The organism is Methylomusa anaerophila (genome assembly GCF_003966895.1).
GTDB classification, from domain to species: Bacteria; Bacillota; Negativicutes; order Sporomusales; family Sporomusaceae; genus Methylomusa; species Methylomusa anaerophila.
Genome location: NZ_AP018449.1, coordinates 4,493,669 through 4,609,011 on the forward strand (window position 1 = coordinate 4,493,669; position 115,343 = coordinate 4,609,011).

Here is a 115,343-nt window from a genome sequence, read left to right on the forward strand (position 1 = left end):
ATTAAAATTTTCCATAATATCAATATCTTCCTTTAACTTTAATAATTCCCGAATCGTTCTCACGATATATACCTGTATTTTTTGAATTAAATCATTCGCCGCCGACTCAATCTTTGGTTGATTATTACTTTCTGCCGGTTCCATTTGATCCGCTTTGCTCTCAGTACCAAGTTTAATTGAAGCATTATTATCATGGCTAACTATTTTAATGTTTTCAGACTGTGGTTGTCTGTCATAGGTTTTTATATCCATCCAATGCCTGTCTTTTACAAACTCATATCCAGGCAAGGAGATTTTATTGTGAGGATGATTGCTATTCATTTTTTTCCAATCGATATTAAGGCCGTATACCCATAATTTTGCGATTTTGTTCAAATCATTCTCCTTTATTAAACTGTTAATAAACGCTTCACCCGGTTCACCGACCAACCACATGCTAATATCACTTTTTTTTCTTATATCGCCGCAAATATAAACATTTTCTATTATTGATTCTTTTTTCATTATCTGGGTAAGTTTGCTTGTTAAATCTGCAAAATTTTCAGCAATTATGGCAATACGCGAATTAAAACAATTACGGCCTACCTGAAGTGTATATGCGATATCAGCCAGACTCACATCATTTTGTTTCTGAATTGTTTCCTGTTTATCTGAAATATTAAAAATATTCTTTAATGCTGATTCGTGATACTGTATCAAATGAACTGCGATTTTTTCCAGATTTGCTTCATAAATAATATCATGCGGTTTTATTAATATCCCCCAATTTGCATTAATTTCATCAAATAATTTGTTAATCGCAAAGTTATCAATACCCTGCTCGAAAAGATTTTCCCAATTATTAATTGTATTATTTTGTAGATTTGTAATTCGTGAGAGTTCTTCATTCATATAACCCAGGATTTTTGATAATAATTCATCCTGTTGAACGTCCTTTGTGTCTGTTTGTTTATTTATGCGCCGAATAAACTCAAGCATTTTTTCCAGATATCTATATAATTGAATTTCATCCTTGGCTGAGAAAATGATAATTTCTTTCTCATTTTCCTGCAGTTCCTTTTCTTGCTTATCATATTCTTCCAAAACAATGTGCGCATAAGCGCCACCATAACCAAATCCACTTATTCCTGCCCGCCGGGGAATAACTTTACCGTTTTGATCCTTTGTTCTTTCCCATTTTTTTGTGTTTTTCACAATATAAAACGGACTGTCATCTATTTTGATGTAAGGGTTTATTTCATTAAAGTGAACGGTTCCCGGAAGAATACCATTGCGCATTGATAAAATTACTTTAATAATACTTGCTACAGAAGCAGCAGGTTCCAGGTGGCCAATGTTCGTTTTTACCGATCCCAAGCCACAATAGTTTTTGTTAACCTGATTCTTGCCATAATATGAATACAGCTTTTCAAATGCCTTCTTTAGACTGTTTATTTCAACGGGGTCGCCAAGACGGGTGCCTGTGCCATGCGCTTCAATGTAGGTTATAGTATCAGGACTTATTCCGGCCCGTTTGTATGCCTTTTCAATAAGTTCCGCCTGGAGGGCAACGTTAGGCGATGTAATGGAATTGGCTTTGCCGCCGTGATTCACAGCAATACCTTTAATAACCGCATAAATATTATCATTATCATTAATTGCCTTACTTAACGGTTTTAACAATATTGTTCCCACGCCTTCCCCCCGCACATAACCGTTGGCATCTTTATCGAACGTACGGCATGCTCCGTCCGGGGACAATACCCCAAGTTTGCTTAACAGCATATAAAAATAGGGGGTTAATAATGCACTAACCCCGCCGGCGATCGCCATATCACAATCACCATTTTTTATAGCTTTGATAGCTGCATCTACTGATGTCAAAGAACTGGAACAGGCAGTTGAGATAACTTCGCTCGGTCCATGGAAGTTATATACATAAGAAATCCTATTCGCAACAAGGGATAATCCGATACCGGTGGCTGAATACGGATTAGCGTTAGGCACTACTCCCTGAATCATATCAAGCCCTGTATAATCGACCCCCTCAACTCCTATAAATACACCGGTATTTGAATCAGCAACATCAGCCGGGCTATATCCTGCGTCTTCCAAAGTATGCCAAACAGTCTCCAGAAGCTTTCTTTGCTGCGGATCCATAAGTTCGGCTTCCTGTGGTGATATTCCCATAAAATCAGCATCAAAAGCATCTATATCTTCAATGAAACCACCCCATTTGGTATTTATGTCGTTACCTTCAAGGGAAGGTTTTTCATTATAATATTGCTCCCAGTCAAACCGCTTCTTGGGAATTTGTGATATACAATTCTTTTCATTTTTCAGTACATCCCAGTACTCATTAAGATTATTGGCGCCAGGAAAGATTCCGGCCGCACCGATGATGGCAATATCATCCTCATATTGCTCATGTTGATTGTTGGAAAAATCAACGAATTGCTTATTTTGCGGCTCATCCTTAACTTTAAATATTTCAACTCTTGGAGATTGTTCTGCCATGGTTTTAACCGGTAGACCTTTAACTTCTGCGGTGATGTTGTAGATATTCATTATTTTCTCAGTATAGTCTTCGGCCAGATGTTTGGAGATTGTATTAATTTTGTTATATTCAAAGAAGGTAGCCGGTGTAATTTCTATTCCGAATCTTTTATTAATTTTATTCCCCAATTCGGTTAATGTTACAGAATCAAATCCAAACTTGTTAATGTCCGAATCAGGATCGAGCTTTTCCCTTTTTACACCGGTAATTTCCATAACAATTGAACTAAGATCATGTTTTATTTTTTCATTAAACTTGTTCATCAGCGTTTCATCCATAAAACTTTCCTTATTTATACTGTGTTTATCAGGACTAGAATCTTGAATTTGCGGATTTTCAATCATTTCATTTATATTTAGTACTTTTTGAATTTTTTCACGATTACCTGCCATAACTAAAATATGGGCATTATCCTTATTAATCCAGTAATTAAAAGCTGCTAAACCTTGCTCAGTGGAAAGCATTTGCATACCGCTTATTTTTTCCATCATCTCAACTGATGCTTTATCAACAATCATTCCTCCCTCTTTCCATAACGGCCAACTAAAGGATACGGTTTTCCCTCGGCGCTTTTCCTGTTTAATTAATGCATTACGGTATAATGCAAAGGAATCAAGAAAACTGTTGCCGGTACTATAATCTGTTTGCCCTAAATTGCCCCAAACTGCTGTTGCTGAAGAAAAGAGTGCAAAAAAATCCAATGCTTCATCTTTAGTCGCAGCATCTAAATTAATAACACCTTGAATCTTAGGCGCCAATACCTGCTTAAAAGATTCCAAAGATTTATTTTTTAAATAGGAATCATTTATAATTCCAGCTGCATGAATAACTCCATTAATTTCTCCAAAGCGGTTTTTTATGTTCTTAAATCCATCAATAATGCTTTTGGGGTCTGAAATATCTGTCTGAATGTAAATAGCTTCACTACCCAAATCTTGTATCTCTTTTACCAGCTTCTCTTTTTCAGCATTATATTCAGAACGTCCCAAAAGGGCTAATTTAACATTACACTCTTTTGCAATCATGCGGGCAAAGATAAATCCAAGACCGCCGGTTCCACCTGATATTGTGTATACTCCTTTATCTCTTAAAAATGACCCGCCAGGACTGTTTGGCGAAATTTCTTTGGCTTTCTTTACATATCGTTCATTATCGTTGTACTTAATTTCCGATACAATGTCTGCATTCGTTAACTCCTGCACTGAATTCTTTATTATTTGCCCCAAATCGTTATATTTCTGATTTGTGCGCAGCAAAGTGAACTTCATATTGGGATGTTCCCACTTTAATGAATTCATAAAGCCATTTACAGCTGAATGCTGTGGTTGTATATTTTCTTTGGATTCATATTGTACATATAAAAGCCGAATCTCATCTTTTACTTCCAACGCAATTAATGCTTTTGATAACATGAAAAGTGAATAGATACCCAAATCCAATTCATCATCCAGATCATTTATATCGGCAAGATCTGTTTTATTATCGTTATAGCTCCATAAAAAGAGAATGTTATTTAATATAACATTCTTGGATATTAATGATTTGAAGAGTGTTGTATAATCAGCTTGTTTTCTATAGTTGATTTCATATTCATTATCTGCTATCTCAGTATAAACACTAGCTTCTTTTATGGTTACAACGTTAAGGTTATTGTCAAATAAACCGTTCAAATGCTGTGTATTTTTGCCGAAAACAATGATTGTATTATTTCCAGTATTTGTTGCGGGTAATGTTTCTTGTTGCCAATCAAAAGAAAAGTACATTGGATGTAAATTTAATTTATTATTTAAACCTATAACGTCAGAATCAATTTTGCGGTTATATATTTTCACGATTTGCGCGAGTATTATCCCGTCGCTGTTTAAAATATATATTTCTCCTTTTCGAATGTCATTTGAGGCTGTTTGATGTTTATAGGCATATACAAAGCATTCGCCGGGGAGACTTCCGTATATTTCCAATTCATCAATTGAGAATGGTAAATATAAATTATTTTGCAGTTCATCAGGATAAATCGCAATTTCAGTTCCAAGCGCCCCAGCCATTAAAGAAGGATGTAAAACAAATTGATTGTCATTTCTTAATGATTCCGGTAATACCAAATGGCTGAATGCTTCATTTTCCGTTACATATAATTCTGTCATGGATTGCATGGTTTTTCCCAGATTCAAACCAAGGGAATCCAGCTGATGATACAATTTCATCGGATCTTGGGACTGGTTAATCCTCTTTCGCAATTGTTCTATATTAATCGCTTTTTTATCCGGATTATTATCATTAATTAAAACAATTTGTCCCGTGGAATTAACAACCATCTGTTCTGAGTTGTTACTCATTATTTTAAATTCGATCCGGTTATCCAATGCTTTTTCTATTTTAACTTGTATATCCTTGTGTTCATTATCAACTTCAAAAGGCAATGCCCATGTGATATTAGCAATTTTAAATACCTTTGCGCCAAATTCAGTTTCCGCAACAACCCGTGCCATTTCCAGATAAACAACTGCAGGAAGAACAGGAATATTGCCGACAAGATGATCCCTAAGAAAAAAATCATCCCTAGAAAATTTTTTAATATAAACTCCTGGCAGTTCATTGTCTTTATAATCGATTAAAGGATTTAATACGGAAGAATTAGTTTCGGAAAATACGCCGGTGAAATTTACATCAACTTCACATACAATAAAATCTTTAATATCAACAATGCATTTTCCTGAAGTGTCATAGATTGTCACATCGTACTTTCGTATATTCTCCGAATTCGTTTGCAATTTCCTTGCCACCGAATAACATACTTCAGGTATTTTATCAAGAATGACAATCTGCCCGAGAGAATAAGGAAGAAAAGGTTTATTGATACCTCTATGGTTTTCTGTAGCAGCAATTATTTGCAGTGCACCGTCTAACAAGCCTGGGTGTAAAATAAAATCACCGACAGATAGGCTATCCGGCAACCGGAGCTTGGCTAAAATAAGGTCATTATCGTAGAATAACTCCGCCACAGTCTTAAATGTCTTTCCATAAACCAGTCCTAAGTTCCCATAATATGCATAAAATGTATCGGATGCCATTTTATTTTCCAAACTTCTCTTAATATCATCTATATCGGTTTGCTGCGGCTGATCCGGTTTAAAATCTTTTGAATAAATTATTTTTCCCTGTGAGTATTTTTTTACACCTGGACCAAAGTTTTTTCCATCCATAATCTCATAATGAATTTCATTATTTTGATTTTTTAAATGAATAAAAACTGTACGTTCCTGCATGCCAACCGCAAGGGGAGTAATCCATGATACATTCCGCAGACATACTACGGTATCTCCGGGATTAGCTAGTGTTCCTGCCGCGCGAGCCATTTCCAGATAAGCGACTCCCGGTAATACAAATTTATTATTAACAACGTGATCGTTCAGGAAAAAATACTTATTTAACAATTTTTTCGAAAAAATACATGAATTTATTGTTGATATATTTGAGTCAATCATTGAATGTAAATTCTTTTCTATTATATCTACATCCGAATTGAAAGCATGATTATCCTTACTAACCCAATAGCTTTCTTTATCAAAAGGATAAGTTGGTAATGATATACGGTATCTTAAATTATTCTCATGCAATTTTTTCCAGTCAATCTCCATGTGTTTGATCCAAAATAAGGCCAAAGATTTTAAATCTTCTTTGATTAAAGCTTTTTTAATATCCTCTGTAATATTTTTTTCCAATTTACCATCATCTTGCTCTTGCAAATTACTAATATAAATATTTCCTTCAGAAGTATTATCAGTATTATTCTTGATGAATAAATCTAAAGTATTGATTAGTTTTTGCTTTGAATCGGCAATAATCGCTAAACGGTCTCGCAAAGCTATACGGCCTATCTGCAGCGTATAGGCAATATCTCCCAAATCGTATTGGTTCCCGTCATTTTTTATAAAGGTTATCAGATTCCCGGCATATTCCTTTAAGCAATGCCGATTTTCAGCCGAAAGTATAATTAAATGATTTTTATTGTTATTGAGATTATCATATGGATCAGACAGGCTTTGTGAATGATCCTTTTCGTATTCTTCAATAATAATATGAGCATTGGAACCTCCAGCGCCAAATGAACTCACACCCGAACGCCGTGGATAGGTGATAATCTTATTATCAACTTTATTGACAATTTTCTCCCAGGGGGCTAATTCATGTTGTACATAAAAAGGAGTATTTGCAAAATCAATATTGGGATTTAATTCTCGGGCATGGATGGAAGGTACTAATGTTTTGTTTTTCATTTGAAGCAGTACTTTTGTTACCTGAGCAATGCCGGCTGCAGCCTCAAGATGACCAATATTTGATTTTGACGAACCTATGGCACAAAATTGCTTTTTATCGCTAGAAAAAGAAAACGCCTTCGTTAATCCCCGGATCTCTATCGGATCACCAAGGGAAGTTCCTGTCCCATGAGCTTCCACATAACTTATCGAAGCAGGATCAATATCGGCATCATCAAGTGCCATTTTTATCAAATCGGCCTGCGCATTAGGATTGGGCACTGTATATCCATTTGTTCTCCCGCCATGATTAACCGCCGTTCCTCTTATAACACCGTAAATTGTATCGCAATCCCTAACAGCATCATCAAAATTCTTTAAAAGGATTGCACCGACGCCTTCACCGGGTACATATCCATCGCCGTCTTTTCCAAAACTTCTACACCGTCCATCTGTTGACAGGAATTTATGTTGGGCTAAGTTAATATACTTATTTACGTGCAGAGATAAATTCACACCACCGGCAATAGCAGCCTTGCATATACCCAAGCGAAGATTTTGTACAGCCAGGTGGATTGCGGTTAAAGCCGATGAGCAGGCTGTATCTACTGCAATACTCGGACCATTGAGTCCCAATTGATAGGAAACACGATTTGATATATTGAATAAATGAATTTCAGGATGATATGTCTGTAAGGGATCATTTCCGTCTATTGCATATAATTGATAGTCAGGCCATGTTGCACCGATAAATACTCCAATATTATTTTCATATTTCTCTTTTAATTCCTGAAGAGTATATCCGGCGTCTTCAACAGTTTTCCAGGCAATTTCCAGGAAAAGACGTTCGTGCGGATCTAACAAATTAGCTTCACGGGGTGAAATGTTGAAAAACAACGGATCAAATTTATCTATATTGTTAATAAATCCTCCCCATTTGCTGTATGTCTTCCCTTGTTTTCCCGGTTGTTCATCATAATATTCTCTATAATCCCAGCGATCCGTAGGTATTTCTGTGATACAGTCCTTTCCTTCTTTAAGATTATTCCAGTATTGGTTAATATCATCGGCTAATGGATATCTACCGGCTAATCCAATGATAGCGACTGCTTTATTATTCGTGTTATCCGGTTTATGCGCCTGTGTTTCCATAGAAATAACAACATTTTGCTTATAGGATTTGCTTTGAAAAACTGGGGGGACTGTAATTGGAGAATAGGCATCCAGGATAGCAGATTTATAATCAGAAGTTGTTGGATTTGTTTTTTGTATTTCTCCCTGCTCTTTATATTTGCCGCTTATTGCTTTATTTCGTTCAAAATTTTCATTAATGGCTATTTCACTTTTCTTTGATTCATTAATATCACTAACATCACTGCCTGCATTTAATATGCTATTAACTTTGTCAGGAAATTCCTTTAAGAAAAACTCTGCTAAACTTAATACATTTGTGTACTCAAAGAATAATGTCTTGGAAACTTTGCCGAAAATCTTTTCAATTTGGGATGTCAAATTCATTATCATCAGAGAATCAATACCAAATTTTTCAAATTCCATATCAGGCTTAATTCGTTTAAGGGGTAATTTGGTTTCCTTGGCAATAACCTCAATCAGAAACTTAACGATGCCCTGATTTGAACTGGCTATTGTCCCGGCTGTATTATTCTCAATCGTATTTTTCTGTTCTTCTGTTTTTAAATCGCTGTCCTTTCCATATTTAAAGGTACTGATATAATGATCCAGGTCGCCATCATAAACAATAACATTGTTACCCGGTAATGATAATATTTTTATTAAAGCCTCAATTCCCCCGGAATTGGTTAAAGGCATAAGCTTTTTGGTATGTTGCAAGTACATAATATATTCTTCAGTAAGCTTCATCCCACCGTTATACCATAATGACCAATTTATTGAAACCGAATGTCCTTTGCGTTTACCTTCCGCCACCATTCTTGCTCTGTCTGCAACAAATTCATCCATAAATGTATTAGCGGCAGCATAATCACTTTGTCCTTCATTACCTAATACAGATGTAATTGAAGAGAACAGGACGAAGAAATCGAGATCATCCTTCCGCGTTATTTCGTCTAATATGAGTGTACCATGAATTTTGGGTGTCAAGACCTTATTAAATGAATCCAGGGTCTTTTTGACAATATAATTGTCATCGATAATGCCGGCAGAGTGCAGCACGCCACTGATCTTACCGTACCTTTTCCTAAAGTCATTCAATTTGGAATCAAAAGCGTCCCTGTCGGCAGCATCAACTTGAATGTATTCTGCTTTTCCGCCTAACTCGCTAAGATTCTGGATTTCCTTCTTCTTGTCTTCTGTTAATGGGGAACGTCCGGTTAGGGCAAGTACCGCATGATATGTTTCGGCAAGATATCTTGCAAATATTAATCCCAAACCGCCTGTCCCGCCGGTAATCAGGTATACTCCCGATTCTTTAAAAAGATTCTTAACCGTTTCCGGTTTTTTTACCGGGAATATTTTTTTTATTTCCCGTCTTGAATTTATATACTGAACGTCATTTTCATCCGTAGAATTGAATTCCTGCATTATTATAGAAACTAACTCATTCTGATCTTTTATTTTTTCATCAAGCCGGACAAGACGGTAATCATAGTTAGGATTTTCCTGGATTAAAGTCTTCATGAACCCGCTTGAAATACTGCTTAACGAAGATCCATATCCGTTTTTGGTATAGTGCAAATATAAAAGTTTTACTTTCTTTATATATTTTAATTCCATCAATGCTTTGGTGATATGAAATAAGGAGCGTACACCCTTATCCAGATATTCCTCAACGCATTCATTCATAATATTTATATCATTATCCTGCTTGCTCCATTGGTGCAGAATATATAAAGTTGATTCCGGTTTATCCTTTACTAATTCGCTTAGTAATTTTTGATAATCGGAAAAAACGGTTAGATTTATTTCATAATTATTATGATCAATTTGATTAAATTGTTTACCGCATCGAACAAAGACAATTTGATTGGCTATTGATTTGTATAATCCAGGATCATGGGTTGTATCTGAAAAACAAAGCAGAAAATCGACAGTTTTTATAGATGGAATTCCGGACGAAACCGGATACCAGCGAGTAGAATACAACATTTTTTCCGGTGAATTATTGGCCGGTTTTCTTATTGCGACTATTCCCTTACCTTCTGCCTGTAGATTTACCTCTTTAAAACGCATTCCATGAATTTTTATTAAAGCGAGGCCATTTGAATCATATAAACTGATGTTCATGGTATTGTTATCATCAGTTCGTATAATATGCACATAACATTTATTAGGTAATGACCTAAAAATGTCCAGTTGTCCAATATAGAATAATACACCGGTTTTTACAATTTCATCATCATTACGGTTTAGCCATGCAGCGACAGTCTGCATAGCACCATCGATAAGCGCCGGATGCAGAATAAAATCAGTCATGGGGCTATCTTGTTCTTCTTTTAAAGATAAAAAAGAAAGGGCTTCCGTATCATTAACATACATTTCTTTTATAGATTGAAATGATCCCTGCCAATTGGCGCCTATCTTTTGGGAACCTGCATAAAAATTCTGTGGATCAATTTGTTTTTCCATACGAGACCGGATATGTTGAATATTTACATTTTCCGGTTCCAGGGAATTCAATTGTTCCACAATACCTTTTGAATGAACTATAATACTATCTTCCATACCATTACCATTACCATTGCTGTATATATCAAATGCAACTCCAGCAGTATCCGGTTTTAAACTTATATACACCGTAGAACCTTGATCTGAGCATTCAACAGGATATCCGAAAACTATATCCTTTAATCTTTTGGTGAAGAAATCACCATCACAAAGCAAATCGTAGGCTGCACGTGCCATTTCCAAATGAACAGCTCCTGGAGCGATATATTTGCCGCCGAAATTGTGTTCCTTAATAAAAAATTCGCTTCTATTAAAACTTTTTTTAAATATATAGGAGCTAAACTTAGAGATATTTTCATCTATGAGAGAATGCAAGACACTTTTGGGGATGAGCATCCGGTCTATATTCTCTCTTTGTTTTTTAACAGAATCATTGATAAGCCAATATCGCTCCCTGGCAAAAGTATACGTTGATAATGGAACGCGACTTGGCTTATTATTTTTATAAAGCAGGTTCCAATCAAAATTAACACCGGTTACCCATAACTGGGCCAGTTTATCAACTTCATTATTTTTTAGGAGTAATTGCAGAAAGCAATCTCCGCTTTCTCCTTCCAGAGTAATTCTCGCTTCCTTGTTCTGCGAAAAAACAGAGCCTGTATATATTCCATCAAATATACCATTATTTTGATAAAATGCCTCTACAGATTTCAAAAGTTGTTCAATATCTGTTACAACAAACGCTGCCCGCTCATCAAACTGTTCCCGCCCGATTTGTAATGTATAAGCTATGTTTAATAAAGTTAAATAGGACAGATTATTGGCTAATTCCCATTTTAAATATTGATGTAAATTTTTAGCATACAGTCTAAGCAATTCCGGCTCTTTAGCTGATAATGGGACAATAACAGTTCCTTTTGTTTGTTCTTTAGTCAACTTTGCAGTAATCATTTCCACACCTCACTTAAAATAAAATAAGTAATTTTACACTATTCGTTTTTTATATACTCCTCCAGAACAACATGGGCATTGGCACCGCCAAATCCAAAAGAGCTAACCCCTGCTCGGCGCGGTATTTCATTATTCTGTTCATCCGTTAAACGCTCCCAGCCCTTTGTTTTATCTACGATATAAAACGGAGTGTCCGTCAAATCTATATACGGATTTATATTTTCAAAATGCAGGATACCGGGAATCTTGCCATATTTCATGGACAGGATCACCTTAAGTAACCCGGCTATCCCGGCTGCCGATTCCAGATGACCTATATTCGTTTTAACCGCACTTATACCGCAACACTTCTTACTTATAGGTTTTGAACCGGTTTTTTGGTGCAATTCTCCAAAAGCCTGCTTTAATGCATTTATTTCTATTGGATCCCCAAGCGAAGTCCCTGTTCCATGTGCTTCAAGATAGGTCACCGTATCTATTGGAATATCGGCTTCATCATATGCACGTACCAGCAATTCCGCCTGCGCATTGGGATTCGGTGCTGTCATTGAATTGGCGTGCCCCCCGTGATTTATGGCACAGGCTTTTATTACTGCATAAATATGATCACCGTCTTCCTCAGCCTGGCGCAGCGGTTTTAATAGCACAGCACCGACTCCTTCACCGCGTACATATCCATTAGCCCGTTTATCAAAAGTCTTGCAGCGTCCATCATTACTTAACATCCCTGCCTTGCTAAAGGCCACAAATAGCGTGGGACTTGTCAGTACATTTACGCCGCCTGCAATTGCCATTTTACAGTCACCATTTTGAATGGAGCGAATAGCATGGTAAACAGCGACCAAAGCGCTGGAACACGCTGTGTCTATTGGTTCACTCGGCCCCGATAAATTCATCATATAGGATATTCTGTTGGGTAATATTGAATTTGCCCTACCCGTTGCTGTCTGGGCTTTGATTTCCACATTCTGCCGGAGAAGTTGCTCATAATAATCATTTGTTGACACACCAACAAACAGGCCGGTATTCGTTCCCGAAAATTCCGAAGGCCGATATCCTGCATCTTCAATTGTTTTCCATACTGTTTCGAGAAATATACGTTGCTGTGGATCCATTAATTCCGCTTCCAACGGCGATATCCCAAAGAATAGTGAATCAAATTTATCCACATCCGGCATGAATCCCCCCCACTTCACATAGGTCCTGTTAATCTCTTTTTCAGGGTCACCATACCATTCCCGCCAATCCCAACGTTCAGGCGGTATCTCGGTTATACAATCATTTCCCTTTTCGAGGTTTTTCCAGAATTCATGTAAATCTCTGGATTGCGGCATTACTCCGCTTATACCAATAACAGCGATATCTTCACTGCGATTCCTGACAGAAAAATCCCGGTTTATACTCCTTGTCTTCTTTATTTTATTATCGTTCTTCTGCTTTGCCGTTAATTCCCCATGCGCCGTAGCCGCAATTTCCTTTTGACTGCCAATCCCCCAATAATTGATAAAGTTACTTTTGTACTCCTTGCACAAATGACTGGCAAGGGCATTCAAGGTCGGATATGCATAAAATATCGTGGGAGTTATATCAATACCGTATATTTCATTTAACTTGTTGCTGAAATCTGTTAATAAGATTGAATCAAAACCATATTCACTCATCTCTCCGGCGGGATCAATCTCATTCTCTTCAATATGCAATAATTGCGAAGCAATCTCGCTTATACCCTTTTTCAGACCCGTTCTTATTTGGTCATCATATTTTTTATTATTATCATTATCTTCGTTAACAGTTGTAGCTGCCTTCCCGGTTTCCTGAATTCCTTTGCCGGTGACATCATTGAGTATATTAAAGGCATTCTGTAATTTCTTTTTATTTCCGGTAAATATTATTATTTGATTCCTTTTGCCTGATATCGCCAACTTAAACCCTTCTAACCCGGCTTCTGTTGTCAACAGACTTATTCCCTTGGTTCGATATAACGACTTCTCAACTTCTTTTGATACATTCATGCCACCGGACTTCCACAACGGCCAGTTTATAGAAATTGTCCTGCCGTGACCTATTCCGTCTGTGCATAATTTATCCCGGTATACTGCGTACCAGTCCATATAACCATTTCCCAAACTATAGGCGGTCTGCCCGGCATTTCCTATAACTGAGGCTATTGAAGAAAATAAAATAAAGAAATCCAGCTTGTCGCCCCGTGTCGCTTCATCAAGATATACTGTCCCCTTTATTTTGGGTGCAATCACCGCTGCAAAATCCTTTTCCTCCTGATTCTTCACCAGGGAATCCCGCAGCAAACCTGCACAATGTACGATCCCCTTTATCTCTCCTAATTGATTATGAATTTCTTTTATTGCACGTTCAACATCTTCCTTAACTCCGACATTCCCTTCCACATAGATCACTTCGGCACAGCTTTTTCTCAATTCTGCTATCCGCTGCCTCTTTTCTTCATCTAACGGTCGTAAATCCAACAAGGCTATCTTTACTTTCGCCTGGAGGCCTATATATTCTGCAAAACGTAATCCCAGCTTGCCGCTTCCCCCGGTGATTACATATACGCCTCCATCACATATACTCAATCCTGATAATGCTTCCTCTTTTATGTTTACCTCTGTTAACCGGTGCACATACCTGATGTTTTCTTGGTATTGAATATCCGTATCTTGCTCACGATTAAATTCGCTAAAAATTATTTTCAACAATCCGGCAACCTCAAGCTCGCTACCGGGTACTCCTACACTCTTAAAACACAGATTCCTGTCTTCTTCTTTCAAACTCCTGATAAAAGCGCCAACAGCCGCATCTGCACCTGTAGATTTATCCTCTGCTGTTTTATATACATAGATCAGCTTGATTCTTTCTTCGTTTTTCATATTCGTCAGGGTTTTACTTATTCTATGCAGCGGATACACTCCCGCAGATAATCTTCCCGCTAAATCACCTTCATGCCGATACGCCCATAAATATATTATTCCCATAGGCAGCTTCCCAAGGGCTTTTAGCCTCTCGAACAACTTTTCATAATCTTGCGCATTGTCAGGCTGTATCTCATAAACTCCTGCTGCCAGTTCTTTATAGGATGCCCCTGCCTTCACAATATGTACGCTGCTATCAGGCAATCCATTATTTTTCTGAATATTCCTTACCTCCGGCAGCAATTGATCATCCGTATCAAATATCAGAATATTTTTAATATATCCCCCGCTATCCTCCCCAGTCTGTTCTACCCAGGCGTGTTCACAATACAGCAAATTTTCCATAGACACTGCTTTTGAATCCGCCGCTATTTTCATGATCGTACGGATTTTAAAATTATTCAAATTAGCAACGATATATCCCTCTTCATCGAATATTCGAATTTGAAACCGATAGCCATCCGCCTCCTTTGCAAGCAAACGTGCATTAACATAACAGTTCATCGGGATCTGATCTATAATCTCCAACGCGCCAAGCGTATGAGGCACATACGTTCCATTCACGCCTCCCATGCCTATGCTTCCCAACACTGACTGAAACGCCCCATCCAATAAAGATGGGGGTAATAACATTTTTTCCGATTCTGTTCTTGCTGTGTCCGGCAATACGAGTTTACCCAGTGATTCCCCTTCTCCAATGTACAATTCACGGATGGTACGGAAGGCATCCCCGTATTCCAGCCCCATTGCCCTGAATTCTGCATAACAGCTTTCCCCATTTATGCGTTCCGTACAACGCTCTTTAATAGAATTGATTTCTATCTTTCCTGTTTTTTTACCGGCTTCATTTTCTTCAATATAATTCAGCGTGCCCTGCGCATATATTATTTCATCATCTTCTGGATCTGCACTCCAGACATCAAATCCAACACCATCTTTTTCAGGATACAAACTTATATAAACCTTTCGGGGTTCCTCATCTATATACAAGGGTTTATTCCATATAATATTGCTTATGCGACTTACCTTGCATTCACCCGCCAACTGGCCTGCGGCACGTACCATCTCCATATACGCCGCACCAGGCAGCACTTTTTTCCCATTCACCACATGATCTTTAAGGAAAAATTCTTTGCCGTCAAATTCCGTGCAGAACTTTTGCTCTTTTAAAGTTGATGCATTATGGCCTAACAACGGATGATCTATACTGCTCAATCCTATCCTCCCCTTTGTTATGCCAGTGGGTATCCAGTAGCGTTTGCCTGTAAAGGGATATGTCGGCAGCGATATCCGTCTTATCTTCTCTGTTCCATGCAGTTTCTTCCAGTCAATATTCCCACCATGAACCCATAATTGAGCGATCTTTTCATATTCTTGCTTCTTAATCAATGACATGAAATAATCGTCTCCTGTTTCTCCCTTTATAAACAAATCAACTATTTTGTTATTTTTTACATTCTCATGGTAAACAGCGCTACTATCTCCTTTACAAAAAGCTGCCAGTGAACCTTTTAAATCTTCCAGGCTACCAGCGATTATCGCCAAGCGCTCGTTCATTTCATTCCTGCCTACCTGAAGCGTATAGGCAACCTCTTTCAGGGATATTTGCGGCGCTTCTGTCGTTTCCTCATCATCTTCTGCTGTTATTTCTTTCTTAATAAATGCAGCCATATCATTTACCGTCTTCACTATGGAAAATAGACCAATTGTTAATTTCAGATTATATTTATCGTTTATTTTATAAATCAGATCATCATATTCTTTTGCTGTAAAGCCAAGATCAATAAATAACTCTTCCTTATCTATCTTTTCAAATTTAATATTAATTATGTCTGCTACAAATCTGGCTATCGTAGCTGCTATTTCATTGTTCTTTGTATGTTCTTTAATAATTTCTATATTTGCTTTATTCAGATAATTTAACAGATTTTTTGCGTATTGTTTCAATTGATCTTCTGTTTTTGCTGACAGCGGGATAATCTGCGGTGTTGAGTGCTCTGCTGTTTCTCTAGCCTCACTCTCTTTATACTCCTCCAGAATAACATGGGCATTGGCGCCGCCAAATCCAAAAGAACTGACCCCTGCCCGGCGCGGTATTTCATTATTCTGTTCATCTGTTAGACGATCCCAGTCCCTTGTTTTATCTACGATATAAAACGAAGTGTCTGTCAAATCTATATACGGATTTATATTTTCAAAATGCAGGATACCGGGGATCTTGCCATGTTTCATGGACAGAATCACCTTAAGTAATCCGGCCATCCCGGCTGCTGATTCCAGATGACCTATATTCGTTTTTATAGATCCAATACCACAATGTCTTTTCTCAATAGTCAATACACTTTTATTCCTGGATAATGATGCATATGCTTTTTTTAGGCCTTCGATTTCAATGGGATCACCAAGGGAGGTACCGGTTCCATGCGCTTCAATATATGAAATAGTAGTTATATCTAAATCCGCATCTTTAAGCGCATCAATTATCAAATTAGCTTGGGCATTCGGATTTGGCGCTGTCATTGAATTGGCATGTCCCCCATGATTTATCGCACAGCCCTTTATCACTGCATAAATCTGATTACCGTCTTCTTGGGCTTGCTGCAGCGGTTTCAGAAACACTGCGCCCACGCCTTCTCCGCGCACATAGCCATTAGCCCGTTTATCAAAAGTCTTACAGCGTCCATCTTCGCTTAACATGCCAGCTTTGCTAAATGAAATAAATAATTTAGGTGATAACAATGCGTTGACGCCACCTACAATAGCGGCTTTACATTTGCCTGTTCTAATTGCATTTATTGCCTCATATAAAGCAACAAGAGCACTGGAACATGCAGTATCAATAGCCATACTTGGTCCATGAAAATCGAACATATATGAAATTCTATTGGCAACAATGGAGTGTATAGTTCCAATTGATGTAAACGCCTCAACCGGAGTACTCGCTTTAATCATCAATTCAGAATAATCATTGGTCGATATACCAATAAATAATCCTGTATTTGTACCGGATATATCAGATGTTTTATATCCGGCATCTTCAATTGTTCTCCAAATGGTTTCAATAAGAATTCTTTGCTGCGGATCCATCATTTCTGCTTCCCGCGGTGATATCCCAAAGAAAGCAGCATCAAACTTATCAATATCTTTTATAAATCCTCCCCATCGTATTTCCTTATTACATTGCTTCTGGACATCTCTCCAATCCCACCTGTCTTCAGGTATTTCTGAAATTACATCCTTCTGATTTTTAATAATATCCCAAAACTGATCAAGATCATTACTGCCAGGGAATATGCCGCTTACGCCTACGATAGCAATATCATGGATAACATTGGGCACGGGTACTTCCAGTTGATTGGCAAATACATTCTTTTGATGATCCGGTTCTTTTTTATATTCTTTATATTCTTTTACATTATTTTTACTTATAGGCGTGATCGCAATTTTATTTAAGGATTCATCAATTTTAAAATGTTTTCCTAACCTGTCAGAAAATTCATTAGCAAGGTATGTTGATAAAGACTGGATATTCTGATATTCAAATAATACGGTTGGGTATAATGCAATACTAAGGTCTTTTTCCATAAACTCTGTCATTTGAATTAATTGAGTCGAGGCTAAACCCATATCAAGAAAATTAGTTGACGTTTCAATCTCCGATTCAATAATAGAGAGAATTTCCCCAATTTTTTTGATTAAATAGGTCTGAACAATATCAAAAAGTTTGGACTTTCCATCAGAAAGAAAATCTGTTTTTATATATCCCACAACAGTATTCGAATTTTCCTCTGTTTTCTGATCAATAATATAATCCAAATTGAAATATTTATGAAAGTGCTCCATGGCTTGTTCCGTATTTATTTTTCCAGTTTCAATTTGGTCAATAAGCATTTCTAATTCTTTCATAAAAAACTCCTTGTATATATTAAACTTTTTATTGAATATTGTTTCTCATTATTTCTCTTTAAGGGCAGTAAATACAACTTGTAAAAAAACATAATTTTAAAATGTGTCAAATTAGTTTTATATTTTAATTGTTTTTAGTTTCTCCCAAAATAACTCGGCGGCTGAATTCATTATTTTCTCACCAATCTTTGCTACATTACGGTTTTTCCAGCTTTCTAATTGTGTTCCTTTAACCCACTGGTTAAAAGAACCAAGGGCAGGACCGCAATGAATTTGAAAATTAACCTTTTCTTTTATATCTCCATTTAATGCCGCTCTTGTGCTATATCCAAAATACCATTTAAATATCATTGCCATCTTGCATTTGGGATTTTTTTCTGCTTTTTCAATTTCCCAGGGATCAACTTCGTTCCAATAACGTTTACAATCTTCATAGATCTCTTGCAAAGTTCTCCCAAAATATTTTTCTTCTAATTGCTTGATGGTTTTTGCATCAATTTCTTCCAGAGAGTTATATTGTCTATACAATTCATATAACCGATTAGCACGAGCAGGAAAAAGAATACCTTTTTTAGCTACCTGTACTTTTGCTCCCATCTCAAACATATCCCCAGCTGGAGCATACTCCGTATTATGTACATCTATATCCTGTAGAATCGTCTTGACCTCGTCCGATGTTCCAGCTTCGATAGTACATTGATTTATTGAACCTGTAAGAATAAAATCTGCTCCCATCATAAATGCTGCGGCCGCTGCCTGAGGAGTACCTATTCCGCCTGCCAAACCAATATGAATTTTTTCCTTATATTCATATTCTTTTACAATGTCATCCCTCACTTTTTGAATTGCAGGCAGTAAAGCGAATGCAACCGCTCCATCTGTATGCCCTCCGGAATCGGCTTCCGCACATATATCATCCGCAATCGGATATTTTTTGGCAAGGTCTGCCTCTTGCTGAGTGATTTGCTTCTCATTAATTAACTTTTGTATTATTTTTTCAGGAACCGGGCGCAGACAAGCCTCTGCAATTTCAGGCCGGGAAATCTTGGCAATCAATTTAATTTTTGATACTACAGAATCCCCCTTTTTCTCGAGGGTTTTAATCCTGAGCCTCGCCAGTGCCGGAGTAATATTCATAAAAGCGGCTATTTCGATGTTAGGAATTTGATACTTTAAATATAGATCAACCAATTTCTCTTCCATACTTGGATTATCCGGGTTATGCAGGAAATTCATTCCATACGAAGTTATACCATTAACATTTGCTTGAATGTTTTCTATGGATTTTTCAACCTCATTTAAAGAAAGACCACCAGTACCGAAAAAGCTTAACATACCATTTTTGGCAGCTTCAATTACCAGCGGGGCGGAAGCAACACCTTTATACATAGCACCGGTTACATATGCAAATTTCAAATTATATCTTTTTTTAAATTCATCACTGCCAAGGAAAGATTGAACATTATTCTCTGCAGAATTTCCATCTGCGTTTGTTGCTATTTCAGCTTTTTTTTCTTCTTCAATATATAGTGGCTCAGCTTCTGATATAATTTTCTCAACTAATTTAGTTAATACGTTACCGGGTCCCACCTCTTCAGATTCAAAATTTTCTTTTCCCATAAGGTACCTGATTGTTTCCGTCCATTTTACCGAATGTGTTATTTGTTCGGTTAATAAATTTTTGATTTCAGTTTTTTCATATGGTCTGGCTGTAACATTGCTGATAACAGGGATCATTGGTTCAGAGAACTTAAAATCATTAATAAATCCTGCAAATTCATCCCGAGCATCTGTCATCATCCGGGAATGGAAAGCACCGCTAACCTTTAATGGTATATACATTTGCGCTCCTGATGCTTCAAAAATGGTTTTAGCATTTTCAATGGCTTTTTTTGCGCCGGAAATAACAATTTGATATGGCGAATTCAAGTTGGCTATATCAATATTATTTTCCAGTTGATTTTGCTTAATTATTTCATTTACTTTTTCGGCGTCAATACCAATTACGGCAGCCATTCCGCCCTCCTTTGCCTTTGACATAATCTCCCCTCTTTTTTTAACCAATTTAAGTCCTGTTTCAAAATCAAAAACTTCAGATGCAAAAAGCGCACAGTATTCCCCAAGACTATGGCCAGCCAGGAAATCCGGTTTCAAATTATTTTCATGAATCTTATTTAAATACATTAAACAATTTACCGTGTATAATGCCGGTTGAGTATACTGGGTCTGTCCTAATAAATTTTTCGAATCATGCACACATAGTTCTTCAATAGAATAACCAAGAATTTGATCAGCAGTTTTTACTAAGTCTTCATATTTCTTGAATAAATCCTTACCCATTCCTTTTACTTGAGAACCTTGACCTGGAAATAAATAACTAAGCATATATTTCCTCCTCATTTTTTTTTAACTGAGTGCATATTCTTTCCATTTTGACAATATTTCTTTTGCCTTTATTGCTGATATTTGTTTATTTTGAACACCCTTGAAAATTTTAAAAGGCAAAATTTCATGTTCACTACACACAATATCTCCTAACATAAAGTGTTTTCGGTTAAATCTTGTTAATGGTTTTGGGTTCCTATACGGTGTATATCCATACTTTTCATTCACGAATTCATCTACAATCATATGACAATTGGTACCCCCGAATCCAAATGAAGAAATAGCGGCTCTTCTTAAACTATTTCGTGGTGTCCAATAATTTAATTTTTTTATTGGATAAAAGGGGGAATTCTCAAAATCATACCGGGGGTGAACCTCTTCACAATTTATTGTTGGCGGAAGTTGTTGGTTTTTTAATGCCAATAATACTTTTATAAAACTTACTATCCCGGCAGCGGATAACAAATGCCCAACATTCGATTTAACAGATCCGATAGCACAGTATTGTTTTTCTGCCGTATATTCCCGGAATGCCTGAGATGCTGCTTTTACTTCAATCGGGTCACCAAGCTGTGTGCCAGTCCCATGCGCTTCATATAAAGTGATTGACGAGGCGTCTATATTTCCCAATTCTAAGGCTTCACAAATTACTTCCTTTTGTGCAAATACATTAGGGGTTGTCAAACCCATAGTCTGCCCATCATTATTAATAGCGGATGCCTTAATAACACCGCAAATCATATCGCCATCGCGCAAAGCATCATCTAACCGTTTTAGCAACACACTTCCTAACCCTTCCCCAAGCACAAAACCGTCCGCATTTTTATCAAAGACTTTACATTTTCCTTCTGCCGAAAGAACACCGGCATCACTAAAACCCAAAAACCACTCTTCATCAAGCAATAATTCAATACCACCGGCAATCGACATATTACATTCTCCGGAAATTAATGCCCGACATGCTTTGTGGATGGCTAAAAGGGAGGAAGAACATGCTGAATAGACGGTCTCAGCAGATCCCCGGAGATTATAATATTGCATTACACGTCCCGGAATCAGATTACTAATAACATTAACGATACCCTGTGGACCATGATATTTTGATCTTCCTGCTATTTTCCGGCCATAGTTGCTCTCATGAGCCCCGACAAACACACTAGTTTTTGAATTATTAAGTTCTTCTTTGCTATACCCGCAGCGATCAAGGAGTTCCTGTACCAATTCCAGAAATAAACGCTGTTGGGGATCAATATTAATAGCCTCTTCTTCATTTATTTTGAAATATTGTGCATCGAAACATCCAATATCTTCAATAAATCCACCCCATTTGGAATATGTCTTTCCTTGTTCTCCCTTATTCCTGGAATAATATTTATTTATATCAAATCTATCAAAAAGGACTTCATCAATTAAACACTTTTGATTTTGTAAATTATCCCAGAATTGTTCAACATTCGGAGATTGTGGGAATCGTCCCGCCATCCCAATTACAGCAATATCCATTTTGTTATTAATTGGGGAATTAGTGGGGCTGATAAACAATGGCCCAATATCTTTATTAGAAGTTGTAGATTCAAATTCTGCGGGACTCTCATGTCCCAAAAAATTTTCTATATAGGCGGATAATTTCTTTAATGAGGGGTTTTCCATTACTGTTGCATGATGGAATGTATCCCCAAATTTTGCTGAGATTTTATCGACAAATTCCATAATTCCAATGGAATCCATTCCATATTCAGCGAATTCCGCATCTTCATTTAATTCCGATTTATCAATTTCAAGTATCTCGGTAAGAGTTGTTGCTAAAAAATCCTTTACATTGCTGATTCCGGTTCTTATTTCATTAACTTCGTTCCGCACTGTTGCTTTTGTTGCTTTTAAAGAAGAATTAATTCCCAATGCTTTACGAATATCCTCATAATCATTGCCAAGCACAAGTGATTGTATATTTCCCTGATTAATAAGCTTCCAAAAACCATCAATTGCATCACTTGCTTCTATACCGGTAATCCCAATCCTCCCCAGTTGTTTAACAGCATTTTGATCACGCCCCATACCGCCATCTGTCCATAATGTCCAATTTATACAAATGGTTCTGCCATTAAAATTTCCGTTTGCCCGATAATGCGCGAAGGCATCAATAAATGAATTTGCCGCTGCATAGTCGGACTGTCCGATATTTCCGGTAATTGCGATAATTGAGGAAAAAACCATAAAGAAGTCCAGAGGTTCACTCTCTGTAAGAAAATGTAAATTTGTTGTCCCCAATATTTTGGGAGCCGTAACTCTAAAAAATGAATCTATAGTCTTATTCCATATAAGACTATCTTCGAGTATACCGCTCATTTGAATAACACCCTTTATTTCCTTATATCTTTTCTTTATCTCTTTAATTGCTATTGATAATTCGGAGAAATTCGAAATATCAACCGAATAGTATTCAACATTCGTACCGCTTGTATTTAATTCTTTAATCCATTTCTTTCGTTCTTCGTTATTATCGCTTTTCCCGATGATAATAAGATTGCTTTTACAATGTTTAATAATATCTTCCGTTATTTTTTTCCCAATTCCACCGGCTCCACCTGCCAACAGATATACACCCTTTGAGTCAAATACTTTTGCTTTATTTGAAAAATCCGGTAAGGTATATTCTTTCATACATTGTATAAATCTTTTATTTTCACGATAAGCGATTATTTCTTCATTATCAGTGGTTATGCACTCTAAAACCGGATTAACCTGATCACTTATACCATTACTGTTATCCCAATCCATAACTTTAACCCGGATATTTTTAAATTCCCGCGCAACAGTTTTGGCTAATCCTACGATGGCGCCGTTAGCAAATCCTATAACAGAATCATTTTCTGAAACTCGCATGCAATTTTCAGTTACGATTAAAAAAGACAAGGAATTATTTTTCTTAGTCCGAATAAATGCTTGGACGGTTAAGAATAAACCTTGAAGATTTAGATTAGTTATTGCCGTATTATCAATAAAATTTGTACTATTTGTACTTTCATTGCATTTTTTGCATAAAAAATAAATGTCTATTTCTTTATCATCCAAAAGGCAGAAAGTAAATGTATTTGTAATCTGGTTATTAAATAATTCCCAATCAATACCTTGACTATTGCTGCCGGATTTTACAGATAGAAAATTTTGTATATTTATATTAAATATTTTCTTATAAACCTTCGCCATATTCACAGAGAATTTATCTTCCAGATTTTCATCAAAATTAATTATTATAGAAATCTTATCTCCTGTGGATATTTGTTTAGTGTCTATTGATTTTTCTTTCCAGTAGGGACTATAAGTTTTTAACTTTGAGTTTCCACTTGAGTCATTTCTTTTCTGTTTTTGGCTATGCATTGTTAAAAAATTATTAGAAACCTGTTTTAGTGTAAATTCTTTTATAAATAACAAAAGTTCAGCCTTTTCATTAAATATCTCTATGTTTGTTATCAAACTATCATTAGTTTGCCGAATTGAATCTTTATGTATTCTAATGAAACAACTATCATTTAATTTATCATAAATTACCATACTCTTTATAAGAAATGGTACATAGAGTGAATTCGCCGCCCAATCAGAATTGTTGGTTAGATGATAAGCTAAAACCGCTTGAAAGGCTCCATCCAATAAATTGGCTGAAAGTATGGTTTTGGTATAATCGATTTGCCTTTTTTCTGCGAGTTTTGTATAGTAATATTCTTTATCAACCCATCCTTTCTTAATTACCTGCAAGCTGGGGCCATAATTATAACCATGTTCCTTAAAAAGGAGATAGATATGATCCGGATTAAAAAAATCAATCTTGTTTGTTTCGTCAAATTTAGAAACGGAAAAAGGTTTAGATTTTTCCATTGGTTTAGTAAATGAGCCTTTTGCTATATTAATTTCATTTTCTTTTATAACAAACTGACCTTGTTCTTCACGAATATCAATTAGTAATTCCTTATTATCAGACACAATACAGGGATGTTCAATTATAATATTTGTTAAAGAAACAGGTATATAAGAAAAATGGGAATTTAATAAATTCGCAACTATTTCGATCATAGAAGCAGCCGGAACGATCGTCTGATCTGTAATTATATGGTCAGCTATAATCGGCTGATCATTTTTTAATAAAATTCTTTGTGATTCTGACTTTAATCCAATAAAATTTTGTTTTGGATTATTCTTATGAATTTTCTGCATCGACGGTAGTAAGAATGGTTTATATTCAAATATATATGTCGGCAAAGGTACTTTCTCATAATTTTTCTGGGAGAAATAATTAAACCAATTTATATTCACACCTGCCAGCCATAAACGAAGCAGTATTTTATCAAATGACTCTGAAAACAACTCATGAGCAGCAATACTTAAAGGTTCCGTTTCATTAAGGATTCTTTTAAAATTTCCAATTAATATATTTATCTTTTCAGGATATATTTCAGATTCACATTCTCCGTTTAATAACTTGTTAATAATTTTTTTTACTTCACTTCTATACGCAGATAAGCTGTCTGTTAAAATATCCACATTCCTTAAAGCTTCATAAGAAGATGCGGCAATATTACCATTAATTGCATCAGTAATAGAAGTAATAGATGTTATTTCTTTATTTAAAAGAATATCGATTATTTGTTTTTTCGATATATATTCTTTTAGAATGAGTTCGAGAATTAATTCAAGATAATTATTCCCATAATTATTATCCTCGAAGTTCCATTTCCTGTTTAATCTTCTTAATGAACTGGAAATAATAAGTACTAATAAAATTGCTTTTTCTTTATGAATTTTTTGATCAAAAAATTCACTATTATTGCTATTAATAATGCCTTTCACATCTAAGCCATATTCATTTAATTCTTCATTCCATTCCTCCATATTCTTTTTGAAGGTAAACTGAGACTCAGACAACAAACGGCCTTTCGAAACTAACCGGGAAAAGTCTTCATCAATAAATTCTGTTTGCATGAATATATTTTTTATATCTTTCTCTGTAAATTTTATGGGTAAAATTTCCTTATTGATTATATAGCATGGTGTTTGTGCTAAATGAATTTCTATATTATCCGGTTTATTCTTATCCATGATCAACATCATAACATCGTGTAATTTGAGAATTCCACTGTGAATCAAACATACCCAGGTTCCGATTCCTTCACCATAAAAGTATTGCGATTGAATGCCTACGCTTTTTAAAAGCATAATATATGCAGATAATGTTATAATATTAAAAATTTCCAAATAGGTTTTCGGCCATTGATTTTTTTGATATTGTGAATTTATAGCCTTATTACCTGTGATACCAATCAATTCTTCGAGAGCTTGATTGATATATTTTTGGAAAATAGCATTTTGCAGAATATCCTTTCCCATATCATTCGTTCCGGTTAGTTGTATTTTCCCAATGCCAAGCTTTAAATCTTTATTAAATAAGTAAGAAGCTGTGATTGAATGTTTATCCAAAGCATTGGAAAGTTCTATAGTATTTGAAATCTCAATACCATATCGATACTGGAAATGGCTTCTTCCATGCAATAGTGTTAAGCAAATATCATTAATTTTATCTTCAGGAATAGCTGAATCTTTTAAAAGAAGTTTCCATTTTTTAATTATTGCTTCAAGACTCCACTCTGTTTTTGCGGATAATAAGAAAATTTTATTTTTATTATCCTTTTCATTCTCGACCTCGACTGCCGCAATTCCTGCATTATTTTTTTTATAGGATTCAAGCACAAGGTGTGAATTCGCTCCCCCCATACCAAAAGAACTGATACCAGCTCGTAAGCTTTCATTATTCAAGGGCTTCCATTCACTCAATTCATCTGCGATAATGAATGGTGAATTTTCAAAATCAATAATAGGATTAGATTCCTTAATATTTAATGTCGGAAAGATTTTTTCCTTATTCATCATTGCAAGTATCTTAATAACACCTGCTATTCCGGCAGCTGCTTCAAGATGACCGATATTGGTTTTTACCGATCCGATTTTGCAAAATTGCTTTTTATCCGTAAATTGTCTAAATGCATGAGTAAGCCCTGCAATCTCTATTGGATCGCCAAGTGATGTCCCTGTTCCATGTGCTTCTATGTAAGAAATTGTATCTGGATTTACATCTGCTTCCTTATAAGCGGCTAAAATAACTTCTTTTTGCCGTTCAACGCTGGGAGCAGTAATTGAAATAGTATTTCCACTGTGATTTACTGCAGATCCCCGGATTACACCGTAAATATTATTACTTTGCTCAACAGCACCCGTTAAACGCTGTAAAAGAAGAACCCCAACTCCATCACCAGGAACATAACCATCTGCATTTTTATCGAAGGTTTTACATTGTCCATCCGGGCTAAGCATATGTGACTTCGAGAATGAAATATATTTCCAGGGGTGTATATTTAAATTCACCCCAGCTACTATGGCATAATCGCAATTTCTCAGCCGCAAAGATTCTCTTGCTTTATGAATAGCAATAAGCGAAGATGCACAAGCAGCATCGATTGCAATACTTTCTCCTAAGAAGCCAAAATAGTAAGAAAGTCTATTAGCCAGGATACATGAGTAATTACCCAAGCAAGAATAGGAATCAATAGGTTCATCCATGCGTGCAATGTATTGATGATAATCTGTACCCATAAATCCAACATATACAGATGTTCTAGAATTTTTTAACTGTTCTGGTGCAATTCCGGAATTTTCGATACATTTCCAGGTTTGTTCCATTAGCAACCGTTGTTGCGGATCCATATTTTTTGCTTCTTTTGCCGATATATTAAAAAAATTATTATCAAAACTTTCAAAATTATTGATTTGACCGCCCCACATACTTGCGGATTTATTTATTGTATTAAATTCTTGGGAATAAAACTCATTAATACTCCAACGGTTTTCATTTATGGGGGAAATAGAATTTATTCCTTTCTCAAGATTAGACATATATTCTTCAAAATCTTCTGCCCCAGGAAATTTGCATGACAACCCGATAATTGCAATAAAATCTTCATTCATTTTCTTATTTTTCTTATCCTCAAATTCATCAAGAAGCGCTTCACCCATCCCTTTATTCTGAGAACCTTGACCGTGAGACATAAATGTAATCATTTTTACTCTCCTTTCAATAAAATCTCGTTTTTCTCAATAGCAATTAATCCTTTGTTGTATAATCTAGCAAACACATGAATAATGTATCTAAAAACAAATTAACCCTTTAGTAATTAAATCAAGACCCCCTTGTTTCAAGCTTTCAGCTTAAACAGGGGGGATCCTAAAGAATTAAGGATAAATTCATATAATGCACCGCATAATAATGGGCAACTACAGAACATACCATGTTAAAAAAGCAGGCAAGGCCATTGAAGCCAAAATAATTGACCCCAATGTATATACACGGCACTATAACTTTTCTCCGAGCTTCGCCCCCGTGCCTTCACAGATGCAATCCGGAGAAATTTTTTCCCTTTCAATTTAAACTTGTAAGTTTTCTATAGGCTTGCTATATTTATCAAGTTTTACTTATCTACAGTTATACCAATAATTTTTCGGATTTCCTATAGACACAGTCTAAAAAGACAATATTTTTGATTATAAAGTCGGTTAGACTAATCAAAAATAATTGGCATGGGGCTTAATAAAAAATTTCTACCGCCAAGGGCGCCAAAAAATCGCCAAGGATGAAACTGAAATAAAGAAAGGGCTGTCGCACTGATGTTTTCTACTATATATTGAGACTCTTTTCAAAAAAGAATTACAATATATGGTAATTTTTCTCAATACGACAGCCCCTTATAAGCGTCTAAAAAAGCCAGTCTAGTCAAAGTTATTCATATACAATACCTCTTTTGAAACTCTTTCACATTTTCCATGGTCATCAGCGCTGTTTCTTTGGTGTTGGCCAACTTAACCAAGTAGGTTTTATTACCCCAGGGAGAAACCTCCAGCACCATATCAGGATTAATGATAAAGCCTTTGTGACAGCGGAAAAACCGGTAATCTTTTAATTGTTCTTCCAATTTCTGCAGTGACTCATAGGTTTTTACAGCAACATTCCCCACAGCATAAATTACAGTTCTACGCTCTTTGCGCGTAATTACGATGATATCGGGAATGTTGATAAAGGTGCTTTTCTCGTTGGAGAGAACTTTAAGCTTGAGACTTTCCTCTCTTTTAACAACCAATTTTGCTTCCGGGGTCCACAGGGCAGCTTTTTTTCTTTCTGTTTTCAGTTCTTTAATTCGGTGTATCGTCTGCCGGACCCGTTCCATATTAAAGGGTTTAACCAAATAGTCAAAGGCGTAGACTTCAAAGGCTTCCTGCGTGAAACACTGGAAACCGGTGGCGAAAACAAGGAAAATTCTGGAATCAATGTCGAAAATTTCTTTCGATGCCTCGATTCCATTCATTACCGGCATATCCACATCCAAAAATATAACCTCAGGCGCCAGTTCTTCCACCATCCGAACCAACTGCTGCCCATTTTCCGCTTCGCCGACAATGCTTACATTGGGAATTTCCTCAAGGGTGCGTTTTAACACCAGCCGCATTTTAGGATCGTCTTCAGCGATAATGACCTTTAACATGTTAATTACCCTTTCACACCTTTAAGCTATTCACGGTCTTGTAAATGCTCCGGTACCCGGGGCTGATAAGCAGCAAAAGAAGCCGGCAGAATAAAGAAAGCCGCCAGGGAAAGCATGCATTTAGTCACCCATTGCAATAAGTTCCGTTTAAAATTCACTGACGTATACCTCCTTTCATACAGAATTAGAGAATCACCATACCATATTAATCATAAAAGCAAAGTCTGCCGGCTACAAGCGACCTTGCCGCAAAGTCCTGCCTGTATGTCTAAAAAAGCTGTTTGTTTGCCTAAAAGTCAATCAACATTTATCAACCAGCGTCTCCACGGCGGCGATGAACCGATAACCGGCGGGAGTAATGCTGAAGCTTTGCCAGCAAATTCCTCCGCTGCTAGCTAAGACTAGCCCGGCAACCAGCGGCGAATTCCCCCCCCAGAGGACCCCTGCGCTCACCATGGCGCCCCAGACCGCAATGAAAATGTAAGAAAGCCGCCGGTAGCTGGCTCTTTTCGCAGTTGAAACAATAGGATTGGCCGGCGTATCGGCGGGAGCCCACTTGTATACGGCATAAAAGCCGCCGACGGCGGAAATACCTGCCAGAACCAGCAACAAGGCTGGTGATGCCCATATTCCGATCAGGGCAGCCAACTGACCGGCCCCTACCATTACGACCGTGCCCAACACCAGACAGCGGAAAAAAGTGGAGCAGTGGGCTCCCCCGGAAACAAGCCGCAGGGCTACAGTCGTAACCATGGCCGCCAGTACATACGGCGTAATTCCCAGCCACCGCGCCATTCCGATGATAACCACCAGATTTACAAGAACTACCAGACAGTATTCCACCCCGAACCGCACCGTTTCCCTGTCTTTAACATTGAGCTGCAGTTCTTCCCCTATATAATGCGCCACTCCTGCGGCAAAGTCTTTTATCCCAGTCACTTTTGCCACCTCCCGAACCGGACTCTATATCTTGAGCGTCAAGCTGCAGTTCTTCCGCAGGATACCACGTTACCGCTGCGGTGTTGCCGTTTTGCGCAGCCACTTCTCGCACTTCCCACAAAAAATATTAGCCTGCCGCGCCCGCTGCCTGTCTACCTGCTCGTCCGGGATAACCACCCGAAAGGAAGTACCTTTGCTGTCGCTTGTCACCCGGATATCGCCGTGGTATTTATGTACCAGTTTTTGGATACTATAGAGACCCATGCCCCGTCCCTCGCCTTTAGTTGAAAACCCCGGTACAAATATTTGGGCGGCTATAGCCGGCGGAATCGACGAGCCATAATTTGTCACTTCCACCACATAACCTTCCAAATCTTGTCTAACGGCGACCTCCACCGTTCTCGCCGTTGCCGGCAGCTCCGCCACCGCTTCCATGGCATTGTCGATCAGGTTTCCCAGGATCAAATTGATGTCCCTTACCTCCAGCGGCAATTGCTGCAGGCTTGTTTCCACCTTGATCCGCAAGTCAATTTTCCGTGCTTCCGCCACACCGGTCTTGGTGTACAGCAGCGCCGTAACGCCCACATTGTCCGTTTTTACCAATTCGGCGGCGGCAGCCACTTCGGTTACACTCTTCTTTAAATAGTCTCTGGCATCTTCATACGCCTGTACTTCCAGCAACCCGTAGACCACCTGCAACTCGTTGCTAAAATCATGCCGCTGCGCCCGCATGGTATGCAGCAATTCTTCCACTTGGCGGAGGGTGTCAAGCTGCGCTTTGGATTTCACTTCACTTTTAACAAGCGTAATAAACTGCCTGATTACAATTATGGTAATAATCGGCAATATTATATTTACCACCGCAAAATAAAAATAAAAATAACTAGAGGAGAAAACTTCCTTATAATGAAGAAAATATCGCCAACAAAACAGAGCAACTACTAAGCTCTGGGTAAACAACAAACCTGCCAGCCAAAGGAATCTGTTACTTCCTACAGCTTCCCATCCGTCCGTTATCCGGAAATTAAAGCGGCGAAGTAAAAGAATAATCAATAGAGTAAATATAACTTTCGAGGCGAAATACGTCATCCACAGCCACCAGTTGCTAAAATCGACGGTAATGGAATACCCCGTAATAAAACTGAATAAAGGCGTCACCAAGGCTTCGATGCATAAATAGATACTAATTCCTAACAAAACCGCCAGACAACTGCTTTTATAGGGAATCCGCATGACGCGATGTATAATTACAGAAAAGGCCGCCACTTGTACTATCGTATGCACGCCAAAAGGGATGGAAATCACCTTGCCGGCAACCTGAAAAAGAAATATGTCAAAAAGAGCTTGCAAACACCCGACCTGCAAAATTTGGCGAAAACCCGGACTGAGGCCCAGCAGTGACAAACTCAAATATGCACATAGCATGGCCTCCGGGAGAGAAACAAAGAGAATAACCTTAAAAGTAATCTCCGGCACTATCTTGCCCCTTTTCTTAAAGTGATAAATTTGACTTGTCCTGATTAGCCTACGGAATCACAACCTGAAAACAGGTACAGTTATTGCCGCTTGTCACCCGGACATTACCCTTGTATTTATGTACCAGCCTTTGGATACTGTAAAGCCCCATACCACGCCCTTCGCCTTTGGTGGAAAACCCTGGCTTAAATATTTCGGTAACGATAGCCGGCGGGATGGGCGGTCCGTAATTTTTTACTTCCACCACATGACCTTCCAATTCTTCCCTGACATTGACTTCCACTTTTCGTACCGCTGCCGGCAGCTCGGCCACCGCATCCATGGCATTGTCGATCAGGTTGCCCAGAATCAAATTGATATCCCTTGCTTCCAGGGGCAATTTCCGCAGGTTGGTGTCCACCTTAACCTGCAAGTCAATTTTGCGCGCTTCCGCCAAACCCGTCTTGGTATACAGCAGCGCCGTAACACCCAGATTATCGGTTTTCACCAGTTCAGAAGCGGCAGCGACTTCGTTTACACTCTTTTTTAAGTAGTCCCGGGCCTCTTGGAACTCCCGTACTTCCAGCAAACCGTAAACCACCTGCAGTTCGTGGGTAAAATCATGGCGCTGCACCCGCATGGTCTGCAGCAGTTCTTTCACATGCCGGAGAGTATCAAGCTGTATTCTGAAATCTATTTCACTTTTAGTGAGAGTGACAAATTGTCTAATAACAACGATAATCATAATTGGTAAAATTATAGTTACTACAGCTACATAAAAGTAAAAATAAGCGGCTGAAAAGTACTCCTTATATTGCGAAAAATATCGCCACCAGCCAAAATTGATTAAAATACCCTGGATAGACAACAGGGCAGCAATCCAAAGAAATCGATTATTCCCGTTGGCGTCCCATATATCCGCCAATCGGATATTAAACCTACGAACCAAGAAAATAACCAGTATGTTAATCATTAATTTCGCAAAGAAATAAGGCAGCCACCGCCAGTTACTTTGACTTACCCAGGAATAGGAATGCCCGCTTACTAAGCTAAATAAAAGATTTGTAACGGCTCCAATGCCGGAATAAATACTAAATCCCAGCATAACAGCCGCAATACTATGTTTATATGAAAGCCGCATAACGCGCCGTATTATCCCCCAAAAGATCATTATATATATTACCGTATGGATGGACAAAGGAACGGAAACTAAATTGTTGACAACCGGCAAGTAGACAGCACAAAAGGCGGCCTGTAAACACCCGATAAGCAAAATTTGGCGAAATCCCGGCCTCAGCCCCATAAGCGACAGGCACAACCATGCCAGTACCATAGCTTCCGGCAAAGAGTAAAAAAGGATTATCGCAAAATTAAAATCAAACGGTAACACTTCTCCATCCCTTCCTTAAGACGATGATATCTCCTTTTTTGTTTTCTAAAATACTTTAATTTTAATATATCACCCAAATCATAGATATTTTAGCAAATTATGTCAATCAATTATTAAATTGCTGTTAAAAAAGGATTACGTTTCGATTATATTTTATCTATAAGGCACCGCCACTGAGTTTCATGATCATGAATAGGATAATCCGGTGTCAAAATATGTCTATGGATTAGTGCGATAGTAAAATCCAGATTAAAACACGTGAGTCCGTACCACTTTTGCGTGTAGTACGGACTCAGCCACTTTTCTGCTATTTGTTCAGCAACTACTTCTCCTAGACAAACAGGTTTTATAAGCTTTTTCAGGGTAATGGACCCCTTGGAAGTTCAATACTTATATGTTGCCGTTGGAGGTTTCCGCATAGGTAACCAAGAACACGCAGGATAGAATGAAGGCTGTACCCATGCGGCGATTGATAACCTGCTAAGTTAAGGATTATTTTGGGCGAAATCCTTTTCCAGGTTAACATAGGTGGCGTTTTGCGGCTCACGGTTTCTTAACTGCTGCAGCGCTTCTTTATAAACAGATGAATCAATATATTTGCTGATATCCAGGTCGCTTTGAATATAGCCGGCGCTTTTCATAGCGTCCCAGAAAGCTGTAAACCGCTTTTTATCGGGGTCGGGAATGCTGTGAATATGGCCGCTGTAGGTAGCTTGTTTGATCATTGCTTTATCCAGCTTCACGTACTTGCTGAGGATTTCCACAGTTTCATCCTGATTGTTGATATAGAAGTCATAGGCGCGAATGAGGGCGCGGCTGAAACGCACATAAGCTTCACGATTGCTTTTAAGCTTATCATCAAGTGCTACCACCCGGCAGCAGGTATGGGCATCCATATACTTGGAAGACCATTCCACGACTTTCAAACCCTGCTGCTCGGCCATCTCCGAGAATGGAACCCAGACCAGCCCGGCATCGGCAGATCCTTTTTTTACTGCTTCCAGTACGGTAGTCGGTGAATCAAGTTCCTGAATGGCAACCTGATTCTTCCAGTCAATGCCGGCTTTAGTTAAAGCGGAGCGCCAAACAGCATCACCGGTTGCCAACCGGACCGTGGCGACCTTAGCACCGATGAAACCCTGTAAATTTTTAAAACGCTCGGCATTTTCCGGCTTGGCAACAACGGCGTGGCCTTCGCTCTGCATCCCGCCAATAACGACAAACGGCGTCCCTTTGGCGATAAAGGTCTGCGGCCCGGCAGTGCCAAAGGCACCGGCGTCAAGTTTGCCGCTTCTTACAGCATTCAGCCCTTCGCCGGAGTTGGTAAACTGGAAGAGTTCAACATCCAGGCCTTCTTGGGCGTAAAAGCCTTTTTCCTGGGCTACAAAGAATAATACATGGCCCACAGCCGGCAGAAAGCCGACATTAAATTTCATTTTATCATTCGGTTTGTCAGCCGCTGTATTGGCCTTCTGCGGTTGTGAACCACAGCCGGTCAGGATAAGGGACGCAAAAAAAATAATACCCATAATAGCCGCCAGTTTTCTCAGTTTCATTAATCTTTCTCCTCCTGCAGTAGACGCTTGTAGTAAAAACCGCTGGTGTACAAAGCCGCCGCCGGATTGTGTCCGGTCACACGGTCCTTGGTTATCAATGTTGTCACCGGTGCCTCCGAATATTTAATAAACAAGGAATCATGACCGACACACAAACCATTGATAACATTAAGATCAGTTTTTTCCTTGTTGAGTAGCTTGGCCTGGAGGACAGGATTACAGATGGCTTCGTAACAGCCCTTTTGCACTTTTAGCTCCTCCGGAATCCCTATTTGAGTTTTGTCAATAGAGCCTGCTTTGCAAAGCACGCTGTAACCGGTAAGTCCCTTGGCGGCAAGAACCTTGGCAAATATCCTGGTTTCGTTGATCAGACCGATGCAAGTGGCTATCCCGATTTTTTGGGCCCCGATGCGTTTGGCGAAAGCAACGATTTCTTCCACCCTAGTAAGCTTGCCGTAATAAGTGCCTTCAATCTCAGCCGCCGCCCGGGAAATTTTCGCGGTCAGACCATCGCCTTGGTACAGCCGCGTAACCTCCGCCACCTCTTCGCTGTCAGCATTGGCTGTCAAACAAAAATCAGGAAATACCTTATCCTGCCGGTAGCAGTTCAGGACACCGCAGTCGCTGCAGCTTAGCTTGCCAACATCTTTTTTTTCACTCATAAGATCCTCTCCCATTATAGCTTCGTAATACTGTGTGTTTGGTATTGTTAAAAATTGAGACAGCTTACAAACAATTTATCAAAATTGTCGGTTGTCGCCAATTCCAATACTTCCACGTCGGCAACCACTTCAGCCATTTCCCGCCTGGTTGCGTTATTTAACAAAAATGCCTGGCCGCCGGTTTTGGACGTGTTGCCGAGAAATTCAATCTTATCCCGGAAAGCCGGGGGAAGCAGACCAATGTTTATTAAACTTTCCGGATTAAGATGATAACCAAAGGAGCCGGCAATATATACCCGGTCAATCCCTTCCGGCTGCATGCCGCTTTTGGCAAGCAGCGCCTCGATGCCGGCCCGGATTGCCCCTTTTGCCAGTTGAACCTGCCGGATATCTTTCTGGGACAGGTACACAGCATCGGTTATTTGAAAAACCGGCTTGCCATCCTTTTTTATTACCCGGGCAGCGACCGCCGGCAGAGTTGCCGACCCGTTCAACCGGCCTGTGGCCTGAATCACTCTATGCTTGACAAGTTCGCCGACAATATCGATTAAGCCGCTGCCGCAAATGCCGGCAGGCGCCTCATTGCCAATTGTCTTAATCTCAATGGTGCCGTCGCCGGCAATATTAAATTTTTCAATGGCACCCGGCGCTGCCCGCATGCCGCAGGCAATATTCATGCCCTCGAAAGCCGGGCCGGCGGCGGTAGAGGTGGCAATAAGCCCACCGTCGGCAGCCAATACCATCTCCCCATTGGTGCCGATATCGACAAATAGCGTTAATCCCTTGAGTTTTTTAAGCTGGGCTGCCAATATGCCGGAAGTAATGTCCGCGCCTACATAAGCCGACATTACCGGCGGCAGGTAAATTTGAGCAAACTCAGCCGCATCAATGCCGTATTCACCGGCCCGGTACCGCGTACCGCCGGTAATAACCGGATTATAGGGAAATTTTCCCAGGGATGACGGATCTATATTCATGGCTAAATGCAGCATGCAGGTGTTGCCGCTAAAGATTATTTCGTAAATGTTTTGCCGCCTGATTTCCGCCTTGCCGGCGGTATCGCCGATCATTTGGTTAAGGATGCTGATGAATTCCGAATGCATTACCTCTAATCCATCAGGAGTGGATGCGTATTTTATCCGGGACAGAACATCCTGGGCATGATGGCTTTGCGGGTTGAGCGCCGCCGCTGTGGCTAGTTCCTGTCCGGTATTAAGATCAAACAAGGCTGCAACCAGCGTAGTTGTGCCAATATCCACAACCAGCCCATAGTTTTCCTGCCGGGTATTTCCTTGTTCCACGCCGAGCAGTTCATTGTCAGCCCATATTTCCGTTCTGTCGGCGATATCGTTGTATCTTTTGTCAACCAGCCCGGCGACGGGAATCTCCAGACTATGCCCATGCTGGATAATTTGCACATTCCTGCCGTCCGGCCTGGCCGCAACCTCTACCACCAGCTCGCCTGCCACCGGGGTAAGGCAGGCCAGTACGATTCCCTGCGCCCGTTCTTCCTCTGTAATTCCGGTTGCCTGATTGCCATCAACAGATACTAATTCCTGATTTAAAATTTTCACTTTGCATTTTCCGCAAGTCCCGTTACCGTTGCAGGGCGATTCAATAAGTATTCCGGCCTTACGCGCCGCCGCCAGAATGGATACACCGGTGGTTGTTTCAACTGTAACTTTTTTATCGGCCCGCTTAAATGTAACCCTGGCCACCGGCTAACCCTCCTTGACCGCCCCGGTCATGGCCTGAATGTGTTCCAACCGGGTGGAAGTGCTCAGACCGCAGGCCGGCGCGATAATATCCACACCGTCGCGTACTAAAAGGCGAGCCCGCTCAGCCACTTTTTCTGTTGGGCCAAATTCCAGAAGATAAGTGCTAAGATTACCCATGGTAGTCACGCCGGGAAAATCCTGTTTCAACTGCCGCAGGTTCACAACGGCATCGGTGCTGATGGCATTAGCCTTAATTGCCGGTATAAGATGACGCACTGCCGCCATATTGCCGCAAATGTGGACGATAACCGGCGCTCCCTGTGCCTGAACGGCGTCAATAACCGTGTTAATATATTTTACGGCATATTCCTCAAACATTTTCGGTCCTAAAATCTCACCGGTGGCGGTAGGATCACTGATGGAAATAACGGTGGCACCGTTGCCAATCATTTCTTGCGCGAACTTAATCAGCAGCTTACTGACATAATCAAGCACCCGGTGGGCGCCTTCCCGGTTTTTGCGCAATTCTTTCAGAAAGGGTACCGGATCAACCAGCGATGCCGCTGTACTTATCGGTCCGGTCAAATTCCCGATAACCGGGATATCCGGCTGTTGTTTCGCGAGCAAATTCACCGCCTGGACAACGGTCTCAACCCGACCGGCGCCAAGCATGTCCTCTACATTCTTAAGCTTTACATCACTGACGGAAGGATAGATTTCCCTGACGATTTTGGGTTCACAGGTCAGTGTTCCATAGCTCACTTCACTGCCCAGCACCTCGGCCTCCACCGTCAGACAAAAAGGTATGCCAAGATTCTCAAAGCCAGTGTAATTTGTTACATCGGCAGCCAGTTCCGCCATCAGGCCGGCATCCTTATGGGCCGCCGGCAACGTATGGCCGGTGGTATTCATAACATCAACAACGGCCGCGTTCATCATACCGCCGGGACAAATTACCGGCGGCCGGTCAACCGGCTCTTGACGCAAAACTTTTAACAGACGCTCTTTGGGACTTAATGCACTCATTTTAGACACCCCTTACAGATTGTTTAGCTATTCAGGTTATCAAATACCACGAACTGCTTAGAAATTGCCAGATGCTAGGCGCGACGAGAACCGGAACGGAAGCGTACTGGTTCTACGCTGGAGTGAGGACCGCAGGAGCAACGACGCAGATGGCTGTTTATAAGCAGTTCCCTACTTAATGGAATAGTTACAAGTTATTAATATTTACAGGGTACCCTATCTCCCTGACGGCGTCAAGCATGGCGTCAATGTTGGCGAAGGGGGTCTCTGTCGGCAGGCTGCAGCCTGACGCCACAATAAAACCTTTCGGATTGTCATAAGCTTCTTTAACGCACTCAATAACGGCCTTTCGCACATCAGCCGGCGTACCCTGAAGCATGATCTCGGAAGGCTTAACATTACCCATAAGCCTCACCCGGCCGCCAACCTTATGTTTGGCCTCAAGCAAGCTGGCGGCGTTGTCAATACTTAAGCAATCGGCGCCGGCTTCACACATCAGCTCCCAGATCTTGGCCGTTTTGCCGCAAATGTGCAGTGTTACCGCTTTACCGCAGGAATGAATATAATCGATAAGCTTCTTTAAGTAAGGCAGGGAAAATTCCCTAAATTGCCGGGGACTGATCAGGGTTGTTGACGACATTGCATCAGTGAGGCTGGGCGAACAGCCGGCGTCAATAATAGCTTTGGCATAACGCAATGCCGTTTCCAATGAGACTTCGCACAGCTTATGCACGGCTGGGGGGTTTTTACCCACTAATCTGACCAGGTTCTCAGTGCCGATTAGAAAGGAGGCATTGGTAAACGGACCAGTTACCGCCCCGGTTACCGGCACTTCTTTTCCCACCTGTTCGACTGCGATGCGCATAGCTTCCAAATGCTGGGGCAAATTGCCGTCTTTATAAGGGTCGGCCGGCTGCAGCGACCCAATCTGGCCGACCTCGCGGACGGCAGGAATATCAAGGTAAGCCGTTTCATCTGCGGGATAATATACTTTAGCGCCCATCGCTTCCGCCTGAGTATAAAGATCGGTAAAAATACGGATGATATCATAACCGAATCGCTTATAGGCTGCAACCTGAGCTTCGGCAATCAGGCGGCCATTGCCGCGGAATTCGGATACTTTCACGCCAATTACCCTGGCAGCAGTATTTCCCACAATCGGTACACACGGCAACCTGTCAATCGGTTCCCCTTTACTGTAGGCGGCAAACCGCTCAATTGCTGTCATTTGATCAGCCATTACGCAACACCTCCAACTAATTTGCGGGCTAACGGAACGGCCTTAGCAGCATTAGCGGCATAAGCGTTCGCGCCGCCAGTCCGTTTCACTAACCTCATTAAAATTACATTTGACTATATTTGGCAAAACAAAAAAGGCTAGAAAAACCCTTTACAGATTTTTCTTAGCCTTCAGTATTCTGATCAGCAAGCAAATATTTGATTTATTTAAACTCAATTTATCATAAAATCAAGCCGGCGTCAAGATCAGCCACATAATTTTGTCCAATGTGCAAACCGGAGCATCAGCCGTGAAATCGCCGCCGGTAACGCCCGCGCCAAATAAAAAAGGCTAAGAAAAACCCGGCCAGGGGATTCTTAGCCTTTTTCTTATAAAGAACCAATTTGTAAAGAATAGGTATCAGGAATATAATTTTTCACAAAAAACGGCTATTGCTTCAAATGATTTGTCTGACATCATCACCATATGATTGGAAGAATCCACATCAACCATGCTAAAATTGGGAAGCTGCCGTTCCCATTCCTCCCAATAATTAATATGGTCTAATGAAATATCTTCTTTGCCGCTTGTAAAATAGGGTTCTAATTCTCCCCAGAATAAGCCGCTGTTATTGCGGAAATAGTAACAAGTTACCGCCTGGGGATCAGGCAGCGGCCAAACAGAAAACTCATCAAATTTGAAAGCCTGGCGGACCCTTAAACTTTGCCGGATCAGGGATTGCAGCTGAGTTACCGGTTTCGTCAGGCCGCGGGTCTGGGCAAGCTTGAGCACTTGTTCCAAAAATGCCTCATCCGCCAGCTCCAGATCCACTTCATCCCGGTGAATGAGCATCTGGAGTATTTTTTCCGGCGCCTGCTTAACGGTAGTTGCTAACGCAATGTTGACCATTTGCAAAAGCAAGGATTTTGGCGAATAGTTTTTTTTGATTTCCGGGCAATACATTGAATCCACCATAACGATTGTATTGACGGCTTGCCCCAGCTCTTGCAATTGGCGTGTGATCTCATACGCCAAAGTTCCCCCCATGGAGTATCCGCCTACATCGTAGGGTCCCGCCGGCTGTATTGATTGTATAATATGAATATAATATGCGGCCATTGCGTAGATTCCGTGTAAAGGAGCGCGGTCGGTCATCCAGCCGCGCGCCTGAATCCCATAAAACGGTCGCCGGATCTTCTGAGCGATTGCCTGATAGGATTCCGTACCGCCCAGCCCGCCATGAAACCAAAATACAGGCCGTCCTGCAAAAGTCTGGTTGAGGTGAATGAGTTCAGGAAATTGCGGCCAGGCGGCGGGAACAGCAATATTGGCTTGTCGCGCTGCCGCAATTGGTTGATCTATATTTTTCGACAATACCATATTGATAATATTTTGCGTTGTTTTGGACTCCAGCAATCTGTCCAGCGTAATCGTCGGATTCACCTTTGATTGCAATTGCTGAAATATCGCCGTGAAAACGATTGAGTCAACCCCATATTTATCCAAAGGTTTATTAATATCCAATTCTGCCGTTGTCATTCCCAGGGAACGACAGATAATAGCCACGATCCGGTCCTGGAGAGAGGCGCGCTTTTCAGCGACAGCAGCGTTGTTATATAATTCGCCAGCCTGGTCCGGTTCGCCGGTCAATCCCGGCTCCGGCTGCGCTCCGGCCCAGCAGCGCCGTTTCGCAAACGGATAGGTTGGCAAGGCTATTCTACGGACTTCCCGGCCGGCATGGAGTGATTCCCAGGGGATCTTACCGCCTTGCGTCCAATAGAGCGCCAGTTTCTCTAAGTTCTTCTCTTCCAGCAGCATTTGGACCATGGTCTCGCCCAATTTGCCGGCAAGCAGCATTTGGATGCTGGAAAGATCTTCTTCCTGATTGCCGCTAAATATGGGGATGGAGGTTTCCGTCTCTTTGCTGTCTTTCCCTTCGGTAAAGGATTTTAAAGACTGCTTCAAACCCTGAATCAGCTCTTCCCAGCTATCCACTACCATTGCCAGCCGGTATTCCATTGCTTCCCGCCCCGCTTGGAGGGTATAGGCAAAATCAGGCAAACGCAGTTCCGGGTTAGTCTTGTTAAGTTCAATGAACGCCAGCATTTGCCCGGCAACTGCCTGCAGCCCGTCCCTGTTTTTGGCGGAAATGACTACAAGCTGCGGCGAGTTTGCGGCGCTGCCGCTGATTGCTGCCGCCGGCAGCGGAATGTATTCTTCGATAATCAAATGGGCATTGGATCCGCCCGCGCCGAAGGAGCTTACCGTTGCCCGCCGCGGATACTCCCGTTCTTCGCCGTCGATATTTACCATCGGCCGTTTCCACTCCTGCAGTTCCCGCTGCAGATAAAACGGAGTGTTGTCAAAATTTATATTGGGGTTCAGCGGGTCGGCCTTTATCGAAGGAACCAGCTTGCCATGCCGCAATTGCAAAATTACCTTGGTTAACTGAGAAATTCCCGAAGCGGCTTCAGCGTGGCCGATATTGGATTTTACCGACCCGATCGCGCAAAACTGCCGGTCGGGCGTAAATTTCTGAAAGGCTTTGCTTAAGGCGGTGACCTCGATTGGATCACCCAAGGCCGAGCCAGTGGCGGCGGATTCAACATAACTGATCGTCCGGGGATGGACGGCTGATTTTATAAAATTCTCCTCAATCAATTGGGCTTGCGCATTGGGGTTGGGAACGGTATAGCCGTTGGAATAGCCGCCGTGATTGATTGCAGTTGATTTTATCACAGCCAGAATATGATCCCGGTCTTGTATGGCATTAGCAAGGGGTTTTAATAATATGGCGCCAACCCCTTCGGCGGGAAGAAACCCGTCGCCGGCGGCAAAACTTCTGCTGTTAATATGGCTGCCAAGCATGTTCGTAAGGCTTAACCCCAGGTATTTTTTCGGATGAATGGTAAGATTTACGCCGCCGGCAATAGCCAGCCGGCAATCTCCCTTTATCAGACTCTCGCACGCCATATGAATGGCAATAGCCGAGGATGAACACATGGTATCAATGGCTATGCTGGGGCCCTGGAGATTAAAATAATGGGAAACTCTGTTGGCAATAGAGCTGTAGGAAGCTGTGGAGATTGCCGCTTCTTTTACAATATCGGAGTTAAAAGATTGATATTGCTGATACATTGCGCCCACATAAACCCCAACCCGGGACTGATATTGACGCTGTAAACTGTCCCGTGTATAGCCGGTGCTCTCAAGTAAATTCCACACAGTCTCCAGGAAAAGCCGGTTCATAGGATCCATAATCTCGGCATCCAGTGGGGAGATATTGAAGAAAAGCGGATCAAATTGATCTACCCCTTCTAAAAAGCCGCCCCACTTGCAGTAAGTTTTTCCCGGTTTGTTCTTTTCGGCATCGAAGTACAAGCTATGATCCCAGCGGTCTTTAGGAATTTCGACAATACAATCATTGCCGTCTTGCAGGTTACGCCAGAACTCCTCAATGTTACCCGCCCCGGGGTAGCGTCCGGAAATGCCGATAATCGCAATGTCTTGAACCGTTGAGGGTTGTGGAGATTGTGAAGATTGTGATTTTGCCTGGTTTTCCGGTTCCCGGATTTGCAGAAAACGTCTGGATTTTCCGGCTGCCGGCCGGGAAGGCGCCGGCATTGCCGCCGTGATAATTCCGGCGTCATTTGCATCGGCAGCAGCGCCGGCAGCGTGATTTTCCAGTCCTACCAACGACAATAACGAACTCTTATGATTACTCATGAAATACTCTACCAGGGCGTCAATGGTCTGGTATTCAAAAAACAGGGTGCTGCTGATATTATCGAATACTTTACCCAGGTTATTAGCCAGCTGAACAACAATAATTGAATCGATGCCATATTTCTCCAAAGGATCGGAAGGATCAATCTTGTTGCTTGCAATCTGAAGCGTTTCACCGACCAATTTTTTAATATAGGCCGTGCTTTTTTCCCGTAATAAATCCTGGGTCATTCCTCCCGTTTGTCGGGCCGGCGGGTTGGGTTGAGATACCTTGGTCCCGCCGCCCGGCTTCATGGCCGCAGCTGTTGCGCCAGTTTTCAGTTCCGGTTGTTTTTGCAATACAACCCCGTCACTTTCGGCGACAATAATCTGTTGCCCCAATTCATGGGCTGCCTGCGCCGGGAATAAGACCGACCGGAATCCTTCACTTTCCAGCACTGCTTTCCAGGTTTCCGGCCATAGTCCGGGACAACCGGGAATGCGCAGCGGCGAATCTTCGTATAGCCACCATCCCTCCAACAGACCAAAGGTCAGGTGGGTCACCAGGGCGTTGCCGCTGATCTCATTTAACAGTATTAAACCATTTGTCGCGATAGCTGCCTTGGCATTGCGCAGGGTTTGGCGAATATTTTTGGTGGCGTGCAGGACATTGGTTGCAATTATCAGATCATATCCGCCGGCGGTGATGCCTTGTCCCGCAAGGGGTTCGCCCACGTTAAACAGTTTATAGGTCAAATAGGGATTATGGGGGCCGTACTCTTTTTTCGCATGCAGCAAAAATGCCTGGGAAATATCGGTATAGCAATATTCCTGAATGTGATCCTGATAAGGCTTTAATTTCCGGAAAACCATGGCGCTGGTGCCGCCGGTGCCGGCGCCAATCTCAAGAATCCGAATCCCGGCCGCCGGCTCCTGCTTAAGCCGTTCTTCCACGTAGGCGACTACCGTATCGGCAAGCACGGCGTTAAAATAATCCGCAACTATGTTGTTTTTGTAAACGCCTTCGACCAGTTCCATGGAGGAATTGGGAAACATGATATCAGTAGCCGGTATTTTACCGGTAATAATTTTGGGTAAAGCCCGCAGGGTTGCTTCCACCAACACCACTTGGGCTTTGGTATTGGCATCTTCCATCCAGGCCGCCTTTTTTCGATCCCATTCTTCCCAGGCAGCGTCAATATCCATTGGGGTCGTATCCAGTACCGAGCATAGCCCTTCATCGCAGCGGAGATAATTATGCCGCGCCAATACCCTGATACTTTCTTCCAGCCATCTGCCATACATATCAGACAGCCCAACCCTGGTTTTGATGTCAGCCGTCGCTGAATTCTTTGCCGCAAACAGTCCGGCAGACTGCAATTGCCCCCAGAGCAGCCGGCAGAGAAACTGGTCCATCTCCTGCATATACCGGCTTACTTCTGTTTTCAGGCTGCTGATCTGCGCGCCTTGTTCCGGCATATGGCCGGACAGGTTTTGTACATTTGAGGGTTGATTTTCAGGATAGACTGTCATTGTTTCTCCGGCGCCAATTTCTTCCATAACCGCTTGACGGGTTATTTTCATCAACGCAATTTGATCCAGCGGCCCGGCAAGCAGGGTCTCCAATGCATCCATGGCTTCCGGGGGCTCAATGGATCCTATGCCCAGCTTTGCCATCCGCTCCTGATAATCCCGGGAAGCAACAATACCCACACCGCCCCAGTACCCCCAGTTTATCACTTTCACCGCCCCCGGCCATTCACGGGCAAGCTGGCGGGCAAAAGCGTCCTTGAAGGTGCAGCCGGCGGCGTAGTTGCTTTGTCCCGCCGCTTTTACAAAGGAGGTGGTGGAGGAAAAGAACATGACAAAATCCAAAGGCTCTTTTTGGAAGACCTGCGCTATACGCACACTCACATCCACCTTGGCCGCAAGCCCGGCCCGGAATCTTTCCTCAGCCATATTCGCCAGGCTTTGATCCAGCAACACGATGGCGGCATGAATCACCCCGTTAATCTGCCCGTACTGCTGTTTAATCTCATCGTAGGCTTGCTGCAGATCTTTCTTATCAGTTGCATCCGCAGTAATGTAGCGGGGTGTGGTTCCTAGGCCCGCCAGCCTGTTCAGCTTGGACTGAATGGCTGCTTCCTTTGGCCTGCGGCCGATCCAAACGATTCTAGCCTGGTAGGTGCGAATCATATATTCGCTCCATACTTCGCCGATGCCGCCGGCGCCCCCGATTACCACATACACGCCGCCGGGCTTGTACAATGCCGGCTGCAATGGAGGTTTATGAAATGAAATCAGCTTTTCCCGGTACCACTCCTGCCCGCGATAGGCCCAGGCATTGCCCATGGGATCCGGGGGCAAAGTGAAGATATCGGCAAGCGGCCAATCACCGGCAGCTTCCAGATCAATGAGCCGGACCTGCCAGTTTGCGTATTCTTTAGCCATGGAGCCAATTAACCCGTAGAGACTTGCATGGGTTGGGTTCACCCAATCCTTTTTACGAATGGGCTGGACCTGTATGGTTATTACAGTCCAGCCTAAATTCCTGGCGTCATAGCCCAAATGAAGCAAGGCTTTAATCATTCGGAAAACCAGGATTACACCCTGATTTTGTTCTTGAATTACCCCATCCTCTGTCAGGAAATTTGCGGAATTATTTACAGAGTCAGGGGGAGCAAGCCACAGAATATGATCTATGGGTCCATGGGCCGCTATTTTTTCTCCGATTGTTTCGATAGTGTCGTCAGGCTGAATATCCAGTATCCGGGCGTGGGGGTATTGCCGCTGCAGGGCGCTGCTGCTGTCCTTGGTTCTACCGACAATCACCACCTGATCAGTGGGCAGCGGCGACATTTTGCCTTTTTCCGCCGGCACGGCGTCCCAGACGGGAGTCAGCATAAGGGTTACGGCCAGGGGGGCGTCCGCGGCGAAAACTGCCTGCGGCCCATTGCCTGTCTGTAAATCACCCTCCAGCACTCTGAGGGAGAATCCCTTCAGCCGCACACAAACATTCCCCTGCCCGTCGCACAAATCAATATCCAGTTTCTGCACCCTATCCCCGGCTTGACTGCCGTCACCGTATCTGACCAGCGCCCACATGGCGGGAGTACAGCCGGCGAGAATTTCAAGCTCTTCCAGGGCAAAGGGCAGGGCCGGTTTGGGAGCGGTTGTTCCACCGGACGGCAGCGGCCCACCGTCTCCCATCATCAAACCGATGGCCGCCTGGGAGGACGCATCCAGCAAGCTGGGATGGAGAACAAATTGACCTTGCGTATTGGCGACGCAAGCAGGCAGCGAGAGTTTCGCCAGCACCTGACCCGCGCCAATATAAAGCTGCTCAATCCCCTGATGAGCCGGACCGTAGTCTACTCCCATCACCCGGAAGACCGCGTAGCATTGGTCGGATGAAAGGCTGTTCCGGCTGCACTGGGCTTGTACGGCCGGCAAATCCCAAACTTGCGCAGCCGCCGCCGGACCAAGGGCGGCAATTCCCTGGCTGTGCACCACCGGCCCGGCGCCGGCTGCTGCCGGCTCGCTGTATATTTCAAAGGCAATCTCGCCGCTATCTTCCGGGAAGAGGCCGATGTGGACCTTGACCGGCTGTTCCCCGGCGGCAATGGGCCGGACCCAGGTCACGTTTTTGAGCCGTATCCCGGCCTGCTCTGTTTCCAAAACCCCTGCGGCCTGCGCCACTGCGGTCCGGGCCATTTCCAGATAGGCCATCCCCGGCAGGATCCGTTCGCCCTTGATAACATGATCCGCTAGGAAAAACTCCTGGCCGGTAAAGGTGGAACTGAACCGCTGCCGGGTGAAGTCGGAGGTATTCAGCTGCAACAGCGGATGAAGCGAAGCAGTCCCGGTTGAGGTTGTTGCCGGGCTGACGCCGGCGGATTTGCTCTCTTTCACCGGCCAATAGCGTTCCCTGGCAAAGGGATACGCAGGCAGACTCATGCGCCGGGGCTTGTCATCGCCATAAAGCCTGTTCCAGTCAAAAACGAGACCCTTGACCCAAAGGTCGAGAAGCTTCGCATACTTTCCTTTGCTAATCCAGGCATCAATTATTTTGGCCATATCTTCATCCGCGGTAAAAACAGACAAAGCCTCTTTATTGCGTTTGACCTGCCCCCGGTACAGCTCCTCTATTCCCTCCCGGCCGTTGACAAAATCCTGTAGTTTTTCTTCCAGTTCCCTGATGGATGCCGCAATTAAGCCCAAGCGCTCTTCCATGGCTTCACGCCCTACCTGGAGCGTGTAAGCCATGCCGGCTAATTCACTGTCCGTGAATGACTCCGACTGAATTGCGGCCAACAATTGCCGCACCTGTTCCCGGAGCCGGTCCTCCGTCTTGGCCGACAGCACGATAACGGCCGGATTCCGGGAAGTGACTTTAATTTGCGGCCGCACCAGGTCCGGGGATATATATTCTTCGATTACCACGTGGGCGTTTGCGCCGCCGGCGCCAAAGGACGAGATGCCGGCAATCCTCGGATATTCCTTGCTTTCACCATTGATCTCAACCACCGGCCGTTTCCACTCGGCAAGTTCCTGCTGAACCACAAACGGAGTTTTGCCGAAATTGATGTTAGGGTTCAATTCCCTGGCATGCAGGCTGGGAACAATCTGTTGGTGCTTCATTTGCAGCAAAATTTTAGTAACCCCGGCGATCCCGGCGGCTGCTTCCAAATGGCCGATATTTGATTTTACCGAACCAATGGCGCAAAACCCCGTGTCCTGGGTATCTTGAAAAAATGCCTGGGTAAGTCCGGTAATTTCAATGGGATCGCCAAGTTCCGTCCCCGTGCCGTGGGCTTCAATATAACTGACAGCCCTGGCATTGATCCCTGCTTTGTCCAGTGTCGCGCGAATGAGCTGTCCTTGAGCTTTCGGATTGGGCACTGTATAGCCGTTGGTTTTGCCGCCGTGATTAATACCGGTCCCGCGAATTACAGCGTAAATGTGATCCCCGTCGGCGATGGCCCGGGACAAAGGTTTCAGCAAAACAGCGCCGACTCCTTCACCGGGTACGAATCCGTTGCCCCCCAGACCGAAGCTTTTGCATTTTCCGTCCCTGGACAGCATGTGCTGGCCACAGAGGCCGATATAGCTTGAGGGATGCAGATATAGATTAACTCCCCCCGCAATCGCCATTTCACATTCCTGTTGGTGAAGATGTTCGCAGGCTTCATGAATGGCAGTCAATGAGGAGGAACACATGGTATCGATCGGCATGCTGGGCCCTTGCAGGTTCAATAGATAGGAAATCCGGTTGGCTATTGATCCAAAGGAAGTATGGGGAAATAATTTTTCGCCCTGCCGCCATAAATCGGGGCCATATAAATTAAAGCCTATTTTGGTAACGCCGGCAAAAACACCGACCCGGCCATTATATTGAGCTGTAAGCTGCTCCTTCGTGTAGCCCGCATCCTCCAGCACTTCCCAACAGGACTCAATGAACAGTCGTTCCTGGGGATCCATATTGTTGGCTTCCAGCGGCGAAATATTAAAGAACAGAGGATCAAAATCCGCAAACCCGGTGAGGAAACTACCCCATTTGCTGTAGCTCTTGCCTTGCGCCGCGGCTGCCTGCGGATCCGGGTGATAGAATCCTTCCAGCGGCCAGCGTTCGGCGGGAATTTCAGTAATACAATCTTTTCCTGCTTTCAAATTCTCCCAATATACTTTTGGATTTTGCGCCTGTGCATATCGCCCGGTCATGCCAATGATGGCAATTGGTTCCCGGGTTTCACGCCGGGGATTTGCAGCGGTAATGCTGCGGGCTTTCTTTCTTGCCTTCAATGACATTGACATTGAGATTGAGGGTAGGGTGGAGGTCAGCGCCGGAAATTCACCGGCGAAATTCGGTTTGGCCGGCGGCGCTGCGGCTGTCAATGCCGCCGGCTCGCCAAGCCCGGTCCAGTTCACGCATTCTTGCGGATAATCGGCAACAAAATATTCGGCTAAGGCGCCGAGGGTCTGGTATTCAAAAAATAAAGTTTTTGACAGTTCGCCAAAGATACCGGCCAGATTTTGATTAAGCTGGGCAATCATAACCGAATCAATCCCATAGCTTTCCAAAGGCTCGTCGGCATCAATCCTGCCGACACCCAGCTTGGCGATTCTCCCCAATAGCACTTTAAGTTGATGTAAGGTTTTTCCCCGCAGCAGTCCTGGGTCCACCGGCGGAATGGATTTCTCTGCCAGATCCGGCTGAATTCCGGCGGCGGTTTCTAAAAATAGTTCCCTCATCCGTTGCCGGTCGCCTTCCATCACCAGCACCTGGTCCCTGCCGGCGGCTAAGCCCCGGTAGAAAGCCCGGATGCCGGTTGAAGTTTCCATGGGAATCATGCCGGTCGCTGCCTGCATTATCTGCTCGGTGTTGGCATCAACCCGCATGCCGCCCTCTTGCCACAGCGGCCAGCTGATGGACAGGGTTTGACCCCGGCGTTGGTTTGCTGCCGCCAGACCGTTGCGATACCTGGCGTAGTGGTCCATAAAGGCGTTGGCGGCGGCGTAGTCGGCCTGTCCCGGATTGCCCAAACTGCCGGCAACCGAGGAAAAGAGAACAAAGAAATCCAGGTTCAGGTCCTTGCTGGCTTGATCCAGATTCACCAGGCCACTGACCTTGGGCGACAGCACTTCTGAAAGTTGGGCTTGGGTTTTTTTGAGGATATAGTTGTCGCGGATTACGCCGGCGCTATGGATGATGCCGTTTAGACCGCCAAAATCATCCCGGATGCTCCGGATTAAGTCGGCAGCCGCCTGTTCCCGGGTTACATCGGCTTGTTTATAGACGACCCGAGCGCCGGGTGATTCCAGTTCCTTAAGCTGGGCTTGCCTGGCGGCATTGAGCGGGGACCGGCCGGTAAGAATCAAGGTTGTATCCTTGACTTGCCGCGCAATTTCCCTGGCAAAGATGCGTCCCAGGCCGCCGGCGCCGCCGGTTATTAAATAGATCCCCCCGTTTTTCCAGGGAATCGCCGGCTGGGTGGCGGTTTCAATTTCCTGCCAGCCGCCAACCAAACGTTTGCCGGCTTCATAGCGAATTTGGCTATCCATCGGCCGGCGGCTGTTCTCTGCAAGCCGGGGGATGATTGCCGCCGCCCCTTGTCCCGGCTCTATTGCGATCAGTTGTCCCGTAAGCCGGGGGTTTTCCAGCCGGGCTGTCTTTAAGAAGCCCAGGAAGCCGGCGCACAGTTGCCCCTCGTCCAGGGTGGAAACCACTATTTGGATCAGTACCTGGTCTTTCGGTTTGTTCCTGAGGATGCCCTGGATCTCTTCGAATACCTGAGCGGCATATGTTTCAAAGCGCTCCGCCAGCGGCTGCGCGGATTGAAGCGCCAGACAGCGTACCCCCTTCATCCGGGTGGTAATGTCGTCAGGGGAGATGTCGTCAGTCTCGCAGAGGATCACCAGGTGTTGGGCATAGTCAGGATCTATGGCTTCAGCCGCTGGCGGCTGTTCCTGCCAACAGGGCGCCAGCAGCAGCAGGCCGGTATCTGCCGCCGATCCTGAAGCGCTCAGTCCGCCGGCCGGCAGTTGGAATGCGAATGCCTTCATGCGCACGCAAATCCGGCCCTGGTCGTTGCAAAGATCAATATCCAGTTTCGGCAGCCCGTCCGCCGGCGTGTTGCCGGCGCTCGGCCGTATATGCGCCCACATGGCGGCAGCACAGCTGCCGAATACTTCCAGTTCCTCCAGGGTGAAGGGCAGGATTGGCTTAGCAGAGGTGTTGGCCGCCTGGAGAGCGGCCTCCATCAGGCTGGGGTGCAATACAAACTGGTCCTGGGTAGCGGTAACGGTTGACGGCAGGGTGAGCCTGGCCAGGACCTGATCTTGTCCCAGATACACCTGCTCAATCCCCTGGTAGGCGGGACCGTAATTCAGACCCATGGTTTTAAAGACCTCGTAGAGCCGGCTGGCGGCGGAAGCGGTTTGGCTGCACCCGGCCTGCAGGGCGGCTAAATCCAGGGCAGGCTCTGCCGGCACCGCGTCAAGTACGGCAATGCCCTGACTGTGCACGATTGGCTCGGCCCCGGCTTCAGCGGGCCGGCTGTAGATTTCGTAGGCGATCCGGTCCTCTTCGGGATAAAGTCCGATGTGCACCTGGACTGCTTTGTCGCCTGCGGCGACGGGGCGCGCCCAGACGATGTCCCGGAGCCGGATCCGGGCCTTTTCTTCCGGCCGAACGCCTGTCGCCTGCGCTACGGCGGCCCGGGCCATTTCCAACTGGGCCACTCCCGGTAGAACCGGCCGCCCCTTTACTACATGATCCGCCAGGAAAAACTCCTGCCCGGTAAAGGTGGATGTAAACCGCAGTTCGGCAAGGTCGGAAGTGTTTTGACCCAACAGCGGGTGTATTACGGCGCTTATGGTTGAGGTTGCTGCCGGGCTGGCGGCAGGTTTGGCCTGAATCTCCGGCAGCCAATAGCGTTCCCTGGCGAAGGGATACGTCGGCAGGCTGATGCGGCGCAGTTTGCTGTCGCCATAGAGCTTGCGCCAGTCAAAGGACAGGCCCTTGACCCAAAGGTCCAGCAGTTTCGCATATTTTCGGCGTTGAATCCATTTTTCAATTGTTTCCTGCATTTCTTCGTCCACGGCCATAGCCGCAAAGGTCTCTTTATTTCGTTTGGCCTGTCCCCGGTACAAATCTTTAATGCCGTCCTGCCCGGTTACAAAACCCTGTAGTTTCTCGGCAAGTTCCCGGACGGATCCGGCCATTACTGCCAGGCGTTCCTCCATGGCTTCCCGGCCCACTTGCAGCGTGTAGGCCATATCGGCTAAGTCGCCGGCCGCAAAGGGCTGCGCCTGCAGCACAGCCAACAATTGCTGCGCCTGCAGCTTCAGCCCGTCTTCAGTCCTGGCCGACAGCACGATAATGGCCGGATTTTGCGGCGTGATTGCGGTTATATGCCCTTCCTGGCTGAGAGGAATGTATTCCGCCAGCACGACGTGGGCGTTGGCGCCGCCGGCGCCAAAGGACGAGATGCCGGCAATCCGGGGATATTCCTTGGTTTCGTCCCCCTTCTCAACCACCGGCCGTTTCCATTCCGCCAGTTCCTGCTGGACTACAAAGGGGGTTTTGGCGAAATTAATATTGGGATTCAATTCCCGGGCATGGAGACTGGGAACGATCATTTGGTTCTGCATTTGCAGCACGATTTTGGCAATGCCGGCAATCCCGGCCGCCGCTTCCAGATGGCCGATATTGGATTTTACCGAGCCAATGGCGCAAAAGCCGGTGTCCCGGGTATCCTTTTGGAAGGCCTGGCTTAAGCCGGCGATTTCGATCGGATCGCCCAGGACGGTCCCGGTTCCGTGGGCTTCGATATAACTGACGGTGCGCGCGTCAACCCCGGCTTTATCCAGGGCCGCCCGGATAAGCTCCCCCTGGGCGGTGGGATTAGGCACCAAATATCCGTTGGTTTTGCCGCCGTGGTTGATACTGGTTCCCCGGATTACCGCATAAATATGATCCCCGTCGGCAATGGCCCGGGACAGAGGTTTCAGCAAAACAGCGCCGACGCCTTCCCCGGGAACGAAACCGTTGCCCCCCTGACCAAAGCTTTTGCATTTTCCGTCTTCGGACAGCATGTGCTGGGCACACAGTCCGATATAACTGGAAGGATGCAGGTAGAGATTCACGCCGCCGGCAATCGCCATTTCGCATTCGCCCCGGTAAAGGTGCTCGCAGGCTTCATGAATGGCTGTTAACGAGGCGGAACACATGGTATCAATGGGCATGCTGGGGCCTTGTAAATTAAGAAGATAGGAAATCCGGTTGGCCACCGACCCAAAGGAAGTGCGGGGATAGAAATGTTCGCCCTGTCGCCATAGCTCGGGGCCATACAACTCGAAGCCGGTTTTGGTAATCCCGGCGAAAACACCCACCCGCCGGTTATATTGCGCGCCCAGCTGCTCCCGGGTGTAGCCGGCATCCTCCAGCACTTCCCAGCAAGACTCAAGAAATAAGCGTTCCTGGGGATCCATACCGGTGGCTTCCCGGGGTGAAATACTGAAGAACAGCGGATCAAACTCGGCAAAGCCTTCGACAAATCCCCCCCATTTGCTGTAGCTTTTTCCCTGCGCCGCCGCTTCCTGGGGATCGGGATGATAGAATCCGTCTATTGGCCAACGCTCCGGCGGAATTTCCGTAACAGCATCCCGGCCGGTTTTTAAATTCTCCCAGTAGTCCTTTAATGTTTTTGCCTGGGGATAGCGCCCGCTCATGCCGATGATGGCAACCGGCTCATAAGCGCTGTTATCGGCAGTCCGCTCCGTAAAGCCGCCACGTGTCAGCTGCCGGCGTCTTTTCAGTGAAACCGGCGCGGGGAGTTCGTCAGTTAAAGGCGGCATTATCGGCTTCACTGACTGCGTTGGCTCAGCCTGATCGCCAAGTCCGGTCCATTGCAGGCACTTTTGGGGATAGTCGGCGGTAAAATATTCGGCTAACGCGCTCAGCGTCCGGTACTCATAGAATAAGGTTTTGGACAATTCGCCAAAGATGCCGTCGAGGTTCTGATTGAGCTGGGTAATCATGATGGAATCGATCCCATAGCTTTCCAGGGGCTCTTCCGGATCAATGCCGGCAACACTCATTTTAGTAGTTTCAGCAAACAGAACTTTAAGCTGATGCAAGGTTTTTTCCCGCAGCAGCCATGGCTCTACCTGGACAGTAGCCGCCGCCTCGGTACGGGCGTCGGCCGGCGGGGAAATTGTCTGCAGGCGGGCCTGCAGGCGGGACAGATCGCCTTCCGCCACCATGACTTGCGCTTTGCCGGCGGCTAAGGCCTGATAAAAGGCCCCGATGCCGGTTGCGGTCCGCATAGCGATCATACCCGTGTTTTGCCGCATCGTCTTTTCGGTTTCGGCATCGATGCGCATGCCGCCCTCCTGCCACAGCGGCCAATTGATGGACAGCGTTTGGCCGTGGCGCTGTTGCGCCGCCGCCAGCGTATTGCGGTACCTGGCGTAAGCGTCCATAAAGGCGTTGGCGGTTGCGTAATCGGCCTGGCCGACATTGCCTACGCTTCCTGCTATTGAGGAAAAGAGCACAAAAAAGTCGAGGGGCAGATGCTGGCTGGCCTGATCCAGATGCACCAGGCCGGCAACTTTGGGCGCCAGTACTTCCCACAGTTCCGCCTGGGTTTTCTTGAGGATGAAATTGTCTTTATTCACGCCGGCGCTATGAATAATGCCCTGAAGGCTGCCGTAATTGTCGAGAATATATTGGATTAAGCCATTGACAGCTTCCGGTTGGGTCACATCAACCTGCTTGTATTCGATCCGGGCGCCCAAGGCCGCCAGTTCCCGCAACTCGGCTTGCTTATTTTCGTTAAGCGCCGATCGGCCGGTGAGGATCAAAGCTGCATCTTTAACTTTCTGCGCAATTTCTCTGGCGAAAATTTGCCCCAGGCCGCCGGCGCCGCCGGTTATTAAATAGACCCCCCGGTCTTGCCAGGGGATTTTTCCTGCCGCCGGGGAAACTTCCGTTTCGCTCCAGCCGGCAACATAGCGTTTGCCGTCCCGGTAGCGAATATGTCTATCAAGGGGACGGCGGCTGTTCTCCGCCAGTTTCGCCGTGATTGCCGCCAAATCTTCCCCTGGTTCTATTTCAATAAGCTGTCCTGTCAGTTTGGGATTCTCTAACGGCGCGGTTTTCAAAAGCCCGCCGAGTCCGGCAAACAGTTGCTGTTCGTCCTGAAGGGAAGTAATGATCTGGATCAATACTTTGCCCGCGGGTTTTTCTTTGAGGATGCTTTGGATTTCTGTAAACGCCTGGACGGCATAATCCTGGAACCGGGCCGCGATGCCTTCCTGTTTGGACTCCAGGACGAGGAAACGCATCCCGTTTGTCTCGTTTTCCATACTTTGCCGCAGAGCCGCGTCCGGCTGGCAGAACATTGCCACATGCTGAGCATAGCCGGCAGCGGCAGCGTCCCGGTCAACAGCTTCTTCTTGCCAGCAGGGATGCAGAATCAAAGTCCCGGGAGCCGTTGCCGCCGGACTTCTCCCGTCTTCCCGCCCTTGCGGGGAAAGTCCCTTCATCCGTAGGCAAACATGCCCTTGGTCGTCGCACAAATCAATGTCGAGTTTCGCCGCCTTATCCCCGGCTTTGCTGCTGTCACTGAAGCGGATCAGCGCCCACATGGCAGGGGTGCATCGCCCCCAAACCGCGAGTTCCTCCAGGGCGAAGGGCTGGACCGCACCGGCTGTTAAACCGCTTGACGCCTGAAGGGCCGCCGCCAGCAAAGCGGGATGCAGGACGAATTGATCCTGAGTATCAGAAACGGCGGCAGGCAAAACCAGTTTGGCCAACACTTGTCCCGGGCCTGCATACAGCTTCTCAATTCCCGGACCGGACGCAAAGCCGCTTTCCGGGCCCTGTGACTGCAGGGCCGTCAGATCCAAAGGCGGAACTTCCGCAACCGCCCCCGGCATTGCCCTGCCCTGACTGTACACTACCGGTTCCGCGTTGTCCCCCTGCGGCTGGCTGTAGATTTCATAGGCAATTTCCCCGTTGTCCTCGGGATAGAGTCCGATGTGCACTTCTATTGCCTGGTCCCCGACGACTATCGGCCGAGCCCAAAGCACATTCCTGAGGCGTATTCCGTTACCCTTTTCTTTCCCGGCCCCTGTTGCCTGCTGTACTGCTGCCCGGGCCATCTCCAGGCAGACAACCCCGGGTAAAACCCGCTGATCTTTCCCTATGGCATCTGCCAGGAAAAACTCCTGGCCGGTAAAGGTGGAACTGAACCGCTGTTCCGAAAGATCGGAAGTATTGCGCTGCAGCAGGGGATGAATTGCGCCGGCAAGGGCTAAAGCTGCCGGCAGACCGCTGCCGGCGGTTTTGGTGTCCTGCCCGGCTAGCCAGTAACGTTCCCTGGCGAAGGGATAGGTCGGCAGACTGATGCGCCGCGGTTTGTTGTCGCCATAAAGCTTGTTCCAGTCAACAATGAGGCCCTTGACCCAAAGGTCGAGAAGTTTTGCGTATTTCCCTTTGGCGACCCAGGCATCGATGGCTTTGGCCAGATCTTCATCCGCGGCAAAAACAGCCAGCGTTTCTTTATTGCGCTTTACCTGTCCCCGGTATACTTCCCCGTCGCCATCCCCGCCATCCACATAACTCTTCAGTTGTTCGGCAAGTTCCTGTACTGATCCCGCGATTACAGCCAGGCGCTCTTCCATGGCCTCCCGGCCCACCTGGAGGGTGTAAGCCACATCGGCTAAATCGCGGTCTGTGAATTGCTGCTCCTTAATTGCCGCCAGCAATTGCTGCACCTGCTCCCGCAGCCGTTCTTCATTCTTTGCCGACAGCACGATAATGGCCGGATTCCCCGCGTTGACCGCAATTGGCAGCCGGACCGGGTCCCGGGGTATATATTCTTCGATAACTATATGAGCGTTTGCCCCTCCCGCCCCAAAGGACGAAATGCCGGCAATCCGCGGATATTCTTTGCTTTCGCCGCCTTTTTCAACCAGCGGCCGCTTCCATTCCGCCAGTTCCTGCTGGACCACAAAGGGGGTATTACTGAAATCAATGTTGGGATTTAAGGTCTGAGAATGGAGTGAAGGCGCCAGTTGCTGATACTTTAACTGCAGCAGTATTTTCGTTACTCCGGCAATGCCGGCCGCGCTCTCGCAATGGCCGATGTTGGACTTGGCCGAGCCGATGGCGCAGAACTGCTTGTCCTTGGTGTATGCCTGGAAGGTTTTTGTCAGGCCGGTGATTTCAATGGGGTCCCCCAGGGAAGTGCCGGTGCCGTGGGCCTCAATATAACTGATTGTCCGGGGGTCAATCCCGGCTTCCTTAAAGGCCCGGCCGATGACACTGGCCTGGGCATTGGGATTGGGAACGGTGTAGCCGTTGGTTTTTCCCCCATGATTGAGGGCGGTCCCCTTGATGATGCCATAGATGTGGTCGCCGTCGGCAACGGCTTTCGCCAGCGGTTTTAGGAGCACGGCTCCCACGCCTTCTCCCGGCACATAGCCGTCGCCGCCCTGGCCGAAGCTTTCGCAGCGGCCCTTGCTGGAGGCGAACTTGCCCTGGCTAAGCAGTAAATATTTATTGGGATGAATGGAAACATTGACGCCGCCCGCAATCGCCGCTTCGCAGACGCCGCGCTGCAGGCTCTGGCAGGCCAGATGGATGGCGGTCAGGGCGGAGGAGCACATGGTATCCACCGCCATGCTGGGTCCATGGAAGTTGCAGAAATAGGACACCCGGTTGGCGATGGACGACGGGTTGCCGGCTGCGGCAACCGGCCGGCCCCGGAGCTGTTCCTGGGCGCCGTAGAGCTGGTACTCTTCGTACATCACCCCGACATATACCCCCACATTGCCCCCCAGGCCAAAGTCCTGATGCAGGCCCAGGGTTTCCCGGGTATAGCCCGCGTCCTCCAGGGTTTCATAGACACACTGCAGGAACAACCGCTCCTGGGGATCCATGATTTGGGCTTCCCGCGGTGAAATATTGAAAAACAGCGGATCGAACTGATCCACGCTGTTAATAAAGCCGCCCCACTTGCTGTAGGTTTTGCCGGGCTTATTTTTATCGGCATCAAAGTACAGGCTGTGATCCCAGCGGTCTTTAGGGATTTCGGTGATGCAATCCTTGCCGTCCCGCAGGTTTTGCCAGAATTGCCGGATATTATCCGCCTGGGGATAGCGGCCGGCGACACCAATGATAGCAATGTCCAAGGCCGCTGCTTCTTCCCGCTTCTCCGGCCGCAGCGAGGCAAAACGCGGACGGCTGCGGACGGCTGCCGGTTTTTCCGCCGCTGTCACAGCTGCAAAATCCGGGGGATTTACGGCCGGCGCCGCCGCTCTTTTATCCTCAAGTCCCAATAATTTTGTCAGTTCACCGCCATAGTTTTCCAGGAAATATTCGGTTAAGTCTTTAATGTTTTGGTATTCAAAAAACAATGTTTTCGGCAATGAACCGAATGCTTTTTCCAGTTGATTGGTCAGTTGCATAACCATGACCGAATCGATGCCGTATTGTTCCAGCGGCGCGTCTGCTTCAATGCGGTGCGCCGGCAGTTTGATGACGGCAGCCAGCAGCTTTTTGAAGTAGTTGACGGCTTTTTCCGGGAGCGAATCCTGATCAATAGCCGGAACTGCTTTGTTTTCTTCTTGGGGATAAGACCCTTTTGCGGCTTCGGTTGCGGGCTGCTGCTGCAGGAGGAGGGCCTGAAGCCGCTCAAGTTCCCCTTCCAGCACCATGACCTGATCCTGACCGGAGGCCAGGCCTTGATACAAGGCCCGGATGCCGGTTGCTGTCTCCATGGCGACCATACCCGTGTTTTGCCGCAGCAGTTTTTCTGTTACCGGATCAACCCCCATACCGCCTTCTTTCCATAGCGGCCAATTGACGGACAGGGCTTGGCCGTGGCGTTGGTTTGCGGCCGCCAGTTGGTTGCGATACCTGGCGTAAGCGTCCATAAAGGCGTTGGCGGCCGCATAGTCGGCCTGGCCCGGATTGCCGACAACTCCTGTCCCGGACGAAAAGAGGATGAAAAAGTCCAGGGGCAGATCCTTGCCGGCCTGATCAAGATACACCAGGCCGGCGACCTTGGGCGCCAGCACTTCTAAAAATTCGGCTTTGGTTTTCTTGATAATAAAGCTGTCTTTAAGCACGCCGGCGCTATGGATAATGCCGTGGAGGCCGCCGTAACTGTCCTGAATATATTGGATTAAGCTGTTAACCGCTTCCTGGCGGGTCACATCCACTTGCCGGTATTCTATCCTGGCGCCCAGGGCCTGCAGTTCCTTCAGCACAGCCTGCTTGTTCCCGTTAAGGGGCGACCTGCCGGTAAGAATCAGGGTCGCGGCCTTAGCTTCACGGACGATTTCTTTGGCAAAAATAAGTCCCAGGCCGCCGGCGCCGCCGGTAATCAGGTAGATACCCCCGTCTTTCCAGGGAAGCTTCCCGGCGGTACGGGCAACTTCCACCTGACTTAAACCAGCCACATAGCGCTGGCCGTCCTGATAGCGGACATGATTACTGCCGGCGCTGCGGCTGTTGGCTTGCAGCTTCCCGATAATTGCCGCCGCGGCTTCTTCCGGTTCAACTTCAAGCATTTGCCCAACCAGTTGGGGATTCTCCAACCGGGCTGTTTTTAACAAGCCGGCAAGGCCGGTAAACAATTGCTGTTCCTCCCGGTTGGGAACGACAAGCTGGACCAGAACCCTGCCTGCCGGTTTGGCGGCCAGCATGCCTTGGATTTCTTCAAATACCTGGGCGGCATAGTCCTGGAACCGTTCCGCCAGGCCTTGGTGTTTGGACGCCAGGGTCAGACAACGCGCCCCGCTGATTTGGGCGGCGATAATTTCCGGGGAAATTGCATTTGGCTCACAGAGCATCACCACATGCTGAACATAGTCGGGAGCCGCGGTTTCAACAATGTCCTGCCGTTTCCAGTCAGGGCGGAGCATCAGCATTCCCGGTGCGGCCGGTGACTGAGCCGGGCTCGTTTCTCCCGCCAGCACTCTGGAGGATAATCCCTTCAGCCGCACACAAACCTTCCCCTGGTCATCATATAATTCAATATCAAATTTCTGCACCTTATCGCCGGCGCGGCCGCCGTCACCATACCGGATCAGCGCCCACACGGAGGAAGGGCAATTGCCGAGAATTTCGATCTCCTGTAAGGCAAAGGGCAGTACCGGCTTGAGGGAAACTGCACCGCCGTCGCCTAAACTCATTACCAGCCCGATTGACGCCTGTAAGGCCGAGTCCATCAGACTGGGGTGAAGGACAAACTGGTCCCGGGTACCGGCGACAGCTAACGGCAGCGCCAACTTTGCCAACACCTGCTCCGGACCCACATATACCGTTTCGATTCCCCGGTGGGCCGGGCCGTAGTCAATCCCCATCGCCTTAAAAGCCTCGTAGCATTGGCTGGGTGAAAGAGCGCCGCGGTTGCATTGGGCTTGTACGGTTAAGATGTCGATAGCCGCTGCCGCCGCCACCGGACTCAGCACGGCACTGCCCTGGCTGTGAACTATAGGTTCGGCGCCGGCTGCTTCAGCCTGGCTGTAGATTTCAAAGAAAATCTCGCCGCTATCCGCCGGGAAAAGCCCGATATGCACCTTGACCGGCTGTTCCCCCACGGTAACGGGCCGGGCCCAGACAATGTTTTTGAGCCGTATGCCGGCCTGGCCCGGTTCAACCCCGGCTGCTTGCGCCACAGCCACCCGGGCCATTTCCAGGTAGGCCACTCCCGGTAAAACCCGCTGCCCCTGCACGATATGATCCGCTAAGAAAAACTCCTGGCCGGTAAAGGTTGAACTAAACCGTTGTTCGAAAAAATCGGAGGTATTGTGCTGCAGCAACGGGTGAATTGCGGCCGCGACGCCTGAACCGGCAGCAATACCGCCGCTGCCGGCGCCGTTCTTGGCTACCTGTATCCAATAGCGTTCCCTGGCAAATGGGTAGGTGGGCAGACTGATGCGGCCAGGTTTCGTGTCGCCGTAAAGTAAATTCCAATTTATATCAAAGCCTTTTACCCACAAATCGGCAATTTTTCTAACTTCGCCGGTAATAATCCATTTATTGATCAATTCCAGCGACTCCCGGTCGCTAAAAAGATTGGTTGTATCTTTGCCCTGCTTTACATGCCCGCGCCAGCAATTATCCCTCACTTCCTTGCCTTCACCAAAGGCTTCTAATTTTTCAATTAGCTGCCCCACATCCTTTACGAGAAAAGCTACCCGTTCTTCCATGGATTCCCGTCCCACTTGCAAAGTATAAGCCAATGCCGGTAAATCCATCCCATTTTCAGGGTGAAGATTGTCCCCGGAGAACCCTTTCAGAAACGCAAGCAGTTTTTGGGCATAAGCCTGCAGCCGTTCCTTGTTCTTGGCCGAAAGGGGAATGATTGCCTGATCGTCGCCGGGCCTCGGAATTGCCGGCTGTTGCCGGTTGTATTCCTCCAGTATGATATGAACGTTTGAGCCGGTAGCGCCAAAAGAACTCAGCCCGGCCCGGCGGGGATAGCTGACCTGCCGGCCGTCTTCCTCGACTACCGGCTGCTTCCATTCCTCGGTGTTATGCTGAACGAAAAATGGCGATTGGGCAAAATCTATGTGCGGATTTAATTCTTCGGAATGCAGTGAAGGCACCAGGGTTTTATAATAAAGCTGGAGGATAACCTTGGTCAGGCCGCTGATGCCGGCAGCGGCTTCAGCATGCCCGATATTTGACTTGACGGAACCAATTGAACAATATTGCAAATCCCTGGTATACAGGCGAAAGGCTTTCACCAGCCCTTCGATTTCAATGGGATCGCCCAATGACGTTCCGGTCCCGTGAGCTTCCACATAGCTGATCGTCCGGGGATGAATATTTATTTTTTCCAAACAGGCCGCAATCATATCCGCCTGGGCCACCGGACTTGGCACCGTAATGCCGCTTACCGTCCCCACATGATTGATGGTGCTGCCTTTGATGACCGCATAAATGTGATCCCCGTCCTGGGCGGCTTTGTGCAACGGCTTTAGCAGCACCGCCCCGACGCCTTCGCCGGATACATAGCCGTCGCCGTCTTTACCGAAGGTATGGCAATAGCCGTCGCTGGCATGCATGTCCATCATCCCGTAGGTAAAATATTTATTGGGATTTAAGGATAAATTCACGCCGCCGGCCAGGGCCGCCTCGCAGTCGCCGTGCCGGATACTCTCCAAGGCCAAATGCACGGCCGTAAGGGAAGAGGAACATACCGTATCCACCGCCATGCTGGGGCCGTGAAAATTGCAGAAATATGAGACCCGGTTGGCAATAGGCGCGTAGTTCAATGACAAGGGAACGGCCTGGCCGTGAGCCGCGGCTTCGGCTCCGATCAGAGTATAATCTTTGTGCATTACCCCGACAAATACGCCCACATGCCGCCTTTTATTGGGACCTTGCGGCGTAACCAGCGTTTTCGGCGTATAGCCGGCATCTTCTATTGCTTCCCAGCAGGTTTCCAGAAACAACCGTTCCTGCGGGTCCATCAATTCCGCTTCCCGCGGCGATACTCGAAAAAACTGGGGATCAAAGTAATCCGGATTATCGATAAAGCCGCCCCATTGGGAGATGTTTTTGCCTGAGGGGGATTTTAATCCCGCATACAATTTCCAATCCCAGCGGGATGGAGGAATTTCACTGATACAATCTTTGCCGGTTTTGAGATTAGCCCAAAATTCCTGCAGGTTTATTGCTTGCGGGTAGCGTCCCGCTATCCCGACGATGGCAATATCTTCCTGCCCGGCCGGCATTGTTGCCGCCCGGCCGGCGGCCGGGCTTGGCGCCGGCGCCGTTGATGCTTGCCTGAAAGGAGAAGCCGGGGGGACGGCATCCTGCCGCGTCCCGGCGGCGCGGCTGAACTTGGCGGCATAATTTCCGGTAAGATAGGCCGCTAATTCGGCAATGGTCGTATATTCAAACAATAACGTCGGCGATAAGGCGGCGCCAATTTTTGTTTCTATTGCCTGGACAATCTCCAACAAACCGGGTGAATCCAAACCCATTTCATAATATCCAATCTGAGTATCGATTTGTTCCGCCGGTTTTTTTAATCGCTCCGCCATCAGCTGCCGTAAAAAGGCTGCCGCTGCCTCGGTCGCTGCCGGGTTGGCGCCGGCAGCCTCATAGCCGGGTGGGAGAGTGCCGGCTGGTGAGTCGGCTGAAGGCGCAGCCAAATCAGCCGCCGGCAGGGAATGGCTTTTTCGATCAGGGTTGATTAATTCAGCGCCGCGGACCAGTTTGCTGCAGAAATTTTTCAATTCCGCCACCTTCGCGCCGGCTTCATTGAAAAATTCCAGCGTCATATATAACAGTTCTTTTTTGCGGGCCAGGGATGAAGTTTGAATCCGGGTCACACAACGGTTTTGTAAAAGCGCCGCTGCGCGAAAGGATTCAAAGAAAAGCGGCAAAAACAGGCGTTCTTCCTCTTTGACCAAGGAAGACAGCAGATTCATCGCACCGATAGCGCTGCCGTCAATAAGGGCCGGGTGAAACAGAAAGCCTTCGGCGCTGGCATGGGCCTCCTGGCCCAGGGAAACGCCAATGAAAGTCGCTGTCCCGCTCTCGTAAATCTTTCCTGCCGCTTTCATAAAGCCGGTGTGCACCAGGTCCTGAAGCCGGCATTGCCCGTAAACCTCTTCTAAACTGACAATTCTCTTGGCCGAGCGCTTTATTTGATTAAAATCCAAAGTTTCATTAAATATTACCGGGCCTGTCTGATGCATTTCAGCAGTAACATACCGTTTTTTATCCCGGGCCAGGGTTCCGTCATTGCGCTGCTCCTGACCCTCCACAACAATCTGCCATTGCCCCGCCTCGATTTCAGAAAACTGAATGGAAAGCATAACGTCATAGTCTTTGTCTTTTCCTGTAATCAGTGGGTTATATATGGATAAATTGCGCAGTTCGAACTCATTGCAAGAGTGATGCTGATGATGCTTGTGAAAGAATTGGAATATAAGATCGATATAAGCTAAGCCGGGCAACAATTGTTGTCCATATACACTGTGATTGCTCATGATCGGGTTTTTGGCGGATAGATTGAACGTTTCGTATATCACTGACTTCCCCTCCTACTTAAACATTTCCCAGATCACTTTTAATGCAGCGTCGCCAGTCCGGCTTTCTGGTCCGAACTGTTGCCGATTTATTGCCGGCGGCGGGTTGGGATGCCGCTTAATTATACGGGAGGCTGGCTCCTCCCAGGCTTCCAGGATCACATGGGCATTGGTGCCGCCATCGGCAAAACAGTTTATCGCAGCAATCCGGGGAGTATTTTTCCATTCGGTGAGCTTACGCGAAAAATAAAAGGGAGAAGATTCGATGTTGTAATGGGTCATGGGCTGTTCGCCGGACAAAAAGGGAACAAACTGCCGGTATTGAAGCATCAAGGCAACTTTAATAAAACTGGCAATGCCTTCGGCGCACAACGGATGGCCGATATTGGGTTTTACCGATCCCAGCATCAGGGGCGATGTATTGTCCAGCCGGTAAACCGACTGGATGGCCTTGAGTTCCAGCAGATCCGTAACTTCAGAACCGGAACCGTTGGCTTCAATATAGATAACTGCTTCCGGCTGCTTGCCACTCCTGGCCAAAGCTGTTTGCAAAACTTCTTTTTGCGCCTGTAGATTGGGAGTTGCCGGACCTGCCGTCCGCCCGTCGTTATTGATGGCCAATGCTTTAATTACGGCATAAATCCGGTCTCCGTCCGCAAGCGCCTGCTCTACTGTTTTTAATAAGACCAGACCGGCGCCTTCCCCCAGGACAATTCCCCGGGAACGCTGATCAAAGACATGAAAGACCGGATCCGGACTTAAAATTCCCCGCTGGTGGAATAACTGGTGGGATGCGTCCGTATTCAGCAGGCTCACGCCGCCAACGACAGCGGCTTCAATATCGCCGTTGTTCAAGGCCTGCATGGCCATATTCATACCGACTAAGGCCGAGGAACAGGCAGTGTCCACGACAATGCTTGGGCCGCGAAGATCAAAATATTGCGAGATATTTGCCGCCAAATAGTTTTGTCCCACGGCGACAATGGGATTGATTGCCTGACGCAGGCTGGCTTCATCGGGGCGGTGGAGACTGCGGCCGCCAAGATAGACGCCAACCTGTTTTCCCTTTATTTCCGCCGGGGAATAGCCGGCGTGATACCATAGTTTCAGGCTCTCTTCCAGTATCACCAGGGCTTGCGGGTCCATTGCCCTGACATCCTTTTCCGGCATCATAAACAATTTTGCATCAAATTGCGTAATGTTGTCGACCAGTCCCGCGGAAAAATTATTCAAGTACCCCCAGCGCTCCTCCGGCACGGAACGAATGGCCGACCTGCCTTCCGCCAACAGCTGCCAGTACTCTTCTAAACTGTTTGCTCCCGGAAAACGGCAGGCAAGCCCAATCACGGCAATATCCTGCGGCTTGGAAGACCTGTAAATATGAGTATGAGATTCCGTTTGCAATCCCCGGCTCGCGGGAGATTCCGAAGGGATTGGGGGGGCGGGAAGCGATGAAGCCTGAGTTGGCGGCATATATTGTTCCGGACTCCCGGTATCCAGGATTTTGCCTAAAGAAGAAGCGTGATTATTGACAAGCCATGTTGCCAGGGACTCAATGGTTGAATATTCGAACAGAATTGAGGGATCTAAATCATTTGCCAGCAATTGATTGATCGACCCCAATACTTGCGCCAGCAAAATGGAATCCATCCCGTAGTCTTGAAATGCCGTATCCATTTCCAGCTTGGCGGAATCTATCCTTAATTCCTGCGCGAACAAACCGACTAACCATTTTTGCGTTACCGTCAAAAGAGAAGCGGGGGCCGGCGGCGTTTTCGCGGCGGCAGGGCGCCGGGTCTGAATATTCGCTGTCAGGGTTTCTTGTTTTTTACGCTGCATTAGCTGGCGAGGCTGCCACAAATCCGGGTTGACCACTGCCGGCAGCACGACGGGACCCAGCTGCCCGGATAGAATCTGATCCAGTAGCTGCAAGCCTTCTTCATTGGTATGGCTCAGCAAACCTGTCTGCTGATAGGCTTTGGTTTTGACCTCGCCCATGCCTGTCTCTTTCCAGCTGGGCCACACTATGCTGACGATCGGACAGGCATCCGCCCTGGCGTCCGCAAAATAGTCCATATAGGCGTTGGCCATGGCATAATCGCTTTGTCCGGCAGCTAAAGCGGGAATAATCGCCGATACCGATGAAAACAGGACAAAAAACTGCAACGGTTCATTGCTGAAGCTTTGATACAATATGTTCAGTCCGTCAACCTTGGGATCCAGCACCTGTTGCATTCCCCCGACAGATTTCCGGATAAATGCGGGATTCTTGGCATCACCGACGCCGGCGCAATGAATGATTCCGCCAATTGGGCCCATAGTGCCTTTTATTTCTTCCAGACTCTCCTGTACAGCCTGTTCATCGGTTAATGAAACAGACAACACCTGGACTTGTGCGCCCTGGGCTTCTAAGGCCCGTATAGCCTGAATTTTTTGGGCGACAGCGGTATTTTGCGACTGATAAGCATCCCATTCCGCCCGGGGCGGCATTGTCTCCCGGCCGGTGAGCACCAGGCGCCTGACGCCATGCTTTGTTACAAAATGCCGGGCGCACTGGTAGCCTATGCCTCGCGTTCCCCCTGTAATCCATAACACATGTCCCTCAGGAAATACCAGCGTTTGCTGACTGTTATTACTGCTATTACTGTTGTTACCGTCATCACTTTTTTCGAATTCATCAAGATAGGCGCGATAACGCTTCCCATCCCGGTAGCAGATTTCCGGGTCCTCACTTTCCAGGCAGAACTCGGAAGCGATCTGCCGCGCCAGCGCCTGATCACCGGTGGATGGGTCCGCATCCATATGCCGTGAACGCAGATGCCCGTATTCACTTTGCAGCATTCGGTACAGGCCGGCGCGGGCGGCGCCTGCTAAATTGACAACCGTATTCTGATAAGACTCCAGGCCTTTTGTCACACCGAGCAGCATCAGCCCTTCCCGCTGCCCGTACTCAGTCAATCGCTGCAGCCATGTTATCCAGTGGGATATTGGGCTTTTTCCCTGGCCGCAGCCAATCAAATCCACACAGCCGCCGTAATTTTTCCAATGCGTTTCCGGTTGCTGAAGCTGTGATTCAAGCTCATGGCTATTATAGGTATCTATATCTATTATTTCACTCTTGAGAAAATGCCCGGCAAGCTGAATCGCCAATTCCATAGTTTCTTGCGTTGTCAAGATGGCGACAGTCCGGTCGGATATGGGGGCTGAAGCTGCGGAACAAGGTTCCCATTGTTTTTGTAAATAACGCACTGCCCGCTGTTGGGGGCGATCTTCAGACTTGGCGGGAAGAGTGGCGTCAAATAACCAATACCGTTCTTTGGCAAAAGGATAGGTAGGCATGCTGATGCGGCGCGGCTTGACGTCTCCGTACAGCCGGTTCCAGTCAACAATGAGGCCTTTGACCCAAAGGTCGATAAGCTTTGCATACTTTCCTTTGGTAATCCAGGCAGCGACTGTTTTGGCCATATCTTCATCCGCGGCAAAAACATCCAGGGTTTCTTTATTGCGCTTTACCTGTCCCCGGTACACTTCCCCGCCGCCATCCCGGCCATCGGCATAACTTTTCAGTTTTTTCACAAGTTCCCTGACGGATCCCGCCAATACCGCCAGGCGCTCTTCCATGGCCTCCCGGCCTGCCTGGAGGGTGTAAGCCACATCGGCCAAATCATTATCCGTGAATTGCCGCTCCTCAATCGCCGCCAGCAATTGCCGCACCTGCTCCCGCAGCCGTTCTTCATTCTTTGCCGACAGCACGATAATGGCCGGATTCCCCGCGTTGACCGCAATCGGCGGCCGGGCCGGGTCCCGGGCTATATATTCTTCGATAACGATGTGAGCGTTTGCCCCGCCCGCCCCAAAGGACGAGATGCCGGCAATCCGCGGATATTCCTTGCTTTCGCCGCCTTTTTCAACCACCGGCCGTTTCCATTCCGCCAGTTCCTGCTGGACCACAAAGGGGGTATTACTGAAATCAATGTTGGGATTTAAGGTCTGAGAATGGAGTGAAGGCGCCAGTTGCTGATACTTTAACTGCAGCAGTATTTTCGTTACTCCGGCAATGCCGGCCGCGCTCTCGCAATGGCCGATGTTGGACTTGGCCGAGCCGATGGCGCAGAACTGCTTGTCCTGGGTGTATGCCTGGAAGGTTTTTGTCAGGCCGGTGATTTCAATGGGGTCCCCCAGGGAAGTGCCGGTGCCGTGGGCCTCAATATAACTGATGGTCCGGGGATCAATCCCGGCTTCTTGAAAGGCCCGGCCAATGACACTGGCCTGGGCATTGGGATTGGGAACGGTGTAGCCGTTGGTTTTTCCCCCATGATTGAGGGCGGTCCCTTTGATGATGCCATAGATGTGGTCGCCGTCGGCAACGGCTTTCGCCAGCGGTTTCAGGAGCACGGCTCCCACGCCTTCTCCCGGCACATAGCCGTCGCCGCCCTGGCCGAAGCTTTCGCAGCGGCCTTTGCTGGAGGCGAACTTGCCCTGGCTAAGCATCAAGTATTTGTTGGGATGAATGGAAACATTGACGCCGCCCGCAATCGCCGCTTCGCAGTTACCCCGCTGCAGGCTCTGACAGGCCAGATGGATGGCGGTCAGAGAAGAGGAGCACATGGTATCCACCGCCAGGCTGGGTCCATGGAAGTTGCAGAAATAGGATACCCGGTTGGCGATGGACGACGGGTTGCCGGACGCGGCGACCGGCCGGCCCTGGATTTGTTCCTGGGCGCCGTAGAGCTGGTACTCTTCGTACATCACCCCGACATATACCCCCACATTGCCCCCCAGGCCAAAGTCCTGACGCAGGCCCAGGGTTTCCCGGGTATAGCCCGCGTCCTCCAGGGTTTCATAGACACACTGCAGGAACAACCGCTCCTGGGGATCCATGATTTGGGCTTCCCGCGGTGAAATATTGAAAAACAGCGGATCGAACTGATCCACGCCGTTAATAAAGCCGCCCCACTTGCTGTAGGCTTTGCCGGGCTTATTTTTATCGGCGTCAAAGTACAGGCTGTGGTCCCAGCGCTCTTTAGGGATTTCGGTGATGCAGTCCTTGCCGTCCCGCAGGTTTTGCCAGAATTGCCGGATATTATCCGCCTGGGGATAGCGGCCGGCGACCCCAATGACGGCAATGTCCAAGGCCGCTGTTTCTTCCCGCTTCTCCGGCCGCAGCGAGGCAAAGCGCAGACGCCGGCGGCTGCCGGCGGTCAGTTCCTCGGCCTCGGTCCCGGTCACAGCCGTTAAATTTTGGTAATTACCGGCGGGCGCCGCCGCTATATCCTCAATTCCCACTAATTCTGTCAGTTGGCCGCGATAGTTTTCCAGGAAATAGCCGGTTAAATCTTTAATGTTTTGGTATTCAAAAAATAGTGTTTTCGGCAATAAACCGAATATCTTTTCCAATTGATTGGTCAATTGCATGACCATCATGGAATCAATTCCATATTGTTCCATCGGTGCAGCCGCCTCAATGCGGTGCGCCGGCAGCTTGATGGCGGTGGAAAGCAGCCGTTTGAAGTAATTTACGGCTTTTTCCTGGAATGAATTTTGGTCAATGGCTGGTACGGCTTTGTTTTCTTCTCTGGTATGAGGGGCATTGGGCGCGTTTATGGCTGCCGTTCCCGTCTGTTCCCCGAGGAATGCCGCCCGCAGCCGCTTAAGTTCCCCTTCCATCACCAGGACCTGATCCTGGCCGGAGGCCAGGCCCTGATACAGGGCCCGGATGCCGGTTGCTGTCCCCATGGCGACCATACCGGTGGTTTGCCGCAGCATCTTTTCGGTTTCCGCATCCACACGCATCCCGCCCTCCTGCCACAACGGCCAGTTGACCGACAGGGTTTGACCGCGGCGTTGCTGTGAGGCCACCAGCGTATTGCGATATCTGGCATAGGCGTCCATAAAGGCGTTGGCGGCTGCATAGTCGGCCTGGCCCGCATTGCCGAAAACTCCCGTTCCGGATGAAAAGAGGATGAAAAAGTCCAGCGGCTGATGCTGGCTGGCCTGATCCAGATGCACCAGGCCGGTGACCTTGGGCGCCAGCACTTCCAAGACTTCAGCTTTCGTCTTTTTAATAATGAAGTTGTCCTTAATCACACCGGCGCTGTGAATGATGCCATTGAGGCCGCCAAAGTCGGTCTGGATGCTTTGGATTAAGTCGGCGACTGCTTTCTCCCGGGTCACATCGACTTGCCGGTAGACAATCCGGGCGCCCTGGGCTTCCGCCTGCTTAAGCTTGGCTTGCCTGTCGGCAGTGAGCGGGGAGCGGCCGGTGAGGATCAGGGTGGTATCCTTGACTTTTTGTGCAATTTCCCGGGCAAAAAGGAGTCCCAGGCCGCCGGCGCCGCCGGTAATTAAATAGACTCCCTGATCTTTCCAGGGAATTCTTCCTGCTGCCGGTGAGGCTTCCATTTCGCTCAAGGCGGCAACATAGCGCTTGCCGTCCTGGTAGCGAACCTGACTATTTATGATGCTTCGGCTGTCCGCCTGCAATTTCTCTATGATTCCTGCCGGATCTTCATCCGGTTCCACTTCAATCAACTGCCCGATAATTTGGGGATTTTCCCACCGGGCTGTTTTCAGAAATCCGGCCAGGCCGGTGAACAATTGCTGTTCCTCCCGGTTGGGAACAACGATCTGGAGCAGCACCTTGCCCGCAGGTTTGCTTTTAAGAATGCTTTGGATTTCTTCAAATACCTGGGCGGCATAGTCGGGAAATTTCTCAATGCCGTCCTGTTCGGACGCCAGCGTGAGGCAACGCACCCCGCTCATCCGGGATTCGATGGTTTCCCGGGAAATGTTATTGGGCTCGCAGAGCATCACCACCTGCTGAACATAGGCAGGGGCTGCAGCTTCTTGGGCAACGGCTTGTTCTTTCCAGCCGGGATAGAGCATCAGCGTGCCGGGAGTCGCCGCCTTCCCTGCCGGACCTACCTCGCCTTCCAGCCCTCGGGACGAGAATCCCTTGATCCGCACACAAACATTTCCTTGAGCGTCATAGAGGTCAATATCCAGTTTCTGCACTTTATCCCCGGCTTTACCGCCGTCACTGCGGCGGATCAGCGCCCACATGGCGGCAGTACAGCCGGCGTGGATTTCAAGCGCCGTAAGCGCAAATGGCAGGAACGGCTTGAGGGCGGCTTTACCTTTTGGATCACCGGCGCCCAGCAGGAAACCGATTGACGTCTGCAAGGCGGAATCCAGCAAACCGGGGTGCAGGACAAAGTGTTCCAGGGTATCGGCAACAGCGGCCGGCAAAGACAATTTCGCCAACACCTGGTCCGCTCCCGCATACAGCATCTCAATCCCCTGGTGTCCCGGGCCATATTGCAGGCCCATGGCTTGAAACGCCTGGTAACATTGACTGGCGGAAAAAGTGCTTTGGCTGCATTGAGCCTGTAAGGCCGGCAGATCCGCCGGGGGAATTTTTTCAACCGGACTCAGCACGGCGCTGCCCTGGCTGTGCACTACCGGTCCGGCGCCGGCCGCTTCCGTATATATTTCAAAAGCAATCTTACCGTTATCTTCCGGGAAGAGCCCAATGTGTACCTGAACTGGCTGTTCGCCCACGGCAAGGGGCCGGACCCATACTACATTTTCCAGCCGGATCCCGCTCTGACCGGCTTGGAAACTTCCTGTCGCCTGCGCCACTGCCGCCCGGGCCATTTCCAGATAGGCTACCCCGGGTAAAACCGGCTGCCCCTTTACTACATGATCGGCCAGGAAAAACTCCTGCCCGGTAAAGGTGGAGCTGAACCGCTGCTCCGAAAGATCGGAGGTGTTTTGATGCAGCAGCGGGTGAAGGGCTGCTGCCGTGACTGCGGCTGCGGCCGAACTGTTGCCGGGTTGAGCGCCGCTGGGGGATACCCAGTAGTGTTCCCTGGCGAAGGGATAGGTGGGAAGACCGACGCAGCGGGGTTTGGCATCGCCGAACATCCCGTCCCAGGGGAGATCGTAACCCTGACAATAAAGGTCGGCTAATACATAGAGTGTTTCCTGATATTTATTCCTGTTCTCTTTTAATGCCCAACTGCGCTGCAGCAGTTCTTCCCCATACTCCTGCATTGCTTTTTGGCCCTTAAAATCCCGCGGAACCTTTCCCTGAAACAGGTTAGGCAGCCTTTCCTCACCGCCTGCCTGCTGCCATACATATACGGCATCCTCGCGGTCCTGGATCACGATGGCGCAGCGGTGGTTAAAATGCTGGCGGCCTGCCAGCAAGGTATAACTGACCGGCAACAGGTCTTTTCCCTGCCAATCCTTATTTTGCAGTATCGCAATCATATCCCTGATTTTTTCCTGCAAAGCCTCCCGGGTCTTGGCGGACAGGGCCAGCAAAAAGAAAGGTACTTGCTCCGGCTGGCTGCCGGCTTGTTCAGGCGTATAGCTTTGCACCACCATGTGAGCGTTGGTTCCGCTCATGCCGAAAGCGCTGACGGCTCCGGTCCGGTCTTTGGCACCCGCCTGCGGCCAGGGTTTGCCGGCTTTATTGACATAAAACGGGCTCTCTTGCCAGTTGATATAATCATTTTCCTGTTCACAGTGCAAACTGGCAGGAATTGTTTCATGGCGCAGGGCCTGTACCAGGCTGATCAGGCTGACTAAGCCGGAGGCCGCAAAGGTATGGCCGAAGTTGGTCTTGGTTGAGGTAAGGGCGCAATAACTCTGTTTCCGGGTATAATCCTTAAAAGCATCATACAACGCGTTTATTTCTACCGGATCACCCAATTTAGTGCCGGTGCCGTGGGTCACGATATATTCGATTTCTTCCGGATTCAGCCGGTATTGTTCGTAGACAGCTTTCAAGAGCCCGGTTTGCGAGCTGCCGCTGGGGGCGGTGATTCCGTTGGTTTTGCCGTCATAATTAATGCCGCTTCCTTTGATGACGGCATAAATCTGATCGCCGTCAGCCTGCGCCTGGGACAGCCGCTTGAGCACTACCGCCGCCACGGCTTCGCCGGGCACCAGACCGTTGGCCCGCTTGTCGAAGGCATAGCACCGGCAGTCCGCGGACAGCATTCCGGCTTGGGTTAATACTTCAAACATGTCGGCCAGGAGCAACAAATTGACACCGGCAGCAAGGGCGGTATCGCACTCCTGGTTGCGCAAGCTCCAGCAGGCTTGATGGGCGGCGACCAAACCGGAAGAACAGGCTGTATTAATAGCCATATTGGGTCCGCTGAGATTCAAAAAGTAGGCCAGGCGGGCGGCTAAAATGGCATTGTGATTGGAGGTAATATTGGCCTTTTCCGGGGCCAGCTGTCCGTATTGGCCGTCTTCAACTCCCACGAACATCCCGATCTTGCTTGTTTTAATCCTTGCTGCCCCGTAACCGGCATCTTCCAAAGCTTTCCAGGATTCTTGCAGCAACAGCCGTTGTCTGGGATCCATAATCTCTGCTTCCAGGGGTGAAATCTCAAAAAACAGCGGGTCAAATTCCCTCATGCCCGGCAGCAGGCCGCATCTCCATTTGGAACCACGGCCGGTAAACCGGTCGGCGGGAACTTCTCTTACCGCTTCCTGTCCCTGGGCCAGGATTGCCCACATCTCGTCAATATTCCGGGCATCGGGAAACCTGCCGCTCATACCGATAATGGCAATGGGTTCCGGAACGCCGCCGGCACTTGGGGGCGAGTTGATGATTTCAAACCGGGGCTGGCCAGGTTCCAGGCGCGCTGCAACCGCAGTAACCGCTGCCGCCGCTTCCTTTTGCGGCCCAACCGGCCCGGCAGCTTCTTCTTCCCGGTAAAACTCCCTGATGGCGGCTTGATGCCCGGTTAAAAAGTATTGGGTTAATTTTGCCAATGTGGAATACTGGAAAAATAGGGCGGGCGTTATTTCTATTCCATAATGGTTGGTTAATAATGTCGCAAACTCGGCTAAACTAAGGGAGTCAAAGCCGAAGTCGGCCAGGTTTGCTTCGGCGTCCAGCTTATCCCGGGAGATTTTGAGCAGATTGCTGATATTCTCTTTTAGATCCCACTCCAGGCACTCTTCCAAACTTAATCCTTTTATTTCCGCCCGCCGGCCTTTGCCAGGCGAGCCTGAAACGGCAGAACCCAACGGCGCCGGTTGGTCTTTAACCAAATCTAAAAAGCGGTTTACCCGGCTGCGTTGTCCGACCAATACCAAAGATTGGGCGCTGCCTTGGGACAGGATGCGGTCCAGCACAGCCATGCCTTCTTCTGCTTCTAAAAAACGCTGGCCGCTGGATTTTAGATACATTTTGGCATTTTCATCATCTTGATGTCCCATGCCGCCGTCTTTCCACAGCGGCCAGTTGATCACAACCGCCTTGCCCGGCCGCTGCCGCTGATTGCGATAGTGAGCATAGGCCATTAGAAAACGATTGCCGATGGCATAGTCACAGGACCCAAAGTCCCCCAGAATTGCCGCCGATGAGGAAAAATAGCAGATAAAATCAAGGGGTTCTTCCGGAAGCAGGTCATCGAGCACCAGGGCGCCTTTGATTTTGGGCGCCAACACTTCTGTAAAGCTTGGGATTTCTTTTTCAAAAATGGTTTGGTTGCTTTCCGTTCCGGCGGCATGAATGACTCCGTGTATGCTGCCGAAATGTTCTTTGGCCCGGTTTAATTTTTCTTTCATGCGGGTTTCATCACAAACGTCGGCTTGTATGTACAAAACCCGGCTGCCTAAATCTTCCAACGCTTTGATTTTGGCTTGTTTTTCGTCATCAATTGCCGACCGGCCGGTCAGGATTAGCTGCACGGGCTGCATTTTGGCAATGTGCTGCGCGATCAGGAATCCCAGTCCGCCGCAGCCGCCGGTTATGAGGTAGGTTCCTTCCGCTCGCCATACCCGCTGACCTGCTTGCAGTGATGTGGGGCGAATCCGGCATACATGCCGCTGCCCGTCTTGATACAATACACTTTGGGCTTTGCCTGTTTGCAGTTCGCCCCAGAGTAGCCGCAGCCAATCTTCCACATCTATGTCAATTTCCTGGCGCCCCTCACTGGCCCCGCGGCAAATTAAAGCCACTTGCGTATGCGGCAGAACAAGTCCCAAAGAGCGTTCAAAGCCAATCCAGGATTCCAGGTAACACCGCTCCAAGGCGCTCTGGTACTGAGCGGCTAACAGGAGGCGGCCGGGATTCAGTTTGACGGCGGTGATGGCCTGCAGAATGCGGACAATACAGGCGGCATCCTGGATGTGGCCTTTGTCCTCAAGGGCCCATAAATAGAGGATGGCGTCTACGTTGCCGTACTCTTCCCGGATGCTCCGGAAAGCATTCTGATAGGTGTCTCGGTCTATAGGTGAGATGCTGTACATTTGCCGGGAGTGTTTCTGATAGCCGGCGCTTTGCGAGATAAAGATGATCCGGGTTTGCTGCCCAAGGGCTTGTACAGCATCAATGACCCGTTGTTGATACGCCGGATTGGAAAGAAAACAGACCACGGTCTTGATTTCGGCCGGGGCCGGCGCCGGCAGGGTCTGCTCCTCCCAGCTTTCCTCAAAGGTCATCATCTCAAAGGGTTCCTGGGAGGGGGAAACCGGAGCGTCCTCTGCGTTCTCCTGCATTTGCAGGCCCCTCATCCCCGCACAAACGCGCCCGTACTCGTCGCCCAAGTCAGTATCGGGTTTCCCGCGTTTCCGCGCCTTATCCCCGGCTGTTGCAGCGGCAACGGCGCCGGCTGCGGCGATCCAATAGCTCTCCCGGGCGAAAGGATAGGTGGGCAGGGAAATTCTAGCGTACTGTTCGTTTGTAAACAGCTCCCCGAAATCCAGTTCATATCCCTGAACATACAGATCGGCTACCGTGGATAGATGCTCCAGATATTCGCCGGCATTACCGGCGTTATGGCAGTTCTCAATGCACTCGTTCCCGTATCGTTTCAAGGCTGGCTGTTCCCGCTGATCGTTCTCCCGCAGTTCGGAAACATAGATTTGGGACACCTTGCCCTTTGCCAGCCATTTTTTTAAAAGTCCAATCAGTTCCTCCCGGCTGCGGACGACGCAGGCCAGGCGATGGTTGAAGTGTTTTCTTCCCAGCAGCAGGGTGAAACTCATACTGCCGCAGTCCGCCAGGGGCTCTCCCTCACAGTATGCAAGCAGTTGTCCGGCCTGCTGTCTCAGCTGCTCGGAAGCGCGGGCCGACAGCACGATCAGGTAGCCCGGTTTTTCCGCATGCCGCCGCTCGGTTGGGGGAGCTTCCTCAATGGCTATGTGGGCATTGGTCCCGCTGAAACCAAAAGAACTGGTCACGGCGCAGCGAGGGGAACCTGGCGCGACGTCCCAGTCTTTGAGGCTCGTATTGACGTAAAAGGGGCTGTCTTTGAACTGAATATGGGGATTGCCTGACTGAAAGTGGAGAGATGGCGGGATCTGTTTATGCTGCAGTGACAGCAGCACCTTGATGAGGCCGGCGATTCCCGCTGCCGCGGCGGCGTGCCCAAGGTTTGACTTGATAGATCCTATGGCGCAGTACTCCTGCTTGTCCGTATACGCCCGGAATGACCGGGTCAGGGCCTGATACTCGATGGGATCTCCCAGCTTGGTGCCGGTGCCGTGAGCCTCTGCCATCTGGATCTGTCCGGGATGGATACTGAAGGTGTCATATACGTAACGCTCCAGGCGCTCCTGGGAATTGGCGCTGGGGGCGGTAATCCCGTTGGTAGTGCCGTCCTGGTTGAGGCCCGTGCCCCGGATCACGCCATAGATGTGATCGCCGTCAGCGATAGCCTCCTGGAGCCGCTTGAGCACAATTACTCCGACTCCCTCACCGGGAACAAACCCGTCCGCCTGTTCACCGAAGGTGTGGCAGCGTCCGGTAAGAGACAGCATACCCGCCCGGTTGGAAGTTAGATAAAATTCAGGCGTGGCCTGGACGAATACGCCGCCTGCCAGCGCCAGTTCCGTTTCCCCGGCCCACAGGCCCTGGCAGGCAAGGTGGACGGCGACCAGGGAGCTGGAGCAGGCAGTATCGACGGTTATGGCAGGTCCCTGCAGATCCAGGTGATAGGCGATGCGGGCGGGGATTACCGAACCGGCATTCCCCCAAAATGCCTGCGGGGGAGGGTTACTGTCAAACAGTTTCGGGTAATCGGCGCCGGAGCATCCCACATAGACGCCGCACAGGCGCCCCTGAACTCCCGCTCCCGCATACCCCGCATCCTCCAGGGCCTTCCAGGATTCCTCCAGAAAGAGCCTTTGCTGCGGGTCCATAAAGGTTGCTTCCAGTCCTGAGATATTGAAAAAGCGGGGATCGAACCGGTCGATGCCGTCCAGGAAGCTGCCATGCTTGCAGTACCTTGTCCCTTCCGGGTAATGCTCTGCGAGATCCCAGCGGGAGACTTCCTCGATCAGGTCATCGCCCTTGGCCAGGTGCTCCCACAACTCATTCACGGTATCAGATCCGGCAAAGCGGCCGCTCATGCCGATGATGGCGATGGGTTCTTTCCGGAAAGGAGCCCTGATATCACTGTTTACTGTTTCCCAGGCGGTATCCTTTTCCCTGGATCCGGAAACTGCCTGCGGGTTCGGTTCCGGTTCCGGGAATAGGTTTCTTGCCGGTCTTTGCCGGCTTTGATTGCCATTATGGCCACCATTCTCTTTTTCCCTGACCGGTACGGGTATTGCCTCGCCGCCAGGTTCGCTGCCTGTTTCCAGGGCAGGGGCTTTTTCCTGTAAAGAGGAAATTATCGCCGTGTGATGCTCCCGCATAATATGTTTGGTCAGTTGATCCACGTTATTGTAATCAAACAATACGGTGGTTGGCAATGGGATATGACACTGCTTGTTAATTAAATTTACTAAATTCACGGCAACGATGGAATCTACGCCGTATTCTGAGAAACTACGATCGTCCTGTATTTGTTGCTCTTCCATTTTCAATGCTTCGGCTATGGTTTCTTTGATGATCGTCCGTACGTGATCCTCAACCATCCGGTCGGTCACGGCAACGCTGCCGGGGATTTTTTTCCTGCTTGCGGGCTGCCGCGCTTGCGCCGGGGATGGCTGGGGAGGCTTACGGCTTACCGGCGAACGGTCCGCCCCCGGCTTGATGTTCTTTTTTACCGGTGTTGCGACCGGCTTTAGTTGTTTTTTCTGCCGAACAATCCCGTCGCTTTCGGCGACGATAATCTGCTGGCCAAGCTCGTGAGCCTCCTGCGCCGGGAAGAGGACCGACCGGAAGCCCTCATCTTCCAATACCGCCTGCCAGGTCTGGGGAAACAGGCCGGGGCAGCCCGGGATGCGCAATTCAGCATCCTCGTAGAGCCACCAGCCCTCCAACAGGCCGAAGGTCAGGTGGGTAAACAGGGCATTGCCGCTGATCTCGTTCAGGAGGAGCAGGCCGTTTCTCTTCAGAGTCATCTTGGTATTGCGCAGCGTACGCCGGATGTTTTTGGTGGCGTGCAGGACGTTGGTGGCAATTGCAATATCGTATCCGCCCGCCTCGATGTCCTGTCCGGCCAGTGGGGCATCCAGGTCGAAGATCCGGTAGGTCAGATAGGGATTATCCGGGCCGTACTCGTTTTCGCCGTGCAGGAGAAAGGCCTTGGAGATATCGGTATAGCAATACTCCTTTATGTGATCCCGGTAGGGCTTTATTTTTTTAAAGACAGTGGCGCTGGTGCCGCCCGTCCCGGCCCCGATTTCAATGATGCGGATTTGCGCCGCCGGGTCTTGGCTGAGACGTTCCTCGATATACATGACCAGGATATCGGCGAGGATGCCATTGAAATAATCGGCAACCGGGTTGTTCTTGTAGACTCCCTCAACCATTTTCGTGGAGGAGTTCGGGAACATGATGCTGGTGGCGGGTGTCTTGCTGGTGAGGATGTCCGGCAGGGCCCGCAGGGTGGCCTCTACCAGGGCCACCTGGCCTTTCGTGATGGGATCTTCCAGCCAGTGGCGCTTATTCCCGTCCCACTCCCGCCATACGGCCTCCATATCGATGGTGGCCGGGTCTTGCACGGTATATGTCGCCTGATCGCAGGCGAGGTAGTGATGGCGGGTTAAAACCGCTATGCTTTCTTCGAGCCAGCGATGATAAAGAACCGGCAGCCCCGATTTTGTTTTCAGGTCAACAAACGTTGAATTCTTTTCTGTGAACAACCCAATTGATTGCAACTGACCCCAAAGCAGCCTGATTAGAATTTCGTTCATCGCTTTCACTGGCAGGCGCCCCCTTCTATCTTCAGTAATTGAATCTTCCCGCCTGGTTTTGGAGCGGTTTCAATACGATTCTTCAAGTTATAAATTTGCGAGGGAAGCTGTTCCGGGTAGACAGTAATCCATTCCTCCGTATTCCCGGATAAACTTAATTCTTTTATCGCCAGAGGTTTTGTCGTTTTCAGCAGCGCAATCTGATTGATCTGTCCGGCCAGGAGGGTTTCCAACGCCACCATGCCCTCCGCCGGCTCAATGGAACCTATGCCTGCCTGCTCCATCCGCGCCCGGTACCCTGGCGATGCCACAATTCCCGCGTTGCCCCAATAGCCCCAGTTGATCACTTTCACCGCACAGTCCCATTCCCTGGCAAGCTGCCGGGCAAAGGCGTCCTTAAAGGCGCAGCCGGCAACATAGTTGCTTTGTCCCGGAGATTTTGTAAATGAGTTGATAGAGGAGAAAAACAGTACAAAATCCAGCGGCTCATGGCGGAAAATTTGCGCGATGCGGACACTTACATCCACCTTGGCGGCAAGCGCCGCCTGGAACCGTTCCTCATCCATATTGGCCAGGCTTTGGTCCAGCAGCACGATTGCGGAATGTATCACACCGTTTATCTTGCCGTACCGGCTTTTAATTTCCTCATAAGCCCGTTGCAAAGCCTCCTGATTGGCTGCGTCGGCGGCGAAATAGCCGGGCTGTGACCCGAGAGCCGCAAGCCTGTCCAATTTCGCCTGAATGGCTTCGTCCTTTTGCCGCCGCCCCAGCCATACCACTTTCGCTTTAAAGTTGCGGATCATGTATTCCGTCCAGACTTCGCCGATGCCGCCGGCGCCCCCGATCACTACGTACACGCCCTCCGGCTTATACAATGTCGGCTGGAACGCCGGACTCCGCACCGGAACCAGCTTTTGCCTGTACCACTCCCGGCCTCTGCCGACCCAAAGCTCTCCCTGGGAATCGGACGGCAAGGCAAAAATATCGTCAGTGGTCCATTCACCATCGGGTTCTATATCAACAAGTCTAACTTTCCAGTTGGGATATTCCCTGGCCATCGAGCCTATTAACCCGTGGAGGCTCGCATGGGTCGGGTTTGCCCCATCGTTTTTTCGAACGGCCTGGGATTGGGTGGTTATAACTGTCCAGCCCAGATTTTTAGCGCCGTAACCCAAACGGAGCAGGGCCTTGATGGTCCGGAAGACCGGGAAAACCCCCCGGCCCTGTTCGGCGATTAATGCCTCATCTGTCAGGGATTTTAAGGGATGATGGGAAGCGACCCATATCATGTGATCAATGGAGCCATGGGCTGCTAGTTTATTACCTATCGCCTCGATGGTGTCGCCGGGTTGGATATCCAGAACCTGTGCGTGGGGGTAGTGTTGCCTGATGGCGCTCCCGTTGCCTTCGTCCCCGCCGGCAATCACAACCTGAGCATCGGGAGACGGGAAGACTTGCCCCCTGTTTATATTAACGGCGTCCCATACGGGGGTCAGCATGATGGTTCCAACAAGTGGTTCACCGGCGGCTGCGGGTGAGACTGCGGCTAAATTGCCGGCCTGGAGATCGCCTTCCACCACCCTAGACGTGAACCCTGTCATGCGCACGCAAGCTTCACCCTGGTCATCGTAGAGGTCGATGTCAAACTTCTGTACCTTATCCTCCGGCCCGCTGCCGTCACTGAAGCGGATCAGGGACCACATCACAGGGGTGCAGCGTTCAAGGATCTCAATTTCCTCGATGGCAAAGGGCAGCATCTGTTTGCTCTTAGTTGAACGGCCAAACATAAAACCGGCTGAGGCTTGCAAGGCTGAGTCCAGTAAACTGGGATGCAGAAAAAACTGGGCTTGGGTGCCGGCGACGGAGGCCGGCAGGGAGAGCTTGGCCAATACCTGACCCGTCCCCACATATACCGTTTCAATTCCCTGGTGCGCCGGTCCGTAGTCGATCCCCGCCGCCCTAAAGGCCTCGTAGTATTGGCTGGATGAAAGAGTGCTCTGGCTGCACTGAGCTTGTAAGGCCGCCAGATCCAAAGCCGGTCCTTTTGCCACCGAACTCAGCACGGCCCGGCCCTGGCTGTGCACTACCGGCCCGGCGCCGGTCTCTTTTGACTCGCTGTATACTTCAAAGGCAATCTCGCCGTTATCTTCGGGGAAAAGCCCGATGTGTACCTTAACCGGCTGTTCTCCCACAATAATCGGGCGGACCCATACCACGTTTTTAAGCTGTATGCCGGTATGGTTTTCCAAAGTTCCGGCAGCCTGTTCCACTGCGGCCCGGGCTATTTCAAGATAGGCCACTCCCGGCAAAACCCGTTGACCGTTCACCACATGGTCGGCCAGGAAAAACTCCTGCCCCGTAAAGGTCGAACTGAATTGCTGTTCGTAGAAGTCGGAAGCGCTTTGCTGCAGCAGGGGATAAATGGCGGTGGATGCAGTCCGGCTTGCTTGGGTTGCCGCCGCCTGGACCCAATAACGTTCCCTGGCGAAAGGATAGGTTGGCAAACTGAGGCGGCGAGGCTTGACATCGCCATACAGTTTATTCCAGTCTAAAATAAGACCCTTGACCCAGAGATTCAGAAGCTTCTCATATTTTCCCTTACTGATCCAGAGCTCAATCGCATTTTGCAAATCTTCATCCGCCGCAAACAGGGCAACAGTATCCTTATTGCGTTTGGCCTGTCCCTGATACAGATCTTTTATATCATCTTTATCATTTTTATCATCTACAAAACTCCCGAGTTTCTCCTCAAGTTCCTTCATGGACCCCGCCATTAAGCCCAGGCGCTCTTCCATGGGTTCCCGTCCCACCTGAAGCGTGTAAGCTATATCGGCTAAATCCCTGTCTGTTAATTGCTGCTCCCGGATTGCCAGCAGCAATTGCCGCGCCTGCTCCCGGAGGCGGTCTTCATTCTTCGCCGACAGCACGATAACAGCCGGATTTTCGGCAGTAACCGCAAGCGGCGATCGTACCAGGTTTTTGGGTATGTATTCCTCAATCACCACATGGGCATTGGCGCCCCCGAACCCAAACGAACTCACGCCGGCCCGCCGGGGAATGGTTTGGCCCTGATCATCCTGCAGGCTCTGCCATTCCTTACTTTCCTGAACCACGTAAAACGGACTGTCTTTAAGCTGGATGTAGGGATTAATGGTATCACAGTGGAGACTTTTGACCAGCGTCTTATGTTTGAGTTGCAACAGGACTTTGATTACCCCCGCGATACCCGCCGCCAATTCCAAATGACCGATATTGCTCTTCACCGAGCCCAGGCCGCAATGGCTGCTTACCGTTTGGATATCGCCCGTAGCCCGGTACAGTTCCCTGAAAGCCGTCTTTAACCCGTTGATCTCAATTGGATCGCCCAGTTCAGTGCCTGTGCCGTGGGCTTCAATATAGGAAACCGTCCGCGGGTCGATTCCCGCCTTGGCGTAGGCAGTTTGCAACAAATCCGCCTGCGCCTTCGGATTAGGCGACGTTAGTGAATTGGCACGGCCGCCGTGGTTTTCGGCGGTGCTCCGGATTATACCGTAAATATGATCCCCGGCTGCTTCCGCATCCTTCAGCTTTTTCAGGAAAAGCATGCCCACCCCTTCGCCGCGCACATAACCATTGGCCTGATTGGAAAAGGTTTTGCACCGGCCGTCTTCACACAGCATGCCGGCCTTGTTGAAGCTGATGTAAAGATCCGGCGTCACTATCGTATTGATTCCGCCGACAATCGCCATTTCACAGTTGCCGCTCTCTATGGCGCTCACTGCCCGGTGGATGGCGATTAATGAACTGGAACAGGCGGTTTCAATGGGTTCGCTGGGTCCGTGAATATTGAGGAAATAGCTCATCCGGTTGGGTCCCACCGAAGGCGCCATACCGGTGGAAGTATAGCCTTCAATTGGCATATTCGCCTTGGCAATCAAACTACTGTAGCCAAGACTGGACGTACCGACAAAAATACCGGTTTTAGTTCCCGCAAGGCTTTGCGCCGCATAGCCGGCATCTTCAATCGCTTTCCACACATAAGTCATCAACAGGCGCTGCTGCGGGTCCATAAACATGGCTTCCCGGGGTGAAATCCCGAAGAACAACGGATCAAACTCAGCTACGCCGTCAATAAAGCCGCCCCATTTGATGTTGGTTTTATTCTCTTCCTGGACAGGATCGCCGTAATACTCCCGCCAATCCCAGCGGTCGGCGGGAATTTCGGTGATACAATCCTTGCCGTCGCGCAGGTTTTGCCAGAATTCATTTATGTCCCCGGCCAGCGGGAATTTGCCGCTCACGCCGACAATGACAACAGGTTCAGGGGTGCTTGCCGCCAGCTTTACTGCGGCTAATGCCCCTGTTTTGGCCAGGCGGGAACGCCGTCCTTTGCCGGACAGGCTTTCTTTCCCTTCAGTTTCCCTTTCCAGGGCTTGTTCTGCGGCCGTTTCCACGGCTTGGGCTTTTGCCGGAATCTCACCCCTGGTCTTAACCGCAAATTGGGCGGCAAACACGGCCTGGTGCTCTTTAATCAGGTATCCGGCAAAACTATGGATGGTTGGGTGTTCAAAAAATATGGCCGGAGTCAGTTCCAGCTTGTATTCCTTGTTAAGTTTATTGGCAAATTCAGTTAGGGTGATGGAATCAAAGCCATAGTTGCTAAGCTCGGCAGCCGGATCAATATCTCCGCTCTTCACTTTGAGCAGTTTTGATATTGCCTGCACTAACGCCGCCTGCACCTTGTCCGGCAAACTGCCGGCATCAATCGCCATTACGGAATGGGAGGCCGGGGAAACCTTCGCCGGCTGGGCTGCAACGGCAGGAGTCGGCCAAAGCAGTTTTTGCTTCATGCGCGCCAGGTTGCCTTCCGTTACCATACATTGGGTCACGCCGGCGGCTAAGGCCTGATACAAAGCCCGCAGGCCGGTGGAAGTCCGCATGACGGTCATACCCGTCGTTTGCCGCATCATATTTTCCGCCGCCGCATCAATGCGCATCCCGCCTTCTTGCCACAGCGGCCAATTGACGGACAGGGTTTGGCCCCGGCGTTGTTTGGAAGCCGTCAGATCATGCCGGTACCTAGCATAAGCGTCCATAAAAGCGTTGGCGGCGGCGTAGTCGGCCTGGCCCGGATTGCCTAAACTTCCTGCTATGGAGGAAAAAAGTATGAAAAAGTCCAGGGTTAAATCTTTGGCGGCTTGATCCAGATTTACCAGTCCCGCAACCTTGGGCGCCAAAACTTCCTGCAGTTCCGCCTGGGTTTTTTTGAGGATGAAGTTGTCGCGAAGCACTCCCGCTGCGTGAATAATGCCGTTGATACCGCCAAAGTCGGCCTGGATGCTCTGGATTAAATCGGCAACTTCCTGCTTTTGGGTCACGTCGGCCTGCTTATATATAACCCGGGCGCCCAAGGCTTCCAGTTTATTCAGCTTGGCTGCTTTCCCTTCGTTCAGTGGCGACCTTCCCGTGAGGATCAGGACGGCATCCTTGACTTGCTGCGCAATTTCGGCGGCGAAAATGAGTCCCAGCCCGCCGGCGCCGCCGGTAATTAAATAGATCCCCCGGTCTTGCCAGGGGATTTTTGCTTCATCGGGGGCAACCTTGATTTCACGCCAGGCGGCAACATGGCGTTTTCCGTTTTGATACCGGATGTACTTATCCGGCTGGCTGAGGCTGTTCTCCTTAAGTTTGGCGATGATGCCCGCCGCATTTTCACCTGGCTCTATTTCAATTATCTGGCCAATTAGTTTTGTATTTTCCAGGCGGCCGGTGTTCAAAAGTCCGGCAAGCCCGGAAAAAAGCCGCTGTTCTCCCTGGCTTTTTACGACAATCTGGACTAACACCTTAGCCGCTGGCTTGTCATTGAGAATATGTTGCATTTCTTCAAATACCCGGCCGGCATAGTCCTGGAACCGGTCCCCCATGCCTGCTTGCTGGGAATGCAGGCTAAGGCAGTGTACCCCGTTCATTCCGGCGGTAATGCTTTCCCGGGTAACCTCATCCGGCTCACAGAGTATTACCAGTTGCCGGTCATACTCAGGCGCTGCCGCTGCCGGGGCGATGGCTTCTTCCCGCCAGGTCGGCTCGATCATCAGAGCCGCGGGAGCTGCCTCGGAATCCGGCGCTCCTGGTTCGCCGTCCAGTATTCTGAATAAAATATCTTTTATCCGCACACAAACATTTCCCTGGTTGTCACACAAATCAATATGGAATTTTCTTATCTTATCGCCGCTTTTGTTGCCGTCACTCTGTCGGACCAGGGCCCACATGGCGGGGGCGCAGGGCCCAAAAATCTCCAGTTCCTCAATGGCAAAGGGCAGACACGGTTTGCCCGTATCGGCGTAGTCAACTATCAGGCCCGAAGTAGCTTGCAATGCCGCATCCATTAAACTGGGATGGAGGAAAAACCGGTCTTCCGTGGCGGCAGCCGGCAGGGCGAGCTTGGCCAAAATCTCCTCCGGTCCCAAATAAAGCGCTTCAATTCCCTGGAGGCTCGGACCGATAGCAAGACCTGTCGCCAATATGTTCCGGTAACATTGGCCGGGGGAAAGGGTGTTTTGACTGCACCGGGCTGTTAAAGCCGGAAGGTCCAGGGTTGGAACCTCGCCAATGGTAATCAGCGCCGCTTTGCCCTGGCTGTGCATGACGGTTTCCGCGCCGTCCGCTGCCGCCTCGCTGTAAATTTCGTAAATAATGTCGCCGTTCTCTTCCAGGGAAAGCCCGATGTGCACCTGCTGCGGCTGTTCTCCCACGGTAATGGGGCGGGCCCACACCACGTTTTTAAGCCGGATTCCCGTCTGATTTTCTCCCCAGGTTCCGGCTGCCTGTTCTACTGCTGCGCGGGCCATTTCCAGGTAAGCAACCCCGGGCAAAACCCGTTGGCCCTTCATCACATGGTCGGCCAGGAAAAACTCCCGGCCGGTAAAAGTCGAACTGAACCGCTGTTCATAAAAGTCGGAGGTATTTTGCTGCAGCAGCGGATGAATGGCGGCGGTGGCAGTTGAACTTATTGCGCCGCTTGTTTTGGGTTCCCCTTCCTGGACCCAATAACGTTCCTTGGCGAAGGGATAGGTGGGCAGACTGATGCGGCCCGGCCTGGCATCACCATATAATTTGTTCCAGTCAAAACTTAGACCCTTAACCCAAAGCTGCAGGAATTTATCGTATTTTCCCTTACTTATCCAGGCATCAACCGTTTGCGCCATCTCTTCATCCACAGCCAAAACAGCCAGGGCTTCTCTGTTGCGTTTGACCTGCCCCAGGTATACATCTTCAATACCGGCTTTATCATCTTTGCCTGCCGCAAAACCCTGCAGTTTATCTTCCAGTTCTTTGACGGAGCCCGCAATTATGCCCAAACGCTCTTCCATGGCTTCCCGCCCTACCTGGAGCGTGTAGGCTATAGCGGCCAGATCGTTGTCGGTGTACTGCCGCGCCCGGATTGCAGCCAGCAATTGCTGCGCCTGCCGCCGGAGCCCTTCCTCGCTCTTGGCCGACAGCACGATGATAGCCGGGTTCTGAGGGCTGACTGCAATGGAAGGCTGTCCCGGTTCCACCGGTATATATTCTTCGAGCACGACGTGGGCATAGGCCCCGGAAAATCCAAAAGAGCTGACCCCCGCCCGCCGCGCCGCCCCTGGGGGGCTTTTCCATTCCTCAATTTCCTGATTTATATAAAGGGCGGATTTGGCCAGTTGAATGTACGGATTCATTTTTTTAAACTGCGGCATAGCGGGAATTTGCTTTTGCTTAATTTGCAGAATGACTTTAATAATCCCGGCAATGCCGGCGCCGCCTTCCGTATGACCGATGTGGGCCTTGGCCGATCCTACCGCACAGAACTGCTCCTTATTGGTAAATCGTTTGAATGCTTTTTTTAAACTGTTGATTTCAATTGGATCGCCTAACTTCGTACCGGTGCCATGGGCTTCGATATATGTCAGGGTTTCCGGGTTGATGCCGGCATCTTCCCATGCTTTTAAAATAACATTTTCTTCCCCTTCAACACTCGGTGCGGTTAAGGAAGGAGTATATCCCCCGTGCAGGGCGGCCGAACCTTTAATAACGGCATAAATGTGATCGCCGTCTTTTATTGCCTGTTGTAATGGCTTCAATAATATGCTGGCAATGCATTCCCCGGGAACATAGCCGTCGGCGGCTTCATCAAAAGTATGGCAGCGCCCCGTGGATGATAAAGCGCCGATACTGCAAAAATAACGGTAGTGAGCCGAGGCCAGCAGCAAGTTCACTCCCCCCACAAAAGCCGTATTGCATTCTTTATTCCGCAAAGCCCGGCAGGCATAATGCAAAGCAAACAGCGAGGAGGAACAGGCGGTATCCACGGCCATGCTGGGACCTGTAAAGTCAAATAAAAAAGATACGCGGTTGGCAATTACCGTGTGGGCATTACCTGTTCCAAGATACGGATCTATCGGTATGTTCATCTCAGCGATCTTATCGGCGTAATCATGAAAACAAACTCCCACAAATACGCCTGTATCCGTTCCCCGCAATTGATTGATATAACCGGCATCCTCGCCGGCGGCGTAAATGCTTTGCAGCAATAAGCGAAGCTGAGGGTCCATCCATTCGGCTTCGCGCCCGGATATATTAAAAAACCCGGCATCAAATTTATCTACATCGTCAATAAAACTGCCCCATTTACTGTAGGTTTTATTTTTTGCTTCCGGGTCCGTATCGTACCAGGGACGATAATCCCAATGATCGATGGGGATTTCTTTTATTAAGTCTTTTTTATCCCGCAGATTATGCCAGAACTGATTTAGATCGGATGATTCCGCAAACAAACCGTGCATCCCGATTATGGCAATATCGTCGTTGCCTGAATAGGCGTTATCACTGAAGGATACCGGTACCGGTATCTGCACTTTAGCATGGCTGGCTTGTAAAACTTCCCGGGCCGCTTTTGCCGGGATGTTTTGGCCGTTTGGCCGGTTAGCCGCGGAAACTGCCGCCTGTTTTGCGTCAATCCCCAATAATTGGCTGAACGGCTCTTGATGCTCCTGGGAAAAAAATTCCGTAAGTTCTTCTATATTCGGGTATTCGAAAAATAACGTCGGATATAATTCAATGCTTGTTTCCTGTTTAATCTCATCAGTCATTGCCATCAACTGAGAGGACTCCAGCCCCAGGTCCATTAGATTAACCCTGGAGTTTTGGAGTCTTGAGCGATCAGGTATGATTTTACTGAGTTTATTCGTCAGGTATTTTTTAATTTTACTCTTAAGATCGTCTGTATTTGCCGGCTTTTCCGGTTGATACAATTCTGAAGTCGTCTGGTTTTGCTGTTGAAGTTCCGGGAAACCGGCAGTCAAATGCGGCGATACCGCAACCTGGCCGGCGGAACGAAGCCGTTTCACGGAACATCCTGCCAGCCGGGCAACCACCCCGAAATCATCATCAATTACCTCGGCATCGAAAACAATCATTTCCCCTGAATTCTTTACTAATGTTATCAACAGCCAGCATTGGTCCAGTCTGCCGTTTTTTTGGCAATTTATATTTTTAATGCCAAACGGCAAAAAACCGTCTTTCATAGCGGCTGTTCCCAGTAAGGAGTTCACTGCCTGAAAAGCACTGTTGATAATAAGGGGATGCAAAACATACTTATGGTTTTCCCCGCGGGTGGTTTGACTTAAAACAACCCTGGCCAGCACCCGGTCCTGTCCCGTAAAAATTTGGGTGATTGTCTTGAAGCTGTCGCCCAGGCCAACGGCTGGATTGCTTGTATAAATTTGATTAAAGTCGGGCAATTCCGCCAGAGAATTTTTGATATTATCCAGATCTATTTTTCCGCTTTCGCCGGAAGCCGAAGCTTGCAAGTTGCCGGTGGCGGCCACATCCCACGCCGGCGACGCCCCATAACGGTACTTGGCTTGAAACTCCAACTCCGTTGCGGCTCCTTTCCGGAGCGGTTCAATCACTACTTCCACGCTCTGATCCTTTTTTACTTCGATAGGTTTAATGAAATTCAGCCGCTGAAGTTCAACGTTATTTTCTTGCGGAAAAAGCCTGAAAAAGATGTCTATTGCCAAGCTGCCATGGGTTGCGCCGATGAGTACTTGTTCACTGTAAACTGTATGATCTTTCAGGTAAGGTTCATCATATACGTACACCTCGGGAATAACATTATGATCATTCCCCCGGTCCGGCAATGGAGTGGATTTTTGACTGTACTGCGCTTTAAATTCTTTAATCTGCTTTAAGGCTTCTTCTTGACTTATCGTTTTTTCTCTTACCTGTTGATACAAAAATCCAAGTTGATTATCCATTTCCATCCCCTCCTTTTTACATCATGGCATCTTTAAATTCATCTTCCGACAGTTCACCTTTTGCGATTCTATCCAGCAGAATTTGAAAAAACTCAGCATCAAAATTCACTGCTTCCTTATTAAAGTCGAACTTAATATTATGTTCAAAGGCATACTTGGGTAAATCGATTCCGGGAGTTCCGGTGTTTTCATTAAGCCGCCGGAAATCTATTACGGCGCCGGCTGCCCAATACTGTGCCAATTGCCTTAACTCCTGTTTTGCCAATGCTTGCTGAATAACTAATGCTTCGGCATCATCCGCGGCAAAATTCATGCTTGCCGACAGGTAAATACCCGCATCGGTCAAACTTGCGCCTGATTTTTGCAAAATACTTAATTTCTCGGAGAGATCCCGGCCGGATGAGGCGATAATCGCCACCCTATGCTCCAGGTTATGGTTGACTTTTTGTAATTTTTGCGCAATATCGGCTATGGCAACGGCGGAATTTTTCCGCAAAAATTCCTGCAGTTTCTCAGTATATTTCATCAGGCTCCATTCTGTCCGGGCCGAGAATATTATGAGGTACTCCTGGGGCGAGGATATACTCGCCCCTGTTGCGGGAGTTTCGGCCATGAATTCTTCCACAATCAAATTTGCGTAAGCTCCGCCCGCGCCAAAGGAATTAATCAGGCTCCTGCGGGGCAGCTTCCCGCCGGTCCGGGGATCACTAAGCTGCTGCCAAGGCCGGGTTTCTTTTTGCAGATAAAACGCAGTATGATCCAGCTTAATATTGGGATTTTGGGGGCTGGCATGAATTGTCGGCGCGAGAGTTTTATGTTTCAGTTGTAAGATTACCTTGCTAAGCTGAGAAATGCCGGAGGCGGCCTCCAAGTGGCCCAGATTGGATTTTACCGATCCCAGGGCGCAAAACTGTTGTCTGTCGGTATATTGCTTAAACGCATTATTGAGAGCAATGACTTCAATGGGGTCCCCCAGGTCCGAGCCATTGGCCGCTGATTCAACATAGCCGATGGTTTCCGGATCAATTCCCGCCCGCCGGATGGATTCTGCAATCAACTGGGCCTGCTGCTTCGGATCCGGAGCGGTATACACCTGCCGGCCGCCGCTGTGATTGACAAAACTGCTTTTAATCACCCCATGAACGTGATCACCATCTTTAATTGCCAGCGGAAGAGGTTTTAGCAGCACTGCGCCGACGCCTTCACCGGGGATATATCCGTCGCCCGTGCCGAAACTTTTGTTTTGATTGCCGCTTCCCAAAAACTTTATCTGCTGCAGCCCGAAAAATTTAGCGGGATCCAGGGTTAGATTAATGCCGCCGGCTATGGCCATCGAGCAACTCTGCTGTTTAAGGCTCTCACACGCCAGATGAATTGCGGTTAAAGAGCCGGAACAGGCGGAATTGACGGCGATGCTGGGACCGGTGAGATTGAAGAAATGGGAGGTCCGGTTGGCAATTTGCCAGTCCGTCACGTTAGAGCTTAGCACTGCCTGTTCCAATGAAGGAATGGTCCAGGAATACTGGCTGTACATGGTTCCCACAAATACCCCGATCCCGCTGTGATAGCCGGTTTGCAGTTCTTGCAGCCAAGCCCTGGTATAACCTGCGTCCTCAAATGTTTCCCAGACAATCTCCAAAAATAGCCGCAGTTCCGGTGAGAATTCCAGAACTTGCTCCTGAGCTATATCAAACAAATGATGGTCAAACCGGTTAATAGGATCCAAAAAGCCGCCATAATGCCTCTTATATAAATGCTGCAACCGGTCCGGGGCCAATGCTTTGGTTAACGAAACGCGCCAGCGGTCCGGGGGAGCCTCGGTAATGCAGTTGTGCCCGGCTATTAAATGCTCCCAGAGTTCGGCCAGGGTATTGGACAAGGGATACCGTCCGCTGATGCCGATTATGGCGATATCTGCCGCTGCTTGTTTTGTTAAAGTCTGTTCCGGTCTTGGTAATCCCGTAAAACGGTTTTTCTTAGGCAAAGATGAGGGTGCAGTTGCCGGCAATGCCGGCAGGGCAGTTGTCCCTTGCTTTAAATCCCCGTCACTTTCCGGGGCGGTTAATTCCTTCAGCCGGCCGGCGTGATTTTTCACAAGATATTCGACCAGTTCCTGAATGTTAGTATGTTCAAACAACAGTGTTTTAGAAAGCTCGCCGGTTACCTTTTCCATCTCCCGAATCAAATTCATTTGCACAATGGAATCAACGCCGTATTTTTCAAAGGGAGTATCTATCTGAATCCTGTCCGGGGATAGTTTAATTTCATTCGCCAAAGTTTGTTTAACAAAATTCAGGGTTTGCACTTTGAGAGAATCGCCGGGCAAACCGGCTTTTTCCTGGCGGGTTGTGATTTCGCGGGGTGCTGAACCGAATACCAGCGAGCGCCTTAACTGCGTCACATTGCCTTCCATCACCATCACCTGTTCCTGGTCAAAGGCAATACTTTGATACAAGGCTTTGATGCCGGTTGCTGTCTGCATGGCCATCATCCCGGTACTTTGCTCCATCATTTTTTCGGTTTGCGCGTCAACGTGCATCCCGCCCTCTTGCCACAGCGGCCAGTTGATGGACAGCGTCCGGCCATGGCGCTGTTGCGCGGCCGCCAATGAGCTGCGATACCTGGCGTAGGCGTCCATAAAAGCGTTGGCGGCTGCGTAATCGGCCTGGCCCGGATTGCCGAGAACTCCCGCCCCGGAAGAAAAGAAAATGAAAAAGTCCAGCGGCAGATGCTGGCTGGCTTGATCCAGGCGTACCAGTCCCGTTACCTTGGGAGCCAGCACTGCCAATAGCTCATCTTTTGTCTTTTTGATTATGAAGTTGTCTTTAATCACGCCGGCGCTGTGGATGATGCCATTGATGCCGCCAAAGTCATCCCGGATGCTTTGGATTAAGCCGGCAACTGCCTGTTCCCGGGTGACATCGACTTGTTTATAGGCTATCCGGGCGCCGAGGGATTCCAGTTCCTTAATCCGGCCTTGCTTGCCGGCATCGAGGGAGGACCGGCCAGTGAGAATCAAGGTTGCATCCCTGACTTGCCGCGCAATTTCTTCGGCAAAAATGAGTCCCAGACCGCCGGCGCCGCCGGTAATCAGGTAAACACCCCGGTCTTTCCAGGGAACCTTTATTGCTTCCGGGGGAGTTTCTATTTCACTTAAGACGGCCACCAGCCGTTGGCCGGCCTGGTACCGGACATGATCATCCATGGGGTTAAGGCTGTTCTCCCGCAGTTTATTTATAATTCCCGCCGCATCTTCAGCCGGTTCTATTTCAATCAGTTGTCCTGTTAATTTTGGATTCTCCAGTCGGGCTGTTTTCAAAAGTCCGGCCAGGCCGGTGAATAATTGCTGTTCCTCCTGGTTGCGAAGGACGATCTGGACCAGCACCTGGCCTGCCGGTTTGGCTTTAAGAATGTTTTGGATTTCTTCAAATGCTTGCGCGGCATAGTCCTGGAACCGTTCCTCCATGCTTTCGTGCTTGGACTCCAGCAGGAGGCAACGCACCCCGTTTAGCGGGGTTGCCATGATTTCCCGGGAAATTTCATCAGGCTCGCAGAGCATTGCCACCTGCTGAACATAGTCAAGGGCTGCGGCCTCCCGGGCACTGGCCTGCTCTCTCCAGTCAGGGCGGAGTATTAGGGTTCCCCGTGGGGCTGCGGCTTTTGCCGAACTCGCTTCCCCTTCCAGCACACGGGATGATAAGCCCTTCATCCGCACGCAAATATTCCCTTCAGCGTCATACAGGTCAATATCCAGTTTCTGCACCTTATCCCCGTCCTGGCCGCCGTCGCCATACCGGATCAGCGCCCACATCGCGGCGGGGCAATTGCTGAAAATTTCAATTTCCTGCAAGGCAAACGGCAGGACCGGCTTAAGGGCGGCCATACCGCCGGACGGCGTCGTATCGCCGGCGCTCATCATCAGCCCGATTGACGCCTGCAGGGCCGAATCCATCAAACTGGGATGGAGGACAAACTGATCCCGGGTAGCGGCGACGGCAAGAGGCAGGGACAACTTCGCCAGCACCTGGCCCGAACCCACATACACCCGCTCAATTCCCCGGTGAGCCGGGCCGTAGTCAATCCCCATCGCCTGAAAAGCCTCATAGCATTGATCGGGTGAAAAAATCCTTTGGCTGCACTGTGCTTGTAAGGCGGGCAGATCGGCAGCCGGTGCTTCTGCAACCGGACTCAGCACGGCACTGCCCTGGCTGTGCACGATTGGCCCGTCGCCGGCCTCACCGGACCGGCTGTAGATTTCGTAGGCGATCCGGTCCTCTTCCGGGTGAAGTCCGATGTGCACCTCGACTGCTTTGCCGCCGGCGGCGATGGGACGCGCCCAGATGATGTTCCGGAGCCGGAACCGGCTCTTTTCGTCCGGCCGGACGCCTGTCGCCTGCGCCACGGCGGCCCGGGCCATTTCCAGATAGGCCACGCCGGGCAATACCGGCTGCCCCTTTATTACATGATCCGCCAGGAAAAACTCCTGGCCGGTAAAGGTGGAGGTGAACCGCTGTTCGGCAAAGTCGGAGGTGTTTTGCTGCAATAAGGGGTGTATCGCGCCGCTGAGGGCCGGGATTGCCGCCGGCCTGCCGCCGGGTTTGGCCTGAGTCGCCGGCAGCCAATAGCGTTCCCTGGCGAAGGGATACGTCGGCAGACTGACGCGGCGGGGTTTGGTATCGCCATAGAGCTTGTTCCAATCAAAGACCAGACCCTTGACCCAAAGGTCCAGCAGTTTTGCATATTTTCCTTTTGCAATCCAGACATCAATTATTTTGGCCATATCTTCATCGGCGGTAAAAACAGCCAGCGTCTCTTTATTCTGTTTGGCCTGACCCCGGTACAGATCCTTAATGCCGTCCCGGCCGGCTGCAAAATTCTGGAGTTTCTCCGCCAGTTCCTGGATTGATCCAGCTGTCACCGCCAGCCGTTCTTCCATGGCTTCCCGGCCCACTTGCAGCGTGTAGGCCACATCCCTTAATTCACCGGCCGCAAAGTGCGGCAGTACGGCCAGCAATTGCTGCACTTGCAGCTTCAGCCCTGCCTCATCCTTGGCCGACAGCACGATAATGGCCGGATTTTGCGGCGTGATTGCAGTTATATGCCGTTCCTGGCTGGGAGGAATGTATTCCTCCAGCACGACGTGGGCGTTGGAGCCGCCGGCGCCAAAGGATGAGATGCCGGCAATCCGGGGATATTCTTGGGTCCGGCCGTTGACGGTGGCCACCGGCCGTTTCCATGGGGCCAACTCCTGCTGGACCGCAAAGGGGGTTTTGACGAAATTGATATTCGGATTCAATTCCTGAGCGTGCAGGCTGGGCGCAATCGCCTGATTTTGCATTTGCAGCACGATTTTGGTCACGCCGGCAATCCCGGCTGCCGCTTCCAAATGACCAATATTGGATTTTACTGAACCGATGGCGCAAAAGCCGGTGTCCTGGGTATCCTTTTGAAAGGCCTGGCTTAAGCCGGCGATTTCAATCGGATCGCCCAGGGCCGTACCCGTTCCGTGGGCTTCGATATAACTGACTGCCCGCGCATTCACCCCGGCTTTATCCAGGGCTGCCCGGATGAGATCCCCCTGGGCCACGGGATTGGGCACGGTATAGCCGTTGGTTTTGCCGCCGTGATTGATACTGGTGCCGCGAATGACAGCATAAATATGATCCCCGTCGGCGACGGCCCGGGACAAAGATTTCAGTAAGACAGCACCCACTCCCTCCCCGGGGACAAAACCGTTACCTCCCAGACCGAAGCTTTTGCATTTTCCGTCTTCGGACAGCATGTGATGATTGCAAAGATCGACATAGTTGGCGGGATGCAGGTACAGATTCACGCCGCCGGCGATAGCCATTTCGCATTCTCCCCGGTAAAGATGTTCACAGGCTTCATGAATAGCGGTTAGTGAAGCTGAACACATAGTATCAATGGGCATGCTGGGTCCTTGCAGATTCAGAAGATAGGAAATCCGGTTGGCCACCGAGCCAAAGGAAGTGCGGGGATAGACTTGTTCGCCCTCTTTCCATAAATCGGGACCATATAAATCGAAGCCGGTTTTGGTAATCCCGGCAAAAACACCCACCCGACGGTTGTATTGCGCGCCCAGTTGCTCCCGGGTGTAACCGGCATCCTCCAGCACCTCCCAGCAAGACTCCAGAAACAGGCGTTCCTGGGGATCCATATTGATGACTTCCCGGGGTGAAATACTGAAGAACAGCGGATCAAACTCGGCAAAGCCTTCGACAAATCCTCCCCATTTGCTATAGCTCTTTCCCTGCACCGCCGCTTCCTGGGGATCGGGATGATAGAATCCGTCCAGGGACCAGCGTTCCGGCGGGATTTCCGTAATGCAGTCCCGGCCGGCTTTTAAATTTTCCCAGTAGTCCGTTAGCTTTTTCGCCTGGGGATAGCGCCCGCTCATGCCGATGATGGCAACCGGCTCATAAGCGCTGCGGTCGGCAGTTGGCGCCGTAAAGCCGCGGCTTAGCTGCCGGCGTGTTTTCAGCCCGGCCGGCGCGGGAAGCTCGTCAGCGGCAGGCGACAGGATTGGCTTTGCCGGCATTGGCCGAACCTGATTGTTTAGTCCGGTCCACTGCAGGCACTTTTGGGGATAGTCGGCGGTAAAATATTCGGCTAACGCGCTTAGCGTCTGATACTCATAGAATAAGGTCTTGGACAATTCGCCAAAGATGCCGTCAAGTTTTTGATTGAGCCGGGTAATCATGATGGAATCGATCCCATAGCTTTCCAGTGGCTCTTCGGGATCAATCCCGGCCACATTCATTTTAGAAATTTCACTAAATAGAACTTTGAGCTGATGCAAGGTTTTTTCCCGCAGCAGCCATGGCTCCGCCTGGACAGCAGCCGCCTCCTCGGTATCGGCATCCGCCTGGGGTGAAACGGTTAGCAGGTAATCCTGCATCCGGGGCACATCGCCTTCAACCACCATGACTTGCTCTTTGCCGGCGGCTAAGGCCTGATAAAAGGCGCTGATGCCGGTTGCGGTTTGCATGGCGATCATGCCGGTGTTTTTCCTTATCGTCTTTTGGCTTTCTTCATCAATGCGCATGCCGCCCTCTTGCCACAGCGGCCAGTTGATGGACAGGGTCTGGCCGTGGCGCTGGTTTGCGGCCGCCAGTTGGCTGCGATACCTGGCGTAGGCGTCCATAAAGGCGTTGGCGGCGGCGTAGTCAGCCTGGCCGACGTTGCCGATACTGCCGGCAATGGAGGAAAAGGACACGAAAAAGTCGAGGGGCAGATGCTTGCTGGCCTCATCCAGATGCACCAGTCCGGCCACCTTGGGCGCCAACACTTCCTCCAGTTCTGCCTGGGTTTTCTTTAAGATGAAATTGTCCTTAATTATGCCGGCGCTATGGATAATGCCCTGAAGGCTGCCGTAACTATCCTCAATATGCCGGATTAAACTGTGAACAGCTTGCTGTTGGGTCACATCGACCTGCTTGTATTCGATCCGGGCGCCCAAAGCCGCCAATTGCTCCAGCTCGGCTTGCTTGTCCGCGGTAAGGGCCGATCTGCCGGTAAGGATCAACGTTGCATCTTTGACTTTCCGGGCAATTTCGCCGGCAAAAATCCGTCCCAGACCGCCGGCGCCGCCGGTAATTAAATAAACCCCCCGGTCTTTCCAGGGGGGGTTCGCTGCTGCCGGGGAAACTTCCGTTCCCCTCCAGCCGGCAACGTAGCGTTTGCCGCCTTGATAGCGGATATGGTGATCCCAGGGGTTGCGGCTGTTTTCTTGCAGTATTTCTGTAATCCTGGCGGAATTTTCCCCCGCTTCCACTTCAATCAACTGGCCGCTAAGCTTGGGATTCTCAATTTGGGCTGTTTTCAGCAGGCCGGCAAGACCGGCGAAAAGGTGCTGTTCAGCTTGGGTGGAAACCACGATCTGGACCAGCAGTTTGCCTTTTGGCTTGCCCTGGAAAATGGTTTGGATCTCGGCCAGCGTGCGGGCGGCATAGTTCCGGAACCGTTCGGCCAAGCTGTCTTGCTCTGATGTCAATACAAGGCAGCGCACCCTGTTCATGTCAGGCCCAATACTTTCACCGGCTGCTGCCGCCGGCTCGCAAAGTATCGCCAGATGCTGCTCATACTCAGGCGCCGGGTCGGCCGGCGGAATATCCTGTTCTTTCCAGTCAGATTGCAGCATAAGGGCCCCGTAAGCCGCCGGGGTTTCAACCGCGTCCGCTTCTCCTGCCAGTACGCGGAGGGAAAAGCCTTTCATGCGTATACATACATTTCCTTGCGCATCGCACAAATCAATATTAAGTTTCCGCACCTGCCCGCCGGCGGCGCTGTCGTCGCTGCCGCGCAGCACCGCCCACATGGCGGCAGCACAACTGCCGAAAATTTCAAGTTCTTGCAGCTCCAGGGGGAAGACCGGCCGGCCGGCCGTGCTGCCGGCATCGCCGGCAAACAGCATAAAGCTGATTGCTGCCTGCACGGCGGCATCCACAATACTGGGATGCAAAATGAATTGATTTTGCGTAGCCGAAACGCAGGCAGGCAAACCAAGCTTTGCCAACACCTGACCTGCCCCGGCATACACTGTTTCAATCCCCTGATGGCCCGGCCCGTAATCAATTCCTATTTTTTTATAAGCTTGGTAGCATTGGGCGGCGGTCAAAGTACTCCGGCTGCACTCAGCCTGGACAGCTTTAATATCCAAAGCCGGAATATCGGCAACCACCCGTAATGCTGCGCTGCCTTGGCTGTGTACTATCTGTTCGCCGTTGCCGGGGCCCTCGCTGTAAATTTCGTAGGCAATCTCGCCGTTGTCCGCGTCGTCAAGACAAAGTCCGATGTGTACCCGGACCGGCTGAACCGCCGCTTTAATGGGATTGGCCCAAATTATATTCTTCAGGCAAATGCCCGTTTTATCCCGCAAATATCTGGCAGCAACCTGTGCCACTGCCGCGCGGGCCATTTCCAGACAGGCTGCCGCCGGCAATACCGGCTGGCCGTGAATCATATGATCCGCCAGGAAAAACTCCCGACCGGTAAAGATTGAACTGAACTGTTGCCCGGATAAATCGGAAGTGTTTTGCTGCAGCAAGGGGTGAATGAAACCTGTTCCTGCCGGACTGTTAGACCGGGCAGCGTCAATTGCCGGCAGCCAATAGCGGATCCTGGCAAAGGGATAAGACGGTAAGTTAATGCGCCGGGGCGTTGCCTGCGTATAGAACAGGTTCCAATCGACTGCGCCGCCTTGAACCCAATATTGCGCAACTTTATTGAGCTTACTTTTGGCGATCCAGCTGCTCACCAGCTGCTGGAAATCTTCGTCGTTTCCTAATAAAGCCACCAAATTTTTGCCTTGCTTGATATGACCGTGCCAACAATCGCTAATGTCTCCCTTGTTTTGTATAAATGCCGCCAGTTTTTGCTTCAATTCGGAAATTCCCCTGACCAAAAAAACAAGCCGTTCTTCCAGTGCTGCCCGTCCCACTTGTAAGGTATAAGCCAAGTCCCACAAATTAATTTCTTGAGACTGTTCAAAAAGCGCATCTGCGTCGTTGGTGCTCCGGTTGCTTGCTTGCGTACAAACCCCGTACGCGGCGCGGCGTAATCCTCGCAGCCGCCTAGCATCTGCATCTTTTTGAACAGTCTCTTCTTGGTCCAGGAAATCCCGGCTTGGTTCTTCAGTCATAGATTTGCTTAAAAAACTATGAAGCTGCTGGGCATATGTCCGCAAACCGGCTTGGGTTTTTGCGGCTATAGGTATAATGGCTGTATCGGTGTTTTCCGGCCGGAACGGCATTTGCCGCCGGGCACTGTCAGGAATATATTCCTCGATGACTACATGGGCGTTGGCGCCGCCGAGGCCAAAGGAACTGATCCCCGCCCGGCGGGGAATATCATGTCCCGCTGCATCCTTTAGTCTTTTCCATTCCCGGGTTTGTTCCACGACGAAAAACGGACTGTTTTGCAAGGAAATATAAGGGTTAAGTTTCTTAAAATGAAGGATAGCGGGAAGAGTCCCATACTTCATGGAAAACAGCACTTTAATAAGGCCGGCTATGCCTGATGCCGATTCACAATGGCCAATATTGGTTTTGGCTGTTCCCAGCCCGCAGAAAGCATGGGGAAGATCCGGATTGAGCTCTTGAAACGCCTCCTGCAGCGCCTGTATCTCAATGGGATCGCCTAAAGGCGTACCGGTGCCGTGAGCTTCTATATAACCGACGGTTTCAACCGGCAGGCCGGCCTTTTGATAAGCTGCTTTAATCAGCTCCTTTTGGGCATTGAGGTTTGGCGCCCGCAGTGAGTTGGACTGCCCGTCATGATTGATAACAGCCCCTTTTATAATGCCATAAATAGTATCCCTGTCCGCGATAGCCTGACGATATGGTTTGAGCACCACGGCGCCATAGCCTTCCCCCCGGACAAATCCGTCCGCCTGTTCATCAAAAGTCTTACAGCGCCCGTTGGGGGACAACATGCCGGCTTTGCTACAGGCGCGATACACGCGGGATGCCAGGATAAGATTAATCCCCCCGGCAATGGCCATACTGCTTTCGCCCCGATAAATTGATTCCACGGCATGGTGAATTGCCACCAGAGAACTGGAACAGGCAGTATTGACCACTTCGCTGGGACCACGGAAATTGAACCAGCGGGAAATCCGGTGGGCTATCATGCTCATATGAAGACCTGAATCCAGATAAGCGCCGTATGTTTCCACGAGCCCAGGCTGCCGGGAAACCAGTTCGGCATAATCGCAATTATGCGCACCTATATACAGGCCAATGTCTTTACCGGCTAATTGGTAAGGGTTGTAGCCGCTATTTTCGATAACGCCCCAAACAAGTTCCAAAACCTTTCGCTGCTGAGGGTCCATACTCTCAGCTTCCAGGGGCGATATGCCGAAAAAGGGAGCATCGAATGCCTCAACCTCTTCAATAAATCCACCCCACGGCGGGAAAAAATCCTGGGAACCGCCGTCAGTATTCTGGCAATCTGCTATAATTTGCGGCCGACTGGCGCCGATAGCAGTTATACAATCTTTTTGCCGCACAAGATTTTCCCAAAAACTCTCCAACCCGTCAGCTCCGCCGGGAAGATTATAATGTATGCCAATTATAGCAATGCTTTCCTGACCGTCATTATCATTATCTTTGTCATTATCTTTGGCATAATCATTATCTTTGGTGAAATTTAAGCCTGTTTCGGTTTGGGATTTTTCCGGGTTAATCCCTTGCATTGGCCGTCCCGCTACTTGTGTGGAAATATATTCCGCCAGTTCTGCAAAACTGCGGTATTTGAACAGCGCAACCGGGGCGAATTCAATGACAAAAACATTTTCAATTCCCCGGGAAATCTGTACATATTGGATTGAATCCAGCCCCAATTCGCTAAATGTCGCTACTTCTTCCAGTCTGGCAGGATCAGCATTAAGCACCGGAAGAAAAACATGTTTTTTTAAGGTCTCCATAATTTCACGATTTAGCTGGGGCGACGGAACCTGGACTTTAGGCAGGTCCCGGGTCTTAGGCTGTGCGCCGCCGGCTCCCTGTTGATATTTGTAAAGAACAGGCAGCTCTTGCTTAATGTATAAATTGTGGCATAGTTTCCTTTGAACTTTACCGCTGCCGGTCTTAGGAACAATGCCTTTGTTAACAAAAGCAATTTCATATACTTCAATTGCATGAGTTTCCGATACAGCGGCAATTATTTTGCCGATTAATTTTTTATATGGGGTTTCTTTTTCATTTTCAAATTCATTTTCCTTTTCTTGGGCTGATGCTTCGACTTCCTGGACCACAACCACTTTTTCCTGCTCATTAACTTCACAGGCAAAAACCGCCAGCGGCAAGGAAAGTTCAGGGATATTTTTTTTAATCGTCCATTCAATATCCACCGGATAATGATTTTTGCCATGAATGATGATTACTTCTTTCTCCCGGCCAACAATATACAGCTGGTTGTCTTCGATGAAGCCAAGATCGCCGGTACGCAAGAATTCTCCTTCACCGGTATTGCTAAGGACTGCGGCGAAAGTGCTTGCCGTTTCTTCCGGCCGGTTCACATACCCTCTGCCTACTGAAGGTGATTTAACCCAAATTTCACCGATTTCACCCGGGACGCAAGGCATGCGGGTTTCCGGCTGGACAATGAGTATTTGGACAGTCTCGCTGATTTCCCCGCAGCTAACCACGGATTTGCTTTTATTGGTCTGATTAGTCAGTTTGATTTTCTTCTCGCTCAGGGCGGCAGGATCTAAAGAGAGAAATTTCAAAGGCTGATTGGGCTTGCTGGCGGCGATGGAACCTGTTTCCGACGAGCCATATTCAGCGCAAAAAATATTTTTCTTCAGGCCCAAACCCTGGAATTTGGCTGTAAAGCTTTCAACAGTTTCTTTGCGAAGCGGCTCGCCGCCGCAGATTATCGCTTGGAGAGAGCGGAAAGAGCATTCTTTTAAAGCAGTTGTATCAATTAACGAACAGCAGTAATCAAAGGCGAAGTTAGGCGCGCCTGTATGGGTTGCCTGATACTTATCAATGGTCTTCAACCATTCTTCCGGGTCTTTAATAAAGCACTTCGGCGGCATAATTACACTGGCGGCGCCTGTTAAGAGAGGACTTAACAGATTAAAGCACAGCCCGAAACTGTGAAATTGCGGCATCCAGGTAACAATACGGCTGTCCCGGTTTATTTCCCAGCGGGTTGCCCCTATCAACGCCTGCGACAACAAGTTGCCATGACTGAGCATAACCCCTTTGGGCTGGGATGTGGAACCGGAAGTATAAAGTATCATGCCAATGTCGGAGGTTGCTTGCGGTCTTGCTGCCCTGCTATCGGCGTCATCAGAAGGCAGTTCGTCAATGTTCAGTAGGGGAATTTGCGTGACTACCTGTTGCGTTGTAAGAAATTCTTTTAACTTAGTATCGGTTATAACGCACGCCGCTTGTGAGTCGACAAGAATGGCGCAGATTTTGGCTAAGACCTGCTCCTGATCGGACACATCCGTAAGCGGGATCGGTACGGCAACAACATTGGCGTACCAACATGCCAATAAACTATAAATATAGTCCAGCCCTTGGGGGAAAAGAAGTAAGGTTTTTTCCTGCGGAGCTAATTTTTGCTGCAGCATACTGCCGAGAATTTTTGTTTTATTGACAAGAGCCTTTACTGTAAGAAAATCGGAAAGTTCCTTTTCTTGCTGAAAGGTAAACAGCCTTTTTTCCGGTAATTGTTCATGCAGTTTAAAAAGTTGGGCAAGTAGAAGAGCACCTTTATGATCAATTTGTCGTTTCATATATATTCTCCCCCTTAAAAAAAGTAACAGGGAATTTTTCGATTTTATTAACTCTAATGGTTTCACCGGTGTAAAGTCTAAGGAGATGGGTAACAGTACCGTCTGTGGTCAAAAGAATTTTTTGAAATAAGCTTAAGGATCTGCTTTGAACAATAAATTCATCCCTTGGCGTACCAATTATTGAATTTTTTCTGGCGCTGTCCGCAATTAGAAATCCTTCTTGCATTACGCCATCCCTCCCGTAAAAGATTTCTATCTTCTATCTATTATCTATTATCTATTATCTATGGATATCTATGGATATCTATGGAACGCATTAAAAAATTGAAATTATATCCGGGTATTAGGAGAAGTTTCGAAGCTGTTGCTTAGCTCAGCTTTTCCTAATACCCGGATGTCAATTCTTTAATGCGGCATAGGCATATATTTTAGAAAACCCGGCTAGCGCCGGGCTGCTGTTATCGCTCATCCCGGCGAAATAAGATTTCCCGGATAAGCAGGCGGCATAAACGCTGGAGCGTGAATACCGCTGTCCGATCCGGGAAAACTGTCCCTCCATGGGAATAAAAATTACCATTCTTGTAAGTAAAAATTTTTATAAAATCAGCCATTGTTTCCAACGGCTTAAGTTTGTTAGAATAAATATCTGTTTTGGCAAAATTATATTAAACCAACTTCTTCAGAGTTACGGAACCGGTGGAGGTTTCAATGTTTATTCTACCGCTGTCTTCGCCGCCTTCACCAAGCCTTCCCGTAATCATTGTCGGGGAAGATTGGTTCACGGTTAACGGCAGATCCTGGTAAGTAATGTTTCCGGTAGAAGTGCTTGCCTTCAGTTGGGCAACAATGTTCGGGGAAAGAAAGACTGTGATTTTGCCGTGATGGGACCTTATCTCCAAGCTGTCCCGGATAGCCGGAACCTCTACTGAGATATCGCCGTTGTTAGTGCGTGCTTCGTATAACCCGCTTATCCCGGTAATGTCAATTTTACCGTTACCGGTTACCGCTTTAACAAAACCGTTGACTTTATGGATTTTAATTTCGCCTGTGGCTGTTTTAGCGTCAACATCTCCTGACACATTCTCCCCCTGGATTTTTCCAATATTGGTTTCGATCTTAACAAAACCATTTATGCCCTGAATTTTAATTTCGCCTGTGGCTGTTTTGGCATCAACTTTTCCTGACCCATTTTCCACATTGATTTTTCCGATATTGGTTACAGCCTTAACAAAACCAGCCATTCCCTGGATTTTGATTTCACCTGTGGCTGTTTGGACATCAACATCCCCCGGCACATTCTTTACATTGATTTTTCCCTTGGAGTTTTCCACATGGGTGGCTACCACTCCTTTGGGCACTGTGATCCGTAAATTCATACTGTTAAGAGTCCGAACAACAAATTCCTTACCGGTTGCAATATCAATACTCGGCTCTTTCAGAAAAGCAGTCAGGAAATGGCCTTGAATATCTACCTCAACGAAATCACGGTCCCAACCGCTTACGTCGATATTGCCGTTTTTGTTATAAATCTTCAGAACGGTTCCCGGTTCTACGGCAAAGGTTTTCGGGTATTCCTTATTAGGCAAACTTATAACCCCCTCACTGGATAAATTGAAGTTTTCTTTAAGACCGCCGGCTTTCACGGCAACGGCTTTCACTCCCGCACAAATATGGTGAGCATAGCCGTTTGTTTCCCGGCGGGCTTTATCAAGTATAGCCCACAATCATACATATGCCAATATGTGAGACGGCCTTCAATAAGGTGAGAGGACAGGTTTTACTACAGCTTGTTCAAGCTTATAGAGCCCATTGAAGTTGTAATGTTTATTTTACCGCCGCCTTCTCCAAGCCTGCCGGTAATCATTGTTTGGGAAGATTGGTTCACGGTTAGCGGCAGATCCTGGTAAGTAACATTTCCGGTAGAGGTGCTTGCCGCCAGTTGGGCAACAAGGTTCGGCGACAGGAAAGCTTTAATACTGCCTAAATTGGACCTTATCTCCAGGTTATCCCGGATAGCCGGAACCTCTACTGAGATATCCCCTCGCTCAGTGCGGGCCTCATATAGCCCACTTACGCCGGTAATGTTAATTTTCCCATTATTGGTTACCGCCTTAACAAACCCGTTCACTTTATGGATCTGAATCTCGCCTGAGGATGTTTTGGCGTCAACATCCCCGGAAACATTCTCTACACTGATTTTTCCCATATTGGTTTCGGCCTTGACCAAACCATCCACTCCCTGGATTTGAATTTCGCCTGTGGATGCTTTGGCGTCAACATTTCCGGAAACATTATCCAGTTTTATTGTTCCGCGGGAGTTTTCCACCCGTGTGATCAGTACGCCTTTGGGTACTGTGATCCCTAAATCCATACCGGCACGAGTCCGGATAACTAATTCTTTTCCGGTTGCTATATCAATACCCGGCCCTTTCAGTAAACTATTAAAGAAATTGCTCTGCGCACCTACTTCAACGTAATCACGGTCCCAACTGCTCACCTTAATATTTCCGGTTCCGTTGTAGATCTTCAGAACGGTTCCCGGTTCTACGGCAAAGGTTTCTTGATAATATTTCCCAGGAAGATTGGTACATGCTAACCCGAGCATGGCTATTACTAAAAGAAATACCAGCACCATTAAGATACGCTTTCTTTTTTTAGTTGTTTTACCGTTTGTTTCCTGATTAGACATGCTTATATCATCCTCACTCGGTAAATTAAAGTTTTCTTAAGAAACCGAAACCGCCAATTCCTATAATACGTCAATAGCCTTCAGCCTTCACTTCATTGCCTTGACCCCGAACCGGGGCGAATTCCTCTTGCCCTTGATCCATCATTTCATCGATTTGACTGCTTAGCATGGCGTACTGCGCCGGCAGCTCTCCACCGGTTCAAGGGCAGATTAACCAACGTTGCCAGCAGGGCAACGACTAGGGCTGACCAGAACCCCGGAACTGTCAATCCTGGGATCAGACCGTCTGTCAGCATCACCATCCAGGCGTTGATGACCAGGGTGAATAAGCCGAGGGTGATTAGATTGACAGGCAATAGGATCAACAGCAGAAACGGACGGATTGCAGCATGCAGCAGTGTAAGGACTGTTCCAGCCAACAGGCCTGCCCATATACTGTCCAGGACCACCGCAGGCCAAACCAGCTTAGCCACATACAAGGCAAACGTATTGGCGACAATTCTTAGAACCAGCCTGCACATTCAAGTCCACCTCAGCTTAATAAAAGTCTATGAATACCCTGATATTGCCGGACTGTACTTCCGCCAGGCGAAACCTGCCGTACTGCCGCGTCTCCCGAAACAGCTGCAGGCAGACTGCCAGCATTCTTTCCATGGAGGCCGGGCCTGTGCAGCATCCGGCTAGGTTAAACCGGCTGACACCGCGCAGCCGCTTGGGGGCAAATGCGTCAAACAGGCAAGCGAGATCGGCAAAAGCATCCAAAGCCAAATCAAGGACGAACAACGGGACGGGAATGACCAACGGACGAAGGCCGCCCGGAGATACTTTAACCAGCAGGAGTTGGCTTTGCCGCTTACTCCACATATACCTCAACCCTGATCTTTCCCTTTTTCGGATCTTCGATATCGACATCAAACAGCTTCCCGTCCACCAGTCCCTGGTCGACGAGGTTTACCAGTTCTTCGAAATCAATCTTGGAAAAGTCCAAGCCCTTCCCCGCCATTTCCCGGCGGGCTTCCTCGGGTATATAGCCCGCAATCATATTTCCAAGTTGTGAGGCTACCTTCAACAAAATGAGAGGAATATTAACGTTGACCTTAGCCTCGGCGCTATCTACCCGTACCCTTAGAAAACGGTCACCAAGCTTTTTCCCGGGGATCGGCGGTCTACTCCCGGTGTCGTCCAGCGCTCCCAAGAGTTCCAGCCCCTCCTCAATGGAAATCTTTCCGTCCCGCACCATCTGCAGGAGCTTGCTTTTCTCATCACTCATGATCATTTACCCCTTCTCTAAGTTAACGTTACTTGGCTGCTTTTCTCAGCAGCCTGACGGCCTCTTGGGCGGAAATCTCCCCTTTTTCCAGGGCACTGATTATTTCCTGTTTAAAATTCTTTTCTTCTTCATCATCCTGTTTTTGCACTTTGTACCCCAAAGCCTGAACCACACCATCCAAACGGTTGCGAACCGTGGGGTAGGAGATGCCTAGTTCTTTTTCCACATCTTTAATACTGCCACGGCATTTGAGAAAGACTTCGATGAACTCCTGTTGCTCAACGGGTAGCTTGCAGAGCTTACAGGTAGTGAAGCTACCCTCAATCTGCGTTTGGCAATAGTCGCAGGAGAGGCTGCTGATTTTCATTTCGTGATTACAAACCGGACAGTAATTTGGCGCTCTGAATATCATACTGCACCTTCTTTATTAACCATAAACTAGCTAAGTTAAGCTTATTCTAGCATGGTTGCTTAATATTGTCAATGTAAATATTAATATATTCAATGTCATTATTAATTATATTAATTAAGCAATTAAAAAACCATCAAATTAGGCGTCCATTACTTCTGAATAACTTAACGGCAACAATCCTGGCCTTATTTCCCTCCAGCCGCCTTTTCCAACTGATCCACAGCCGCCAGACCTGCTTCAAGGGCCTCATTCACTTTAGCTAGGCCAGCCACAGGAAGGCAACACACTATCGCATGAAGAATCTCGTTTCTGGTTGCCCCGGCACGGTAAGCTTTTTCGGCGTGTAAAGCAATCCCATGTTCCGAACGATCCATGACCACTGTTCCCAGCAGTATCAGTTCTTGTTCCTTTTTGGACAGTGGTCCGCAGGATTCGATCTCCCTTGCTAAGCTCATAAATGCACCAAAGACATTTTTCGGCAATAAAATTACCGGCATACTATTTCCCTTATTGTCCAGGTTATTTGTCATGACTTCGCGCTGTCCTCCCTTCCTCCGGTCCGGCCTAGCCGGATATTTTTGATGTTTTCTCTCAAAGTACTCTACACGGGGAATTTGCAAGTTAAGCTTCTATAATGGCCCATCCATTAAGTGTATGTTTAATGTATGTCCAATGTATGTTTTAGGAATATAATTTTTCACAAAAAGCAACTATAGCTTCCAATGACTTAGGTTCCGTCAAAAGCATCATATGATTGGGTGAGTCCAGGTCCATCCTGTTAAAATTGGGAAGCTGCCGCTCCCATTCTGCCCAATAATTCACATTATCCAATAAAATATTATCCTCTGCCGTTGACAAATAAGGCTCTATTTCTCCCAGGAATAAGCCACTGCCGTTACGGAAAAAGTGACAAGTTACCGCCTGAGGATCCGGCAACGGCAGAACAGAATAAGCATCATCTTTATAAGCCTGCCGCACCTTTAGATTTTGCTGCAACTGCGAGTATACCTGCTCTTTCGATTTTATCAATCCCCGTTTCGCGGCCAGCTCAATTAATTGTTCCAAATAATCCTCATCATTTAAATTTGAATTTACTTCGTCGCGATGAATTAAGGTTTGGGCTATTTTTTCCGGCTCTTTATCAATTGAAGCCAGCAAGGCAACGTTAACCGTTTGCAAAATCAAACCTTTTTGCGACTCGTATGATTTTTTCATTTCGGCAGGATCTATCGCATCCAACATAACGATTGTATCAACGGTTTGTCCCAACTCTTGCAATTGGCGCGTGATTTCATAAGCCAAAGTTCCGCCCATGGAGTATCCGCCCACGTCATAGGGACCTTCCGGCTGCACCGATTGCATAATGTGAATGTAATATGCAGCCATTGCCTGGAGCCCGTGCAAAGGAGAGCGGTCGGTCATCCAGCCTCGCGCCTGAATACCAAAAAAGGGACGTTGAATCTTCTGAGCAATTTGTTGATATACTTCTACTCCGCCCTGCCCCGCATGAGTCCAAAATACAGGTCGTCCTTGCGAGCTCTGGTTGAGATGAATGAGTTCGGGAAATTGCGGCCATAACTTGAAAGATTTTCGCTTTAATCTTCTTTTATTGTCTGTGTTACTCAGTTCTTTTTCCATGAACCCGATAAATTCGCTAAGGGTTGGATAATCGTAAACTTTGGTTGCGGCGATTGAAGTCCCGTATTGGTTATTAATCGCCTGCACCCAGTTCACAACTATCATCGAATCCATCCCCATATCCACAAAACTTGCATCTACATCAATATCGCTCCGATTCTTATACAAGGCTTGGGCTAAGCTTGCAGCCAGTTCTTCCTGTAAGGATTCCACGGCAATATGAGATTCCCCTATCGTCTCTGATTGATATTTTTCCAGCTGAGCATCCGCACCAAAGTGGTGCGCCGGCGTCGCAGGGGTTGCCGGCGATCCTGCCGAATCCGTTGCTGTGCCGACGGCAGGCTGGCTGTCAGCCTTGGGCGCCCAGTAGCGCTCCCTGGCAAAGGGATAAGCGGGAAGATTTATCCGGCAAGGTTTGGTGCCGGCATAGAGTTTGTTCCAATCAACATTTATACCTTTTAACCAGACTTCCGCTACTTTTTTAAGTTCCTTTTCTTGAAGCCAGGTTTCCAGCAAGGCTTTTGTTTCTTCATCCAATTCAAGGAGTTTCTTTCTGCCGTTGCTCTTTTTCACCTGACCTGTCAGTACTTCTGGCGATGAATTGTCAATAAAGTCCCCTAATACTTTTATTAGCATATCTCGCGAATCCGCCGGGAAGGCCAAACGATATTCCATCCCTTCCCGGCCTGTCTGAAGGGTATAGGCCAAATCCGTCAGGTTGAAGTCTTCACGGGCTTCAGCATGGCTCTTCATGGACTTGGCGTAGGCTTTTAATTGTTCCTCAGTTTTTGCCGACAACACAACCAGGACCGGGTTGTTTGTTTCCATGTCCATGGAAATCGTGGTGTCAGCAGTGTCAACCGCAGGGATGTATTCTTCGATGACCAGATGGGCGTTGGTGCCGTTGAATCCAAAAGAACTCACGGCGGCGCGCCGCGGAATGCCGGCGGACGTTTCCCATGGCTGTAATTTGGTATTGATATAAAACGGATTATTATCCAGGGAAACATATTCATTTAACTTTTCAAAATTAATCGCCGGCGGTATCAGCCGGTGCTGCAGGGAAAGCAGTATTTTAATTACACCGGCAACTCCCGACGCTGCCAAAAGGTGACCAATATTGCTTTTCACCGTTCCCAACGCGCAATAGTTCTTTTTTTGTGTAAAAGAGCCGAAAGATTCGGCAAGGGCGTCTATTTCAATGGAATCACCAAGTTTTGTTCCTGTTCCGTGCGCTTCCAGCAAAGTTATTGTTTCCGGATTAATTCCAAAGCGTTGATACACGTCTTTTTCTAAGAAAACTTGTGATTTTGCACTGGGCGCGGTAATTCCGTTGGTTTTTCCGTCGTGGTTAATCCCCCAGCCACTAATCACTCCATAAATGGGGTCGCCGTCCCGCACTGCATCGGCGAGTCTTTTTAATAAAACAACTCCCACGCCTTCACCGGGAACAAAACCGTTGGCACGAGCGTCAAAAGAAAAGCAGCGTCCGTCCGGGGACAGCATTCCGGCTTTGCTGGCCTGAATGTGCAGATATGGTCCGGCCATGATGTTTACTCCCCCCGCCAGGGCAAGATCACTATTCTGCAGTATCAGGCTGTCACAGGCTTCAGCTATTGCTACCAGGGAGGCTGAACAGGCAGTATCAATGGCTAAACAGGGTCCTTTCAAGTTTAATGAGTACGAAATTCTGGCCGGCAGAATGGAGTTTGTTCCTCCCGTAAAGACCTGGGAATTCAGTTCTTGCCCCTGCATAATCATGGTATGCCCGTAATCGCTGGGGGCGCAACCCACAAAAACACCGCACCGGCTGCCAGATAATGACAAGGGGTTTAGACCGGAATCTTCAATGCAGGCCCAACAGCTTTCCAGGAACAGACGTTGCTGCGGATCCATTACTACTGCTTCTGTGGTTGAAATACCAAAAAACAAGGGATCGAATTTATCCACATCCTCCAAAGCGCCCATATATTTACAATAGGTTTTTCCGGGAGCTTTGGGATCCGGATCATAAAAAAGGTCCAGCGGCCAGCGTGTGGCAGGAATTTCTGAAATGCAGTCCCTGCCGTCGGCAAGATTGTTCCACAATTCAGTCATGGACTTTGACTTGGGAAATTGTCCTGCCATGCCGATGATGGCAATGGATTTTTGGGGAACTTGATTTTGTAAAGACACATCCGTATTGCCTGTGAATACCACCGTTTTTTTCTTTAACTCTTTTAACTCTATCGGCTGGCCTGAAGAAGCAGGACCCTTTGGCAAATCTTTTTCTCCCGGTATAGTCAATCCTAAAGACTGCTTATCCGTATTTTCCGAAGATTGCCCATACAGAGATTGAATTCTTTCTTTTACTTCCGGCTGATTTACAAAAGTTTTTTCATGCATTTGCACTTCTCTTGCAAAGGCCAGGGATAACTTCTCTCTGATGGGTTCAACCATAAGATCTTTTAAAGCTATCAATGTTTCCCGGGGCGCCTCGGCTAACGTTTTTGCCAGTTGCAATGCATACGGCAGAACTTCTTTCCTGGGCAGCACCGGAAAAGGAATACCTTTTGACTGCAATTCCGAACCGTAAAAATTATTTCCGGTGTATAAAATTTCCTGGGTCAAACTAATGCCAATTTTCTCAGGAAAAATTAATGTTGCACCAGCGCCGGGAGTAAAGCCATATTTAAGATAGTTGCTGGTATATATGCTTTCCCGGCTCATCACAATCAAATCACAAAACATTCCCATGGACCAGCCGGCGCCGATAGCATGACCTTGCATGGCAGCAATTACGGGTATCTTGCAATCCAGCGCCAGGCTATAGATGTTATGATCGGTAAATTTCATTTTACCTTCATATATATCCAATAAAACTTCCTTGGTTCCACCGGAGGCAAAGTAACTGTCATATCCGGTCAGGACCACCGCTTTGTAGTTTGGATTGGCTTGAATGGACTCAAACGCCTGGAACAGGCCGGTGACCAATTCGTAGGAGAAGGTATTTTTATTAACCCGGTCTTGCATTGTTAATTGGACAATGCCCGGTTCCACTTCTCGGAAATCGACGGCAGCTTCTGTCATTGGGTTTTCAGCGGGGGGCTCTGCCCCCGCCGGACCTGTCGCAGCGGAACTTGATTCCGTTATTTCTTTTAGTTTTTTCTCAGCCTGCCCGGGGCTTATTTCCCCTGCTTGCAATGCACGTAAAATCTCTTTTCTATCCATCATCAGCCTCCCGCTATATTCCGACATTATCATCTCTCCCAGGGAAATTGTCCCTTATCAATATACCAAAAAATCCCCTCAAGATTGCGAGGGTCGGAAAATATCTCCTGGTTGGCCGCTAAAGCCAATGATTTGGACTGAAGCAACGAATTATACAACTCATTCATATAGCGTTTATATCGGGAAATTCCTGTTTTAGACAAACGTCTAAAACGAAGCAAATGTTTGCGAAGCAAAGACTCACTCTGAGCTTCATAGGCATCGACCAGGCCCCATGCATGGGCCTGTTGAAAGGAAATCGGCTGAGTCGATAACGTTAAATAATGGGCTTTTTGAAATCCCATGCGGCGAATCAAAAACGGCAGAACACAAGCCGGGAAAAGTCCGAATAATAATTCGGACAAACTAAACTGCGCCGTCTCATCGGCAAGCACAATGTCGCTGGCGGCGACGAATCCCACCCCGCCGGCATTAGCCTTGCCCCGGACGTGAGAAATTGTAATGTACGGTCCGGTAGCCAATTTCAGCCATAGGTCATACAAGGGCTCCGGCGATTGTTCCCGGCGTTGCCCGCTGGCAATTGTCCCGTGTATTTCCTTGAAATCAGCCCCAAAACAAAAGACTTCCGGCAAGCCTTCCAACACCACGATGGTTGCGGCTTCTTCACACATTGCCAGTACATGATGGCATTCTTCAATTAGGAGATCATTGATTGAATTGTTGGCCTCTGGGCGATAAATCTGCAAAAAACATATTGACTCCTGAAAACGGACTTTAATTGTCTGATAATTCATTAATACCACGCATATTCACGATGGAATTCTTTAATTTCTTTCAGGAACAATCGCCCTTTTCCTTGACTTGCGGCCAACACGCCCGGAACGAAATCAAAATCCAGATTGACATTGCGGGTGCCAAATCTTACAACGCCGCTTCCTAACAATATAGAATGATATTCCTCCATCGATAATTGATAGCGTTCATTTAATTGTTTCTCAATCTCAAACCGGCGCTGGCGTTCCTGACCTTGAGGAGTGACGACCCCGCTATAAAATTCGGAGCAGCAGCCCGACCCGTAGGAAAAACAACCAAGTCGCTTCGGAGAATCAAACCGGCCGTTGTCAATAGTACTTGCCAGCGACAGGAAGGAAGTGGCGCCCATGATATTTCCGACCCGCTGGCAGTAGGTCATTCCCGGCATTACGCGTTGATTAAAATCTTCTTCCACCTCAGGCGGCTTGGCTTTGACCATCTTCCGCATCATGGCCCGATGGGCTCCTTTCACCATGCCGCCAAAGGGAGTATGGAAAGTGAGATACTGGAATGTTTGTTGATAATCTGCGCCCACTACCCGTTTTTTATATTCCTGAAAAGCATTCTCGCAACAATCCAAATAGGACAACAGGGACAAATCCGCGTCCCCGGCTTCACTATCAGGAGTCGGGCGGCAAGTATCGCACACTTCATACCCGTAGTAGCCGTTGGCCCCTGCGTCTACTTGGAATGCATAAGGAGTTTCGCTGACTAAAACCGCCACGGCTCCCGCACCCGCACTAGGTTCCGCATAGGACCAGTCCTCAGTCATCTCCCCGCCTGATTCCCCTATAAACCGGGAAATATCAGTCGCAACCACCAGCGCTTTGGCTCCCGGCGATGTTTGGGACAGAATAAAATTGATTGCCATCTGAAGTCCGGCAGTCCCGGAATAACAAGCATTTTTCAGTTCAAACAAGCGGCAATTTCGATTCAATCCCAAATAATGATGGATATAAGTACTGATGGATTTGCCAAAATCAATCCCCGATTCGGTGCAGGATATCAGCAACTCAATCCGGTCTTTTTCGGCCTGGGAAAGAGAATCCACCACCGGTTTAGCCGCATTGACCCCATAGGAAACCGGATCTTCGTAAGGCAGGGCTACGGCCTTTTCTTTCATTAATAAATTTGAAAATCTTGCGGTATCCAATTTACGATGCTGGGCTAATTCCATCACATCCAGATAAGCTGATCCTCCAAAAGCATTCATCGCTTCAATTCCAACATTAATCATTATTCTTCTCTCCCTTAATCAATAGTTTTATATTTTTGTAAACTCAAAGTATTCAAAGTATACTAAGACCGCTAATGAATATCTCAAGCTATATGGAACGCATTAGAGTTCCTCTTTTAAACATATTGATTTAATAATTGATCAGCCTCTTCAATATTTAAGGTCCCCTCACGCACTTGCTGCAGCACCGTTTGCAGGTTATTATCCGGATTTGAATCGGCAGGTGTTTGATTCGCTTCTCCCGTTGCCGCATTTAATTCTGTTAATTCTTTTTTCAAAAATACGGCGAATTCACTAATGCTGGGATAATCATAAATTTTGGTCGCTGTAATTGAGGTTCCGTAGCGTTTATTAATTTCCTGAACCCAGGCCACCCCGATAATCGAATCCATTCCCAAATCAACGAATTTTGCATCGATGTCAAGCTCGCTCCGCTGCATATACAGGGCTTCCGCCAAGGTTGTCGCCAGTTCTTCCTGGATGGATTCCACTGCGACATTAGACGGCGTTGGATTTACCGGCGCCGGGGTTTCCCTTGGCTCTGCCGTTACCTGCGCCGGGGATTCGACTGCCTGCCCCTGGGGCTTGGCTGCTGCCGGTGCCGGGCTCTCGCCCGGCTCAGCAGTTGAAGGCGCTGGCGCCGGCGCCATTCCACCGCCGGCGATATCCATTTCTTTTCCTACAAATTCCGCGAATTCACTGATGCTGGGATAATCATAGACTTTAGTTGCCGCAATTGAGGTTCCGTAGCGTTTATTGATTTCCTGAACCCAGGCCACGCCGATAATCGAATCCATTCCCAAATCAACGAATTTTGCATCGACGTCAATTTCACTTGGCTGCATATACAAAGCTTCGGCTAAACTTGCTGCCAGTTCCTCCTGGATGGATTTCACCGGGATTTTAGACGGCATTGGATTTACCGGCGCCGGGGTTTCCATCGCTTTAGCGGCAACCTGCGCCTCCTGCTCCCGGGGCTTGGCTATTGCCTGCGCCGGGATCTCGCTTGGCTGAGAAGTTGAGGGCGTTGGCGTTGACACCATTCCACTGCTTGGGATATTAAGTTCTTTTACCATAAATTCCGCGAATTCACTGATGCTGGGATAATCATAGACTTTGGTTGCCGCAATTGAGGTTCCGTGGCGTTTATTGATTTCCTGAACCCAGGCCACGCCGATAATCGAATCCATTCCCAAATCAACGAATTTTGCATCGACGTCAATATCGCCCGGTTGCATATACAAGGCTTCCGCCAGGCTTGACGCCAGCTCTTCCAGTAAAGATCCCGCCGGATTAGCTGTTGGGACATGAGCCACAGGTTTCGGTTCATCGCTGATTTTCCCTGGAATAGTATCCGCTTCTGCCACCGGAACGCTGGTTGATGTTAAGCTGGTTGATGTTAAGCTGGTTGATGTTAATGTGATCGATTGTTGAATTTGATTTACCGGTTTACTTGATAGGGTTTGGTATCCCGGCAAAGATCCTAGAGATATCCCGCTGGGCTTGGCAGATATGTTGGCAACAGTTGGTTTTTCCATGGTTCTGAGTTCCACAGACGGTCGGGAAACCGGTGATTTATTTGCGCTGTCCCCTATCGCGGCCGTTGCTTCCTCTCTGGCCGGTTTGCTTGCTATTGGGGGATTGTCTGCCAAGGATCGTAAAGATATTTCGCTGGGTTTACCGGCTGTGTTGGCAACAGCCGGTCTTGCCGCGGCCGTGAGTTCCACGGGCTGCCGGGAAACTGACGGTTTACCGGCGGTATCCCCGGCTGAGCTCACTGTTTCCTGTCTGCCGGCAGCTTCTTTGTCAAAAAGATTGGTGAACCAATAGCGTTCCCGCGAAAATGGATAAGTAGGCAGGCTGATACGTTGCGGTTTGGCATTGCTGTAGAGCTTTTTCCAATCCAGAACAAAGCCCTTGACCCACAGGTCCAGGAGCTTGGTGTATTTCCCTTTGGCTATCCAGGCATCAATGGTTTTTACCATGTCTTCGT

At 48.2% G+C, this 115,343-nt stretch carries 31 protein-coding genes (2 of these 31 running past the window's edge); all 31 read right to left on the reverse strand.

The window, feature by feature from the left end; all coding sequences use genetic code 11:
- Positions 1-11,388 carry the 5' portion of an SDR family NAD(P)-dependent oxidoreductase gene (locus tag MAMMFC1_RS20425; protein WP_126310246.1) on the reverse strand. Its footprint begins 177 nt before the window's first position, so only the first 11,388 of its 11,565 coding nucleotides appear in the window; it begins with the start codon at positions 11,386-11,388; its stop codon lies beyond the left edge, outside the window.
- 38 nt (positions 11,389-11,426) lie between these two features.
- Positions 11,427-18,221, reverse strand: coding sequence for an SDR family NAD(P)-dependent oxidoreductase (locus tag MAMMFC1_RS20430; RefSeq protein ID WP_126310247.1), 6,795 nt, complete (start codon positions 18,219-18,221; stop codon positions 11,427-11,429).
- 117 nt (positions 18,222-18,338) lie between these two features.
- On the reverse strand, positions 18,339-20,606 hold the full coding sequence (gene fabD, locus MAMMFC1_RS20435; protein ID WP_126310248.1) for an ACP S-malonyltransferase: 2,268 nt from the start codon (positions 20,604-20,606) through the stop codon (positions 18,339-18,341).
- Positions 20,607-20,627: 21 nt separating this feature from the next.
- Positions 20,628-27,710: an SDR family NAD(P)-dependent oxidoreductase gene (locus tag MAMMFC1_RS20440; RefSeq protein WP_126310249.1), complete on the reverse strand. Its 7,083-nt coding sequence runs from the start codon at positions 27,708-27,710 to the stop codon at positions 20,628-20,630.
- A gap of 719 nt (positions 27,711-28,429) precedes the next feature.
- On the reverse strand, positions 28,430-29,185 hold the full coding sequence (locus tag MAMMFC1_RS20445; RefSeq protein WP_126310250.1) for a LytR/AlgR family response regulator transcription factor: 756 nt from the start codon (positions 29,183-29,185) through the stop codon (positions 28,430-28,432).
- A gap of 26 nt (positions 29,186-29,211) precedes the next feature.
- On the reverse strand, positions 29,212-29,343 hold the full coding sequence (locus MAMMFC1_RS22755) for a hypothetical protein (RefSeq protein WP_269471851.1): 132 nt from the start codon (positions 29,341-29,343) through the stop codon (positions 29,212-29,214).
- A 142-nt stretch (positions 29,344-29,485) separates the two neighbouring features.
- The gene (locus tag MAMMFC1_RS20450; protein ID WP_158618833.1) at positions 29,486-30,124 is read right to left on the reverse strand and encodes an accessory gene regulator ArgB-like protein; all 639 of its coding nucleotides are present in this window, start codon (positions 30,122-30,124) and stop codon (positions 29,486-29,488) included.
- Between the two features lie 69 nt (positions 30,125-30,193).
- Complete coding sequence (locus MAMMFC1_RS20455) at positions 30,194-31,600, reverse strand: sensor histidine kinase (RefSeq protein WP_126310252.1); 1,407 nt, start codon at positions 31,598-31,600, stop codon at positions 30,194-30,196.
- A 49-nt stretch (positions 31,601-31,649) separates the two neighbouring features.
- On the reverse strand, positions 31,650-32,969 hold the full coding sequence (locus MAMMFC1_RS20460) for a sensor histidine kinase (protein WP_232035579.1): 1,320 nt from the start codon (positions 32,967-32,969) through the stop codon (positions 31,650-31,652).
- A gap of 485 nt (positions 32,970-33,454) precedes the next feature.
- The gene (locus tag MAMMFC1_RS20465) at positions 33,455-34,525 is read right to left on the reverse strand and encodes an ABC transporter substrate-binding protein (protein WP_126310253.1); all 1,071 of its coding nucleotides are present in this window, start codon (positions 34,523-34,525) and stop codon (positions 33,455-33,457) included.
- Positions 34,525-35,187: a DUF1847 domain-containing protein gene (locus tag MAMMFC1_RS20470; RefSeq protein ID WP_126310254.1), complete on the reverse strand. Its 663-nt coding sequence runs from the start codon at positions 35,185-35,187 to the stop codon at positions 34,525-34,527. Before MAMMFC1_RS20470 ends, MAMMFC1_RS20465 begins: the two co-directional genes overlap by 1 nt.
- Before the next feature lie 47 nt (positions 35,188-35,234).
- On the reverse strand, positions 35,235-36,905 hold the full coding sequence (locus MAMMFC1_RS20475; RefSeq protein ID WP_126310255.1) for an ASKHA domain-containing protein: 1,671 nt from the start codon (positions 36,903-36,905) through the stop codon (positions 35,235-35,237).
- Positions 36,906-36,908: 3 nt separating this feature from the next.
- Positions 36,909-37,931 carry a uroporphyrinogen decarboxylase family protein gene (locus MAMMFC1_RS20480; protein WP_126310256.1) on the reverse strand — a complete coding sequence of 341 codons (1,023 nt, stop codon included), beginning with the start codon at positions 37,929-37,931 and terminating at the stop codon, positions 36,909-36,911.
- A gap of 187 nt (positions 37,932-38,118) precedes the next feature.
- Complete coding sequence (locus MAMMFC1_RS20485; protein WP_126310257.1) at positions 38,119-39,171, reverse strand: uroporphyrinogen decarboxylase family protein; 1,053 nt, start codon at positions 39,169-39,171, stop codon at positions 38,119-38,121.
- Positions 39,172-39,570: 399 nt separating this feature from the next.
- Positions 39,571-63,426 carry an SDR family NAD(P)-dependent oxidoreductase gene (locus tag MAMMFC1_RS22065; RefSeq protein ID WP_197723861.1) on the reverse strand — a complete coding sequence of 7,952 codons (23,856 nt, stop codon included), beginning with the start codon at positions 63,424-63,426 and terminating at the stop codon, positions 39,571-39,573.
- A gap of 12 nt (positions 63,427-63,438) precedes the next feature.
- Positions 63,439-78,540: an SDR family NAD(P)-dependent oxidoreductase gene (locus tag MAMMFC1_RS20545; RefSeq protein ID WP_232035849.1), complete on the reverse strand. Its 15,102-nt coding sequence runs from the start codon at positions 78,538-78,540 to the stop codon at positions 63,439-63,441.
- A 5-nt stretch (positions 78,541-78,545) separates the two neighbouring features.
- Positions 78,546-88,811, reverse strand: a complete 10,266-nt coding sequence (locus MAMMFC1_RS20550) for an SDR family NAD(P)-dependent oxidoreductase (RefSeq protein ID WP_158618834.1) — start codon at positions 88,809-88,811, stop codon at positions 78,546-78,548.
- A gap of 16 nt (positions 88,812-88,827) precedes the next feature.
- Positions 88,828-102,081 (reverse strand): SDR family NAD(P)-dependent oxidoreductase, encoded by a 13,254-nt coding sequence (locus MAMMFC1_RS20555; protein WP_126310260.1) that lies wholly within the window; start codon positions 102,079-102,081, stop codon positions 88,828-88,830.
- A complete protein-coding gene (locus MAMMFC1_RS20560) occupies positions 102,065-102,307 on the reverse strand; it encodes a hypothetical protein (protein ID WP_126310261.1) in 243 nt (80 codons plus the stop codon). The genes MAMMFC1_RS20555 and MAMMFC1_RS20560 overlap by 17 nt, the downstream gene beginning before the upstream one ends.
- A 171-nt stretch (positions 102,308-102,478) precedes the next feature.
- Complete coding sequence (locus MAMMFC1_RS21190) at positions 102,479-102,658, reverse strand: hypothetical protein (RefSeq protein ID WP_145987666.1); 180 nt, start codon at positions 102,656-102,658, stop codon at positions 102,479-102,481.
- A gap of 88 nt (positions 102,659-102,746) precedes the next feature.
- Positions 102,747-103,805 (reverse strand): DUF4097 family beta strand repeat-containing protein, encoded by a 1,059-nt coding sequence (locus MAMMFC1_RS20565; protein WP_126310262.1) that lies wholly within the window; start codon positions 103,803-103,805, stop codon positions 102,747-102,749.
- A gap of 56 nt (positions 103,806-103,861) precedes the next feature.
- Positions 103,862-104,770: a DUF4097 family beta strand repeat-containing protein gene (locus MAMMFC1_RS20570; RefSeq protein ID WP_126310263.1), complete on the reverse strand. Its 909-nt coding sequence runs from the start codon at positions 104,768-104,770 to the stop codon at positions 103,862-103,864.
- A 146-nt stretch (positions 104,771-104,916) separates the two neighbouring features.
- On the reverse strand, positions 104,917-105,291 hold the full coding sequence (locus tag MAMMFC1_RS20575; protein ID WP_126310264.1) for a phage holin family protein: 375 nt from the start codon (positions 105,289-105,291) through the stop codon (positions 104,917-104,919).
- Positions 105,292-105,307: 16 nt separating this feature from the next.
- A complete protein-coding gene (locus MAMMFC1_RS20580) occupies positions 105,308-105,634 on the reverse strand; it encodes a hypothetical protein (protein ID WP_126310265.1) in 327 nt (108 codons plus the stop codon).
- Entirely contained in the window at positions 105,624-106,040 is a 417-nt protein-coding gene (locus MAMMFC1_RS20585) for an SHOCT-like domain-containing protein (protein WP_126310266.1), read from the reverse strand. Before MAMMFC1_RS20585 ends, MAMMFC1_RS20580 begins: the two co-directional genes overlap by 11 nt.
- 28 nt (positions 106,041-106,068) lie before the next feature.
- Positions 106,069-106,452: a DUF2089 domain-containing protein gene (locus MAMMFC1_RS20590; RefSeq protein ID WP_126310267.1), complete on the reverse strand. Its 384-nt coding sequence runs from the start codon at positions 106,450-106,452 to the stop codon at positions 106,069-106,071.
- Between the two features lie 185 nt (positions 106,453-106,637).
- A complete protein-coding gene (locus MAMMFC1_RS20595) occupies positions 106,638-106,982 on the reverse strand; it encodes a carboxymuconolactone decarboxylase family protein (protein ID WP_126310268.1) in 345 nt (114 codons plus the stop codon).
- A 151-nt stretch (positions 106,983-107,133) separates the two neighbouring features.
- On the reverse strand, positions 107,134-111,300 hold the full coding sequence (locus MAMMFC1_RS20600) for a polyketide synthase (protein ID WP_158618835.1): 4,167 nt from the start codon (positions 111,298-111,300) through the stop codon (positions 107,134-107,136).
- A gap of 29 nt (positions 111,301-111,329) precedes the next feature.
- Positions 111,330-112,094 (reverse strand): enoyl-CoA hydratase/isomerase, encoded by a 765-nt coding sequence (locus MAMMFC1_RS20605; protein WP_126310270.1) that lies wholly within the window; start codon positions 112,092-112,094, stop codon positions 111,330-111,332.
- Positions 112,094-113,350, reverse strand: a complete 1,257-nt coding sequence (locus MAMMFC1_RS20610) for a hydroxymethylglutaryl-CoA synthase family protein (RefSeq protein ID WP_126310271.1) — start codon at positions 113,348-113,350, stop codon at positions 112,094-112,096. The genes MAMMFC1_RS20605 and MAMMFC1_RS20610 overlap by 1 nt, the downstream gene beginning before the upstream one ends.
- A 116-nt stretch (positions 113,351-113,466) precedes the next feature.
- Positions 113,467-115,343, reverse strand: partial view of a non-ribosomal peptide synthetase gene (locus MAMMFC1_RS20615; RefSeq protein ID WP_126310272.1) — the 3' portion only. Its footprint extends 9,544 nt past the window's final position; 1,877 of the gene's 11,421 nt are visible here — the last part of the coding sequence; its start codon lies off the right edge, out of view; it ends in the stop codon at positions 113,467-113,469.

Coding starts and splice junctions, on each gene's coding strand:
- MAMMFC1_RS20430 (WP_126310247.1), bottom strand. CDS start 18,221: ATGAAAGAATTAGAAATGCTTATTGACCAAATTGAAACTGGAAAAATA.
- fabD (WP_126310248.1), bottom strand. CDS start 20,606: ATGCTTAGTTATTTATTTCCAGGTCAAGGTTCTCAAGTAAAAGGAATG.
- MAMMFC1_RS20440 (WP_126310249.1), bottom strand. CDS start 27,710: ATGATTACATTTATGTCTCACGGTCAAGGTTCTCAGAATAAAGGGATG.
- MAMMFC1_RS20445 (WP_126310250.1), bottom strand. CDS start 29,185: ATGTTAAAGGTCATTATCGCTGAAGACGATCCTAAAATGCGGCTGGTG.
- MAMMFC1_RS20465 (WP_126310253.1), bottom strand. CDS start 34,525: ATGAAACTGAGAAAACTGGCGGCTATTATGGGTATTATTTTTTTTGCG.
- MAMMFC1_RS20470 (WP_126310254.1), bottom strand. CDS start 35,187: ATGAGTGAAAAAAAAGATGTTGGCAAGCTAAGCTGCAGCGACTGCGGT.
- MAMMFC1_RS20480 (WP_126310256.1), bottom strand. CDS start 37,931: ATGAGTGCATTAAGTCCCAAAGAGCGTCTGTTAAAAGTTTTGCGTCAA.
- MAMMFC1_RS20485 (WP_126310257.1), bottom strand. CDS start 39,171: ATGGCTGATCAAATGACAGCAATTGAGCGGTTTGCCGCCTACAGTAAA.
- MAMMFC1_RS20545 (WP_232035849.1), bottom strand. CDS start 78,540: ATGAACGAAATTCTAATCAGGCTGCTTTGGGGTCAGTTGCAATCAATT.
- MAMMFC1_RS20550 (WP_158618834.1), bottom strand. CDS start 88,811: ATGGATAATCAACTTGGATTTTTGTATCAACAGGTAAGAGAAAAAACG.
- MAMMFC1_RS20555 (WP_126310260.1), bottom strand. CDS start 102,081: ATGAAACGACAAATTGATCATAAAGGTGCTCTTCTACTTGCCCAACTT.
- MAMMFC1_RS20560 (WP_126310261.1), bottom strand. CDS start 102,307: ATGCAAGAAGGATTTCTAATTGCGGACAGCGCCAGAAAAAATTCAATA.
- MAMMFC1_RS21190 (WP_145987666.1), bottom strand. CDS start 102,658: ATGGTAATTTTTATTCCCATGGAGGGACAGTTTTCCCGGATCGGACAG.
- MAMMFC1_RS20570 (WP_126310263.1), bottom strand. CDS start 104,770: ATGTCTAATCAGGAAACAAACGGTAAAACAACTAAAAAAAGAAAGCGT.
- MAMMFC1_RS20575 (WP_126310264.1), bottom strand. CDS start 105,291: ATGTGCAGGCTGGTTCTAAGAATTGTCGCCAATACGTTTGCCTTGTAT.
- MAMMFC1_RS20580 (WP_126310265.1), bottom strand. CDS start 105,634: ATGTGGAGTAAGCGGCAAAGCCAACTCCTGCTGGTTAAAGTATCTCCG.
- MAMMFC1_RS20585 (WP_126310266.1), bottom strand. CDS start 106,040: ATGAGTGATGAGAAAAGCAAGCTCCTGCAGATGGTGCGGGACGGAAAG.
- MAMMFC1_RS20590 (WP_126310267.1), bottom strand. CDS start 106,452: ATGATATTCAGAGCGCCAAATTACTGTCCGGTTTGTAATCACGAAATG.
- MAMMFC1_RS20595 (WP_126310268.1), bottom strand. CDS start 106,982: ATGACAAATAACCTGGACAATAAGGGAAATAGTATGCCGGTAATTTTA.
- MAMMFC1_RS20600 (WP_158618835.1), bottom strand. CDS start 111,300: ATGGATAGAAAAGAGATTTTACGTGCATTGCAAGCAGGGGAAATAAGC.
- MAMMFC1_RS20605 (WP_126310270.1), bottom strand. CDS start 112,094: ATGAATTATCAGACAATTAAAGTCCGTTTTCAGGAGTCAATATGTTTT.
- MAMMFC1_RS20610 (WP_126310271.1), bottom strand. CDS start 113,350: ATGATTAATGTTGGAATTGAAGCGATGAATGCTTTTGGAGGATCAGCT.